The organism is Corynebacterium mucifaciens (assembly GCF_012396315.1).
In the GTDB taxonomy this organism is placed as follows: Bacteria; Actinomycetota; Actinomycetes; order Mycobacteriales; family Mycobacteriaceae; genus Corynebacterium; species Corynebacterium mucifaciens.
On sequence record NZ_JAAXPF010000003.1, the window covers coordinates 55,848 to 167,529 of the forward strand.

118 protein-coding genes, 4 tRNA genes and 2 pseudogenes (3 of these 124 cut by a window edge) are annotated in these 111,682 nt (G+C 65.7%); 31 read left to right on the forward strand and 93 right to left on the reverse strand.

The features are described 5' to 3' along the window. The 15 genes and pseudogenes from HF989_RS03590 to rpsH form a co-directional block, all read right to left on the reverse strand. Positions 1-173, reverse strand: the 5' end (the start) of a protein-coding gene (locus HF989_RS03590) for a DNA-directed RNA polymerase subunit alpha (RefSeq protein WP_168683998.1). The gene continues 841 nt to the left of window position 1, outside the view; only the first 173 of its 1,014 coding nucleotides appear in the window; the start codon lies at positions 171-173; its stop codon lies beyond the left edge, outside the window. Between the two features lie 114 nt (positions 174-287). Beyond that, entirely contained in the window at positions 288-893 is a 606-nt protein-coding gene (gene rpsD, locus HF989_RS03595; RefSeq protein ID WP_168684000.1) for a 30S ribosomal protein S4, read from the reverse strand. Between the two features lie 27 nt (positions 894-920). After that, positions 921-1,322 carry a 30S ribosomal protein S11 gene (gene rpsK / locus HF989_RS03600; protein ID WP_038609718.1) on the reverse strand — a complete coding sequence of 134 codons (402 nt, stop codon included), beginning with the start codon at positions 1,320-1,322 and terminating at the stop codon, positions 921-923. A gap of 3 nt (positions 1,323-1,325) precedes the next feature. Next, a complete protein-coding gene (rpsM, locus tag HF989_RS03605) occupies positions 1,326-1,694 on the reverse strand; it encodes a 30S ribosomal protein S13 (protein WP_038613680.1) in 369 nt (122 codons plus the stop codon). 175 nt (positions 1,695-1,869) lie between these two features. After that, positions 1,870-2,088 (reverse strand): translation initiation factor IF-1, encoded by a 219-nt coding sequence (gene infA / locus HF989_RS03610; RefSeq protein WP_019193979.1) that lies wholly within the window; start codon positions 2,086-2,088, stop codon positions 1,870-1,872. A gap of 163 nt (positions 2,089-2,251) precedes the next feature. Then, positions 2,252-3,019, reverse strand: coding sequence for a L,D-transpeptidase (locus HF989_RS03615; protein WP_168684002.1), 768 nt, complete (start codon positions 3,017-3,019; stop codon positions 2,252-2,254). Between the two features lie 51 nt (positions 3,020-3,070). Then, on the reverse strand, positions 3,071-3,862 hold the full coding sequence (gene map, locus HF989_RS03620; protein WP_168684004.1) for a type I methionyl aminopeptidase: 792 nt from the start codon (positions 3,860-3,862) through the stop codon (positions 3,071-3,073). Between the two features lie 81 nt (positions 3,863-3,943). Continuing rightward, positions 3,944-4,489 (reverse strand): adenylate kinase, encoded by a 546-nt coding sequence (locus tag HF989_RS03625; protein ID WP_168684006.1) that lies wholly within the window; start codon positions 4,487-4,489, stop codon positions 3,944-3,946. Then, positions 4,489-5,817, reverse strand: coding sequence for a preprotein translocase subunit SecY (gene secY / locus HF989_RS03630; RefSeq protein WP_168684008.1), 1,329 nt, complete (start codon positions 5,815-5,817; stop codon positions 4,489-4,491). The genes HF989_RS03625 and secY overlap by 1 nt, the downstream gene beginning before the upstream one ends. 621 nt (positions 5,818-6,438) lie before the next feature. Beyond that, positions 6,439-6,876, reverse strand: a pseudogene (gene rplO, locus HF989_RS03635) (50S ribosomal protein L15); the annotation flags it as partial. A 7-nt stretch (positions 6,877-6,883) separates the two neighbouring features. Continuing rightward, the gene (gene rpmD / locus HF989_RS03640) at positions 6,884-7,069 is read right to left on the reverse strand and encodes a 50S ribosomal protein L30 (RefSeq protein ID WP_019249595.1); all 186 of its coding nucleotides are present in this window, start codon (positions 7,067-7,069) and stop codon (positions 6,884-6,886) included. A gap of 5 nt (positions 7,070-7,074) precedes the next feature. Further along, positions 7,075-7,731 (reverse strand): 30S ribosomal protein S5, encoded by a 657-nt coding sequence (gene rpsE, locus HF989_RS03645; RefSeq protein WP_038609694.1) that lies wholly within the window; start codon positions 7,729-7,731, stop codon positions 7,075-7,077. Positions 7,732-7,771: 40 nt separating this feature from the next. Continuing rightward, complete coding sequence (rplR, locus tag HF989_RS03650) at positions 7,772-8,176, reverse strand: 50S ribosomal protein L18 (protein WP_168684012.1); 405 nt, start codon at positions 8,174-8,176, stop codon at positions 7,772-7,774. A gap of 2 nt (positions 8,177-8,178) precedes the next feature. Further along, positions 8,179-8,715: a 50S ribosomal protein L6 gene (gene rplF / locus HF989_RS03655; RefSeq protein WP_168684014.1), complete on the reverse strand. Its 537-nt coding sequence runs from the start codon at positions 8,713-8,715 to the stop codon at positions 8,179-8,181. 18 nt (positions 8,716-8,733) lie between these two features. After that, positions 8,734-9,132 carry a 30S ribosomal protein S8 gene (gene rpsH / locus HF989_RS03660; protein ID WP_038609685.1) on the reverse strand — a complete coding sequence of 133 codons (399 nt, stop codon included), beginning with the start codon at positions 9,130-9,132 and terminating at the stop codon, positions 8,734-8,736. Between the two features lie 344 nt (positions 9,133-9,476). Between rpsH and HF989_RS03665 the strand changes: the two genes are divergently transcribed. Next, a complete protein-coding gene (locus tag HF989_RS03665) occupies positions 9,477-10,712 on the forward strand; it encodes an amidohydrolase (protein ID WP_168684016.1) in 1,236 nt (411 codons plus the stop codon). On the opposite strand, the gene HF989_RS03670 is transcribed toward HF989_RS03665, so the two are convergent. Further along, a complete protein-coding gene (locus tag HF989_RS03670) occupies positions 10,709-11,422 on the reverse strand; it encodes a DUF2786 domain-containing protein (RefSeq protein ID WP_168684018.1) in 714 nt (237 codons plus the stop codon). The genes HF989_RS03665 and HF989_RS03670 overlap by 4 nt on opposite strands. 139 nt (positions 11,423-11,561) lie before the next feature. On the opposite strand from HF989_RS03670, the gene HF989_RS03675 reads away from it, so the two are divergent. Next, entirely contained in the window at positions 11,562-11,888 is a 327-nt protein-coding gene (locus tag HF989_RS03675) for a carboxymuconolactone decarboxylase family protein (protein ID WP_168684020.1), read from the forward strand. A gap of 3 nt (positions 11,889-11,891) precedes the next feature. On the opposite strand, the gene HF989_RS03680 is transcribed toward HF989_RS03675, so the two are convergent. Next, entirely contained in the window at positions 11,892-12,905 is a 1,014-nt protein-coding gene (locus tag HF989_RS03680) for an NADP-dependent oxidoreductase (protein WP_168684022.1), read from the reverse strand. A 55-nt stretch (positions 12,906-12,960) separates the two neighbouring features. Between HF989_RS03680 and HF989_RS03685 the strand changes: the two genes are divergently transcribed. Next, complete coding sequence (locus tag HF989_RS03685) at positions 12,961-13,716, forward strand: formate dehydrogenase accessory sulfurtransferase FdhD (RefSeq protein ID WP_168684024.1); 756 nt, start codon at positions 12,961-12,963, stop codon at positions 13,714-13,716. Here the strand turns inward: HF989_RS03685 and HF989_RS03690 are convergent. The 4 genes from HF989_RS03690 to rplN form a co-directional block, all read right to left on the reverse strand. Beyond that, entirely contained in the window at positions 13,713-15,227 is a 1,515-nt protein-coding gene (locus tag HF989_RS03690; RefSeq protein ID WP_168684026.1) for an OFA family MFS transporter, read from the reverse strand. The two genes, HF989_RS03685 and HF989_RS03690, sit on opposite strands and share 4 nt — an antisense overlap. A gap of 157 nt (positions 15,228-15,384) precedes the next feature. Beyond that, positions 15,385-15,969 (reverse strand): 50S ribosomal protein L5, encoded by a 585-nt coding sequence (rplE, locus tag HF989_RS03695; protein WP_038609667.1) that lies wholly within the window; start codon positions 15,967-15,969, stop codon positions 15,385-15,387. A 1-nt stretch (position 15,970) separates the two neighbouring features. Further along, positions 15,971-16,285, reverse strand: a complete 315-nt coding sequence (rplX, locus tag HF989_RS03700) for a 50S ribosomal protein L24 (protein ID WP_168684028.1) — start codon at positions 16,283-16,285, stop codon at positions 15,971-15,973. A 3-nt stretch (positions 16,286-16,288) separates the two neighbouring features. Beyond that, positions 16,289-16,657, reverse strand: coding sequence for a 50S ribosomal protein L14 (gene rplN / locus HF989_RS03705; protein ID WP_038609661.1), 369 nt, complete (start codon positions 16,655-16,657; stop codon positions 16,289-16,291). Positions 16,658-16,925: 268 nt separating this feature from the next. On the opposite strand from rplN, the gene HF989_RS03710 reads away from it, so the two are divergent. The 4 genes and pseudogenes from HF989_RS03710 to thiD form a co-directional block, all read left to right on the forward strand. Next, positions 16,926-17,717: a formate/nitrite transporter family protein gene (locus HF989_RS03710; protein ID WP_168684029.1), complete on the forward strand. Its 792-nt coding sequence runs from the start codon at positions 16,926-16,928 to the stop codon at positions 17,715-17,717. Between the two features lie 29 nt (positions 17,718-17,746). Then, positions 17,747-19,591, forward strand: coding sequence for a GTPase (locus HF989_RS03715; protein WP_168684031.1), 1,845 nt, complete (start codon positions 17,747-17,749; stop codon positions 19,589-19,591). Next, positions 19,584-21,179 (forward strand): GTPase, encoded by a 1,596-nt coding sequence (locus tag HF989_RS03720; RefSeq protein WP_168684033.1) that lies wholly within the window; start codon positions 19,584-19,586, stop codon positions 21,177-21,179. Before HF989_RS03715 ends, HF989_RS03720 begins: the two co-directional genes overlap by 8 nt. A 14-nt stretch (positions 21,180-21,193) precedes the next feature. Then, positions 21,194-22,003 (forward strand): annotated as a pseudogene (thiD, locus tag HF989_RS03725) (bifunctional hydroxymethylpyrimidine kinase/phosphomethylpyrimidine kinase); the annotation flags it as partial. A gap of 15 nt (positions 22,004-22,018) precedes the next feature. Here the strand turns inward: thiD and HF989_RS03730 are convergent. Beyond that, entirely contained in the window at positions 22,019-24,022 is a 2,004-nt protein-coding gene (locus HF989_RS03730) for a sucrose-specific PTS transporter subunit IIBC (RefSeq protein WP_168684037.1), read from the reverse strand. 12 nt (positions 24,023-24,034) lie between these two features. Continuing rightward, the gene (locus HF989_RS03735) at positions 24,035-25,303 is read right to left on the reverse strand and encodes a glycoside hydrolase family 32 protein (protein ID WP_168684039.1); all 1,269 of its coding nucleotides are present in this window, start codon (positions 25,301-25,303) and stop codon (positions 24,035-24,037) included. A gap of 18 nt (positions 25,304-25,321) precedes the next feature. Here HF989_RS03735 and HF989_RS03740 point away from each other — a divergent pair, with 18 nt between their 5' ends. Further along, positions 25,322-26,188 carry a carbohydrate kinase family protein gene (locus HF989_RS03740; RefSeq protein WP_168684041.1) on the forward strand — a complete coding sequence of 289 codons (867 nt, stop codon included), beginning with the start codon at positions 25,322-25,324 and terminating at the stop codon, positions 26,186-26,188. A gap of 214 nt (positions 26,189-26,402) precedes the next feature. On the opposite strand, the gene glmS is transcribed toward HF989_RS03740, so the two are convergent. The 13 genes from glmS to rpsJ form a co-directional block, all read right to left on the reverse strand. Beyond that, the gene (glmS, locus tag HF989_RS03745) at positions 26,403-28,268 is read right to left on the reverse strand and encodes a glutamine--fructose-6-phosphate transaminase (isomerizing) (RefSeq protein ID WP_168684043.1); all 1,866 of its coding nucleotides are present in this window, start codon (positions 28,266-28,268) and stop codon (positions 26,403-26,405) included. 109 nt (positions 28,269-28,377) lie between these two features. Next, positions 28,378-30,477: a PhoX family protein gene (locus HF989_RS03750; RefSeq protein WP_168684045.1), complete on the reverse strand. Its 2,100-nt coding sequence runs from the start codon at positions 30,475-30,477 to the stop codon at positions 28,378-28,380. A gap of 168 nt (positions 30,478-30,645) precedes the next feature. After that, the gene (rpsQ, locus tag HF989_RS03755) at positions 30,646-30,930 is read right to left on the reverse strand and encodes a 30S ribosomal protein S17 (protein ID WP_168684047.1); all 285 of its coding nucleotides are present in this window, start codon (positions 30,928-30,930) and stop codon (positions 30,646-30,648) included. A gap of 2 nt (positions 30,931-30,932) precedes the next feature. Further along, a complete protein-coding gene (rpmC, locus tag HF989_RS03760) occupies positions 30,933-31,172 on the reverse strand; it encodes a 50S ribosomal protein L29 (protein WP_038609640.1) in 240 nt (79 codons plus the stop codon). After that, complete coding sequence (gene rplP / locus HF989_RS03765) at positions 31,172-31,588, reverse strand: 50S ribosomal protein L16 (protein ID WP_168684049.1); 417 nt, start codon at positions 31,586-31,588, stop codon at positions 31,172-31,174. Before rplP ends, rpmC begins: the two co-directional genes overlap by 1 nt. Before the next feature lie 3 nt (positions 31,589-31,591). After that, positions 31,592-32,341 carry a 30S ribosomal protein S3 gene (gene rpsC / locus HF989_RS03770; protein ID WP_038609634.1) on the reverse strand — a complete coding sequence of 250 codons (750 nt, stop codon included), beginning with the start codon at positions 32,339-32,341 and terminating at the stop codon, positions 31,592-31,594. Further along, the gene (rplV, locus tag HF989_RS03775; RefSeq protein ID WP_038609631.1) at positions 32,341-32,700 is read right to left on the reverse strand and encodes a 50S ribosomal protein L22; all 360 of its coding nucleotides are present in this window, start codon (positions 32,698-32,700) and stop codon (positions 32,341-32,343) included. The genes rpsC and rplV overlap by 1 nt, the downstream gene beginning before the upstream one ends. A gap of 3 nt (positions 32,701-32,703) precedes the next feature. Then, the gene (gene rpsS, locus HF989_RS03780; protein WP_038609629.1) at positions 32,704-32,979 is read right to left on the reverse strand and encodes a 30S ribosomal protein S19; all 276 of its coding nucleotides are present in this window, start codon (positions 32,977-32,979) and stop codon (positions 32,704-32,706) included. A gap of 16 nt (positions 32,980-32,995) precedes the next feature. Next, positions 32,996-33,829, reverse strand: coding sequence for a 50S ribosomal protein L2 (rplB, locus tag HF989_RS03785; RefSeq protein ID WP_038609627.1), 834 nt, complete (start codon positions 33,827-33,829; stop codon positions 32,996-32,998). Positions 33,830-33,871: 42 nt separating this feature from the next. Further along, positions 33,872-34,177 (reverse strand): 50S ribosomal protein L23, encoded by a 306-nt coding sequence (gene rplW, locus HF989_RS03790; RefSeq protein ID WP_038609625.1) that lies wholly within the window; start codon positions 34,175-34,177, stop codon positions 33,872-33,874. Further along, positions 34,178-34,858 carry a 50S ribosomal protein L4 gene (gene rplD / locus HF989_RS03795; RefSeq protein WP_038609622.1) on the reverse strand — a complete coding sequence of 227 codons (681 nt, stop codon included), beginning with the start codon at positions 34,856-34,858 and terminating at the stop codon, positions 34,178-34,180. Then, on the reverse strand, positions 34,855-35,511 hold the full coding sequence (gene rplC / locus HF989_RS03800) for a 50S ribosomal protein L3 (RefSeq protein WP_168684051.1): 657 nt from the start codon (positions 35,509-35,511) through the stop codon (positions 34,855-34,857). The genes rplD and rplC overlap by 4 nt, the downstream gene beginning before the upstream one ends. 35 nt (positions 35,512-35,546) lie before the next feature. Then, positions 35,547-35,852 (reverse strand): 30S ribosomal protein S10, encoded by a 306-nt coding sequence (gene rpsJ / locus HF989_RS03805; protein WP_003848085.1) that lies wholly within the window; start codon positions 35,850-35,852, stop codon positions 35,547-35,549. Between the two features lie 612 nt (positions 35,853-36,464). Between rpsJ and HF989_RS03810 the strand changes: the two genes are divergently transcribed. The 6 genes from HF989_RS03810 to HF989_RS03835 are packed head-to-tail and all read left to right on the forward strand — an operon-like array spanning position 36,465 to position 39,709. Then, entirely contained in the window at positions 36,465-36,980 is a 516-nt protein-coding gene (locus HF989_RS03810; RefSeq protein ID WP_168684291.1) for an Asp23/Gls24 family envelope stress response protein, read from the forward strand. 3 nt (positions 36,981-36,983) lie between these two features. Continuing rightward, on the forward strand, positions 36,984-37,286 hold the full coding sequence (locus HF989_RS03815; protein ID WP_168684053.1) for a hypothetical protein: 303 nt from the start codon (positions 36,984-36,986) through the stop codon (positions 37,284-37,286). A 57-nt stretch (positions 37,287-37,343) separates the two neighbouring features. Further along, positions 37,344-37,544, forward strand: coding sequence for a hypothetical protein (locus HF989_RS03820; protein ID WP_038609613.1), 201 nt, complete (start codon positions 37,344-37,346; stop codon positions 37,542-37,544). Then, complete coding sequence (locus HF989_RS03825; RefSeq protein ID WP_168684055.1) at positions 37,544-38,524, forward strand: Asp23/Gls24 family envelope stress response protein; 981 nt, start codon at positions 37,544-37,546, stop codon at positions 38,522-38,524. Before HF989_RS03820 ends, HF989_RS03825 begins: the two co-directional genes overlap by 1 nt. Then, positions 38,508-39,152 carry a hypothetical protein gene (locus HF989_RS03830; RefSeq protein WP_168684057.1) on the forward strand — a complete coding sequence of 215 codons (645 nt, stop codon included), beginning with the start codon at positions 38,508-38,510 and terminating at the stop codon, positions 39,150-39,152. The genes HF989_RS03825 and HF989_RS03830 overlap by 17 nt, the downstream gene beginning before the upstream one ends. After that, positions 39,149-39,709, forward strand: a complete 561-nt coding sequence (locus HF989_RS03835; protein WP_168684059.1) for an Asp23/Gls24 family envelope stress response protein — start codon at positions 39,149-39,151, stop codon at positions 39,707-39,709. The genes HF989_RS03830 and HF989_RS03835 overlap by 4 nt, the downstream gene beginning before the upstream one ends. Here HF989_RS03835 and HF989_RS03840 read toward each other — a convergent pair. From HF989_RS03840 to rpsL, 5 genes are all read right to left on the reverse strand, one after another. Next, the gene (locus tag HF989_RS03840; protein ID WP_168684061.1) at positions 39,706-40,383 is read right to left on the reverse strand and encodes a hypothetical protein; all 678 of its coding nucleotides are present in this window, start codon (positions 40,381-40,383) and stop codon (positions 39,706-39,708) included. The genes HF989_RS03835 and HF989_RS03840 overlap by 4 nt on opposite strands. Before the next feature lie 88 nt (positions 40,384-40,471). Next, positions 40,472-41,662: an elongation factor Tu gene (tuf, locus tag HF989_RS03845; RefSeq protein WP_168684063.1), complete on the reverse strand. Its 1,191-nt coding sequence runs from the start codon at positions 41,660-41,662 to the stop codon at positions 40,472-40,474. Between the two features lie 318 nt (positions 41,663-41,980). Further along, on the reverse strand, positions 41,981-44,104 hold the full coding sequence (gene fusA / locus HF989_RS03850) for an elongation factor G (protein ID WP_168684065.1): 2,124 nt from the start codon (positions 44,102-44,104) through the stop codon (positions 41,981-41,983). A 199-nt stretch (positions 44,105-44,303) separates the two neighbouring features. After that, a complete protein-coding gene (rpsG, locus tag HF989_RS03855) occupies positions 44,304-44,771 on the reverse strand; it encodes a 30S ribosomal protein S7 (protein WP_038609598.1) in 468 nt (155 codons plus the stop codon). 7 nt (positions 44,772-44,778) lie between these two features. Next, the gene (gene rpsL / locus HF989_RS03860) at positions 44,779-45,147 is read right to left on the reverse strand and encodes a 30S ribosomal protein S12 (protein WP_038609595.1); all 369 of its coding nucleotides are present in this window, start codon (positions 45,145-45,147) and stop codon (positions 44,779-44,781) included. 211 nt (positions 45,148-45,358) lie between these two features. On the opposite strand from rpsL, the gene HF989_RS03865 reads away from it, so the two are divergent. Further along, complete coding sequence (locus HF989_RS03865) at positions 45,359-45,976, forward strand: DUF1707 SHOCT-like domain-containing protein (protein WP_168684067.1); 618 nt, start codon at positions 45,359-45,361, stop codon at positions 45,974-45,976. An 84-nt stretch (positions 45,977-46,060) separates the two neighbouring features. On the opposite strand, the gene HF989_RS03870 is transcribed toward HF989_RS03865, so the two are convergent. The 5 genes from HF989_RS03870 to rplJ form a co-directional block, all read right to left on the reverse strand. Continuing rightward, positions 46,061-50,068 carry a DNA-directed RNA polymerase subunit beta' gene (locus HF989_RS03870; protein ID WP_168684069.1) on the reverse strand — a complete coding sequence of 1,336 codons (4,008 nt, stop codon included), beginning with the start codon at positions 50,066-50,068 and terminating at the stop codon, positions 46,061-46,063. A gap of 84 nt (positions 50,069-50,152) precedes the next feature. After that, complete coding sequence (rpoB, locus tag HF989_RS03875) at positions 50,153-53,650, reverse strand: DNA-directed RNA polymerase subunit beta (protein WP_168684071.1); 3,498 nt, start codon at positions 53,648-53,650, stop codon at positions 50,153-50,155. Positions 53,651-53,965: 315 nt separating this feature from the next. Further along, positions 53,966-54,904 carry a cell envelope lipid trafficking protein PgfA gene (gene pgfA / locus HF989_RS03880; protein ID WP_168684073.1) on the reverse strand — a complete coding sequence of 313 codons (939 nt, stop codon included), beginning with the start codon at positions 54,902-54,904 and terminating at the stop codon, positions 53,966-53,968. Positions 54,905-54,995: 91 nt separating this feature from the next. Further along, complete coding sequence (gene rplL / locus HF989_RS03885) at positions 54,996-55,385, reverse strand: 50S ribosomal protein L7/L12 (protein ID WP_168684075.1); 390 nt, start codon at positions 55,383-55,385, stop codon at positions 54,996-54,998. 52 nt (positions 55,386-55,437) lie between these two features. Further along, a complete protein-coding gene (gene rplJ / locus HF989_RS03890) occupies positions 55,438-55,959 on the reverse strand; it encodes a 50S ribosomal protein L10 (RefSeq protein WP_038609577.1) in 522 nt (173 codons plus the stop codon). A 391-nt stretch (positions 55,960-56,350) separates the two neighbouring features. Between rplJ and HF989_RS03895 the strand changes: the two genes are divergently transcribed. Further along, complete coding sequence (locus HF989_RS03895) at positions 56,351-57,436, forward strand: HNH endonuclease signature motif containing protein (protein ID WP_168684077.1); 1,086 nt, start codon at positions 56,351-56,353, stop codon at positions 57,434-57,436. A 19-nt stretch (positions 57,437-57,455) separates the two neighbouring features. Here HF989_RS03895 and rplA read toward each other — a convergent pair whose 3' ends face one another. The 9 genes from rplA to HF989_RS03940 all read right to left on the reverse strand — a co-directional run bounded on the left by rplA (position 57,456) and on the right by HF989_RS03940 (position 61,994). Beyond that, on the reverse strand, positions 57,456-58,166 hold the full coding sequence (rplA, locus tag HF989_RS03900; RefSeq protein WP_168684079.1) for a 50S ribosomal protein L1: 711 nt from the start codon (positions 58,164-58,166) through the stop codon (positions 57,456-57,458). 77 nt (positions 58,167-58,243) lie between these two features. Beyond that, entirely contained in the window at positions 58,244-58,672 is a 429-nt protein-coding gene (rplK, locus tag HF989_RS03905; RefSeq protein ID WP_038609572.1) for a 50S ribosomal protein L11, read from the reverse strand. Between the two features lie 170 nt (positions 58,673-58,842). Further along, positions 58,843-59,850, reverse strand: coding sequence for a transcription termination/antitermination protein NusG (nusG, locus tag HF989_RS03910; RefSeq protein WP_210728978.1), 1,008 nt, complete (start codon positions 59,848-59,850; stop codon positions 58,843-58,845). Positions 59,851-59,962: 112 nt separating this feature from the next. Then, positions 59,963-60,283 (reverse strand): preprotein translocase subunit SecE, encoded by a 321-nt coding sequence (gene secE / locus HF989_RS03915; RefSeq protein WP_168684081.1) that lies wholly within the window; start codon positions 60,281-60,283, stop codon positions 59,963-59,965. Between the two features lie 21 nt (positions 60,284-60,304). Then, positions 60,305-60,380 (reverse strand) — tRNA-Trp (locus HF989_RS03920). Positions 60,381-60,443: 63 nt separating this feature from the next. Next, positions 60,444-60,515: transfer RNA gene (locus HF989_RS03925), tRNA-Met, on the reverse strand. A 49-nt stretch (positions 60,516-60,564) separates the two neighbouring features. Continuing rightward, positions 60,565-60,637 (reverse strand) — tRNA-Thr (locus HF989_RS03930). 185 nt (positions 60,638-60,822) lie between these two features. After that, positions 60,823-60,904 (reverse strand) — tRNA-Tyr (locus HF989_RS03935). 64 nt (positions 60,905-60,968) lie between these two features. Continuing rightward, on the reverse strand, positions 60,969-61,994 hold the full coding sequence (locus HF989_RS03940) for a polyprenyl synthetase family protein (RefSeq protein WP_168684083.1): 1,026 nt from the start codon (positions 61,992-61,994) through the stop codon (positions 60,969-60,971). Positions 61,995-62,089: 95 nt separating this feature from the next. On the opposite strand from HF989_RS03940, the gene HF989_RS03945 reads away from it, so the two are divergent. Next, complete coding sequence (locus HF989_RS03945; protein WP_168684085.1) at positions 62,090-63,310, forward strand: geranylgeranyl reductase family protein; 1,221 nt, start codon at positions 62,090-62,092, stop codon at positions 63,308-63,310. Here the strand turns inward: HF989_RS03945 and HF989_RS03950 are convergent. The 7 genes from HF989_RS03950 to HF989_RS03980 form a co-directional block, all read right to left on the reverse strand. Beyond that, complete coding sequence (locus HF989_RS03950; RefSeq protein ID WP_168684087.1) at positions 63,307-63,996, reverse strand: demethylmenaquinone methyltransferase; 690 nt, start codon at positions 63,994-63,996, stop codon at positions 63,307-63,309. The two genes, HF989_RS03945 and HF989_RS03950, sit on opposite strands and share 4 nt — an antisense overlap. An 11-nt stretch (positions 63,997-64,007) precedes the next feature. Beyond that, on the reverse strand, positions 64,008-65,207 hold the full coding sequence (locus HF989_RS03955) for a glycosyltransferase family 4 protein (RefSeq protein WP_168684089.1): 1,200 nt from the start codon (positions 65,205-65,207) through the stop codon (positions 64,008-64,010). Positions 65,208-65,273: 66 nt separating this feature from the next. Continuing rightward, complete coding sequence (locus HF989_RS03960; protein WP_168684091.1) at positions 65,274-65,684, reverse strand: DUF3592 domain-containing protein; 411 nt, start codon at positions 65,682-65,684, stop codon at positions 65,274-65,276. Further along, a complete protein-coding gene (menD, locus tag HF989_RS03965) occupies positions 65,681-67,312 on the reverse strand; it encodes a 2-succinyl-5-enolpyruvyl-6-hydroxy-3-cyclohexene-1-carboxylic-acid synthase (RefSeq protein ID WP_168684093.1) in 1,632 nt (543 codons plus the stop codon). The genes HF989_RS03960 and menD overlap by 4 nt, the downstream gene beginning before the upstream one ends. Next, positions 67,313-67,813: a hypothetical protein gene (locus tag HF989_RS03970; RefSeq protein WP_168684094.1), complete on the reverse strand. Its 501-nt coding sequence runs from the start codon at positions 67,811-67,813 to the stop codon at positions 67,313-67,315. Positions 67,814-67,846: 33 nt separating this feature from the next. Further along, complete coding sequence (locus tag HF989_RS03975) at positions 67,847-69,427, reverse strand: SLC13 family permease (RefSeq protein WP_168684096.1); 1,581 nt, start codon at positions 69,425-69,427, stop codon at positions 67,847-67,849. Between the two features lie 48 nt (positions 69,428-69,475). Further along, positions 69,476-70,438, reverse strand: a complete 963-nt coding sequence (locus HF989_RS03980) for an o-succinylbenzoate synthase (RefSeq protein ID WP_168684098.1) — start codon at positions 70,436-70,438, stop codon at positions 69,476-69,478. A gap of 16 nt (positions 70,439-70,454) precedes the next feature. Between HF989_RS03980 and HF989_RS03985 the strand changes: the two genes are divergently transcribed. Next, on the forward strand, positions 70,455-71,387 hold the full coding sequence (locus tag HF989_RS03985; RefSeq protein WP_168684100.1) for a 1,4-dihydroxy-2-naphthoyl-CoA synthase: 933 nt from the start codon (positions 70,455-70,457) through the stop codon (positions 71,385-71,387). A gap of 131 nt (positions 71,388-71,518) precedes the next feature. Here HF989_RS03985 and HF989_RS03990 read toward each other — a convergent pair whose 3' ends face one another. After that, positions 71,519-72,658 (reverse strand): AAA family ATPase, encoded by a 1,140-nt coding sequence (locus HF989_RS03990; protein WP_168684102.1) that lies wholly within the window; start codon positions 72,656-72,658, stop codon positions 71,519-71,521. A 69-nt stretch (positions 72,659-72,727) separates the two neighbouring features. Here HF989_RS03990 and menE point away from each other — a divergent pair, with 69 nt between their 5' ends. After that, on the forward strand, positions 72,728-73,867 hold the full coding sequence (gene menE, locus HF989_RS03995; RefSeq protein ID WP_168684104.1) for an o-succinylbenzoate--CoA ligase: 1,140 nt from the start codon (positions 72,728-72,730) through the stop codon (positions 73,865-73,867). On the opposite strand, the gene HF989_RS04000 is transcribed toward menE, so the two are convergent. Next, positions 73,864-74,256 (reverse strand): hypothetical protein, encoded by a 393-nt coding sequence (locus tag HF989_RS04000; RefSeq protein WP_168684106.1) that lies wholly within the window; start codon positions 74,254-74,256, stop codon positions 73,864-73,866. The two genes, menE and HF989_RS04000, sit on opposite strands and share 4 nt — an antisense overlap. A gap of 429 nt (positions 74,257-74,685) precedes the next feature. On the opposite strand from HF989_RS04000, the gene HF989_RS04005 reads away from it, so the two are divergent. Both HF989_RS04005 and HF989_RS04010 read left to right on the forward strand, forming a co-directional pair. Beyond that, positions 74,686-76,701 (forward strand): exonuclease domain-containing protein, encoded by a 2,016-nt coding sequence (locus HF989_RS04005; protein ID WP_168684108.1) that lies wholly within the window; start codon positions 74,686-74,688, stop codon positions 76,699-76,701. A 225-nt stretch (positions 76,702-76,926) separates the two neighbouring features. Next, a complete protein-coding gene (locus HF989_RS04010) occupies positions 76,927-77,082 on the forward strand; it encodes a hypothetical protein (RefSeq protein WP_168684111.1) in 156 nt (51 codons plus the stop codon). Positions 77,083-77,085: 3 nt separating this feature from the next. Here HF989_RS04010 and HF989_RS04015 read toward each other — a convergent pair whose 3' ends face one another. Continuing rightward, positions 77,086-77,490, reverse strand: a complete 405-nt coding sequence (locus HF989_RS04015) for an arsenate-mycothiol transferase ArsC (protein ID WP_168684113.1) — start codon at positions 77,488-77,490, stop codon at positions 77,086-77,088. A gap of 2 nt (positions 77,491-77,492) precedes the next feature. Next, entirely contained in the window at positions 77,493-78,575 is a 1,083-nt protein-coding gene (arsB, locus tag HF989_RS04020; RefSeq protein WP_168684115.1) for an ACR3 family arsenite efflux transporter, read from the reverse strand. An 82-nt stretch (positions 78,576-78,657) separates the two neighbouring features. On the opposite strand from arsB, the gene HF989_RS04025 reads away from it, so the two are divergent. Further along, a complete protein-coding gene (locus tag HF989_RS04025) occupies positions 78,658-79,005 on the forward strand; it encodes an ArsR/SmtB family transcription factor (RefSeq protein WP_168684117.1) in 348 nt (115 codons plus the stop codon). A 21-nt stretch (positions 79,006-79,026) separates the two neighbouring features. On the opposite strand, the gene HF989_RS04030 is transcribed toward HF989_RS04025, so the two are convergent. The 5 genes from HF989_RS04030 to HF989_RS04045 form a co-directional block, all read right to left on the reverse strand. Next, positions 79,027-79,206, reverse strand: coding sequence for a hypothetical protein (locus HF989_RS04030; RefSeq protein ID WP_168684119.1), 180 nt, complete (start codon positions 79,204-79,206; stop codon positions 79,027-79,029). Positions 79,207-79,323: 117 nt separating this feature from the next. Continuing rightward, a complete protein-coding gene (locus HF989_RS10830; RefSeq protein WP_281351340.1) occupies positions 79,324-79,446 on the reverse strand; it encodes a hypothetical protein in 123 nt (40 codons plus the stop codon). A 102-nt stretch (positions 79,447-79,548) separates the two neighbouring features. After that, positions 79,549-80,181, reverse strand: a complete 633-nt coding sequence (locus HF989_RS04035; protein ID WP_343033545.1) for a potassium channel family protein — start codon at positions 80,179-80,181, stop codon at positions 79,549-79,551. A 46-nt stretch (positions 80,182-80,227) separates the two neighbouring features. After that, complete coding sequence (locus tag HF989_RS04040) at positions 80,228-81,604, reverse strand: potassium transporter TrkG (RefSeq protein WP_168684123.1); 1,377 nt, start codon at positions 81,602-81,604, stop codon at positions 80,228-80,230. 10 nt (positions 81,605-81,614) lie between these two features. Next, a complete protein-coding gene (locus HF989_RS04045; RefSeq protein WP_168684124.1) occupies positions 81,615-82,454 on the reverse strand; it encodes a glycosyltransferase in 840 nt (279 codons plus the stop codon). Between the two features lie 39 nt (positions 82,455-82,493). Here HF989_RS04045 and HF989_RS04050 point away from each other — a divergent pair, with 39 nt between their 5' ends. The 5 genes from HF989_RS04050 (at position 82,494) to HF989_RS04070 (ending at position 87,250) form a co-directional block, all read left to right on the forward strand. Continuing rightward, entirely contained in the window at positions 82,494-83,450 is a 957-nt protein-coding gene (locus HF989_RS04050; RefSeq protein WP_168684126.1) for a 1,4-dihydroxy-2-naphthoate polyprenyltransferase, read from the forward strand. An 85-nt stretch (positions 83,451-83,535) separates the two neighbouring features. Then, a complete protein-coding gene (locus tag HF989_RS04055) occupies positions 83,536-84,438 on the forward strand; it encodes an AEC family transporter (protein WP_168684129.1) in 903 nt (300 codons plus the stop codon). 44 nt (positions 84,439-84,482) lie between these two features. After that, positions 84,483-85,475 (forward strand): substrate-binding domain-containing protein, encoded by a 993-nt coding sequence (locus HF989_RS04060; protein WP_168684130.1) that lies wholly within the window; start codon positions 84,483-84,485, stop codon positions 85,473-85,475. Then, entirely contained in the window at positions 85,472-86,488 is a 1,017-nt protein-coding gene (locus HF989_RS04065; RefSeq protein WP_168684132.1) for an ABC transporter permease, read from the forward strand. The genes HF989_RS04060 and HF989_RS04065 overlap by 4 nt, the downstream gene beginning before the upstream one ends. Then, on the forward strand, positions 86,489-87,250 hold the full coding sequence (locus HF989_RS04070; RefSeq protein WP_168684133.1) for an ATP-binding cassette domain-containing protein: 762 nt from the start codon (positions 86,489-86,491) through the stop codon (positions 87,248-87,250). On the opposite strand, the gene HF989_RS04075 is transcribed toward HF989_RS04070, so the two are convergent. Further along, positions 87,247-87,558 carry a DUF4229 domain-containing protein gene (locus tag HF989_RS04075; RefSeq protein ID WP_168684135.1) on the reverse strand — a complete coding sequence of 104 codons (312 nt, stop codon included), beginning with the start codon at positions 87,556-87,558 and terminating at the stop codon, positions 87,247-87,249. The two genes, HF989_RS04070 and HF989_RS04075, sit on opposite strands and share 4 nt — an antisense overlap. 40 nt (positions 87,559-87,598) lie before the next feature. Between HF989_RS04075 and HF989_RS04080 the strand changes: the two genes are divergently transcribed. Continuing rightward, complete coding sequence (locus HF989_RS04080) at positions 87,599-87,874, forward strand: hypothetical protein (protein ID WP_168684137.1); 276 nt, start codon at positions 87,599-87,601, stop codon at positions 87,872-87,874. A 184-nt stretch (positions 87,875-88,058) separates the two neighbouring features. Here the strand turns inward: HF989_RS04080 and HF989_RS04085 are convergent, their stop codons facing one another. From HF989_RS04085 to hemL, 8 genes are read right to left on the reverse strand one after another with little or no spacing between them, the layout of a single operon-like run. Beyond that, positions 88,059-88,316, reverse strand: a complete 258-nt coding sequence (locus tag HF989_RS04085) for a helix-turn-helix domain-containing protein (protein WP_168684139.1) — start codon at positions 88,314-88,316, stop codon at positions 88,059-88,061. Next, complete coding sequence (gene galE / locus HF989_RS04090) at positions 88,313-89,317, reverse strand: UDP-glucose 4-epimerase GalE (protein ID WP_168684141.1); 1,005 nt, start codon at positions 89,315-89,317, stop codon at positions 88,313-88,315. The genes HF989_RS04085 and galE overlap by 4 nt, the downstream gene beginning before the upstream one ends. Beyond that, positions 89,317-90,306 (reverse strand): c-type cytochrome biogenesis protein CcsB, encoded by a 990-nt coding sequence (gene ccsB, locus HF989_RS04095; RefSeq protein WP_168684143.1) that lies wholly within the window; start codon positions 90,304-90,306, stop codon positions 89,317-89,319. Before ccsB ends, galE begins: the two co-directional genes overlap by 1 nt. A 28-nt stretch (positions 90,307-90,334) precedes the next feature. Further along, positions 90,335-92,032 carry a cytochrome c biogenesis protein ResB gene (locus HF989_RS04100; protein WP_168684144.1) on the reverse strand — a complete coding sequence of 566 codons (1,698 nt, stop codon included), beginning with the start codon at positions 92,030-92,032 and terminating at the stop codon, positions 90,335-90,337. After that, positions 92,032-92,805: a cytochrome c biogenesis protein CcdA gene (locus tag HF989_RS04105; RefSeq protein ID WP_168684145.1), complete on the reverse strand. Its 774-nt coding sequence runs from the start codon at positions 92,803-92,805 to the stop codon at positions 92,032-92,034. The genes HF989_RS04100 and HF989_RS04105 overlap by 1 nt, the downstream gene beginning before the upstream one ends. After that, positions 92,806-93,378, reverse strand: coding sequence for a TlpA disulfide reductase family protein (locus HF989_RS04110; RefSeq protein ID WP_168684146.1), 573 nt, complete (start codon positions 93,376-93,378; stop codon positions 92,806-92,808). A 13-nt stretch (positions 93,379-93,391) separates the two neighbouring features. Continuing rightward, positions 93,392-93,994, reverse strand: coding sequence for a histidine phosphatase family protein (locus tag HF989_RS04115; protein ID WP_168684147.1), 603 nt, complete (start codon positions 93,992-93,994; stop codon positions 93,392-93,394). Next, positions 93,995-95,320 (reverse strand): glutamate-1-semialdehyde 2,1-aminomutase, encoded by a 1,326-nt coding sequence (gene hemL / locus HF989_RS04120; RefSeq protein WP_168684148.1) that lies wholly within the window; start codon positions 95,318-95,320, stop codon positions 93,995-93,997. 20 nt (positions 95,321-95,340) lie between these two features. On the opposite strand from hemL, the gene HF989_RS04125 reads away from it, so the two are divergent. Further along, positions 95,341-96,177 carry an NAD(P)-dependent oxidoreductase gene (locus HF989_RS04125; protein WP_168684149.1) on the forward strand — a complete coding sequence of 279 codons (837 nt, stop codon included), beginning with the start codon at positions 95,341-95,343 and terminating at the stop codon, positions 96,175-96,177. Positions 96,178-96,373: 196 nt separating this feature from the next. On the opposite strand, the gene HF989_RS04130 is transcribed toward HF989_RS04125, so the two are convergent. From HF989_RS04130 to HF989_RS04180, 11 genes are all read right to left on the reverse strand, one after another. Continuing rightward, entirely contained in the window at positions 96,374-97,120 is a 747-nt protein-coding gene (locus HF989_RS04130; protein ID WP_168684151.1) for a DedA family protein, read from the reverse strand. A 19-nt stretch (positions 97,121-97,139) separates the two neighbouring features. After that, positions 97,140-98,564: a protoporphyrinogen oxidase gene (locus HF989_RS04135; RefSeq protein WP_168684153.1), complete on the reverse strand. Its 1,425-nt coding sequence runs from the start codon at positions 98,562-98,564 to the stop codon at positions 97,140-97,142. Next, the gene (gene hemE / locus HF989_RS04140) at positions 98,561-99,613 is read right to left on the reverse strand and encodes a uroporphyrinogen decarboxylase (RefSeq protein WP_168684155.1); all 1,053 of its coding nucleotides are present in this window, start codon (positions 99,611-99,613) and stop codon (positions 98,561-98,563) included. Before hemE ends, HF989_RS04135 begins: the two co-directional genes overlap by 4 nt. Before the next feature lie 26 nt (positions 99,614-99,639). After that, positions 99,640-102,231 carry a heavy metal translocating P-type ATPase gene (locus HF989_RS04145; RefSeq protein WP_168684157.1) on the reverse strand — a complete coding sequence of 864 codons (2,592 nt, stop codon included), beginning with the start codon at positions 102,229-102,231 and terminating at the stop codon, positions 99,640-99,642. Continuing rightward, complete coding sequence (locus HF989_RS04150; protein ID WP_343033546.1) at positions 102,228-102,713, reverse strand: hypothetical protein; 486 nt, start codon at positions 102,711-102,713, stop codon at positions 102,228-102,230. Before HF989_RS04150 ends, HF989_RS04145 begins: the two co-directional genes overlap by 4 nt. Before the next feature lie 12 nt (positions 102,714-102,725). Beyond that, entirely contained in the window at positions 102,726-103,340 is a 615-nt protein-coding gene (locus tag HF989_RS04155) for a hypothetical protein (RefSeq protein WP_168684161.1), read from the reverse strand. Then, positions 103,333-104,334 carry a porphobilinogen synthase gene (hemB, locus tag HF989_RS04160; protein ID WP_168684163.1) on the reverse strand — a complete coding sequence of 334 codons (1,002 nt, stop codon included), beginning with the start codon at positions 104,332-104,334 and terminating at the stop codon, positions 103,333-103,335. The genes HF989_RS04155 and hemB overlap by 8 nt, the downstream gene beginning before the upstream one ends. 49 nt (positions 104,335-104,383) lie before the next feature. Then, positions 104,384-106,135: a uroporphyrinogen-III synthase gene (locus HF989_RS04165; protein ID WP_168684165.1), complete on the reverse strand. Its 1,752-nt coding sequence runs from the start codon at positions 106,133-106,135 to the stop codon at positions 104,384-104,386. Positions 106,136-106,441: 306 nt separating this feature from the next. Further along, positions 106,442-107,323: a hydroxymethylbilane synthase gene (hemC, locus tag HF989_RS04170; protein WP_168684167.1), complete on the reverse strand. Its 882-nt coding sequence runs from the start codon at positions 107,321-107,323 to the stop codon at positions 106,442-106,444. Then, the gene (locus HF989_RS04175; RefSeq protein WP_168684169.1) at positions 107,324-108,649 is read right to left on the reverse strand and encodes a glutamyl-tRNA reductase; all 1,326 of its coding nucleotides are present in this window, start codon (positions 108,647-108,649) and stop codon (positions 107,324-107,326) included. It abuts the gene before it with no gap. A 44-nt stretch (positions 108,650-108,693) separates the two neighbouring features. Further along, positions 108,694-108,930 carry a glutaredoxin family protein gene (locus tag HF989_RS04180; protein WP_168684171.1) on the reverse strand — a complete coding sequence of 79 codons (237 nt, stop codon included), beginning with the start codon at positions 108,928-108,930 and terminating at the stop codon, positions 108,694-108,696. 102 nt (positions 108,931-109,032) lie between these two features. Here HF989_RS04180 and HF989_RS04185 point away from each other — a divergent pair, with 102 nt between their 5' ends. Then, the gene (locus tag HF989_RS04185; RefSeq protein ID WP_168684173.1) at positions 109,033-110,076 is read left to right on the forward strand and encodes an HAD family hydrolase; all 1,044 of its coding nucleotides are present in this window, start codon (positions 109,033-109,035) and stop codon (positions 110,074-110,076) included. A gap of 27 nt (positions 110,077-110,103) precedes the next feature. Here the strand turns inward: HF989_RS04185 and HF989_RS04190 are convergent, their stop codons facing one another. Next, positions 110,104-110,319, reverse strand: coding sequence for an ASCH domain-containing protein (locus tag HF989_RS04190; protein ID WP_246233788.1), 216 nt, complete (start codon positions 110,317-110,319; stop codon positions 110,104-110,106). 171 nt (positions 110,320-110,490) lie between these two features. Here HF989_RS04190 and HF989_RS04195 point away from each other — a divergent pair, with 171 nt between their 5' ends. Beyond that, positions 110,491-111,682: the 5' portion of an IS481 family transposase gene (locus HF989_RS04195; RefSeq protein WP_168684175.1), read on the forward strand. 38 nt of this gene lie beyond the right edge of the window; 1,192 of the gene's 1,230 nt are visible here — the first part of the coding sequence; the start codon lies at positions 110,491-110,493; its stop codon lies beyond the right edge, outside the window. Then, positions 111,648-111,682, reverse strand: partial view of an ASCH domain-containing protein gene (locus tag HF989_RS10890; RefSeq protein ID WP_343033539.1) — the 3' end only. Its footprint extends 322 nt past the window's final position; the window shows 35 of its 357 coding nt (coding positions 323-357); its start codon lies off the right edge, out of view; it ends in the stop codon at positions 111,648-111,650. The genes HF989_RS04195 and HF989_RS10890 overlap by 73 nt on opposite strands.

A 111,682-nucleotide genomic window follows, 5' to 3' on the forward strand; every position in this document is an offset into this window, starting at 1 on the left:
CCGTCGATCTTGATGGAGGTCACGGCTGCGCCCGGGATGGACGACAGCAGCGTGCGGCGAAGCGAGTTGCCCAGGGTGTAGCCGAAACCAGGCTCGAGCGGCTCGATGACGAACTTCGAGCGGTTGGTGTCGATGTACTCCTCGGTCAATTCAGGACGCTGAGAGATGAGCATGAACTTCTCCTTTGTCGGCTCCCGCTATTTGAAGCCGGTAGGAATGGATGTGCGGAAGATTCCGTGCCCGGTCGACGTCGTCCACCGGTGCGCGGGGTGAAGCAAACGGAAAGTTTACTTCGAGTAGAGCTCGACGATGAGCTGCTCCTGCAGCGGCACGTCGATCTGAGCGCGCCCGGGCAGCTGGTGCACGAGAATGCGCAGGGTGTCCGGAACGACCTGCAGCCACGCCGGAACAACGGCGTCGAGCAGGCTGTCCTGAGCCTCTTCGAACCACAGCATGCTGCGGGACTTGTCACGGACGTCGATGATGTCGTACTGCGTCACGGCGAAGGACGGAACGTCGATCTTCTTGCCGTTCACCGTGAAGTGGCCGTGGGAAACCAGCTGACGCGCCTGACGGCGGGTCTTGGCCAGGCCGGCGCGGTAGATGACGTTGTCCAGACGGGACTCCAGCAGGATCAGCAGGTTGTCGCCGGTCTTACCCTGACGACGGTTCGCCTCTTCGTAGTAGCGGCGGAACTGCTTCTCCATCACGCCGTAGGTGAAGCGAGCCTTCTGCTTCTCCTGCAGCTGGAGCAGGTACTCGGACTCCTTGATGCGGGCGCGGCCAGCCTGCCCCGGGGGGTAGGGGCGACGCTCGAAGGACATGTCGCCGCCGACGAGGTCGACGCGGAGGCGACGGGACTTACGGGTAGCAGGGCCGGTGTAACGAGCCATGTTTCTTTACCTCTTTTCCTTTCAGCCTTAAACGCGACGACGCTTCGGCGGACGGCAGCCGTTGAACGGCTGCGGCGTCACGTCGGAGATCGAGGACACCTCCAGGCCGGCAGCCTGGAGCGAACGGATTGCGGTCTCGCGGCCGGAGCCCGGACCCTTGACGAACACGTCAACCTTCTTCATGCCGTGATCCATCGCCTTGCGGGCGGCGTTCTCTGCAGCCATCTGCGCGGCGAACGGGGTGGACTTACGGGAGCCCTTGAAACCGACGTGACCGGAGGACGCCCAGGAAATCACGTTGCCCTGCGGGTCCGTGATGGACACGATGGTGTTGTTGAAGGTGGACTTGATGTACGCGTGGCCTGCGGCCACGTTCTTCTTGACGGTGCGGCGTCCGCGACGCGCACCGGAACGAGTCTGAGGAGCCATAGGTTACTTCTTCTTTCCTGCGATGGTCTTCTTCGGGCCCTTACGGGTGCGCGCGTTGGTCTTGGTGCGCTGTCCGCGAACGGGCAGGCCACGACGGTGGCGCATGCCCTGGTAGGAGCCGATTTCAATCTTGCGGCGGATGTCAGCCTGCACCTCGCGGCGCAGATCGCCCTCGACGGTGTAGGAGGACTCGATAGCGTCGCGCAGAGCGGCGAGCTGATCGTCGGAGAGATCATCCGTGCGCAGGTCCGGAGAAATACCCGTCTTCTCGAGCAGTTCCTTGGATCGGGTTGCACCGATGCCGTAAATGTAGGTCAGTGCGATCTCCATGCGCTTGTTGCGCGGGAGATCCACACCAGCTAGACGTGCCATGAGGTACGTGCCTTTCGGGTTGTTACGGTGGTTTTCTCCCCACCCGTCCACGCCAAACAGCACTTTGTCCGGGCCGTGCCGGAGAGTGGGCTGAGATCACGCGCGGCTCCGGCCACCGTGGCCAGAGGTGCACGACCCGCGTTCACGCGGGTCTGGGTGAGAAGGCTGAAATGCTTTACTTGTAGCGGTAGGTGATACGCCCGCGGTCCAGGTCGTAGGGGGAAAGCTCCACCACAACCCGGTCCTCCGGGAGAATGCGGATGTAGTGCTGGCGCATCTTGCCACTGATGTGGGCGAGAACCTCGTGCCCGTTGTCCAGTTCGACCCGGAACATCGCGTTCTTCAAGGGCTCGACAATGCGGCCCTCAACCTCGATTGCGCCTTCTTTCGCCATACACTCCACTTCCTACGCCGCCTGGAAAGTGCAGGCAGCAGACGTTTTTACCGGTACAGTTGGCGCACGCGCGTGATTGCGCAAACACCGGTGGACAACATTAGCCGTTTACCTGCGAAAACGCAAAAGGCCCCGGCGTGCGCTGGGGCTGCGACGTGGCTGTCTAGTACACGTAGACCTTGTCGCCGATTTGCAAGTCGTTGAAGTAACGCTGCGCGTCGCCGCGGTGCATACGGATGCAGCCGTGGGAGAGGATGTTGGGGTCGCCCTGGTGGAACGCGATGCCGTTGTATGTGAAGTAGGTGGCGTACGGCATCGGGGCGTTGCCGAACTCCCAGGAGATTTCGTCTTTGACCTTGCGGTTGACGTAGAACGTACCGCGCGGGGTTTCGTACCCGGGTCTACCGGGGCCGATCAGGCCCGCCTGGTAGTACATGCGTCCGTTGTTTTGCAGCCAGGACCGGCGGCCGTCAACGTCGACGCAGGCCTTTGCGTCTGCCGGGCACGGGCCGTAATCGAAGTTTCCGCGTGGGTTCGGCGCCGGAGCGGGCGCGGGCTTCGGAGCCGGCTTGGGCTTCGGGGTCTTCTCGGCGATCAAGCCGGGGAAGAACGCCTCGACGGTGTTGTCGATGACCGCCCTCGCCTGCGCGGGCAGGTCCGGGTGGATCGCCGCCAGGCCATTCGCCTGCTGGCGCAGGCTGTTGCGGATGTCCCACGCGGTATTGCGTGCGGTCTTATCTAGGTCGGCGAGCATGGCGTTCGCCTGCTGAGCGATCGCGTCCACACTCGGCGCGGCAACCGAGCTCTGGATCGGCGCTGCATCAGCCGGAGCCGGGGCCGCCAGCGACGCTACGACGCCGAGGCCGGCAACGAGGGTGGTTGCGCGCCGTTTCGGGGGCGACTGCTTGGAGTGGCGGGGGCGGTACGACATGCCCGGAGTATAACCCGCCTGCCAGGGCACCCACTGCGACGCGCCAGGTATTTACACGCGGGGCGTGAGGATCCGCGGGCCGTCCGCGGTGGCGGCGACGGTGTGTTCCCAGTGCGCGGCCGGCGCGCCGTCGACGGAGACGACGGTCCACTCGTCGCCGAGCACCTCAGTGTCCACTTCCCCACCCAGGATCAGCATCGGCTCGATCGCCAGTACCGAGCCTTCCTGAATCACCGGCCCCCGGCCGGGTTTGCCCTCGTTGGCCAGGTACGGGTCTTCGTGCATGGTGTGGCCGATGCCGTGCCCGCCGTAGCCATCGACAATGCCCAGCGCGACGCCGAACCGGTCCTCCGCCGCATACGTCGCTTGCTCGAGCGCATGGGAAACATCGGTGAGCTTGTTACCCGGAACCATGGCCTTGAGCCCCTCCGCCAGCACCCACTCCGTGGCGCGGTTGAGGGCATTCACATCGGCCGCTAGCTCGCCGATGCCGAACGACCACGCGCTGTCCCCCACCCAGCCGTCCAAGGTCGCGCCGCAGTCGATGGAGACCAGGTCGCCCTCTTTCAGAACAACGCTCGCGCTCGGAATCCCGTGCACCACCACCTCGTTCACCGAGGCGCAGATGGACCCGGTGAAGCCGTTGTAGCCGAGAAACGTGGGCACTGCCCCGTGGTCGCGAATGACCGTCTCCGCAACCTCGTCCAGCTGCTTGGTGGATACCCCAGGCGCGGCCACGGCGCGAACCTCTTGCAAGGCGATGCCGACGATCCGGCCCGCGGCCTCCATCGAGTCGAGCTCGGCGGGGGTCTTCGCAGCTATTTTGCGTTTTCTAAAAGCCATGAGGTGCTCTCCTTTGGTTCGTCGATAAGCGCAATGCGAAAGGCCGGTGCGCAATGACACCGGCCCTTCTGCTTCATTGAGCTACTTGCCCAGCGCCTCCAGAGCACGCTGGTTGATGTCGTCCACGTCGCCGACGGCGTCAATGGAGATGATCTGGCCGCCGTAGTGCTCGATCAACGGCGCCGTCTCGTCGCGGTACACGCCGAGGCGGGTGCGGATGGTCTCCTCGTTGTCGTCGGCACGGCCGCGGGCGAGCATGCGCTCGATCACCACGTCCTCGTCTACCACGAAGTTGAGGACGCCGTCGAGCTTCTCGCCGCGCTTGGCTAGAAGCTCGGTGAGGATCTCAGCCTGCTCGACCGTGCGCGGGAAACCGTCCAGCAAGAAGCCGTCCTTGGCGTCTTCCTGGTTGAGGCGGTCCTCCACCATGCGGGCGGTCACGTCGGTGGGCACGAGCTTGCCGGCGTCGATGTAGCTCTTGGCCTCAACACCGAGCTGGGTGCCCTCGCCGATGTTGGCGCGGAACAAGTCGCCCGTGGAGACGTGGGGGACGCCGAGCTTTTCGGAGAGAATTGCGGCTTGGGTGCCTTTGCCGGCACCGGGAGGGCCGAGGAGAACGAGACGCATTATCGCAGAAGTCCTTCGTAGTTAGATTGCAGGAGCTGGGATTCAATTTGCTTGACCGTGGTGAGGGCCACGGACACCATAATCAGGATCGCGGTACCGCCGAACGCGCTCATGCCCATTTGGCCGGATCCGGTGATGCCGGCGTCCATAGCCAGGTTCGGCAGCACGGCTATCAGCGCGAGGTAGATGGCGCCGACGAACAGCAGACGGTTCATGACAAACGCCAGGTACTCCGCCGTGGGGCGGCCCGGGCGGATGCCGGGGATGAAGCCGCCGAACTTCTTCATGTTCTCCGCTTGGTCCACCGGGTCGTACTGGATGGATACGTAGAAGTAGGAGAAGAAGATGATCAGCACCACGTAGGTCAGGATGTACTGCCACGAACCCGGGTTCTGCAGCCACGCCATGACGTGGTTCATCCACCAGTTATCCGGCGGGGTCGGGTTGTTCACGGTGATGATCTGGGTGATCAGCACGGGAACGTACATCAGGGAGGATGCGAAGATCACCGGGATCACGCCCGCCTGGTTTACCTTCAGCGGCAGGTAGGTGGAGGACCCGCCGTACTGGCGGCGGCCGACCATGCGCTTTGCGTACTGCACCGGGATGCGGCGCTGGCCCTGCTCGATGAAGACGATGCCAATGACCAGCACCACCAGCGCAAGAATGACGAGGGCGAGGGTCACCCCGCCAGAATTCTGCAGGATGAAGGCGCCTTCCGACGGGATCTGGGTGGCGATGCCCGCGAAGATGAGCAGCGACATGCCATTGCCCACGCCCTTCTCGGTGATGATCTCGCCGAGCCACATAATGAGCACGGCACCCGAGGTCATCACGATGATCATCATGAGCAGCGTCCACACGTTGCGGTCCTCAACCAGGACCGGCATGCCCTGGCCCAGCAGTTGCTCACGATCCGCCAGCGCCACGATGCCGGCCGACTGCAGCAGCGCCAGCGCGACGGTGAGGTAACGCGTGTACTGCGTCATCTTCGTCTGCCCGGACTGGCCCTCCTTCTTCAGCTCTTCGAACTTCGGGATGACCACGGTGAGCAGCTGCACGATGATGGAGGCCGTGATGTAGGGCATGATGCCGATGGCGAAGATGGACAGCTGCAGGAGTGCACCACCCGAGAACAGACCGATGATGGAGAACATCGTTGCCTGATCGCCGCGCGAGATCTCCTCCAGGCGGGAAGAGATCAGCGCGTAATCCACGCCCGGAGTAGGGATCTGGCAGCCGACGCGGTACAGAAACATCAGCGCAAGGGTGATCAGAATCTTCTTCCGAAGATCAGGGTCCTTGAACGCCTGAGCAATAGCGGACACATAGCCTCCTGGCCCCCGCCGTGCCATTAGCGGGAGGTAGCGGACATTCGACTGCTCGCGCCTGCTTCTTTGGGCATGCGAAACCGGCGGGGCCGTCTTTTGACCCCACTACCCTAACAGCCCCCGCCGGAAGTTAATACCGCAGGTTGGGCTCCGGCCTCACTCACAGGATTTCCCAATGCAGCGTGTGCCTTGTCCAATGATTCCCGGGAGGGATCCGGCGCCGCGATAACGCCCGCCGGCTGGATGGCCCGCCTGCCCGGGGTTTGTCGGCCCGCTGTGACACTTCGCGGCGGAATCTGTCACACCGGCCGCAGACCCGCAGGTCGCCACCGGCCGCTGGCGGAATCTGTCAAAGCCTGCCCGCACGACACTCTGAAAACGCACCCCACCAACGACAAACCCCGCTCCGGACGTCAGACGTCCAAAGCGGGGGTTCGACGTAAAGCGCGTTGCTTATGCCTCCGGGTCAGCGTCCACCGTGGTGGAGCCGCCCTGCAGCGGGTCGGAGTCAAGGACACCCTTCGCGCCGGAGCCTGCCTCCGGTGCCGGGGCGGCCTCGCCGGCTGCGGATGCAACCGGGCCCTCGCCGTTCGCCGCGCGCTTGGAGAACGCGACGGTGGTAGCGGAGCCACCAGCTGCGTTGAGCTTCTCCTCAGCGGACTTGGAGAACTTGTTGGCGGTGACGTTGAGCGCGACGGTGACGTCGCCCTCCGCCAGCACCTTCACCGGCTGCTTCGGGCGCACAAGGCCCTTGGCAACGATGTCGGCGACGGCGATGTCTCCACCCTGCGGGAAGGCCTCTGCCAGATCCGCGAGGTTGACCACCTGGTACTCGACGCGGTTCGGGTTCTTGAAGCCCTTGAGCTTGGGAAGACGCATGTGCAGCGGCATCTGGCCACCCTCGAAAGCAGCGGAAACCTGCTTGCGAGCCTTGGTGCCCTTGGTACCGCGACCGGCGGTCTTGCCCTTGGAAGCCTCACCGCGGCCGACGCGGGTCTTGGCCTTGTTAGCGCCCTCTGCCGGGCGCAGATCATGGAGCTTGATGATGTCAGCCATGTGGTATCTACTCCCCTGCAACTTCTTCAACGGTGACGAGGTGGCGCACCTTGAGGATCTGGCCGCGGGTGGCAGCGTTGTCCTTCTTCACGACGGACTGGCCGATCTTGCGCAGACCGAGAGCCTCGAGGTTCTTCCGGGTAACCGGCTTCTCGCCGACCTTGCCGTGGTGCAACGTAATCTTCAGTGCCATGGTGCTTAGGCCTCCTGTCCTGCGCGTGCGCGCAGCATACGAGCCGGTGCAACGTCCTCGATGGCCTTGCCGCGCTTGGCAGCCACCTCTTCGGGGCGGACAAGCTGCTTGAGGCCGGCGACGGTTGCCTGAACCACGTTCAGAGCGTTGTCGGAACCGAGGGACTTCGCCAGGATGTCCTGGATACCGGCGCACTCGAGCACCGGGCGTACAGCGCCACCGGCGATGACACCGGTACCGGGGGCGGCCGGGCGGAGCATCACGATGCCCGCGGCCTCTTCTGCCTGGACCGGGTGCGGGATGGTGCCGCCGATCATCGGGACGCGGAAGAAGTTCTTGCGTGCTTCTTCTGCACCCTTTTGAATTGCGGCCGGAACTTCCTTGGCCTTGCCGTAGCCGACGCCGACCATGCCCTCACCGTCGCCGACAACGACGAGTGCGGTGAAGGACATGTTGCGGCCGCCCTTGACGGTCTTGGCAACACGGTTGATGGTGATGACGCGCTCGATGTACTTATCGCGCTCGTCGTTCTGGTTGTTGCGGCGGTCGTCGCGGCGGCCACCACGGCCTCCGCGCTCGCCACGGTTACCGCGATCGTTGCGGTCGTTGTTGTTCTGGTTGTCGGCGGAGCGCCCGCCGTCACGCCGTTCACGTTCGGCCATTACGCGATCCTTCCGTTGATGGTGATGTTTGCGGTGATCATTAGAACTTCAGACCACCTTCACGAGCTGCTTCCGCCAAAGCCGCGACGCGGCCGTGGTACTTGTAACCGCCGCGGTCGAAGACGATTGTTTCGATGCCGGCAGCCTTGGCGCGCTCAGCGACGAGCTGGCCGACCTTGGCAGCCTTGTCTTTCTTGTCGCCCTCCAGGTTGCGCACGTCCGGCTCGATGGACGACGCGGAGACCAGGGTGTGGCCCGCGAGGTCGTCGATGACCTGGACGTGGATGTGACGCGAGGAGCGGTGGACAACGAGACGCGGGGTCTCCGGGGTGCCGCGCAGCGTCTTGCGGATGCGGTTGTGGCGACGTGCGCGAGCCTCGCGGCGGCGGGACGAGATGTCCTTGCCAACCGGAGTGCGCTTGGTGTTCTCTGCAGTATTGCTCATGATTACTTACCCGTCTTTCCGACCTTGCGGCGGATCTGCTCGCCGGCGTAACGGATGCCCTTGCCCTTGTACGGGTCATCCTTACGCAGACGGCGGATGTTTGCCGCGATCTGGCCAACCTGCTGCTTATCGGAACCTTCGATGGCGAACTTGGTGTTGCCGTCGACGGAGAACGTGACGCCTTCCGGCGCCTCGATCAGGATCGGGTGCGAGTAGCCGAGGGAGAACTCGAGGTCCTTGCCCTTCTGCTGCACGCGGTAGCCGACACCGAAGATCTCCATGCTGATCTTGTAGCCCTCGGTGACGCCCACGACCAGGTTATTGATCAGGGAGCGGGTCAGGCCGTGCAGCGAGCGGTTAGTGCGGTGGTCGTCCGGACGGGCCACCACGATCTGGTTGTCTTCAACGGACGCGGTGATCGGTGCCGGCATATCCAGGTCCATGGTGCCCTTCGGGCCCTTGACCTCGACGTGCTGGCCGTCGATTGTCACCTCGACGTTGTTCGGGACTGCGATGGGTGCGTTACCTACACGCGACATAAGTCTTTCAACCTCCCCTTACCAGACGTAAGCGAGGACTTCCCCGCCTACACCCTTCTCTTGAGCCTGGCGGTCGGTGAGCAGGCCGTGGGACGTGGAGATGATTGCCACGCCCAGGCCGCCGAGCACCTGAGGCAGGTCGTTGGACTTCGCGTACACGCGCAGGCCCGGCTTGGACACGCGGCGCAGGCCCGCGATGGAAGACTCGCGGGTCGGGCCGTACTTGAGGTTGAGCGTCAGCGACTTGCCAACCTTCTCGTCCTCAACTTTGTAGTCTTCGATGTAGCCTTCCTGCTTCAAGATCTCGGCGATGTTCACCTTGATCTTGGAGGAAGGCATGGACACGGCGTCGTGCTGCGCATGTGCTGCATTGCGCACGCGCGACAGCATGTCCGCGATCGGATCAGTCATGGTCATTGTGGTGACCGTTGCCTTTCTCGTTGCGGTTCCCATCCACCGGGTGGCCAGCCGCGCTGTGGCGCTGCCGGTCGCGTTATCCGCGTGGTCTGTCGGGGGCTACTCAACGCTGCCCGCACTCAGTAGCGTGGGCCGCTCGCCGCCTCCCTTGCACGCGGTCCGCATCATGGCGGGGGGCCTGCAACAAAGTTGGATGTTCAAATGTACTTCGGATCGCGCACGCCGAATCATCGGCGCGCAAGTCCGAGGGGGTAACTTACCGCTTTCCTGGGGCAATGGGCAAATCGCTTATCGACGCCAACCTTCGGCCCCCACGCCGACGGCGACCTCTTAGACTGCCTTGCATGGAATCCGCTCTTGCTCAGCTTGTTGGAACGCTGAACGCCACGCGCCAGGCGCGCGAGGCACTCTACGTGTGGTTCCACCAGCATCCCGAGCTGTCGTTGCAGGAGCTTCAGACCGCATCGAAGATCCGTTCCTGCCTGGATGCGCTGCAGTTGTCCCACATGCAGGTCGGAGAGACCGGCACCGTGTGCGTGCTGGACAACGGCCCCGGGCCTGTGGTGGCTATCCGCGCGGACATCGACGGCCTGCCCGTCCAGGAGCGCTCCGGGAAGCCGTACGCCTCTACTGCCACGCAGATCGACGCGGTCAGCGGGCACGAAGAGCACGTGGCGCACGCCTGCGGACACGACTTCCACATTATGGGCGTCCTCGGCGCACTCGAGGCATTTGCCGCCAACCTGGACTGCTGGAACGGCACGCTTGTCGCCGTGTTCCAGCCAGCAGAGGAGGCTTATGCCGGCTCGCGCGTGATGCTGGCAAACGGCGTGCGGGAGGCGATGCCGAAACCGGACGTCTACTTGGGCCAGCACGTGCTGCCCATGCTGCCCGCGGGCTTCGTGGGCACCCACCCCGGGCCGTTTATGTCCCAGGCCTTCTCCGCACACATTGAAGTCTGGGGCAAGGGCACCCACGGCTCCATGCCTGAAAAGGGGGTGGACCCGATCCTGCTCGCCTCCAATATCGTCACCCGTCTGCACACCGTGGTCGCCCGCGAGATCGAGGCGAAAGACACCGCTGTGCTCACCGTCGGCGCGCTCCACGCCGGCGTGAAGGCCAACGTGATCCCGGAGACCGCCGAGCTGCGTGTAAACACCCGCGCGTACACCCGCGAGGTCAGCGATAAGCTTCGCAGTGCGATCATCCGCATCGTGCGCGGCGAGTGCATCGCCGCCGGCAGCCCCCGGGAGCCGGAGATCACCTTCTACGACGAGTACCCGCTCACGGACAACAACCCGGTAATCACCTCACGGGTGCGCGACGCCTTCGACGCCTACTTCGACGACGAGGCCATGGACTTGGGCCGGATCCCCGCCTCGGAGGATTTCTCCATCATCCCGGACGCCCTCGGCGTGCCGTACACGTACTGGGGCGTGGGCGGTTTCGCCGACTGGGAAAACGCCCCCGGGAACCACTCCCCCACGTTCGCGCCGGACCTGCAGCCCACGCTCGACCGGGCGGCCGAGGCGATGATCGTGGCTGCGGCCGCGTGGCTGGTGGACGAGGACGAGGGCTAAAACGGCAGGGCGGGCCGGGCTCGCACTCGGGTTTGCCCGATGTCGGAGCGCTGTCCTGCCGCGTGGCCCTGGCTGAACGCGTCCGCGTCGAACGACCGCTTCGACGCGTAGTTGCCCAGGAGAAAGCCTTGCTCCGCAGCGAAGTTGTCGCGGGCTTCGGTGGCTTTCTGAAAGTCGTCGACAAGCACGAGCCCGTATTCACCGTCGGATTCCTCCACGGTGCGCTCGGCCTGCGAAAGTCTCGCGCCGATGCTGGCCGCGAACCCGGACATGAAGGAGCGCCGCCGAACCACCGCCGACTCACCCCAGCTGCTGGCGCGCACCTTCTGGGCGTCCGCGAGCATCGCCGGTAGCAGCAGCGAGTAGAGCATGTCCACGCGCTCGAGGTGGCGCACGCACCCGAAGATGACGGCGTCCTTCATCCGCGTGGAGTTGTACACGCGCTGCGAAAACCCTGTGCAATGCAGCGCCGCCGCGATGGTAAGCAGGAGGTTCGCCTGCATCTCCGTGTACGAGCCCGTGAATTCGTAGGCGCGCTGGCCCACCTCGGACGGTTCCGGGCCGTCGATGTCCCGCTGCTCGTAGCCGTATTGCGCCATGAGCTCGAACGCGCGGGCGTAAAACACGTCCCCCTCGGGCGTGCCCTCCCTGTCGCGCGCCTGGTTCAGCAATTTTTGCACTCGTTGTTTGATCTTGTCCTCGGTACGCATCGGACGCACCCACCCCTTCCCTGGTTTCGGATGTGTGGGTGTAGTTATAGCCAGCGTGGCCGACACGACGGGCCGCCCCTGTGAAATTCGTGCCTGCCACCCTGTGGATAACCCGCGTTTGCGCAGGTACATTGGCCGCATGGTCGAACCCCGGAAACAAATGCGCGGCGACGGCATGGACCAGCAGCGCATTCTCGCCGCGGAGGACTGGACCAACCACGATGCGGAGTTCACCGACGACGAGCGTGCCGTCCTTGCGCTGACCGACGCGGTCACACACATCGACGGCTACGCCTCTGTGCCCGACGATCTCTGGAACGCCGCAGTGGAGCACTTCGGCGAGGATGGCACGCACAACCTGCTGGTCTCGATCTGCGCGATCAACACCTTCAACCGCGTGAGCATCGCCACCCGCACCGATCCGGAGCAGGTGAAGGGACCTACCGAGTTCGACCTGGATTGGTAAGCGCTAGCTCCAGTCAATAACGATCTTGCCCTTCGCCCGGCGCGACTCGAGGTGCTCGAACGCGGCCCGGTACTCATCCAACGGGTAGACGGTATCCACCGTGAGACGGAGTTTGCCGTCGTCGACGAGGCGCACAAGGTCGGCCAGCCCGGCACCGTCCGGGCGCATGAGGAAAAACTCGTAGTGCACGCCGGCCTGCTTCGCCGCGCGGCGGATGCTGACGCTGCCGAGCCGCGAAGCGATCTTAGCCAGCAGCCGCCTCTTTGGCGCCGCGGTCGATTCGAGGCTGCCCGGCGTCGGCGCACCGGACACGCTGACCACGGAACCGCCGGCCTCCACCGATTGGAAAAGCTCAGCTACCTGGTCTCCCCCGACCAGGTCGAATACCTTGTCAAAGCGTTCTCCGCCCTCGGCGACGGAGCGCTGTGTGTAGTTGATCACCGCGTCGGCGCCCGCCTCGCGCACGAGCGATTCACCCTTTTCAGAGGCGGTGACCGTGACGTGCGCACCCGCGAGCTTGGCCAGCTGCACCGCAATCAATCCCACCCCGCCGGAAGCGCCGGTGATGAGCAGCCGGTCACCCTTCCCCACCGCCAGGTGGTCCGCGCCCAAGGCTTGCTGCGCGGTCAATCCGGCAAGCGGGAGCCCGGCAGCGTTCACTAGCGATAGCTCCCGCGGGGCCTTGGCTACCCAGTCCGCGCGCACCGCAACAAAGTCCGCGAACGCGCCAAGACCGCTGACCCCAACGCGAGCCACCACCTCATCGCCCACGGCAAAGGACGTGACGGCGGAACCGACCTTCTCTACGGTGCCGCTTAATTCATTGCCGGCGACTTTGGGGAAGGTGTACGGGTCGAGCGCTTTAAAGATGCCGTTGCGCTGCATCACGTCAACGGGGTTGAGACCCACTGCGCTGGTGCGGATCAACAGCTCGTCCGGCGCGGGCTCCGGGCGGCCCGCCTGCGTGCGCTCCACAACCTCAGGGCCACCGTACTGCCTGTACACAATTGCTTTCATGGCGCACAGCATACGCCCGCCACAACCGTCGTCCCCAGCAACTAGCATCGGTGAAATGAGCAGGAGTAAACGCAGCTTCGCTGTAACAAAGATTGGCGCCGACGGCACCCGGGACACCCGCGCGGGCCAGGTCGCGGTTGAAGAGCCGTTGGAGGTTCGGGCCGGAGGCAAATCCGTCGCCACGCTCATGCGCACCCCCGGCAACGACATCGAGCTTGCGCACGGGCTGTTGTTGGCGCAGGGCTTTATCAACCGGGTCGACGACGTCGTCACCGCCCGCTACTGCGAGGGGGCCATCGGCGGGGAGAACACCTACAACCTCTTAGACATCAACCTCGCGCGCCCCGCCGCCCCGCACTTCATCGATCCGATCCCCGGCGATGCATGCGGCATTTCCGCCGAGCAGCGGGTACGCGAGCTCGCCGCGCACCTCGATGTCCGCGCGGAGTTCATGCAGCTCGATCCGGACGCCCTTTTTGCCCTCCCGTCCGCACTGGCCACACATCGCGTGCGCGACCTCCCCACCGCCGTCACGGGCGACGCGAGCCGCCAAGACCTTGACCCCCTGAACGCGGTGCACAAGGTCGTCGGGCACATGCTTCTCGACGGCGTCCCGTCCAGCGATCTCACCCTCGCGCTCGACGCCCGGGTTGGCTTTGAGACGGTGCGTGCAGCCGCGGCGGCCGGCTTTGGCGCCGTCGCCACGACTGCGGGTGTGACGTCGATGGCAGTGGAACTCGCCCGGCAAACCAACACCGTCTTGGTCGGCGAGGTCTCCGCCGAGCGTTTCAGCGTCTACGCCGGGGCTTAGCCCACGAACATGCCGGAGGCTTTCACCGCGGTCTCCCACAGGCCGTAGACCAGCAGCGCCGCGATGACTACCGCAAGCACTATTGCCACAGCGGTGTGCGCACCGCTAGCTTTCGCGCTGGCACCTGCATCTGCCCCGGCCGCGGCTGCGCGGTCCGCCTCGACCTTCGCCTGTACCGTGTGCGGGTCTTCGAACCATTTGCGGTCAACCGGCTTGACCAGGAAGTTGGCCACGAGACCCACGGCGAGCAGCACGCACATGATGTAGAGCGACAGCTGGTAGAGCTCCGGGCCCTCGTTGCCGCGGCTGGCCTGGCGCTCGACCACCATGTTGATGATCAGCGGCCCAGCAACACCGGCTGCAGACCAGGCGGTGAGCAACCGGCCGTGGATCGCACCGACCTGGTACACACCGAACAGGTCGCGCAGGTACGCGGGAATGGTGGAGAACCCGCCGCCGTAAAAAGTGAGCAGGACCAGGGCGCAGGCCACAAACAGCCCCAAGCTGGTGTGGCCGGCGGAAGCCAGAACGAAGTAGAAGATCAGCCCGACGCCCAGGTACACCATGTAAATGTTCTTACGCCCGATCACGTCAGACGCCGACGACCAGATGAAACGGCCTCCCATGTTGGCCAGCGAGAGCAGTCCGACAAAGCCCGCGGCCGCCGCGGCCGTCAGCGCCGGGAAGTAGTCCTGCACCATCGGCGCAGCGTTTTCCAGGATGCCGATGCCGGCGGTGATGTTGCAGAACAGAATCACCCACAGGCACCAGAATTGCGGCGTGCGGATGGCGTTGGATGCGCTCACGTTCGCACCAACGATGGCGACCTCGGACGGCTTCGTGTTCCGCTTCGGTGCGCCCGACGGCGTCCAGTCCGGGTGCGGCAGCCGGATGCAGTACGCGCCCATGGCGATGACCACAAGGTACACCAGCGCGAGGGTGATGAACGTCGGCTGCAGCCCCGCGGCCCGGTCCGCGATCTCGGTGCCGCCGCCGAACGCCTCCATGAGGCGATTCGACGCGGGCGAGGCAATGAGCGCGCCGCCACCAAAGCCCATGATGGCAAGGCCGGTGGCAAGGCCCGGCCGATCCGGGAACCACTTCATCAGCGTAGACACCGGCGAGATGTAGCCGATGCCCAGGCCGATCCCGCCGATGAAGCCGTAGCCGAAGTAGACCAGCCACAGGTTCCCGGTGGTAATCCCCAGCGTGGCCACGAGGAAACCTAGCACCCACAGCACTCCGGCGACAGACATGGACGCGCGCGGCCCGACTTTTTCCACCCACGAGCCGAAGAGCGCCGAGGATGTGCCCAACATGCCGATGGCCAGAGAGAAGATCCACCCCACCGCCACTTCACCGACGCCGAAGTGCTCCATCATGGGCTTTTTGAACACGGAGAAGCCGTACACCTGGCCGATGGAGAGGTGGATGGCCAGCGCCGCCGGGACGATCAGCCAGCGGTTGAATTCCTTGGGCGCGATGATTGCGCTGCGGGAGAAGAAGGACATGGGACGATACCTAGCGTCAGGGTGCATAAATTACGAGCGGAATCATAACCCGCACGTATGACTCAGCGAAAAGCTTCCATTCACGCCACCCCGAAGACGCGAAAACGCCCCCGGTTCGGTGGGAACCGGAGGCGTCGTCAAGCAATCGGGCGAGCGCTTACGCGCGCTTCATCTTGCCGTCCTTGTCGGCGAACGGGAAGCCGAGGTGCGTCAGCAGGGCGCGACCCTCGTCGTCGTTCGTCGCGGTGGTCACGAGCGTGATGTCCATGCCGCGGACGCGATCGATCTTGTCGATGTCGATCTCGTAGAACATGGTCTGCTCGGACAGGCCGAAGGTGTAGTTGCCGTTGCCGTCGAACTGCTTGTCGTTGAGGCCGCGGAAGTCGCGGATACGCGGCAGCGCCACGGTCAGCAGGCGGTCCAGGAACTCCCACATGCGGTCGCCGCGGAGGGTGACCTTCGCGCCGATCGGCATGCCTTCGCGGAGCTTGAAGTTAGCGATGGACTTTTTCGCGCGACGCAGCTGCGGCTTCTGGCCGGTGATCGCGGTGAGGTCCTCGAGCGCGCCGTTGATGACCTTGGAGTCGCGGGCAGCGTCGCCCACACCCATGTTCACAACAATCTTGGTCAGACCCGGAATCTGCATGACGTTCTCGTAGGAGAACTCGTCGTTGAGCTTGGTGCGGATCTCGTCCTGGTAACGCGTCTTCAGGCGGGGGGTGTACTGAGTTGCTTCAGTCATCTTAGATGTCCTTCCCGTTCGACTTGGCCACGCGGACCTTCTTGCCGTCCTCGTCGAAGCGGTAGCCGACGCGGGTCGGCTTGCCATCGGAATCCAGGATCATCACGTTGGACACGTGGATCGGGGCTTCCTGGGTGACAATGCCGCCGGACTCGGCGCCGCGCTCGTTGTAGGAGTTAGCGACGTGCTTCTTCACACGGTTCACACCCTCGACCAGGACCTTTTCACGCTTCGGGTGCGCCTCGATGACGCGGCCCTGAGCGCCCTTGTCCTTGCCGGCGATAACCTGAACCATGTCGCCCTTCTTGATCTTCATACGTTAGATCACCTCCGGTGCGAGAGACACGATCTTCATGAAGCGCTTGTCGCGCAGCTCACGGGCAACCGGGCCGAAGATACGGGTGCCGCGCGGCTCGGTGTCGTTCTTGATGATGACGGCGGCGTTCTCGTCGAAGGAAATGTAGGAGCCGTCCGGACGACGGGTCTCCTTCTTCGCGCGGACGATGACGGCCTTGACGACCTCACCCTCCTTGACGTTGCCGCCCGGGGCGGCTTCCTTCACGGTGGCGACGATCGTGTCGCCGATGCCGGCGAAGCGTCGAACAGAGCCGCCGAGAACGTTGATGCACAGAATCTCGCGTGCACCAGTGTTGTCGGCGACCTTCAGACGCGATTCTTGCTGAATCACAGTTGGTCTCCTGACCTGGATCAATGTGCGCCAGATTTCCGTCCTGAACGCACGTGGTCAATGCTTGCGGTGCCTATCGCTTATCGACGAACCTCGCGGGCTCGTTCCTCGCGCACGAGGACGGGCAGAACGCGGTCGAAGGGTCTCGGATGCTCAGCTCGGAAACGCGCGTCGCACCCGACCAGCGCTAGGCAACTGGAGTATTCAACCACGAGCTGGGCCGATCCCCAAATCGCCACAGGGCCTTAAAGGGAATATTATTGGCCTCGTGAGCTTCCACGATTCGGCCCTCCGGTCCATCCAGAACAAACTCGACCTGTTCGACTTCGAGCCTCCCCGATTCGCGGTCCGCGCCATGCTCGCCGGCGTTTACTTGGGCATCATGACCGCGTTCGCCTCGGCCACAGCAACGCTGCTCGAGCCCGTCGCGGCCGGATGGGGCAAGTACGCCTTCGGCATGATCTTCGCCTGCACCCTCTACATCATTGTGGTGTTGCAGGCTGAGCTTGCCACAGGCGACATGCTGTTCATGACGTACGGCAGCCTACACGGGAAAAATACCGTGGTGAAGGGCATTTTCGTCGTGCTCATCGTGACGTTCTTCAACTTTTTCGGCGCCGTATTTATCTCGTGGCTCATCTCAAACACAACGATCGGCGCGAGCATCGCGCCTGGCGACTTCTTGCAGAACCTCATGGAGGCCAAACTGGAGAAGTCCAACGGCGTGCTCTTTGTCGAGGCGATCTTGGCAAACATGGTGGTCTGCATCGCGTTCATGCTGACGGTGCAGGCCGGCAAGGACTACACGGCGAAGCTGCTGAGCGTGATCCTCATTGTGCCTGCGTTCGCGACGATGAGCTACGAGCACTCCATCGCCAACTTCATTCTGACCGCCCTCTCAGGCTTCACGCTTGGCCCGGAGCTCATCGAGGGCTTCACGTTCCTCAACGTCCTGCGCAACTGGAGCATCGTGTGGCTGGGCAACTTCGTCGGCGGCGGGCTGATCATGGGCGGCCTCTACGGGTGGCTCAACATGACCAACACCAACTACAAGGACTAACCGCCCCGGCAGAAGGTAACTCTGCCAAGATGAGACGGGTGAATACCCAGACTTCCGACGTCCTCGAGGCCGTGCGTGGCGTGCGCGACGCCGTCGCTTCCACAGCACTGCCTCCCGGCGCCGCTTCCGAGGCCCACGCGATTGTCAATCAGCTGGACGACTACATCCTGCCGCGCTTGGCCAACCTGGACGCTCCCCTGCTGGCTGTCCTCGGCGGCTCCACTGGCTCCGGGAAATCCACGCTTGTCAACGCGTTGCTCCGCGAGCGGGTGTCCAACCCGGGCGTGATCCGCCCAACCACCCGCCAGCCGGTGCTGGTAGCTCACCCGGACGACGCGGACTGGTTCAACTCCCCGCAGGTCCTGCCGGGCCTCGCCCGCTCCCACGGCGCGGGCGACGAGCACTCCACCACCCTGCGCATCGTCAGCACGCCCCGCATCCCGGAGGGCCTGGCGCTTCTCGACGCCCCGGACTTCGACTCCATCGACGACCAGAACCGCGCCTTGGCATCCCAGCTGCTTGCAGCGTCGGACCTGTGGATCTTTGTCACCACCCCCGCCCGTTACGCCGACCAGCGGGTGTGGGACTTCCTCAACGACGCCGCCGGGCGCGGCATCGAGGTCGTCGTGGTGCTCAATCGTCTCGACGACACGGCCGCGGAGACCGTGCCCGACGACCTGCGCCGGATGATGGACGAGGCCGGTTTGTCGAAGGCGACAGTCTTTACCGTGCCCTTCGTCGCTGACCTCGGCGGCGAGAAGGACGGGGATTTCCTCACCGAGGAGTTAGTGGCGCCCCTGCGCAACTACTTGACCTCCCTGGCGGAAGACACCGCCGCCCGGCGCGAATTGGCCGGCAAGACCGTCGCCGGAGCGGTGGGATCTGCCCTGCAGCGGGTTGATGCCCTGGTGGCGCTGCGCGAGCGGCAGGAAGATTTTGCCAGCCAGCTCGACGACGCCGTCCACGAGCTCTACGCCGCAGCGAACCGCCACGTCATCGAATCCACGTCCGACGGCAAGCTGTTGCGCTCCGAGGTGATGGACCGCTGGCAAGACGTCATCGGCACCTCCGACGTGTTCCGCGGTTTCGAGCGCTGGTTCAGCCAGGCGGTTGACAAGGTGGGCAGTTTCTTCACCGGCCAGCCGGCGCCGCTGCGCGAGGTGGAGACGGAGATCGAGACGGGCCTGCACGCCGTGATTGTGGATGCAGCGGAAAGCGCCGCCGGCCGCGCCTGGTCGCACATCGGCGCCGTGGCCCCGGAGCTGCGCGCAGATGCCGACCCTTCGCTCGCGCGCGCCAGTGCGGACATCTCCGCGCAGGCCTCCCAGCTCGTGCGCGACTGGCAAGAGGGTATGGTGCAGCGCATCCAGGACACCGCGGGCGACAAGCGCCAGCGCGCGCGCGTCATGTCCTTCGGCCTCAACGTGGTCACTGTCGCGCTGATGCTCGCGGTCTTCGCCTCCACCGCGGGCATCACCGGCGGCGAGGTCGCCATCGCGGGCGGTTCGGCGGTGGTGGGCCAGAAGCTGTTGGAAACCATTTTCGGCGAGGACACCGTGCGTCGCATGGTGGCGGATGCCCGCGAGGACCTCAACCGGCGCCTCGGCGATCTCTTCGAGGCCGAGCGCGACCGCTACCGCGCGCTGACCGGACCGTTGCTCGAGGGTGCGACTGCCGACGAGCTTCGCACGGCATCCGAATCGGCAAAGCGGGCCACCGACGCCCGGCTCCTCGGCATCGCGCACACACCCGCGGAAACCACCCAGCTCCCAGCGCCACGGGAGGACGTCGCGGAAAGCTTCGAGCACGGCACCCTGCGCGGCCTCTTCGACCAGCTGCGTGGCACCTTTGGCAAGGGTGGTGCTGGTGTTTAGAAAGGCATCGGGTCTCGGCGAGCGCTTGGCGGCCTTGGACGAGGCCGCGCAGATTGGCGCCCCCTACCTCTCCCCCACCCACCGCGAGGATTTGCAGCGGGTGGCCCAGGCGGGCGCGCAGCGGCGGGCATTGTCGGGCGAGCACACCGTCGTCGGGTTCTTCGGCGCGACCGGCTCCGGCAAGACCTCGCTGTTCAATGCCGTCGTGGGCGAAGACCTGGGCAAAGCGGCTGCGCGCCGCCCGACGACGTCGTCCCCCCTGGCAGCGGTCTGGGAACCAGAGGGGTCCGAAGAGCTGCTGGACTGGCTCGGCGTGGAGGATCGCCGGGTGCGCCAGGGAGAGTTCGCCCGCGGCGCAGGCCCCCTGATCCTGCTGGACCTGCCGGACTTCGACTCGGTGGAAGCCTCCAACCGCGCCATTGCGGAGCGCCTGGCCGGCCAGGTGGACGTGCTGGTGTGGGTGTCTGACCCTGAGAAATACGCGGATTCCGTCATCCACGACGAGTTCATCCGCCCGCACGCGAACCACTCGGCGGTCACGCTTGCGGTGCTGAATAAATCCGACTTGCTCGCCGCGCGCGACATCGACACGGTCGCGAGTTCTTTCGCCGGGCTCTTGCGTGACGACGGATTGTCTAACGTCGGGGTCGTCCCCACGTCCACGCTGACCGGAGCAGGCGTCGAGGATCTGCGGGGCGCCATCGCGCGGGTGGCAAAGGCCCACACTGCCCAGACCGAACGTATCGAGGCGGACATCCGCTCGGTGGCCCAGGAGTATGCCGGGGCGCGGGGTGCCGGAGGCGTCGCTAAGCACGCAAAACGCGACTTGGACGCGGTGCTGGCGCAGGCGGCCGGCGCGGACCGCATCGCGGCAACCACCGCCGCGGCGTACCGCAAGCGGCTGCGCGAGCGCACCGGCTGGCTGCTCACGTCCTGGATCACCCGCTTCAAACCCGACCCGCTGCGCCGGCTGGGCCTGCGCGAGGCACCCGACGAGCTGGGTGTGCACCGCTCCTCCATGCCGGAGCTGGACGCCGCGTCCAAGGCCGTGGCCAACCGCGGTGTGCGCGACTACGCCGCTGCCGTGTCTGACGGGTTGCCGCAGGAGTGGGCCGCCGCGGTTGCCGACCGCGCCGAGGACGTCTCCGCCAGCCTGCCCGCCGAATTGGACCGCGCGGTGGCGCGTACGACGCTGCCTGCGGAGCCGTCCAAAGGCTGGGGCCTATTGACGGTGCTCCAGTGGCTGGCGCTGCTCGCCGCGCTCGTGGGCGTGCTGTGGTACCTCGCTGTAGCGTTCCTGCCCGGGGTTCTTACACCGCTGCTCGGCGGCGACTTAGCGCCCGACGTGGAGGGTTGGCCGATTCCGACGCTGCTGATCATGGCGGGTGTCCTCACCGGCCTACTCATCGGTCTCGTCTCCGCGGCGTTCGGCGGTGTGCTCGGCTCCGGTGTGAAGCGGCGCACGCGCTCCGCGGTGCAGAAGCAGGTTGCAGCGGTGTCCCAAACCGCGGTTGCGGAGCCGCTTCTGGCCATCCGTGAGGACTACTCGCGCTTCGCCGAGCGCATCGCCGTGGCGGTGGGCAAGTAGGTACCGTCGGGGGCATGGCACGCATCCCGAGAGTTTTGTCCATCGCTGGCACGGACCCCACAGGTGGCGCCGGCATCCAGGCCGACCTGAAATCCATCGCCGCCGCCGGCGGGTACGGCATGTGCGTGGTCACAGCGCTCGTGGCCCAGAACACCCAGGGCGTGCGCGAGATCCACACGCCCCCGCAGGCATTTCTGCGGTCGCAGCTGGATGCCGTCTTTGACGGCGTCGAGGTGGACGCCGTAAAAATCGGCATGCTCGGCGACGCGGAGACCACCGCAACGGTCGCCGACTATCTTGCCGCCCACTCCGTACCGGTGGTCGTGGTGGATCCGGTCATGGTGGCGACCTCCGGTGACCGTCTGCTCACCGCGGACGCAGAGGAAGCCCTGCGCCAGCTCGTGCGCGACCACGCCACCGTGGTCACCCCGAACATCCCCGAGCTGGCGGTACTCACCGGCCAGCCCGAACCGGATACGTTCGAGGCCGCCGTGGCTTTGGGGCGCTACTACGCCCGCGAGGCCGACGTCAACGTGCTGGTCAAAGGCGGGCACTTGGACGGGGACCGCGCCTCCAACGCCCTGGTCGCCCCCGGCGGCGCTACCCACGTGGCGGAAGTGCCGCGCGTGGCAACCACAAACACCCACGGCACCGGCTGCTCGCTGTCCTCGGCGCTGGCGACTCGCATGGCGCTTGGCGACGCCAACTCCGCCGTCACCTGGGCCTCCGATTGGCTGCACGAAGCCATTGCCCACGCCGACGAGCTGCACGTGGGCCAAGGCCACGGTCCGGTGCACCACTTCCACCGCCTCTACCGGCTCGCGGGCGGGGTGTAAGTCCTACCTGGGACCAGCAGCGGTAGACCCCGCAGCCTCCGCGCGCTCCTTCGGCTCCACCGCGAGCAGGGCGTCGCCGGCGGCCACGTCACCGGGCAGCAACAGGCTCGGCAGTACCTCGCCAACCTTTTTCGTGTTGGACACCACCACCGGGGTGGTCACCTCGTAGCCGGCCGCCTCGATCCCCGCGATGTCGAACGTTGCCAGCAGGTCGCCCGCGCGGACCTGGTCGCCCTTCTTCGCCTGCGGCGTGAAGTGCTCGCCTTTGAGGTTCACGGTGTCGAAGCCGATGTGCATGAGCACGTCCACCGGTGCGCCGTCGGAGCCGGTGCCGCGCACCGCGTACGCGTGGGCGGATGGGAAGGTGACAACCACCGTGCCGCCGAGAGGCGAGCGCAACTCCCCCACTGTCGGCGTGATCGCGACACCCTCGCCCAGCTTGCCCTGGGCGAACATTGGGTCGGACACATCCGCCAGCGGCATGGCCTTGCCCGTGAGCGGGGCGGCCACCGGCAGCGCGTCCGCGGAGGCCTCCCGCAGCGTCTGCGCGGCTGCAGCATCGGCGCGAGTGTCTTCCGTCGAATCCGGGTCAATGGAACCTTGCCGGGAGATGAGGTAGCGCCCGTAGCCGTAGGCTGCGAGGAACGCGATGACGAAGGTGACGGCCGCCAGAGCCAAGAAGGTCGGCATATCGCCGGGGCGCATGGACACCACGCCGATGAAGCCGGCGGCGCCCAGGGCGGTGGCCTTGACGTCGAAAAGCGCCACCAGCATTGCGCCAACCGCAGCCGCGCCCATGCCGATGTAGAACGGCCAGCGCAGGCGCAGGTTCACGCCGAAGATCGCCGGCTCCGTGATGCCGAACACTGCGGAGACGCCCGAGGAGCCAGCCAGGCCCTTGAGCTTGGCGTTTCGCGCCAGGAAGTACACCGCGAGCGCAGCCGCGCCCTGGGCGATATTGGCCATCGAGGCCGTGGGGAAGATGAATGATCCGCCTTGGTTGAACAGCTCCAGCTCGATCGGGGGGAAGGATTGGTGCAGCCCCGTAATCACGATCGGCGAGTACACCAAGCCGAACAGCAGGCCGCCGATCGGACCACCCAGGTCGTACAGGCTTGCCAGCCCGTGGATGAGCAGGTCGCCCAGCCAGCGCACGAACGGACCGACGGCGATGAAGGTGATGAACCCGGTGATCAGCAGCGTGGCCAGCGGCGTGATCAGGAAGTCGGCGGTGCCCTTGAGGCGGCGGTGGAACCACTTCTCCACCGTGGCCAGGATCCACGCCACCACCAGCACCGGCAGCACCGCGCCCTGGTAGCCGCCCTGGGCGACCGGGAAACCGAAGAGGTCCCAGTAGGGCATGGCGCCGTCCGCCATGGAAGTGGCCACGTCGTAGCCGTTGACCAGCGCGGGGTGCACCATCGCCATCCCCATGCCGGCGCCCAAGTATTCGTTGCCGCCGAAACGCTTGGTGGCCGAGAAGCCGACCAAGACAGGCAAGAACGCAAACGGCGCCGAGGCCAGCACGTTGATGATCTCGGTCAACCCCTGGATCTGCGGAAACATGCCCACCAGCGAGTCGTCGCCGAATAGCCCCTCGGCGGTGAGCACGTTGTTCAGCGCCATGAGCAGGCCGCCGCCAACCAGAATCGGAATCAGCGGCACAAAGATGTCGGAGAACACCTTGATGAAGCGGGTGAACCAATTGCCCTGGTTCGCCGCCACGCTCTTGAGCTCCTCAGTGGAGACGGCAATGTTTTTCGCCGTCATCCCGTCCAGTTCCGCAAACACGCGGTCCACATCGCCGGGGCCGACGATGATCTGGTACATCCCTCCCGTCTCAAAGGTGCCTTTGAGGTCCGGGTCGTTCTCCAGCGCGGCAGTATCCACCGCCGCCGAATCCTTCAACACCATGCGTAGGCGCGTGGCGCAGTGGGCTGCACCCACAATGTTGTCCTCGCCGCCCACAGCCGCGAGCACGCGGCCGGCTACCTCGTTGTGTTGCACGGTCGTCTCCTTCTATTTGGGTTCCAGCGCCGACCAGGCCGCCCCGTTGGGCGCGAACACGGCGAATGAAAATGCGACTTCACCGTCGCCTGCGGTGCATTCGACGGCGGCGCCGTCCGCGGTGAGCACGAACTCACCTTCGGAGCATTCAGCCCACCGGATGCGTCCCGACGCCTCGAGCGAGACGGTGCCGCGGCCCTGCCCGTCCGGCTGCCAGGCCACGGTCGCGCACACGGCGTTCTCCCCCGCCACGAGGTCAGCGAACCACGGCTGTGCGCCCAGCGCCACCCGCTCGACCAGCATGTCGTGGGTGTCTGGGATCTGCAGGGTGGTGGACAGCGTGCCGTCGAGAAGCGAAAGCTCCCTGACCAGGGTGAGTTGATGCACCCACCCCTCCTCCGCTGCGGTCGGGGTGTCGTCGCGCGCGGGCAGGCCCATCCAGCCCAGCATGAGCGCGCCACCCGCCCCGTCGCTGATGAGCTGCGGGGCGTAGAACTCCGTGCCGTAATCGAGCGGGGTGAAGTCGCGCTCGACCTCGAAGCGCAAGCCGTCAAGCGTGCCCACCACGTAGCCGCACTCGTCCGAATCCGGGTGCTGCGGGCAGAACACGAACACGTCGCGCTCCTCGCCCGTGGCCAAGTCCCGCAGGCGCAGCAGGTTCGGGCACTCCCACATGTACGCCGAGGCGACGTTGTAGTTCAGGCCCACAAACTCGATCTCGCCGGCGAACTCCCAGGTGGCCAGGTCGCGCGAGGTGTACAGGACCGCCGCGCCCGTGCCGTTATCGCGCTGGGCGCCGAGCACCATGCGCCACGTGCCGTCCGGCGCTTGCGTGACATGCGGGTCGCGGAAGTGCGCGGTGTAGCCGTCGGCGGGCCCGTCGATCGCCGGGTTGTCCGCCCGGCGGCGGTAGGTACCGCCCATCGGGCCTGCGATATCCTCCGCGTCCACAATGTTCTGGCTGGTCAGCCGCTCGCCATCGCGCTTGACGTTCCCGGTGTAAAACAGCCGCACCCGCCCATCGTGCACCACAGCGGAACCTGAGTAGCAGCCGTTTTCGTCGTACGCGACCCCCGGGTAGAGCGCGTCCGGATAGTGCCGCCACACCCCGGAGCCCAGCGTCGTGGCCGCGTGCCCCCAGCCAGTGCGCTTCGGCTGCGCGGGGAAGCTCGGGTCGTGCTGATAGAACACGTGCAATTCGTCGCCGAGCAGCATCATCCCGTTTGGGTCGTTCAACCGTCCCTGGGGCGGCGTGAGGTGGTGTTTCGGCCTATATGACATGTGTTTAGTCTAGAGCGCATGATCACCGTGTACGGCGAAGCCCTCGTTGACCTCGTGCCGTCTGCCTCCGGGCCGCTCGCCCCGCTCACCCCCGCGCTCGGTGGCGGGCCGTTCAACGTGGCGCGGGCGCTTGGCCGGCTGGGCTCGCCCGTCGCGTTCCAATCCCGGCTCTCCGCCGACGCCTTCGGCACCGCGCTGCGGCAATCACTCTTGGACGCGGGAGTGGACCTCTCCCGTTGCCCCACCGGTGACGAGCCAACCACGCTCGCTGTCGCATCATTGTTTGACGACGGCTCCGCCACCTACACCTTCTACGTCAACGGCACCGCAGACAGGCTCGCCGAACCCGAGCCTGTGTCAGACGGGTACGCCGTCTTCGGCACCTTGTCCCTGGCCCTAGAGCCGGGCTCGCTGCGGTACGCCGAGGCAGCCCGCGCCAGCGCCGACAACGGCGCGATCGTGTGCCTCGACCCGAACCTGCGCCCCGCCTTTATGTCCGAAAAGCACCGGCTGTTTCTGCGCGGGTTCTTGGAAACGACCACCGTGCTCAAGCTTTCCGCCGAGGAAACCGACTTCCTCGGCGACACGTCCCACGTCCCCGTCGTGGTGACCACCCTCGGCGGGTCCGGCATCCGCGTGCGCGCGCCCTTCGGCGTAGCTGAGGTTTCGGCCCCCTCCGTGCAGGTAGCGGACACCATCGGCGCCGGCGACACCGTCATGGCCGCACTGGTGCACCAGTTCGACGCCCGCGGCCTCGACCGCGACGGGCTGCTCGCCCTGGGCGAGGACGAGTGGCGCGAAATCCTCGACTTCGCTACCCGCGCCGCCGCCGTCACCGTTTCCCGCACCGGCGCGGACACGCCGTACCTTCACGAGCTCGGGTAGCTTCCGGCCCAGACCTGGACCCCGCCCCTGTTCTGCGCGCCGCCGTGTTCTCTGTGCCGCGCACGGAGTTGCGGGATCGTATAGCGGCGCGCCCCACTGCTATACCATCAGGCCGTTACTGGAAATTATGTTCAATTTCACCTGGGCAAACGCAAAGTTGAACGCGTAATCGTATAGTGCCGCTCGAGACGCTGCTATACCATCACGCGGGCCCCTACTCCACCGTGACGGACTTGGCCAGGTTGCGCGGCTGGTCCACGTTCAGCCCGCGGGCTTCCGCAACCGCGCAGGCGAAGATCTGCAGCGGGATGGTGGACAACAGCGGTTGCATCAGCCCCGCGGACTCCGGGATGCGAATGATGTGGTCCGCGTATGCCTCCACATCCGTGTCGCCTTCTTCTGCGATCACGATGGTCACAGCGCCACGAGCGCGGACTTCCTGGATGTTGGAAACGACCTTCGCGTGCAGGTTGTTCCGCGAGCGCTTGGACGGCACGATGATGAACACCGGCTGGCCTTCCTCCACCAGCGCGATCGGGCCGTGCTTGAGCTCGCCGGCGGCGAAGCCCTCGGAGTGCAGGTACGCCACTTCCTTGAGCTTCAGCGCGCCCTCGAGCGCGACCGGGAAGCCCACGTGGCGGCCAAGGAACAGCACGGACTTCGCGTCCGCCATCTGCTGGCCGAGCTGCTTGACCTGTCCCTTGTTGTCCAGCACGCGCTGGATCTTGTCCGGCATCTGCTGCAGCTCGTCGACGATCTGGCGGATCTCGTCGGCGTACTTGTTGCCGCGCACCTGCGCCAAGTACAGGGCGAGCAAGTAGGCGGCCACGATCTGAGAGATGAACGCTTTGGTCGACGCCACCGCGATCTCGGGACCGGCGTACGTGTACAGCGACGCGTCGGCCTCGCGCGGGATGGACGATCCGACGGTGTTGCAGATGGCGATCACCTTTGCGCCCTGCTCCCGGGCGTGGCGCACGGCCATGAGCGTGTCCATGGTCTCGCCGGACTGGGATACCGCCACGACGAGAGTGTGCTCGTTGACAATCGGGTCGCGGTAGCGGAACTCGTGCGCGAGCTCGACCTCGGTCGGGATCCGGCACCAGTGCTCGATGGCGTAGCGGGCGACCTGGCCTGCGTAGGACGCGGTTCCGCAGGCGACGATGATGATTTTGTTGATGGAGCGGAGCAGCGATTCGTCGATACGCAGCTCGTCCAGCGTGAGCTTGCCGTCCTCGTCGAAGCGGCCGTACAGAGTGTCGCGCACCGCGGCCGGCTGGTCGTGGATCTCCTTTTCCATGAAGGAGTTGTAGCCGCCCTTCTCAGCGGCGGTGACGTCCCACTCCACCGTGAACGGCTTGCCCTGCGCCGGGTTGCCCTCGAAATCGCAGACCTCGTAGCCGTCGGCGGTGAGGGTGACAATCTGGCCGTTGTCCATCTCCACTGCGTCGCGGGTAAATTCGATGAATCCGGCGACGTCGGAGCCGAGGAAGTTCTCGCCTTCGCCCACGCCGATGACCAGCGGGGAGTTCCAGCGCGCGGCGACAATGCGGTCTGGGTGGTCCGCATGGATCGCGAGCAGCGTGAAGGCGCCCTCTAGGCGCTGCGCCGTCAGCTGCATCGCGCGGGTGAGGACGCCCTCAGCTTCCTTGTCGTAGATGTCGAGCAGCAGCGTGCCCGCGACCTCAGTGTCGGTCTCGGAGGCAAACGTGTAGCCCTTATCGACGAGCTCCGCTTTCAAACCCGCAAAGTTCTCGATAATCCCGTTGTGGACCACCGCGAGCCGGCCGTCGCCGACGACGTGCGGGTGGGCGTTGACGTCTGTCGGCCCGCCGTGCGTGGCCCAACGGGTGTGGCCGATGCCCAGGTTGGACGACGGAATGGGGTTGTCCGCGATGAGCGCCTCTAAGTCGGCGACCTTGCCTGCCTTCTTCCGGCACTCGATCACACCGTTGTTGGCTACGGCCACGCCAGCCGAGTCGTAGCCGCGGTACTCGAGGCGGCGCAGACCCTCGATGATCACATTCTCAGCGTCGCGCTCGGCGGCTCCGGCGCTCACGTATCCAACGATTCCACACATGGGGGAAATCCTACCTTCGCCCCTCTTACTGCGAAAAGTGAAGAAGACAACGCCCCGCCTGCAACCCGGTCGCGGGATGAAAGCGGGGCGTGCAATGGCCGGCTGGGGGTTACACCGTCTCCATGCCGATCTTCTGCCCGTCGGTTCGGAAGACCTGCGCCACAGCCGGTCGCGGCAGGGAGTTGCCGCCGTCCGGCCAGTGCGAACCCGGGTTCTCAAAGGTAGCGTCGTCGGCCTCACCCGGGTGCTGGACGTTGACCATGACAAGGTCGTCCGTCACGATCGGACCACAGGTCTCCGCCGCAACCGGCACGGTGAGGAAGCACAGCACCTGTCCGCGATTCTCCCCTTCCAGGCCGACAGCGTAGAGGCCGTCGTTGGAGCCAAGCGCGTTGCCGTCCGTGGAAATCCACAGGTTGCCGTGGGAGTCGAATGCGAGATTATCCGGGCAAGAAATCGGGGAAACCTGGTCCGCCGGGAAGCCACTGAAGTACGACGACGCCGCCTTCGGGTCGCCGCAGACGAGCAGAAGGTTCCAGGTGAAGTCGGTGCCCGCGTAGTCGTCCTCGATCTCCATGACCAGGCCGTTCTTATTCTCGCGGATCGGTGCGTACTCGGTGACGTCCTCCTGGCTCTTTTCGGCGTTCTCGCCGGTGGCGCCACGGTACTTGTTGTTGGTCAGTGCCACGTAGAGCTTCCCGTTGACCGGGTTGACCTCGAAGTCCTCCGGACGGTCCATCTTGGTGGCGCCGGCCTCGTCCGCCGCCAGGCGGGTGTAGATGGCGACCTCCTCGCCTGTGAAGCCGTCAACGTGGGACTCGGCGGTGCCGTCAGCGTGCGCGGTCAGCAGCGGGATCCAGGTGCCCGTGCCGTCGAAATCGCCGTCTTGCGGCAGATCGCCGTCGCCGGTGATCTCACCCGCCGGGGAGTTACCCTCCAGGTTGGCAACGTACAGGGTGCCCTCGTCCAGGATGGTCATGTTGTGCTCGATGTCGCCCTCCTTGACCTTCTTGGAGGAGACGAACTTATAGATGTACTCAAAACGGGAATCGTCGCCGGAGTAGCACACCACGGTGCCGTCCTCGGTGACGTGCACGTTGCCCGCCTCGTGCTTGAAGCGGCCCAGGGCCGTGTGCTTGACCGGGATGGAGTCCGGGTCGTACGGGTTGATCTCAACCAGGTAGCCGAAGCGGTTGAATTCATTGGGCTCTTTCGCCAGGTCGAAGCGGTCGTGCAAGCGCTCCCACTTGCGCTCGGAAGCCTCCTCCGAAACGCCGAACCGCTTGACGTCTGCAGCCGGGCGCTCGCCGGTCACCGCGGCGGCGTTTGCCCAGTACTGGTCGATGTTCTCCTCGCCGGAGAGGAACGTGCCCCACGGGGTCACGCCGCCCGAGCAGTTGTTGAAGCTGCCGAGCACCTTTGTGCCGGTCGGGTCAGCGGAAGTCTTCAGCAGGTCGTGGCCTGCCGCAGGGCCCACAATCTTGAACTCGGTCTCGCCGGTGATACGGCGGTTCAGCGGCCCGAACTCGCGCTTGAGCTCGCCGGTGTTCTCGTCGCGGGACACCTCGAGGATCGTGTGGCCGTGGCTCATGATGCCAATGTTGATCTCCTCGTCCGTCGGGTTCTCCGGGTCGTAGTTCGGCAGCATCTGCGGCTCGGTGGAGTACTCGTGGGAGCACACGTACACCATGCGGTTCTGGTCCGTCGGGTGCTCCATGAGGCCCGCGAAGTCGTTGTTGAAGCCGAACTGGCGCGCGGCGGCCGCTGCGGTCTGGTTATTCGGATCGAATTCCGGCGCGTCCTCGTAGACCGGATCGCCCCAGGCGATCAGCACGGAGGTTGCGTAGCCCGCGGGGACGACAACTTCGTCCTTCTCGTTCGGTTGCACGCCCTCGAAGCGCATGCCCTTTGCTGGGGTGATCTTTGCCGTAGCGGCTTCGGTGACGGAGTTGGTGGAGGTCGCCGTCGCTGTCTCGGTCTGTGCGGCGTTGTCATCCACACCGCACGCGGCCAAGAAAGCGCTGCCGCCGAGGGTGACGGTGCCGACACCGAAAGCCTTCAGCACGCCACGGCGGGACATGATGTCGCCAAAGTACGGGTTGTTGGACTCGTTGGTGCACTCGCCCGCGCAGGCGTTGCCGCACTTGTAGGTGCAGGTCAGGCTGGATCGCTTGGACTGGAACAGAAGGTTGACACCCTTCAGAGGCATGGAAACTCCCCAGGAAACGTATACAGAAATTGCTCCAGCCAATGTAGGGCCCGCCAGTGAATAAACGGCCACATCCAGGTGAACAGTTGTCAAATTCCACTGCCCAGAACACGAAAGTACCCGCCCAACGCAGGTTGGACGGGTACGTCGTCGAGAAGCTAAGCGCTTTTAGCGTGCCTTCTCAATGATGTCGACGAGACGGAAGTGCTTGTCCTTGGACAGCGGACGGGTCTCCTCGATCAGGACGAGGTCGCCGATGCCGGCGGTGTTGTCCTCGTCGTGTGCCTTCACGCGGGTGGTGGTACGCACGATCTTGCCGTAGAGGGCGTGGGACTTGCGGTCCTCAACCTCGACGACGATCGTCTTGTCCATCTTGTCGGACACGACGTAGCCACGACGACGCTTCTGCACTGCCTTGACCTTGGTGTTCTCAGTCACGTTTGCCTCACTCATGGTTATGCCTCAGCTCCCGTGGACTCCGGGACGACGGACAGGCCAAGCTCGCGCTCGCGCAGCACCGTGTAGATGCGAGCGATGTCGCGCTTCACGGTGGAGATGCGGCGGTTGTTGGTGAGCTGGCCGGTCGCGAGCTGGAAGCGCAGGTTAAACAGCTCTTCCTTCGCGTCGGACAGGCGGGTGCGCAGCTCGTCGTCGCCGAGCTCGCGGAACTCAGATGCAGGGGTACCGGTTGCCATTAGAACTGGTCCTCCTTCTTGATCACGCGGACCTTGCACGGCAGCTTCGCGCCAGCGCGGCGCAGTGCCTCGAGTGCAACGTCTTCGCTCGGGTAGGACATTTCGAACAGGATGCGGCCGGGCTTGACGTTGGCCACCCACTTCTCCACCGGGCCCTTACCGGAACCCATACGCACGCCGAGCGGCTTCTGGGTCAACGGACGGTCCGGGAAGATGTTGATCCACACCTTGCCGCCGCGCTTGACGTGGCGGTTGATGGCGATACGGGCGGACTCGATCTGGCGGTTGGTGATGTAGGCCGGCTCGAGCGCCTGCAGGCCGTAGTCGCCGAAGGTGACGGTGTTGCCACCCTTGGACACGCCCGTGCGGTGCGGACGGTGCTGGCGGCGGTACTTCACGCGCTTAGGGATGAGCATGTGTTAGCCCTCCTTCTTCTGCTCTGCACGCTGACGGCGCTGGCCGCCGCGGCGCGGACGACGGTCACGGTCGCCACGGCCACCGCGCTCGTTCTTCGGAGCGTTCAGCTCGGACTCGCGGACACCGCCCACGACGTCGCCCTTGTAGATCCACACCTTGACGCCGATGACGCCAAAGGTGGTGTGTGCTTCTGCCGTGCCGTAGTCGATCTCCGCGCGCAGGGTGTGCAGCGGGACGCGACCCTCGTGGTAGCGCTCGACACGGGACATTTCCGCGCCGCCGAGGCGGCCGGACGTCATAACCTTGATGCCCTTGACCTGGGGGTTGCGCATCGCGGACTGGATGGCCTTACGCATGGCGCGACGGAATGCGACACGGTTGACCAGCTGCTCGGCGATGGACTGCGCAACCAGGGTTGCGTCGGCATCGATGTTCTTGACCTCGATGATATTCAGCGCGACCATCTTGCCGGTGAGCTTCTCCAGCTCACGGCGGATGCGGTCGGCCTCGGCGCCGCGGCGGCCGATGACGATGCCCGGGCGCGCGGTGTGGATGTCCACACGGACGCGGTCGCGGGTGCGCTCGATGACGATGTCGGAGACGCCGGCGCGCTCAAGGTTCTTCTCAAGCCACTCGCGGATCCGGATGTCCTCGGCGACGTAATCGGCGTAGTTCTTGTCGGCGTACCAGTGGGACTTCCAGTCGGAAGTGATACCCAGGCGCAGGCCGTGCGGGTGAATCTTCTGGCCCATTACTTGGCCCCTTCCTTGGACTCGACAACAACGGTGATGTGGGAGGTGCGCTTCCGGATCTGGAATGCGCGGCCCTGGGCGCGCGGCTGGTAGCGGCGCATGGTCGGGCCCTCGTTGGCGTAGCACTCGGAGATGACGAGCGTGCGGGGGTCCAGGCCGAAGTTGTTCTCAGCGTTCGCTGCTGCGGAGGCGATGACCTTCGCAACGTCCTTGGCTGCGCCCTGCGGTGCGTACTTCAGGGTCGCGAGGGCCTCGGCAACGTCCTTGCCGCGGACGAGAGCCAGCACGCGGCGGGCCTTCATCGGCGAGACGCGGACAAACTTGGCCGTCGCGGATGCAGTGGTGATGGTGTCAGCCATTGCTTATCGACGTCCCTTCTGTTCTTTGACGTGACCCTTGAAGGTCTTGGTCGGTGCAAACTCGCCGAGCTTGTGGCCGACCATGGACTCGTCGATGAACACCGGCACGTGCTTACGGCCGTCGTGGACGGCGAAGGTGTGGCCGATGAAATCGGGGAGAATGGTCGAACGGCGCGACCAGGTCTTGATGACCTGCTTGGTGCCAGCCTCGTTCTGAGCGTCCACCTTGTTGAGGAGGTGCTCGTCGACGAACGGGCCTTTCTTCAGGCTGCGTGGCATGTCTGTTTACCTCCTCTTAGCGCTTCTTCGAGCGGCGGCGCCGCACGATCATGTTGTTGGAATAACGGTTCGGGTTGCGGGTGCGGCCTTCCTTCTGGCCCCACGGCGACACCGGGTGGCGGCCACCCGAGGTCTTGCCTTCACCACCACCGTGCGGGTGATCGACCGGGTTCATAACCACACCACGCACGGTCGGGCGCCAGCCCTTCCAGCGCATGCGGCCGGCCTTGCCCCAGCGGATGTTGATCTGGTCGGCGTTGCCGACCTCGCCGACGGTTGCGCGGCAACGGATGTCCACACGACGGATTTCGGAAGACGGCATACGCAGCACGGCGTAGTTTCCCTCCTTACCCAGCAGCTGGATGGACGTGCCGGCAGAGCGGGCCAGCTTTGCGCCAGCGCCCGGCTTGAGCTCCACAGCGTGGATGGTCGTACCGGTCGGGATGTTGCGCAGCGGCAGGTTGTTGCCCACCTTGATGTCGGCGTTCGCGCCAGCCTCGACGATGGTGCCCTGCTTCAGGCCCTTCGGCGCAATGATGTAGCGCTTTTCGCCGTCGAAGTAGTGCAGGAGCGCGATGTTCGCGGTGCGGTTCGGGTCGTACTCGATGTGAGCGACCTTAGCCAGCACGCCGTCCTTGTCGGAGCGGCGGAAGTCGATGACGCGGTAACGGCGCTTGTGGCCGCCGCCGCGGTGACGGGTAGTGATGTGGCCGTGAGAGTTACGGCCGCCCTTCTTCGGGAGCGGGCGCAGCAGCGTCTTCTCCGGGGTCGAACGAGTGATCTCGTCGAACGCGGAAACGGAGCTGGCACGGCGACCCGGAGTTGTCGGCTTGTACTTACGAATAGCCATAGTTGTTCCTTTTCTATCGTCCTCTTCGCTGTGCGATAGCCGCTAGGCCGTCGCACCTCCGAAGATGTCGATGGAGTCGCTGCCCTCGCGGAGAGTGACGTAGGCGCGCTTGGTGTTCTTGCGCTGGCCGTAGCCGGTGCGGGAGCGCTTGCGCTTGCCCTCGCGGTTAGCGGTGTTCACCGAAGCGACGTCGACGCCGAAGATCTCTTCCACGGCAATCTTGATCTGGGTCTTGTTGGCCGACGGATCCACAAAGAACGTGTAGGTGTTCTGCTCCATCAGGCCGTAGCTCTTCTCGGAGAGCACGGGCGCGATGATGATGTCGCGCGGGTTCGCGATCTTAGCCATTTACTTCTCCTCCTCAGCCGTCGCTGCTGCGCCGGCAGCTGCAGCCACGACATTGCCGCGGTTGATGAAGGTGTGCAGCGCCTCAACCGAGAACACGACATCGTCTGCGTTCAGCACGTCGTATGCGTTCAGCTGGGTCGGCTCAATGACGTGGACGCCCGGCAGGTTCCTTGCGGAAAGGCGGGAGTTCTGGTCATCACGGCCGATCACCAGCAGAACCGACTTGCGGTCCGTGAGGCGCTCGATGAATGCGCGCGCGGACTTGGTCGACGGGGTCTGGCCCGGAACGAGGTCCTCCACGACGTGGATGCGCTCGTTCTGTGCACGGTTGGTCAGGGCGCCGGCGAGGGCAGCCTTGATCATCTTCTTCGGGGTGCGCTGCGCGTAGGAGCGCGGCTGCGGGCCGTGCACAGTGCCACCGCCGGTGTAGTGCGGTGCACGGATGGAGCCCTGGCGGGCACGGCCGGTGCCCTTCTGGCGGAACGGCTTCTTGCCACCACCAGACACCATGCCGCGGGTCTTCGTTGCGTGGGTGCCCTGGCGTGCTGCAGCAAGCTGTGCGTTCACAACCTGGTGCATCAGCGCCACGGACGCCTCGCGGTCGAAGTACTCGGCCGGGAGCTCGACGGAGCCCTTGGTGGCCCCGTCAGCGGTGTGGACGTCAAGCGTCAGGTTCGTCATGCGTGAGCACCGCCCTTCACTGCGGTCTTGACGGTAACAACGGAACCCTTAGCGCCCGGGATGGCGCCCTTGATCAGGATGAGGTTGTTGTCGCCGTCGATGCGTTGGATCTTCAGGTTCTGGGTGGTAACGCGGTTACCGCCCATGCGACCTGCCATGCGGGTGCCCTTGAACACGCGGCCCGGGGTCGCGCAGGCGCCGATGGAGCCGACGCGGCGGTGCGCCGCCTGGTTACCGTGTGCGGCACCCTGGCCGGCGAAACCGTGGCGCTTCATGGCGCCGGCGTAGCCGTGGCCCTTCGTGGTGCCGGCGACATCCACGTAGGTGTCGCCCTCGAAGATGGTTGCGTTGAACTCCTGGCCCAGCTCGTAGCCAGAGGTGTCCTCCATGCGGATCTCTGCCACGTAACGGCGCGGGTTCACGCCGGCCTTCTTGAAGTGGCCGGCCTGCGGCTTGTTCGCCTTACGGGGATCGGTGTCGCCGTAAGCGATCTGGATGGCGGAGTAGCCATCGGTCTCAGGGGTGCGGATCTGGGTGACAACGCACGGCCCAGCCTCGACGACGGTAACCGGAATCACGCGGTTGTCCTCGTCGAAGATCTGGGTCATGCCGAGCTTCTTGCCCAGAATGCCCTTGATCGGGTTGTCAGACATGTGTTAGTTCTCCACTACTTACGTTGGGGATTGCTCTACTGGATGTTCACGTCGACGCTGGCCGGCAGGTCGATGCGCATGAGCGCGTCCACCGTCTTAGGCGTCGGGTCGAGAATGTCGATGAGGCGCTTGTGCGTGCGCATCTCGAAGTGCTCGCGAGAATCCTTGTACTTGTGGGGAGAACGAATAACGGCGTACACGTTCTTTTCGGTGGGCAACGGCACCGGGCCGACGACGCGGGCACCCGTGCGGGTGACCGTCTCGACGATCTTCTTCGCGGATGCGTCGATCGCCTCGTGGTCGTAGGCCTTGAGCCTGATGCGGATCTTCTGTCCCGCCACGCTTACCTCTTCCTCGCATCCCCACGTTCAACTCTCGCTTCGCTCGAAGTTGAACGAAGTGAAACGAGAGCGAAGCGGTGGGGTTTGTAGCTTCTAGTTTCTCTATAACGTTGTCCGGGCTGGGCCCTTGGCTCAACGCCAGTGTCGTTTCTGACTGCCATGACACGTCCGGAAGATGACCGAGCAAATTGCATGCTGCTGTTCAGTGCTTCCGCCGGGGCGTGCTCGTCGATAAGCGATCGCCCGGGTGTCAGACTCGGAAGGGCGCGTGACCCTTGCGTACTGCCGCTGTGAATTTGCCATGGCCCTTCTCCGGTTCTTCCAGTGGAAGGTGTCATGTTTGCCTGGCCACCGGCCGGATGCGCTCCGGCCCATGTCAAGGCAACCCGAGTATTAAAGCACATGGTAGCGCCGAGCACAAGCCTGCTTCTCGACGAACCTTCGGCACCCACCGCCCCCGCACGCTTGACCGTTACAACTTGATATCACCTTCATTTCTCTCCCCGCTACACCGCAGGGATGTGTGTAACCTCAGCCGTGAGACCGTGCGTGTTCCGTTTCACAGACGGGCGCGGACGGGCCGGTATGCAACTCGCCTCTGAAAGGACCATCATGGCCGACAACAACGCCGCCACCCCGAACACCCCGTCCGCTACTTCCACCGCCGTCGAGCCGGAGACGGTGCGGCCGCGCAACGAGAACCTCGAGACCGACCACGGCTCCACCGTCATCGACGACAACGTTGTGGGCAAGATTGCCGGCATCGCCGCGCGAGAGGTCTCCGGCGTGAACAACCTGGGCGGTGGCGCGGCCCGCATGTGGGGTGCTGTGCGCGAGTCTCTGACGTCCTCCACCAACGTGCAGCAGGGTGTGAACGTGGCGGTGGAGGACGGCCACGCTTCCGTCGCCGTCGCCATCATTGCTGAGTACGGTGTGGCGATCCACGAGCTTGCGAACGCAATCCGCGAGAACGTCACCGTCGCCATCACCCGCATGACCGGCCTCATCGTGGACCGCGTGGACGTCACCGTGCACGACGTGCACCTGCCGGAGCAGGAAGGCGCCACCGAGCAGTACGACGAGACCAACGCCAGCTACCAGGCTGTCAACCAGCCGATCACCCAGTAAGCCATGGCGTACACCCCCGTGAGCCGCGAGGTAGCGGAGGGCGTCCGCGATGCCGCCATCAACGTTGACGGGGTCGCCGCCTTGCACGGTGGCCGTGTCGGCGAGATTGCGACATACCTGCCAAACACCCGAATCGAGGGCGTCAAAGCCATCTCACGCGAGGGCCGGAACGGATTTGAGGTCCACTTCATCTTCGATGTCGCCTCGGCCCGGCGGGTGCAGGAGGTGGCCCAGGATGTGCGCTCCGCGGTGCTCGATGCGTCCGGGGCCGAATTCGTGGACGTCGTCGCTGGCGACGCGCAGTAGCGACCCTTGCGGTCCTGCTTCTCGCCCCAACCTCACAGACCGAAACGTGGTTTTAATATGAATCTTCTCTCCAACAAGGCACTGACGGGCATCATCATCGGCGCCGTCCTCGCCTTCTTTGTCACTTTCGGCGGATGGCCAGGCTTGCTCTGGCTTCTGCTGTTCACCATCATCGGCGGGGTTGTCGGGGCCCAGCTCGATGGCCGCCTTGATCTCTCCGCCGCGTTGGGTAACGGCACCGGCAGAGGCCGAAGCTAATGGATACGTCCTTCTACCACGTCAGTGAGCGCACGATCGAGCGTGTCGCTGAGGTGGCTGCTGCGGCGGTGCCGGGTTGCCGGACCATCGACGCCAAGCTGGCCGGGCTCGCCGGACGCAGCTTCCCGCGTATTCACGCCCGCCTTGACCAGACGGCTGGAACCGTCACGGTCGACACCGAAATTGCTGCATCGTACCCCGCGCCTATTGCCGCAATCACAGACGCGGTTCGCACCACCATCATCGCGCACATTCGGACGCTGGTGGGCCTCGACGTCTCCCGTGTGAACGTCACAGTCGCCAACGTCGAGCCGCTCCCCGCGAATGAGCGTGTGACGTGGGACGAGGTTGCGAAGCACGAGGCGTTTGCCATCGCGACGCCCATCGAGGTTTCCCCGACCCAGGTAGAGCACCCGGTGACGCAACCGGCGCAGCCACTGGCCGAGATTGAGGTGCACTCGCTGGTGGACGACATTCGCGGGGTCGTCGTTCCCGCACCAGTGGAAATCACGCACCCGCAGCGGCCGGATCCCGTCCGCCCCAGTGGCGTAAAGACCCCGGAGCCGGTGCACCCGTACCAGCCTGCAGTGCCGGCGCCCCAGCGGCTTGCAGCCGTTGTCGCCTACCCGACCGAAGCGCGTGTGCCGTTCCCGCCGGAGCCGATCCGCCCGTGGTCGCCCGGGGTGAACGATACGGTGCCGCGCCACCCCACGCTCCCGCCTCTCCAGCCACTGAAGCCGGTGACGGTGGAGCGCCTTGGGCGGCCGCGTGCTGTGTCGCTGCCTTGGCGCGCCCCGCTCAGAGAGATCACCGTACGCCGCGAGCCGCTGAAGCCCATCGTGGTGGAGCCGGTGGCCCGTGCACCGATTGCTTCGGCCCCCGCGCCGCAGTCGGTGATAGTGCGCACGGCGCCGGCACCGAAGCCGCTTAAGCAGATCACAATCCAACCGGTGGTGAAGTACTATGACCGCACCCGCTAACACCGAGCCAGCGACTGCTGACCACGGCGCCAACGTCGGGCCGCACCCCGGCGCCGAGCCGCGGGGCAACCCGGCTGCCCGGTGGCTCGCAGTGCTGACCAGCTTGCTGCTCCTTGGGCTCTCCGGCGTCGCCGCGCGGGACCTCTGGTACCACTTCTACGGCGACGAGCGCATCGCCGACTCGTGGCTCGGGCAAACGTGGGACTTGCTCGGCTCGTTCACCGCCGATGCCGCGGCGGTGACCGCGGGCATCGCGCTCACACTCCTCGGGCTCCTGCTGGTGTTCTTCGCCTTCAAGCCGCGGCCGCACGGGTTCATCCGCGTCAACTCGCCGGTATCCATGTGGACGCGGCCAGTCGACATCGCGCGCAAGGCCACCTACACCACACGCAACGACTTGGGAGGCGAGCAGGTCCGCACTAAGGCCACTCGCAAGAAGGTGAGGGTCGAGGTCGTCGACGACGGCTCCGGTTCCGCTCTGCAGGAGCGTGTCACGCATTCGCTCAACACCGAGTTCCGGGCGCTGGACGCGCCGCCCACCGTTTCGGTGAAGCTGCTGCCGAAGCCCGCAAACGATCAACCGTCGCAGCGCGCTACGGTGCCGACAACGCAGGAGGTGTCCCGATGACCAAAACGCTGAGTTTCTTCGACCGCCTCATCGTGTTCCTGCTCGGACTATCGCTTATCGCGGCAGGTCTGATCCCAATTGCCGAGTACTGGGACATCCCATACCTCAGCGACGCCGCCGAGTACATCGACCGGGCCCGCCTGACCGATCTATCGGACCAGAGCGCTTACGTCACCGCGCTGATTGTCGGCGCCATCGTCTCGGCGATCCTCGGCCTGTGGGTGCTCTTGGCAAATATCCGGTCCCGCGCGTTTTCGAACCGCGGAATCGTGCCGGCGGACCCCGAGCACGGTGAAACCGTCGTCAACGTCCAGCGTGTCGCGGAAGCCGCCTGCACGGCGCTGGAGCACTCCGGCGAAGTCCGCCGCGCCACATCCAAGGTAGCGATGGTGCGCAAGCGACCAACGGCGACGTTCACCGTTGTTGCGAACCCGGACTACCCGCTCGAGGAGGCTGTGCGGGTCCTCGAGGCCGCCGACGAAGACTTCCGCTTGGCCAACCACACCATGGATATCGACACAGTCTGGAAGCTCCAGCTCGACCGCGTAACCGCCTAGCCCTCGAGCAACAGCACCCGCTCCACCAGCCCCAGTGAAACCGGCTCGCCGCCGCCCGCTGGGGCTATTTGCATGTCCGCCCCCGGTTCGCACAGCAGAATCTCCCGCCAGGCGACGCGCTCGCTAGACACCTCCCGCCCGTCAACGCGCCAGATGCGGATTGTCTGCCCCACCACCGCCCGGGCGCCGTCGTCAAACTGCACGAGCCACCGGCGGCCAACCACCTTCGTCTGCTCCCTGCGTATCGACGCCTCCGGTTCCCCCAATCTCGTGACCAGAGACACGACACCAAGGCGATGCTCTACGCCATCCGCGTCGGCGACCACCAATGGCAGGCCCGGGCCCGTCTTCCGCATCTCTGACAAGCGCCACACGGCGGGCATGCGTTCGGGGTCAGCGCCACTGCGGACGACGACGAAGCCGTTGGCGATCGTCACCAAGTGAGGCGGCGCTGCCGTGGTGATGGTGTGGGGGCCGGAGGTGGCGTCGATAAGCGAGGGGTGCTCTCGCTCGACCGCAGCGAGCAGCGCGACGGCTTCATCGTCGGTCGTCCCCCACCCGAGACCGCGGTTCTGCAGCACGCCCATCAACTGGGCGAGCGAGAGATCCGGCTGGCCTTCCCATGTGCGCTCCAAGGCGCGGACGATGCTGGGGATGCGGGTCGGGTCGTGCACGCCAACGAGCCTAGCCCATGCGAAAAGCCGCCCTCCCCTACGGGGAAGACGGCTTTTACGTCAGCTGGGTGCTACAGCAAGTCCGGGATTAGTCCAGGATCTTGGTAACGCGGCCAGCGCCGACGGTGCGGGAGCCCTCGCGGATAGCGAAGCGAAGGCCCTCGTCCATGGCGACCGGCTGGATCAGCTCGACGCTCATTTCGACGTTGTCGCCCGGCATGACCATCTCGGTGCCCTCCGGCAGCTTCACAACACCGGTCACGTCGGTGGTGCGGAAGTAGAACTGCGGGCGGTAGTTGTCGAAGAACGGGGTGTGGCGGCCGCCCTCGTCCTTGGACAGGACGTAGACGGAACCCTCGAACTTGGAGTGCGGGGTGTAAGCACCCGGTGCGATGATGACCTGGCCGCGCTCGACATCCTCGCGCTTCAGACCACGGAGCAGCAGAGCGGCGTTGTCGCCAGCCTCAGCGGTGTCGAGAAGCTTGTTGAACATCTCGATGGAGGTAACGGTGGTCTTCTGGGACTTCTCGCGGATACCGATGATCTCGACCTCGTCGTTGAGGTTGAGCACGCCGCGCTCCACACGACCGGTCACCACGGTGCCGCGGCCGGAAATGGTGAAGATGTCCTCGATCGGCATCAGGAACGGCTTGTCGGTCTCGCGCTCCGGATCCGGGATGGAATCGTCGCAAGCCTGCATGAGGTCCAGCACGGACTGAACCCACTTCTCGTCGCCCTCAAGAGCCTTCAGAGCGGAGATGTGAACAATCGGAGCATCCTCGTCGTAGTCCTGCTCAGCCAGCAGCTCGCGGACCTCCATCTCGACGAGCTCGATGATCTCCTCATCGTCGACCATGTCGCACTTGTTCAGCGCAACGAGGATGTACGGAACGCCAACCTGGCGAGCCAGCAGCACGTGCTCGCGGGTCTGCGGCATCGGGCCGTCGGTAGCAGCAACCACCAGGATCGCGCCGTCCATCTGAGCGGCACCGGTGATCATGTTCTTGATGTAGTCGGCGTGGCCCGGGGCGTCCACGTGAGCGTAGTGGCGCTTCGGGGTGTTGTACTCCACGTGGGAGATGTTGATGGTAATGCCGCGCTCGCGCTCCTCCGGAGCCTTATCGATGGAGTCGAACGCGAAAGCCTTGTTCTCCTCCGGGTACGCGTCAGCCAGCACCTTGGTGATAGCAGCGGTGGTGGTGGTCTTGCCGTGGTCGACGTGACCGATGGTACCGATGTTCACGTGCGGCTTAGTGCGCTCGAACTTTTCCTTAGACAAGGTGTGTCCTCCTGGACGTCAGGTGGCTACGGTCTTCGCAACCACGTCGATTTACATACGCCCCGGCCTGTGCCCCGCACAGGGCACGGAAACGGGAGCCATTTCACAATGTGCCAGTTACAAGATCCTAGGTATTCAGCGGCCATTTTTCAAACCGGCCACGCCGTTTCCCCCGGATCGACCTAGAGGGTAACGGCCGGCTCAGACACCGCGTCCAACTCGCGGTTCCTCAGCGCGGCCGCTGCCCTCCGGTTCCCACCACAAGCACGGGCCGTGCCGCTGGCACGCGGCACGTTCCCCTAGGCGGGAGGGCGGCGGCTACTTGTTGCCGTTGCGCTCGTCGATGATCTCCTGCGCGACGCTCTGCGGAACCTCAGCGTAGGAGTCGAACACCATGGTGAAGTTCGCGCGACCAGCGGTCGAGGAACGCAGGTCGCCGATGTAGCCGAACATCTCGGACAGCGGCACCTTCGCACGGACGACCTTTGCGCCGGAGCGGTCCTCCATGGCGTACACCTGGCCACGGCGGGAGCTGATGTCGCCGTTGACGGTACCCATGTACTCCTCCGGAGTCACGACCTCGACGGCCATGACCGGCTCGAGCAGCACCGGCTTCGCCTTGGCCACAGCTTCCTTGAGCACCTGGGAGCCGGCGACCTTGAACGCCATCTCCGAGGAGTCGACGTCGTGGTACGCGCCGTCCTCGAGGGTGGCCTTGATGTTCACCAGCGGGTAGCCGGCGAGGAAGCCGTACTGCATCGCGTCCTGGATACCTGCGTCCACGGACGGGATGTACTCCTTCGGCACGCGGCCACCGGTGACGGCGTTCTCGAAGGCGTAGGACGCGGACTCGCCCTCTTCGAGCTCCTCCGGATCCGGGTTGTACGGCTCGATGGTGACGATGACCTTCGCGAACTGGCCGGAACCACCGGTCTGCTTCTTGTGGGTGTAGTCCAGGGACTCGACCTTCTTGCGGATGGTCTCGCGGTAGGCCACCTGCGGGGAGCCGATGTTCGCCTCGACCTTGAACTCACGCTTCATGCGGTCCACCAGGACATCGAGGTGCAGCTCGCCCATGCCGCCGATGACGGTCTGGCCGGTCTCCTCGTCGAGCTGGACGGTGAAGGTCGGGTCCTCTTCCGCCAGCTTCTGGATAGCGGTACCCAGCTTCTCCTGGTCAGCCTTGGTCTTCGGCTCGATGGCCACCTGGATCACCGGATCCGGGAAGTCCATGGACTCCAGGATGATCGGGTGGTCCGGGTTGCACAGCGTGTCACCCGTGGTGGTTTCCTTCAGGCCAATGAACGCGTAGATGTTGCCGGCGTCGGCGTGCTCGACCGGGTTCTCCTTGTTTGCGTGCATCTGGAAGAGCTTGCCCACGCGCTCCTTCTTGGACTTCGTGGAGTTGAGCATCTGCTCGCCCGGGATGGCCTGGCCGGAGTACACGCGCACGTAGGTGAGTTTGCCGAAGAACGGGTGCACGGCGATCTTGAACGCCAGCGCGGAGAACGGCTCGTCCACAGACGGCTTACGCGTCAGCTCGTCTTCGCCGTCGACGGAGGTGCCGTGGACCTCGCCGATGTCCAGCGGGCTCGGCAGGTAGTCAACGACAGCGTCCAGCAGCGGCTCGACGCCCTTGTTGCGGTATGCGGTACCGCAGAACACCGGGTAGATCTCGGAGTTGACCGTCATCTTGCGGATGGCCGCCTTGATCTCTTCCTTCGTCAGCTCCTCGCCGCCGAAGTACTTCTCCATGAGTTCTTCGTCAGACTCGGCGACGGCCTCGAGCAGCTTCTCGCGGTACTCCTCAGCCTTCTCCTGCAGATCCGCCGGGATCTCCTGGATCTGCGGCGGGGTGCCGGTCTCGACCTTGCCCGGCCACATGAGCGCCTTCATGTCGATGAGGTCGACGACGCCGTCGAAGTCGTCCTCAGCGCCGATCGGCAGCTGCATAACCAACGGCTTTGCGCCGAGGCGGTCGACGATGGTGCCGACGGTGTAGTAGAAGTCAGCGCCCAGCTTGTCCATCTTGTTGACGAAGCAGATGCGCGGGACGTCGTACTTGGCGGCCTGGCGCCACACCTGCTCGGACTGCGGCTCAACGCCCTCCTTGCCGTCGAACACGGCAACAGCGCCATCGAGCACGCGCAGGGAGCGCTCCACCTCAACGGTGAAGTCCACGTGACCCGGGGTGTCGATGATGTTGATCTGGTTGTTGTTCCAGAAGCAGGTCACGGCAGCAGAGGTAATGGTGATGCCGCGCTCCTTCTCCTGCTCCATCCAGTCGGTGGTCGCACCGCCGTCGTGGGTCTCACCGACCCTGCGGTTGATACCCGTGTAGAAGAGGATGCGCTCGGTCGTGGTGGTCTTACCAGCATCGATGTGGGCCATGATGCCGATGTTGCGGACCTTTGCAAGGTCCTTAAGCACTTCTTGTGCCACGTTGATTACCCCAACTTATGTGTCGTCGACGCCACGAGGCGCCGTTGTCGGTCAGTTGTCCTTTGTCAATTTTGCCACTACATCGCCGATGCGGCAGCGTGAGGTTCGACTCAGCAAAAACCCGGAAACGCACGTGCTTGTCTCGAAAGGAAGCGGGTATGCAGTTTCCGGGTCCACTTGCGTCGCCGTGCTCCAGCGATTACCAGCGGTAGTGAGCGAAGGCGCGGTTGGCCTCGGCCATCTTGTGGGTGTCCTCGCGGCGCTTCACGGACGCGCCGAGACCGTTGGACGCATCCAGGATCTCGTTGGCAAGGCGCTCCATCATGGAGTTCTCACGACGCTGACGGGTGAACGTGACCATCCAACGCAGCGCGAGGGTGGTGGAGCGAGCCGGCTTCACGTCGACCGGGACCTGGTAGGTCGCGCCACCAACGCGGCGGGAACGAACCTCGAGGTCCGGGCGGATGTTGCCGATCGCCTTCTCCAGGGTGCCCACCGGGTCGGTGCCGGTCTTCTCGCGGCACTGCTCGAGCGCGCCGTAAACAATGCGCTCTGCCGTGGACTTCTTGCCGTCCTGCAGGATCTTGTTCACCAGCATGGTGACCAGTTCGGAGTTGTAAACCGGATCCTTGACGACGGGACGCTTCGGTGCTTGCTGCTTACGCATTGGTTACTTATCCCTTCTTCGCGCCGTAACGGGAACGTGCCTGCTTGCGGTCCTTCACACCCTGGGTATCCAGCGCGCCGCGGATGATCTTGTAGCGCACACCCGGCAGGTCCTTCACGCGGCCGCCGCGCACGAGCACCATGGAGTGCTCCTGCAGGTTGTGGCCCTCGCCCGGAATGTAGGCAGAGACCTCGATGCCGGAGGTCAGGCGAACACGCGCGACCTTACGAAGCGCAGAGTTCGGCTTCTTCGGGGTGGTGGTGTACACGCGGGTGCACACGCCACGGCGCTGCGGGGAACCCTTCAGCGCAGCAGTCGCCACCTTCGTGCTCTTGTCGTGACGGCCCTTGCGGACCAGCTGCTGAATAGTAGGCATTCACGCCCTTTCTGGTTGCGCGTCCCGCCCACACGTGGCTATACATGCAAAAATGGGGGCTCTTCTTCGGGGCCCTGCCGTTTGCATGAACTGCCTTGTGAACGAGTCGCATGGAGTTCGTCGTACTTCGCTGCCGTAAACTACGGGCGAAACCTTGCCAAACTTACAACATCACGCGTGCCACACGCAAATCTCGTTTAGTTTAAAGGCTATGAGCGAGTCCAACCTGCCCCGCAAACGCGTGACCAACGCCGAGCGCGACCGCGCCGCCTCCCTGCTTCACGACGCCTTCGCCGACGGCCAGATCACCATCACCGAATTCGACGAGCGCTCCCGCGCGCTCTACGCCGCGACCTTTTCCGACGAGTTGCCCGCGCTTATCGACGACCTCTCCCCCGTCGAACACCCCACCGCACCGACCTCCGCTGAAGACCCGGTCACTGGCGAACGCGGAGGCTCAGCGTTCTCGCTAGCCGTGATGGGCGGCAGCGAACGCACGGGTCAGTGGCTGATCGCTCCCACGCACACCACATTAACGGTCATGGGCGGCACGGTCCTCGATTTGCGCGAGGCTCGACTCGCCTCGGAAACCACGGTCATCAACGCGCTCGCCGTCATGGGTGGTGTGGACATCATCGTGCCGGAGAACGTGCGCGTCGTAAATTCCGGAATCGGCATCATGGGCGGGTTCGGCACCGAGGATCACCCGTCCTGCGCCGTATCCCAGGCGGACGTGCCTGCCGACGCCCCAGTCGTGCACGTGCGCGGGCTTGCGCTCATGGGAGGAGTGGGCGTCATCCGAGCAGCGCACGGCGCACCTGTGGAATAGAAAAGGCCCGGCCGTCCCGCAAAGGGAGGCCGGGCCTTTTTAAGAGCAGACCTAGCTAAAGCCAGAGCGCGGGCTTCTAGGCGCTTAGAACTGGTCGAATCCGTACTCGTCCAGCGGCACAGAAGCGCCGGTGAACTCGCCGTAGCCCTCGTCGCCGTAGATCGAATCACCGAACGTCGGGATCGAGTAGGCGGCGGAACGCGCTGCCTCGGTCGGCTTGACCTGGATATTGCGGTAGCGGGAAATACCCGTACCGGCCGGGATCAGCTTACCGATGATCACGTTCTCCTTCAGGCCGATGAGCTTGTCGGAGCGCTTGTTGATCGCGGCGTCCGTGAGCACGCGAGTCGTCTCCTGGAAGGAGGCGGCGGATAGCCAGGACTCGGTCGCGAGCGAGGCCTTGGTGATACCCATGATCTCGGAGCGCATCTCCGCCGGCTCGCCGCCGTCCGCCACTGCCGCGGCGTTCACCTGGCGTGCCTCGGAGAGGTCAACCAAAGTGCCCGGCAGGAACTCGGTGGAACCGGAATCAATGACGGTGCCGCGGCGCAGCATCTGGCGGATGATGATCTCGATGTGCTTGTCGTGGATGGACACACCCTGGGTGCGGTACACGGCCTGCACCTCGTCGATGAGGTGCTTCTCCACACCACGGCGGCCGAGCACCTCGAGCACGTCGTGCGGGTCAGCCGCGCCGCGAAGCAGGCGCTCGCCAACCTCGACGTGGTCGCCCTCGCGCAAGCCGCGCTCGATCATGGCGTCCGGGTTGGACTCCATCGGGCGACGCACCTGGGCCAGGCCCTGACGCTTGGACAGCTTCTCGTAGACCACCACGTCGGAGCCGTCGTCCGGGTGGATGGTCAGGGTCCAGAAGTTGCCCTCGTCCTCCAGCGTGATGGTGCCGGCCACGGAGGCGATCGGGGCGCGGTTCTTCGGCACGCGGGCCTCGAACAGCTCCTGCACACGCGGCAGACCACCGGTGATGTCGCCGCCGACACCACCCTGGTGGAACGTACGCATGGTCAGCTGGGTACCCGGCTCGCCAATGGACTGCGCAGCCACGATGCCCACGGCCTCGCCGATGTCGACGAGCTGGCCGGACGCCATGGACTTGCCGTAGCACTTCGCGCACACACCGGTCGGGGTCTGGCAGGTCAGCACGGAGCGGACCTTGACTTCCTCCACGCCGGCGGCCACGAGTGCGTCGATACGCTCCTCGCTCAGCTCGGTGCCTGCCTCGACGATGACGTTGCCGTCGGCGTCGGAGACGTCGGCTGCAACGACACGGCCGGACACGGAGGTCTCAACCAGGTCGTGGCGAGTGAACTGGCCCTCGGCACCGGCGAGTGGGACCGCCACCGGCGCCTTGACACCCTGGCGGGTACCGCAGTCCTCTTCGCGGACGATGACGTCCTGCGCCACGTCCACTAGACGACGGGTGAGGTAGCCCGAGTCCGCGGTACGAAGCGCGGTATCGGCCAGGCCCTTACGGGAGCCGTGGGAGTTGTTGAAGTACTCCATCACGGACAGGCCCTCGCGGAAGGAGGTCTTGATCGGGCGGGTGATGTACTCACCGCGCGAGTTCACGACCATGCCCTTCATGCCGGCCAGGGTCCAGATCTGGCGCATGTTGCCGGCTGCACCGGACTTCACGATCATCGGGATCGGGTTGTCGTCCGGGTACAGGTCCTCCACGGCCTGACCAACCTTATTGGTCGCGTCCTGCCACAGCTCGACCAGGCGGTCGTAGCGGTTCTCCTCGGTCAGCGCACCCTTCTCCCAGAACTTGCGCTCGATGGCCTCGGCTTCCTTCTCGTACTGCTCGAGGACCTCGGTCTTGTTCGGGAGGATGAGCACGTCGGACATGGAGATGGTCACGCCGGAGCGGGTAGCCCAGTAGAAACCGGCGTCCTTCATCTTGTCCAGCACCTGGGCGACCGTGATCATCGGGTACTTCTCCACCATCGACTGGATGATGTCGCCGAGCAGCACCTTGCCGGCGCCGCCGCCCTTGCGCACCATCGCGCCTTCCTGGTACGGGAAGTTGAACGGCAGCAGCTCGTTGAACATGATGCGACCGAGGGTGGTCTCGGTCATCCATGCCTGGCCCTTGGTCCAGCCGTCGGGGAACTGCGCCGCCTCGATCTCCGGGGTCGGACGCAGGTGGTCGATACGCACCTTGATCGGAGCCTGCAGGCCCAGCACGCCCAGGTCGTAGGCCATGATGGCCTCGCGGTAGGACGAGTAGACGCCGCGCTCGGGGCCGTTCTCGTCGGCAGGCGCGTAGGCGCCCTCGCCGCCGATTTCCTGCGGGCCCTTGAGCATGGTCAGGAAGTACAGGCCGGTCACCATGTCCAGGCGCGGCATAGCCAGCGGCTTGCCGGACGCAGGGGACAGGATGTTGTTGGAGGACAGCATCAGCACGCGGGCCTCAGCCTGCGCCTCGGCGGACAGCGGCAGGTGGACTGCCATCTGGTCGCCGTCGAAGTCGGCGTTGAACGCCTCGCAGGCCAGCGGGTGCAGCTGGATGGCCTTACCCTCGACCAGCTTTGGCTCGAAGGCCTGGATGCCCAGGCGGTGCAGCGTCGGTGCGCGGTTGAGCAGCACCGGGTGCTCCGAAATCGCCTCTTCCAGCACGTCCCACACCTCGGGGCGCTGGCGCTCCACCATGCGCTTGGCGGACTTGATGTTCTGCGCGTAGTCGTTGTCCACCAGGCGCTTCATCACGAACGGCTTGAACAGCTCGAGCGCCATGCGCTTGGGCAGACCGCACTCGTGCAGCTTCAGCTGCGGGCCGACGATAATCACGGAACGGCCGGAGTAGTCCACGCGCTTACCCAGCAGGTTCTGGCGGAAGCGGCCTTGCTTGCCCTTCAGCAGGTCGGACAGGGACTTCAGCGGACGGGTGCCCGGGCCGGTGACCGGACGGCCGCGGCGGCCGTTGTCGAACAGGGCGTCGACGGACTCCTGCAGCATGCGCTTCTCGTTGTTCACGATGATCTCGGGAGCACCCAAGTCGATCATGCGCTTCAAACGGTTGTTGCGGTTGATCACGCGGCGGTACAGGTCGTTCAGGTCGGAGGTGGCGAAGCGGCCGCCGTCGAGCTGCACCATCGGGCGCAGCTCCGGCGGGATCACCGGAATCGCGTCCAGGATCATGCCGGCCGGGTCGTTGCCGGAACGCTGGAACGCGGCCACGACGCGCAGGCGCTTCAGCGCGCGGACCTTCTTCTGACCCTTGCCCTCGCCGATGATGCCCCGCAGCTCCTCGGCCTCGGCATCGAGGTCGAAGTTGCGGATCAGGGTCTGGATCGCTTCGGCGCCCATACCGCCGGTGAAGTAATCCTCGTAGCGGTCAACGAGCTCCTCGTAGAGGTTCTCGTCGATGATCATCTGCTTCGGAGCGAGCTTCTGGAAGGTGGTCCAGATCTCGTCCAGGCGCTCAACCTCGCGCTCGCCAGCTTCTCGCAGGTGCTGCATCTCCTTGTCGGCAGCGTTTTGCACCTTCTTGCGGGCAGCGGCGGTTGCACCGGAGGCCTCGAGCTCGGCGAGGTCTTCCTCCAGCTTCTGGGCGCGGTCGGCGATCTCGGAGTTGGTGTCGTCCTCGACCTCCTTCTTCTCCATCAACATCTCCGCCTCGAGGGTGGACATGTCGTTGTGGCGCGCCTCGTCGTCGACGGACGTGATGATGTTCGCCGCGAAGTAGATGATGCGCTCGAGGTCCTTCGGCGCCAGATCCAGCAGGTAGCCCAAGCGGGAGGGAACGCCCTTGAAGTACCAGATGTGGGTCACCGGAGCAGCGAGCTCGATGTGGCCCATGCGCTCGCGGCGCACCTTGGACTTGGTCACCTCGACGCCACAGCGCTCGCAGATGATGCCCTTGTAGCGCACGCGCTTGTACTTGCCGCAGGCGCACTCCCAGTCACGGGTCGGGCCGAAGATGCGCTCGCAGAACAGGCCGTCTTTCTCCGGCTTGAGCGTGCGGTAGTTAATGGTCTCGGGCTTCTTCACCTCGCCGTGTGACCAACGGCGGATGTCGTCGGCGGTGGCCAGGCCGATGCGAAGCTCGTCGAAGAGGTTTACGTCAAACACGTAAAAATTCCTTTTCTTCTAGGTATGTGCTGTTCGTTCGTCGTGCCGTCGTGAAGCAGATGCTTGACGACGGCTACCTGGCGCTTAGGCGGTGTCCGCCGCTGCACCCTCGTCACGGGAAAGGTTGATGCCAAGCGAGGAGCCTGCCTGGTCGAACTCGTCGTCGTCGCCGTCGAGCTCCATCGGCGTGCCGTCGGTGGAGAGCACCTCCACGTTCAGGCACAGGGACTGCAGCTCCTTGAGCAACACCTTGAAGGACTCCGGGATGCCCGGATCCGGGATGTTGTCGCCCTTGACAATCGCCTCGTAGACCTTCACGCGGCCCACCACGTCATCGGACTTGATGGTCAGGAGCTCCTGCAGGGTGTAGGCGGCGCCGTATGCCTGCATCGCCCACACCTCCATCTCGCCGAAGCGCTGGCCACCGAACTGGGCCTTACCACCCAGCGGCTGCTGGGTAATCATGGAGTACGGACCGGTGGAGCGGGCGTGGATCTTCTCGTCCACCAAGTGGTGCAGCTTGAGCATGTACATGTAGCCGACGGAGATCGGGTACTTGTACGGCTCGCCGGAGCGGCCGTCGAACAGCGTGGTCTTGCCGTTCTCGTCCACCATGACGTCGCCGTCGCGGTTCGGCTTGGAGTTCGCCAGCAGGCCGGCAATCTCGTCGTTGGTCGCACCGTCGAACACCGGGGTTGCGGTGAGCGAGTCGGCGGGCACGTCGTAGAGGTGCTCCGGCAGCGTCTCCAGCAGCTTGGCGTTCTTCGGGTCGTCCGGGTTCACCGTCCAGCCGGCCTTGGCCAGCCAGCCGAGGTGGATCTCCAGCACCTGGCCGATGTTCATACGACGCGGCACACCGTGGGTGTTCAGGATGATGTCCACCGGGGTGCCATCAGCCATGAACGGCATGTCTTCCTGCGGCAGGATCTTGCCTACAACACCCTTGTTGCCGTGGCGGCCGGCCATCTTGTCGCCGTCCTGGATCTTGCGCTTCTGGGCGACGTAGACGCGGATCATCTCGTTGACGCCCGGCGACAGATCGTCGTCGTCCTCGCGGGAGAAGCGGCGCACGGCAATGACCTTGCCCTGCTCGCCGTGCGGCACCTTCAGGGAGGTGTCGCGGACCTCACGGGCCTTCTCGCCGAAGATGGCGCGCAGCAGGCGCTCCTCCGGGGTCAGCTCGGTCTCGCCCTTCGGGGTGACCTTGCCCACCAGGATGTCGCCGTCGCGCACGTCCGCGCCGATGCGGATGATGCCGCGCTCGTCGAGGTCCTTCAGCACGTCCTCGGAGACGTTCGGGATCTCGCGGGTGATCTCCTCGGCGCCCAGCTTGGTGTCGCGGGCGTCGATCTCGTGCTCCTCGATGTGCACGGAGGTGAGGATGTCCTCCTCCACCACGCGCTGGTTGAGGATGATGGCGTCCTCGTAGTTGTGGCCTTCCCACGGCATGAACGCAACCAGGAGGTTGCGGCCGAGGGCCATCTCGCCGTCCTTGGTGCCCGGACCGTCGGCGATGACCTGGCCAGCCTCGACGCGCTCGCCAGCAGAGACGATCGGGGTCTGGTTGTAGCAGGTGCCCTGGTTGGTGCGCTCGAAGGTGCGCAGCATGTAGGTGTCGCGCCCGCCTTCGTCGTCCATGACGGTGATGAAGTCGCCGGTGACGTTCTCGATCACGCCGGCCTTCTTGGAAATCACGGTGTCGCCCGCGTCGTACGCGGCGCGCTGCTCCATGCCGGTGGCCACGTAGGCGGCCTCGGAGCGCAGCAGCGGCACAGCCTGCTTCTGCATGTTCGCACCCATGAGGGCACGGTTCGCGTCGTCGTGCTCCAGGAACGGAATCATCGCGGTAGCGACGGAGACCATCTGGCGCGGGGAGATATCCAGGTAGTCCACGCCCTGCGGGCCGACGACGCCGATGTCGCCGTCCTTGAGGCGGACCTCGATGCGTTCACCGGTGAGGTTGCCGTCCTTGTCCATCGGGGTGGCCGCCTGCGCGATGGCGTAGCGGTCCTCCTCGTCGGCGGTGAGGTAGTCGATCTGGTCGGTCAGCTTGCCGTCGTCGACCTTCTGGTACGGCGTCTCAATGAAACCGAACGGGTTGACGCGGGCGTAGGACGCCAGCGCGCCGATCAGGCCGATGTTCGGGCCTTCCGGGGTCTCAATCGGGCACATGCGGCCGTAGTGGGACGGGTGCACGTCGCGCACCTCGATGCCGGCGCGCTCACGCGACAGGCCGCCCGGGCCCAGCGCAGACAGGCGACGCTTGTGGGTCAGGCCGGACAGGGAGTTGTTCTGGTCCATGAACTGCGACAGCTGGGAGGTGCCGAAGAACTCGCGGATCGCGGCAGAGACCGGACGCACGTTGATCAGGGACGTCGGGGTGATGGACTCCGCGTCCTGGGTGGTCATGCGCTCGCGCACGACACGCTCCATGCGGGACAGGCCCACGCGGACCTGGTTCTGGATCAGCTCGCCGACGGTGCGCAGGCGACGGTTACCGAAGTGGTCGATGTCGTCGGTGTTGATCGGGATGATCTCGCCCTCAGGCGACGTCATCTCCGTCTCGCCGGCGTGCAGACGCACGAGGTACTCGAGCGTGGTGGCGATGTCCTCTTCGGTCAGCGTCATCAGACCGTCGTGGTCTCCGCCGAGGCCGAGCTTGCGGTTGACCTTGTAGCGGCCCACGCGGGCGAGGTCGTAGCGCTTGGCCTTGAAGAAGGAGTTCTCCAGCAGGGACTGCGCGAGGTCGCGCGTCGGCTGCTCGCCGGGGCGTTGCTTGCGGTAGATCTCCAGCAGCGCCTCGTCGGTGTTGGACACGCCGTCGTTTTCCAGGGTGGACATCATGATCTCGGAGAAGCCGAAGCGCTCCGTGATCTGCTCGGTGGTCCAGCCGAGCGCCTTCAGCAGCACGGTGACCGGCTGGCGGCGCTTCCGGTCGATGCGCACGCCGACGGTGTCGCGCTTGTCCACGTCGAACTCCAGCCACGCGCCGCGCGACGGGATGACCTTCACGGAGTGCAGCGGGCGCTCCGTGGACTTGTCGATGGTCTCGTCGAAGTAGACGCCCGGGGAGCGCACCAGCTGGGAGACGACGACACGCTCGGTGCCGTTGACAATGAAGGTGCCCTTGTCCGTCATCAGCGGGAAGTCGCCGATGAACACGGTCTGGGACTTGATCTCCTGCGTGTCGTTGTTAATGAACTCCGCGGTCACGTACAGCGGCGCAGAGTAGTTGATGTCCTTGTCTTTGCACTCGTCGATCGTGTACTTCACGTCTTCAAAGCGCGGCTCGGACAACGTCAGGCTCATGTTGCCGGAGTAATCCTCGATGGGAGAGATCTCGTCGAGGATGTCCTCCAGGCCGGACGTGATGCGTGCGTCGCTACCGCGGTTGGCCTGCTCGCGCTCGCGCCACTCCGGCGTGCCGACGAGCCACGCGAAGGATTCGAGCTGCACATCCAAAAGCCCCGGGACGGTGATCGGCTCATTGATCTTCGCGAACGAGTAACGTTCGGGAGCCCCGGGGATATCAGCCATGTTCATGGTCTGGTCTGAGACTGCCAAGTTGGGTCCTTCCAGCACCTCTGGCGGAGGCCTGCCTTCCCGCGTCTGGCTTCGCGGTCCGGCGGCGTTTCCGCAGGATAAGTTAGCATTCGGTCTGCTTCGAAAGTCCCGCCCCCAGAGACGACAAAATCACCTTGTCAAATCGGGTTTTTTGTTCCCGCTGCACAAGGCTTGCCTGGCGTACTGGAGACGGCTTCCAGCGCAAAGAACAACCATAGAGGAATCTCCCCCGTTTGTAAAGGCCCCCGCCACTACTCCCGCCTGGCGCCCGATGCCGTCACGGCGCCTCGCGCGGTTGCTGGGGGAAGCCTACCACCCGTCTCGCGCGCAGGGTCAATTACGGTGCGCAGCACGCCCGGGCCACAGCGCGCCCAGCACGCCAGCGAGCGCGAGCGCCGCTCCAACCCAGGTCAACACGTTCCACAAGCCCCGGTTCGCCGCCGCGGTCTGCGCGTCGGCCACCTTCCGCGCCAACCTCTCGACGTCCTCACGGTCCATCGCCGCGTCGTACGTCACCACGTTTCGGATACCGCGGCCCTCCGCGTCGGCGTAGTAGTCGTCCACCTTCTCGTCAATGCCCACGACCACCCCGGTCTCCTGGTCCACCAGGATCTCGCGGTCCGCAGCGTGGTGCAGGAAGGTGCGCATCGGCTCACCGTCCTCGCCCTCAAGGGTCAGGGTGTTGCGCGGGTCCGCGTACCGCATGGCGAGGTTCACCGGCGCAACGCGTTGGGAGTAGCGGTACACCGTCCGTCCGGCGATGTCCTCCTCGCCCGCAAACTCCGCCGGTGCGGTGCCGCGCAGCGTCGGATCGAACACCTCAACGGTGCCCTGTGGCGCGGGGGCGGGGAAGGTCAGCCACGCGCCGTCGATAGGCACCTGCGTTGCGGGCATGCCCATCACCAGTTGCGCCTCTGCCGGCGTGATTGCGGCGCCTGAGACGCGGTCGACCGCGTACGACCACGTCGACGCCGTGAGCAGGTCGTTGAAATCGGAGCCGGACTCCCCCGCCCGCAGTGTGTCGCCGACCCGGACGCTCGCCGTGTCGCCGTCGGACGGCTCCTGGATCTCCATGTGCAGCTGGCGCGTCACCGGTGAGGGCCGGCCGTCGCGCGTGCCCTCCGGGTCCGTCAACGTCCACGTGCCTTCCCCCAGCGCCAGCGGCAGGCGGGTGCCGGAAAGCAACACGCTCGGCGCCAGCAGCCCCGCCACTACTAACGCAGCACCGAGGCCGGCGAGCACAGCAGCGAAAATGCGGGACTTGGGCAACATGGTGCGCTACTTTACCGCACCCCAGATACGCGAAACCCCCTCCGGTCGCGGTTGCGACCGAAGGGGGTTGTCGTCGATAAGCAAGGAGTGCTTACTTGAGGGTGACGGAAGCGCCAGCCTCTTCCAGCTTGGCCTTTGCAGCCTCGGCGTCGTCCTTGTTGGCGCCCTCGAGGATGGCCTTCGGTGCACCCTCGACCATTTCCTTGGCGTCCTTCAGGCCCAGGCCCGGAACCAGCTCGCGCACGACCTTGATCACGCCGATCTTCTTGTCGCCAGCGGACTCGAGCACGACGTCGAACTCGTCCTTCTCCTCAGCGGCATCCTCGCCGCCAGCGGCCGGAGCGCCTGCAGCTGCAACAGCAACCGGAGCGGCTGCGGTCACGTCGAAGACCTCCTCGAACTCCTTCAGGAACTCGGAGAGCTCGATGAGGGTCATTTCCTTGAACTGCTCAATGAGCTCGTCCTTGGTGAGCTTAGCCATTGTGGCTTCCTTTCTGTTGGTGGGCGTTTATAGCCCGGGTGTAAACGTGTGTTTATGCGGCTTCCTGCTTGTCCTGCAGTGCAGCGACAAGGCGGGCCGTCTTGGACGCCGGAGCCTGGAACAGGCCGGCAGCCTTTGCCAAGGAACCCTGGAACGCACCAGCGATCTTTGCAAGGGTGGTCTCGCGGTTGTCCATCTCGGCCAGCGCGTCGATCTGGGAAGCGTCCAGGACGTTGCCGTCCATGTAGCCGCCCTTGATCACGAACGCGTCGTGGTCCTTGTTGAACTTCTTCATCACCTTCGCAGCGTCGACAGCCGCATCGCCCTTGATGAACGCGACAGCGGTCGGGCCGGTGAGAAGATCATCGAGACCCTCGATGCCCTGCTCGTTAGCAGCGATCTTGATGAGGGTGTTCTTGGCGACGTGGTACTCGACATCGAAGCCCATATCGCCGCGCAGCTGCTGCAGCTGGCCGACGGTCAGGCCACGGTACTCGGTGAGCACGATGGAGTCCGCCTCAGCGAACTTGTTCTTCAGCTCCGCGAGCTCAGCCGTATTCTTCGGGTTTGCCATGACACACGCCTCCTTCCGATAACTTCATGTCCTTCAATCCGCCCGGAGCACTTTGCTTCTCGACGTCAGCTTCGCCTGTCGCCGTAGCAGCAAAAATGCCCCGTGCAGAAGCACGAGGCATACATGATGGTGTGCCACGTTTCTCCTGCGTGGGCCGATCCCTGGAGGGGGATACCTTCGACTCCCTTGCGGAAGTGACCGACGGTCTACGGTGAAACTTGAGCTCGGCCTTTGTAGGCCGTTCAAACTTCGGTTGAGGATACTAGCTGGTGGGCTTGCGTTAAGCCAAATCGCTTTGTTCTGTGGATAACGCGGTGGCGGCGGGGCGGGTTGTCCACAGGTTTGGGTTGAGGGGGTTGTGCGCTGTCGCGTGTGCTTTAGCGTGGCTGGCATGAACCCGTTCGAGGCGTACATCGAGGCGCTGACCGCCACGTCCATAGAGACGCTGCGGCACTTCAACCTCGACATCGCCCTCGCCGCCGGCATGGCACCACAGCGCGCCGGCGCATGGGCGGGCATGCAGGACATCTACTTCGGGGCGACAAGGTACACCCGCAAACAAGCCCTCGCGGCGCAGAAAGCCCGCGGGTTCTCGCTCGACGAGCTCGCCCTGATCGAACGCCGCATCAACGGCGTGAGCGATGCCGGTGAGCGGTGGCGGCTGCGCCTGGCACTGCTCGACGTCACCGGCGGCTACCGCGCCATCGAACACGCCGCCCGGGAGCTGGTGCCCGCCGACACGACACCAACAAAGAAGCAGGTTGCCTTCTCCGCCCCGAAAAACGGACGGGCGCGCATCACCATCGACACCACTGACCGCAACGCCGCCGACCTAGAACACCGCCTCATGCAAGGGGTAGACCCCGCCAAACCCTCAGCCGAGCAGATGGAGGCCGCGTTTTGGCGCATCGTGCGCGGTGACACCGGCGGCGTCGCCGCCGCCGCGCCCCGGCCGATCGTGATCGTGCCCATCCACGACCACGCGCGCATCCTGGCCGGTAACGGCGACGACGTGGTGCTCACCCTTACCGATGGCACCACCATGACCGGTGCCGAGTACCTCGCCGCCGAATTCGGTGAGGCGTTACAGGTCGCCGCCTTCCACCCAGAAGCCGGGGCGGTGAACCTGTACCGGGCGGACCGCTTCGCCAACCAGAAGCAACGCGACCTGGCCTCCATGGTGTCCCCGGTGTGCGCGTTCCCGGGGTGCAGGCACGGCGCCTACGGCTGCGAGATGCACCACGTGCGCCCCTGGAAACACGGCGGGGCGACCAACCTGGACAACCTCGCACCGCTGTGCAGGTACCACAACCGCGTCAACGACGACGACCCGCGCACAACCAAACGCGGCCGCATCGAAATGATCAGGGGCGCACCCTGGTGGGTATCCCCGCACGGGAACCGCGTGAAGAGCACTGACCGCGGCGCCCTCGACCAACTCTTCGGCAACGCAAAACGCCCCAGCCAGAACGGCTGAGGCGTGAGGCGGGGATGAACTATGCCTTGGTGGCGTAGTTCTTCTCCACGGAGGTGTCCACCGGCACACCCGGGCCCTGGGTGGCGGAGACGGTGATCTTCTTCAGGTAGATGCCCTTGGCGGACGCCGGCTTCAGGCGGATGACCTCATCCAGGAGCGCGCCGTAGTTCTCGGCGAGCTGCTCCGGGGTGAAGGATGCCTTGCCGATGATGGCGTGCAGGTTGGACGCCTTGTCCACGCGGAAGGCGATCTTGCCGCCCTTGGAGTCCTGGACAGCCTTGGCGACGTCCGGGGTGACGGTGCCGGTCTTCGGGTTCGGCATCAGACCACGCGGGCCGAGCACGCGGGCGACGCGGCCGACCTTGGCCATCTGGTCCGGCGTAGCGATAGCCACGTCGAAGTTGAGCTGGCCGGCGTTGATCTGCTCGATCAGCTCGTCGGTGCCGACGATGTCAGCGCCTGCCTCCTGCGCCCGGGTGGCGTTCTCGCCCTCGGCGAAGACGGCGACGCGGACGGTCTTACCGGTGCCGTGCGGCAGGTTGACGGTGCCGCGGACCAGCTGGTCGGCCTTGCGCGGGTCGACGGACAGACGCATTGCAACGTCGATGGTGGCGTCGTACTTGTCGGAGGAGGTCTCCTTCGCAAGAGTGACGGCGTCGAGCGGGTGGTAGACGCTGTCGCGGTCCACCTTGGCCAGCTGCTCGATGTAGCGCTTGGATTTCTTAGCCATGTTGGGTTCCTTTCCGGAGTTGTGGTGAGCGGGCCTGGCTTGCGGCCCTGCCACGTGAAGCGTCGATGCGCTTCGGTTTACTTCTCAACCTCGATGCCCATGGAGCGGGCGGTGCCGGCGATGATCGCGGCGCCTGCCTCGATGTCGCGGGCGTTGAGGTCGTTCTTCTTGGTCTCGGCGATCTCCTTGCACTGATCCCAGGTGACCTTGCCAACCTTGTCAGTGTGCGGGACGCCGGAGCCCTTCTGCAGGCCAGCGGCCTTGAGCAGCAGCGACGCCGCCGGCGGAGACTTCAGCACGAAGTCGAAGGAGCGGTCCTCGTAGACCGTGATCTCCACCGGGACGATGTTGCCGCGCATGGACTCGGTGGCGGCGTTGTACGCCTTGGTGAACTCGACGATGTTCACGCCGTGCGCACCCAGTGCCGGGCCCACCGGCGGAGCCGGGTTTGCCATGCCAGCCTCGATCTGCAGCTTGATCAGGCCAGTGACCTTCTTCTTAGCCATCGAATTACCTCCTAGTTACAGCGCCTGCGGCCACGATGAGCTGCCGCGGGGCTTCCGGATGCCGGGGTTGAATCCAGCCACCGGGGATGTGAAGAAACGAAAACGTCGCGCGTGCGGGCACGCGCGACGAGACAGAATACGCCGGAACGACGTCGAGAAGCAAAACGCTGCTACATGATCCGCTCGATCTGGTCTGCGGTGAGCTCGACCGGGGTTTCGCGGCCAAAAATCGACACCAGCGCCTCGATCTTGCCCGTCTCCGGGTCGATCGCATTGATGGTCGCGGACACGGACGCCAGCGCGCCGGAAAGGATGGTCACGGCCTCGCCGACCTCGTAGTCGTGCGCGACCTTCTTCGGCGCTTCGTCCTCCGGCATGGCCACCACGGTCTCGCCCTCGGCGTTAACCTCCGGCTTCGCGCCGGTTGCGGCGGACTTAGGCAGCAGGAACTTTGCGACGTCACGGTGCTTGACCGGCGTGGCATTACCTTCGTTGCCCACGAACGAGGTCACGCCCGGGGTCTCGCGGACCACGGACCACGCGGCGTCGTTCATGTCCATGCGCACGAGCACGTAGCCCGGCAGAAGCTTGCGCTTGACCAGCTTCTTCTTGCCGTCCTTGTTCTCGATGGCCTGCTCGATGGGCACGACCACCTCGTAGATGGAGTCCTCGACCTCGAGGGTCTGGGCGCGCATCTCGAGGTTGGTCTTCACCTTGTTCTCGTAGCCCGAGTAGGACTGGATGATGTACCACTCGCCCGGCTGCTTCTTCAGCTCGCGGGTGTACTCGCGCAAGCGGCGCTTGTACTCGCTGTCGTCGGCTTCGGACTCCGCGTCAGCCTCTGCGGATTCCGCCGCGGCGAGGTCGGTTTCCTGGATCGGCTCCTCGACGACGTCCTCGTCGTCAGCCTTGTCAGCGTCGCCCTCGAGCTCCTCGGCCGCCGCTTCCGCACTGTCGGTTTCGACGGCGGCCTGAGCGATGTCCTCGACTTCAGCGTCGGTAAGGCTCGTACTGTCGCCCTCCTCGTCGGAGGAGTCACCTTCCTCAGTGCCGGCCGGGTCGTCGTCTCCGCCGTTGTACGCGGGATCGGTGGAAGGCTGCACCGGCGAGCCTTCTTCGATCATTTCCTGCTCGTTCATCTCCAGAGCACCGTTGACGTCTTTGTTCGCCTCAGCCATGGTTCATCTCCTTAGTGGTTCAAATGTGTGCGCCCCAGGGTACCGGGGCAAAAATTATCCCGCCTTCCTCGGCGACCGAGGTGGCGGGAAACGTTGTGGTTTCAGATTGTACCTAGCGGATGAAGATCCAGCGAATCACCCACGAGGACAGCGCATCCACGCCCCACACGAAGACGGTGAGCACGAGCAGGAACGCGAACACGATGAGGGTGTAGTTCAGCATCTGCCTACCAGTCGGCCAGATGACCTTCTTCATCTCGGAGACGACTTCGCCCGGGAAGGTGGCGACGCTGGAGCCGCCCTTATCCTCCGCGTTCACGTCTGCGACGGGCGCGCGCTTTGCGTCTTGCCCCTCGGTGGAAACAGGAGAAGCCCCGCGCAGCTGACGCTTACCGGTCGGCTGTGCGGGGTTTTGACCGCTGGGGTTAGTCACTCAAACTCCTCCAGGTTGTTTTGGCAGGGGCGACAGGACTCGAACCTGCAACCTACGGTTTTGGAGACCGTTGCGCTACCAATTGCGCCACGCCCCTAGGGCACTTGGACAGTGCGCCTAACCCTACCACGGAGGCCTTCCGGCTCCCGCGTGAGGTGAGTAGCGATGGAGAGAATTGAACTCTCGACACAGCGATTATGAGTCGCTTGCTCTACCACTGAGCTACACCGCCATGTGCTCGCCTGCGCTCTCCCATGTGGGACAGCCCTAGCAAACAACAGAGCCCCCTGACAGAATCGAACTGTCGACCTTTTCCTTACCATGGAAACGCTCTGCCGACTGAGCTAAGGGGGCACAGCCTCTGTGTTGTGGATCCGCGCCTTCGCGCTGACCCGCTCCGTTGAAGCCTTGGAAAGATTAACCCGATGTTGTTTTTAAACACAAATCGCCTGGCTAATACGGTTTTTCACGGGTTTCAAGACAGCACTCCCCCCGCACGACAAAACCCCGCCGGTGAAACCGACGGGGTTTTACGTTTGTGCCAGGTAGAAGATTCGAACTTCTGAAGGCAATGCCGGCGGATTTACAGTCCGCTCCCTTTGGCCGCTCGGGCAACCTGGCAAGCACGTTCAAAGTGCGGGATTTACTCTACAACACCGCACCGCAGTTCAAGCAAATCCGCTGGTTACCCCACGCGTTCGACGGTCAGGCGCGTCATGGCGCGAAGCGCCTCGCGCGCCGCCCCGGCCGGCAGCGCGTCAAGCTCGCGTTCCACGTCCTCGACGTAGCCGCGCACCGTCTCCAAGGCGCGCTCTCGCCCGCGGGTCTGCCCCAGGAGCTCCAGCGCCCGCTGCACGTCCGCGTCGTCCGTCAGGGGGCCCGTGAGGAGCCCTCGCAGCTCCTCGCCGGCGGGGGAATCGTCCTCGAGCGCGTAGAGCACCGGCAGGGTGAACACGCCCTCGCGTAGGTCGGTGCCCGGGGTCTTTCCCGACTGCTCCGGGTCGGAGAAAATGTCGATGATGTCGTCGACAATCTGGAAGACCATGCCGACGCCGTCGCCGATGCGGGCACAGCGCTGCACGGTCTCCTCGTCAGCGCCCGCATGCCGCGCGCCCAGGTACGCGGCAGAGGAGATGAGCACGCCCGTCTTTCCCTCGATGACCTTCAGGTAGTGCTCCACCGCGTCCCCGCCGCCGGCGCCCTGCGCCCCGACGGTCTCGCGCATCTGGCCGGTGACCAGCTGGGCGAACGTGTCGGCGAAGTGGGCGACGGTGTCCAGGTCCATCAGCGCCATCTGCCGCGAGGCGTGCGCGAAGAGGATGTCGCCGGCGAGGATAGCCACGGTGTTGTCCCAGCGCGCGTTGGCCGACTCGACGCCGCGGCGGCGCTCCGCCTCGTCCATCACGTCGTCGTGGTACAGGGTGGCCAGGTGCACCATCTCCGTCACCGCCGCGCCGCGGATGACGTTCTCGGCGTCGGGGTGGGGGCCGAATTCGCTGCACAGCAGCGCCACCATCGGGCGGAACCGCTTGCCCCCAGCCTTGGCCAGGTGGGTGACTTTGTCGGTGAGGAAGCTCTCCCCGCGGTTGAGCTCCGCCATCAAGAGCTCCTCCACCGCCTCGAGCCCCGCGTTCAGCCGGGCGTTGAGCGCGCCGTCGCCCAGGTCCATGTTGAATCCGCGGCGCGGTGACGGGAGGGTGCCGTACGTCATAGATAACGTCCTTGCAGGTTGGATGGGCCCATGTATAACGCACTAACCGTAGCCCAATTACCCCGCCCCGTACACCAGCGGGTGGCGCTGGCAGAATGTGGCACGTGAATGAGTTTGTCGACCTCGTCGTTGTCGGCGCGGGCCCAGCCGGCTCCGCCGCCGCCATCGCCGCCCAGCGAGCCGGTTTGCGCACACTGCTTCTCGACGCCCAGGGCCCCCGCCGCGACAAGACCTGCGGGGACGGGTTGACGCCTCGCGCCGTCGACACGCTGCACCGCTTCGGGCTCGACGTGCCCGCCTACCGCAACCGCGGCCTGAAGCTGCACGGCTTCGGCGGCGACGTGGTGGCGCCGTGGCCCCGCGGCGAGGGTTCCGCGTCCCCGCGCGCCACCTTCGACGCGATGCTTGTCGACGCCGCTTCGCGCGCCGGCGCCGACGCGCGCCAGAACACCGCCGCAACGGGCGTGCAGTTCGACGGGTCCGCGATTAGCGCCGTCGAGACGACGGGCGGGGTGGTCCGCACCCGCTGGGTGGTGGTGGCGGACGGGGTGCGCTCGCCCTTCGGCAAGCTCCTGGGCCGCCAGTGGCACCGCGGGCAGGTCTACGGCATCGCGGCGCGTTCGTACTGCGCCTCACCATTTGCTAACGAGCCGTGGATGCACTCGCACGTGGAGCTGCGCGACGCGGACGGCGAGATCCAACCCGGCTACGGATGGATTTTCCCGCTCGGCGACGGGCACGTGAACCTCGGCTGCGGCGCGCTGTCCACGGACGCCCGGCCGGCGAAGGTGAACACAAAGAAGCTGCTGTCCCTCTACGCTTCCCAGCAGCGCGAGCAGTGGCAGCTCGGCCCGGAGCAGGACGTGGCGTCCGCGCTGCTGCCCATGGGCGGCGCGGTGTCGAACGTGGCGGGGCCCAACTGGGCGCTTGTCGGTGACGCGGCGGCGTGCGTGAACCCGCTCAACGGCGAGGGCATCGACTACGGGCTCGAAACGGCCGTGCTGGCCGTGGAGCTGATTGCACAGGGCGGCGATCTCACCCTGGCCTGGCCGGCACTGTTGCGCGAGTACTACGGCGACGCGTTCACGCTCGCGCGCACGCTGGCTCGCCTGCTCACCTACCCGCAGTTTTTGCCGCTCGCGGGCCCGGTTGCGCTGCGGGGGCTGGGCGGGAAGTACCTGATGCCGGCTGCGGCGCGCCTGATGGGCAACCTGGTCACCGATGAGGACCGCGACCTCGTGGCCCGCGCCTGGCGGGTGGCTGGAAAGGGCGCGCGGGCGGCCGCGCACGGCCAGCCCCTGTGGGACGCGCGCTAACGCGGCTTGACCGCGCTGTGCAGCGCGACGATGCCGCCGGTGAGGTTCTGCCAGCCGGCGTCGGACCAGCCGTTGGCGTTGATGGCGGCGGCGAGCTCCTCCTGGCCCGGCCAGGCGCGGATGGATTCCGCGAGGTATTCGTACGCCTCCGGGTTGGAGGAAAACACCTTCGCCAGCGCGGGTACTGCGAGCGGCAGGTACTCCTTGTACAGGGTGCGGAACCCCGGCACGACGGGGGTGGAGAACTCGTTGACCGCCAGGCGCCCGCCCGGCTTGGTTACGCGCGCCATCTCGCGCAGGCCCGCCTCGAAGTCGTGGACGTTGCGCAGCCCGTACGAGATCGTCACCGCGTCGAAGGTGTCGTCTGCAAACGGTAGGTGCATGGCGTCGCCCACAACTTTGGGCACGTCGCGGTCGCGGCCGGCGGCCAGCATGCCCTGGGAGAAATCGCAGGCCACGACCCAGGCGCCTGACTTGGCCAGCTCCACGGTGGACACGGCTGTGCCGGCCGCGAGGTCCAGCACCAGCTCCCCCGGCTTGAGTCCGAGCCGCTCGCGGGTGCGCCGGCGCCAGTACTTGTCGCGGCCGAACGAGAGCACGGTGTTCGTGGTGTCGTAGTTCTTGCCCACGTCGTCGAACATCCCGGCGACGTCGAAGGGCTTCTTGTCCAGATCCGCCTTGGCCATACGGAGGCAGTTTACGCGCGACGCTTCCGTGCGCGCGCCGGAGCCCACCGCGGCAGGGCCATGTCCCGGCCGAAGATGCGCACCACGTTGCGCTCGTACGCCCCCAAGACCTCGTCGTAGTAGCCCAGCAGCTGGTCGCCGAGGGCGGCCCAGGTCTTGTCCGCCACGGACTCGCGCGCGGTGGCCTGCAAGCCGGCGTGGCGCGCGTCGTCCAGCACCCACCGCGCCGCGTCGGGCAGCTCGTCTTCGAAGGTGTCCACCTCCAACAGCAGGCCGTTGTCGCCGTGGGCGATCAGGTCGATGGGACCGCCCGCGCGCGGACCGATGGTGGGCACACCCGACGCTTGCGCCTCCTGGATGGCCTGGCAAAACGTCTCAAACTCGCCGGTGTGCACGAACAGGTCCAAAGACGCATACGCGCGGGCCAGCTCCTCGCCGCCCAGTGCTCCGGTGAACACGGCGGACGGCAGCACCTCGGCAAGCTCGTCCCGCTCCGGCCCGTCGCCGACGACCACGAGTTGGACCGAAGGGTCGTCGATAAGCGGGGCGAGGCGATGCACCGACTTCTCCGCGGCGAGGCGGCCGACGAAGCCCACGATCTTCTTGGTGCCGGTGGGGTCCCACGCCCGGCGCAGCACGTCTGAGCGCTTGGCGGGGTTGAACAGCTCCGTGTCCACGCCGCGGCCCCAGTGGCGCACGTTGTTGACGCCGTGGGATTCAAGCTCGCGGATGTAGGTCGAGGACGGCGCCAGCGTCATCTCGCTCATGTTGTGGATCGTGCGCGTCCAATCCCACGCCAAGTTGGCCACCATGGGCAGGTGGTACTTGGTGGCAAAGCCCGCCACGTCCGTCTGGTACAGCGCCACCGCCGGCACACCGAGCTGGCGCGCGGCGAACGCGCCAGCCCCGCCGAGCACGAACGGGCTGGCCAGGTGGATGATGTCCGGCTTGAACTCGTTCAACGCCGCTGCGACCGTGGTGGTGGGCACGCCAACGGGCAGGGAATCCACCAGGGGGACCATGACGGTGGGCACACGCACGATCTCGAAACCGAGGTAGTCCGGGATCTCGTCCTGGAAGTCGCGCGCGCCCGGCGCGACCACCATCGCCTCGTGCCCTTTGCGCTTGAGGTGCTCCAGGACGCGCAGCACTGAATTGGTCACGCCGTTGACGTTTGGCAGGAAGGACTCCGCCACGATTCCCACTCGCATAGCCACGCACTCTCCCATTGCTAACCAAACTCGCCGTCAATTTTGGTTGAACCGGACATGAACTTTCTACCCCTCGGGCACCCACCGCTCGACCGCGAACCAACCCGCGGCCGCCACAAGCGTTGATACCACCCACACCGACAGGGCCGGCTTGAGCGCCAGCGCCCAGCCGCGGCCCTCCACCTTGACCAGGTCCGGGTCGGACTTGGCGTAGGTCACCCACACCTGCTGCCCCTCCCCCAGGCCCGTGGGGTACAGCAGCCCACGCGGCGGGGAGACGAGCTGGCCGTCCTCAGTCTGATACTCCACAAACGTGCGCATGCGCCCCGCTTCTGTCACGGTGGCGGTGCCGCGCCCGGGATCGGCGTGAATGCGGGCGTCGTTGAGCGCGGGCCCCCCGACCATGGCCACGCACCCCAGCGTGGCAAACACATAAAGCGCCAGGACCACCTGGTGCGCGCGGCGGCGCCACCTCATCGGTTCAGGCGGGCCGCCAGCGCGCGCCTAGTGGTGCGGGTGGTGGCGGCTTCCACGACGGTGATCGGGTTCGGCTGCGCCTCCAGCTCCAGCAGCACCTGGTGCAGCTCGGCGAGGGTGTCCGCGCGCCGGTAGTCGGCGCCGTAGGCCTGCGCAAGCTTCTCCACGTCCGTTCCGTGCGGCGTGCCGAACGCCCGCTCGAACGCGCCCCGGAGGTGATCCGCGCCCGGCTCGAGGCCCTCGAAGATGCCGCCGCCGTCGTCGTTGGCCACCACGATGGTGAGGTTGCCCGGTCGCGGCTCGCCCGCGCCGATGAGCAGGCCGTTGACGTCGTGGAGGAATGTGAGGTCCCCCATGAGCGCCAGTGTGCGCGGGGCGCGGATCTCGTCGGGGCGCAGCTGCTGGGTGGCAAGGGCGACGCCGACCGCTTGGGAGACGGTGCCGTCGATGCCGGCGGCGCCGCGGGCGGCGTAGGTGGACACGCCGTCGAACGGCATGCCCACAAAGGAGGCGTCGCGCACCGGGTTGGACGAGCCCAGCACCAGCGTGTCGCCCACCGCAAGGGTGTCGCACACTGCGGCGGCGACGTGCAGGCCGGTGAAGCCGAACTCCTCCTCGGCCAACGCGGCGCGCACGGTCTCCGCGCCGACCTCGCCGGCGGCCTCGCAGATTTTCAGCCACGTGTCCGTGGGTTGGCCGGTGGCGTTGACGCGCGAGCCGCGCCTGTCCGGCTGCCCGGTGAACGTGCCCGTGCGGGAGATGCCGATGACCTCGATGTCCGGGTCCGCCAGCAGCGCCATCACGTCACGGTGCAGCGTCGGGTGCCCCACCACGATGACCTGCTCCGGTTTGGTGGTGGCGGCGAAGTCGCCCCCGTCGTGGGAGATGGCCACCTCGGACTGCGCGAAGAAGCGCGCGGCCAACGGGTGCACCTGGTGGAAGGGTGTCGGTGCGGTGGGCTCAGCGATCGTGGGCACGTGCTCCAGGCCCGGCACCTCCCAGGCCTCGTCGCCGGCGATGACCAGCGTGTCGCGGGTCAGATCGAGGTCGACCGCGCCGTGGTCGTTGGCTCCTCCGATGCCCCCGGCAGCCGAGCTTGCGAGGCTGCCGGGGCCGACCCGCCGCGGGGCGCCCACGGGCTCCGGCAGCGCGGCCGGCACGAGCGGGGTGTCCAGCGCCACGTTGATGTGCACCTGGGGGTCGGTGAAGCGCACCGCGTGGACGTCGTCAAGCGTTGCGACCTGCTGCGTTTCGGCGTAGCGGCCGAAGATCCCCTGCTGCCAAATGGTCTGGCTCGCACCCGTGCCCACGAGGCGCTCCGGGCGGTCCGCGCTGATCACGGCGATCGGCGTGTGCGACATGTGCGCCTCGATGACGGCCGGGTAGGCGTTGGCCACTGCGGTGCCGGAGGTCATCACCACACCGACGTGCCGGCGCTGCACGCGGGCGAGGCCGAGGGCGGTAAAGGCGGCGGAGCGCTCGTCGATACGCATATGCACGCGCACGTCCTGCCTGGCAAGCAGCGCGTACGCCAGCGGCGAGTTACGCGAGCCCGGGCTCATGACCACATCGGTGCAATGCTTGGCCACGAGCTCCGCCACCGCCGCCGCTATCTCCATCGCTGCCATCTACTGCTCCTGTTGGATTGCGTCCGCGCCTTCGCGGAGCTGATCGAAGATGTCGCGGGCGTTTTCCCGGATCTCGCGCTCGATGTCGCTCGGGTCCGGGGCCGGCTCGTCCGGCGCGAGGGTTGCCGTGGGGTTGTCGCGGTCGCCAAAAATCGACGGCAGCTTCGTAGTGGTCGACGTCGTGGTCGCCGTGGTGGTCTGGGTGACCGTGCTGGTCTCCGTCACCGGCGGTTTGTCAGCTTCGGCTGCGGCGCCGCGCCACAGGAAAAACAGCACGAGAGCCGAGAGAAAGCTCAGCGCGGCGACGACACCGAGGGCGATCGCGCCTGCAGACGAGCCCTTCGGCTCCGGCTCGTAGTACGGCTCCTGGTAGGGCTGCTCGTACGCCGGCTGGGCGTATTGCTGCTGGTTTTGGGACTGGTCCGGGAAGTACTGCTTGGGGCGCTCGGGCCGCGGCGGTTCGGAGCCCTGCGCGCCGTACTGTCTCGTCTCGTTATCCATGCGCAACAGACTAGCGCGCGGCCGCGGCGGCTCCTACAGCACGAGGCCGAAGACCGGCACGGCGATGAAGTAGGTGGCCAGGGTGATCAGCACCAGCGCGATGATGTTGAGCCAGATGCCGCCCTTGATCATCTCGCTCATGGTGACGTAGCCCGAGGAGTATGCAATCGCGTTCGGCGGGGTCGCCACCGGCAGCATGAAGGCGCAGGTGGCGGCGAGCGCGACGGGGATGGCGAGCAGCATGACGTTCATCTCCGTGGCGTCGGTCAGCCCGATGCCCACGGCGACGCCGCCCATGATGGGCAGGAAGGTCGCCGCGGTGGCGGTGTTGGACGTCAGCTCCGTGAGCAGCAGCACCAGCGCGGCCACGGCGAAGATGAGCAGGATCATGGGCAGGGAGGACAGGCCCTTCGCCTTCTCGCCGATCCACAGCGACAGGCCGGTGGAGGTGAACATGGCGGACAGGGACAGGCCGCCGCCGAAGAGCAGCAGGACGTCCCACGGCATCTCGTTGGCCGTCTCCCAGTCCAGCAGCCGCTTGCCGTTGGCTGCGCCCGGCACGATGAACATGAGCAGGCCGGCGATGATGCCCACGATGGCGTCGTCGTACGGGAAGTCCCAGCCGAAGTTGCTGCGGCCCAGCGGGATGAAGATCCAGGCAAGCGCCGCGACAAGGAAGATGAGGCCGACGGCGATCTGCGGGAAGGTCCAGCCGCCGAGCTTCTTCAGCTCGTCGTTGATCAGCTCTTTGCCGCCCGGGATACGGTCGATCTCCGGCGCGAACACCATGACGAGCACCCACCACGCCACGAACGTGAACACGACGGCCACCGGCATGCCCACCAGCATCCACTCGCCGAAGCCGATGGTGATCCCGTGCGCCTCTTCCATGTAGCCCTTGAGCAGCGCGTTCGGCGGGGTGCCAATCAGGGTGCCCAGCGAGCCAATGGAGGCGGAGTACGCGATGCCCAGCATGAGCGCGGTGGCGAAGCGCTTCTGGTTGGCCATGCCCCCGACGGTGTCCGCGGTGAGCATGAGCACCGAGGTGCCGATGGGCAGCATCACCACGGCGGTGGCGGTGTTGGAGACCCACATGGACATAAAGCCGGTGGCCAGCATGAAGCCCAGGATGATGCGCTTGGGCGAGGTACCCACCAGCTTGACCACCACGAGGGCGAGGCGGCGGTGCAGGTTCCACCGCTGCAGGCCCAGGGCCATGAGGAAACCGCCCATGAACAGGAAGATGGTCGCTGAGGCGTAGGGCGAGGACACGTCCTTAAACGGGGCCACGCCGGCGAGCGGGAACACCGCGATCGGGAGCAGGGCGGTGGCGGCCAGGGGGATCGCCTCCGTCATCCACCACGCGGCCATCAAAACGGTGGTGGCGGCCACGATACGCATGGCGTTCTCGGAGTACTCCGCGCCCTCCTTCGCGCCGGCGGACTGCGCCACGGTGTCCGCGGCGTCAGCGGGGAACAAGAAGTACACGAGCACAGCCAGCACGACACCAGCGATGAGGCCGATGCGCTGCCGGCGCCATTCGCTTGGTTCTGGTGCTTTGGCGAGGTCGCCGTCTGAGAGCGCGGCGGATTCGCGGGTTACGGGAGTGGACATGGGCGAAAGGGTAGCCGACACCCCCGATACCCACATCCACCGAGGCGTCTATACCCGGGTTTGGGGGTCTCGCTCCAGGACTTCTACGCAGGCGCGGACACGGTCGAACCACCAGTCGCGGCGCGCACCCGACGCTCGCAACCCGTGCAGCCTGTCCCGGTCCGGTGTGGTGCGGGTGAGCTCGAGCTGGCCGTTCACAAGCTCGCGCGGTGCCGCGACATCTTCGATGAACAGCCGCTGCGTAGCCAGGCCGGCCGCGCGCGATCCGGTCAGCTTGGCGGCCACAAGCCCCGCGTCCATGCCGACGGCGGTATCCAGGGCGCTGGCCACCGTGACGTCAAGCGCGAGGTCGCGCGCAATCTGCACGAGCCTATCGACGCCACCTAACGGCGCAACCTTGCACACCGCCACATCCGCCGCCTTGAGCTCCGCCACGCGGTATGGGTCGGACGCGCGGCGGATGGACTCGTCCGCCGCGATCGGGGTCGTGGTGCGCCTTCGCACCTCCGCGAGCTCTTCCACCGTGGCGCACGGCTGCTCGATGTACTCCAGCTCGCCCATCGCTTCGGCGGCCTCGACGGCTTGGTCGACGCTCCAGCCGCGGTTGGCGTCCACGCGCAGCGTCGCGTCGGGGCGCAGCCGGCGGACGGCGGTGACGCGCCGGAGGTCGTCGTCAAGCGACTGCGAGGGTTCCGCGACTTTGATCTTGAACGTGGTCACACCGGGGAAACGCGCGAGCACCGGCTCGACGTCCTCAACGGCGGGGATGGTGCCGTTGACCTCCACGGTGCCGTGGGCTTCCGGCAGGCCGGTGAACGCGGCCACAATGCCGGCGCGCAGCCACGCGGCGGACTCCCGCGCGCCGTACTCGACGAAGGGTGAGAACTCGCCCCAGCCGGCGGGGCCGTCGATGAGCAGGGCCTCGCGGGTAGTGATGCCGCGGAATTTCACGGCCATGGGCAGGGCGACAACGTGGGCGCGCTCGAGGATCTCGTCGGCAGAAGGCAGCATGGGGCAAAGTGTAGGCATGAGTTATTCCACCGCCCAGCCGTTCGACCCCAGCCAGTGGCGCGAGGTCGCGGGCTTCGATTTCACCGACATCACCTACCACCGCCACGTGGGCGACACGCGCGCCGACGGCATGGTGCGCATCGCGTTCGACCGCCCCGAGGTGCGCAACGCGTTTCGCCCGCACACCGTGGACGAGCTCTACCAGGCGCTCGACCATGCCCGGCGCGACCCGTCGGTAGGCGTGGTGCTGCTGACCGGCAACGGGCCTTCGCCGAAAGACGGCGGCTGGGCGTTCTGCTCGGGCGGCGACCAGCGCATCCGCGGCCGCTCCGGCTATCAGTACGCCGGCGGCGAGACCGCAGAGACTGTCGACGAGGCCCGTGCGAAGGCCGAGGGCGGGCGCCTGCACATCCTCGAGGTGCAGCGGCTGATCCGCACCATGCCCAAGGTGGTTATCGCGGTGGTGAACGGCTGGGCGGCCGGTGGCGGGCACTCGCTGCACGTGGTGTGCGACATGACCATCGCCTCGCGTGAGGAGGCCCGCTTCAAGCAGACCGACGCGGATGTGGGCTCCTTCGACGCCGGCTACGGCTCCGCCTACCTGGCCAAGATGGTGGGCCAAAAGTTCGCGCGCGAGATCTTCTTCCTCGGCCGCACGTACTCGGCGGAGGAGATGCAGCGCATGGGCGCGGTCAACATCGTCGCTTCGCATGCTGCCTTGGAAGAGGAAGCCATCCAGGTCGCCCGCGAGATCAACGGCAAGTCCCCCACCGCGCAGCGCATGCTGAAGTTCGCGTTCAACCTTGTCGACGACGGCCTCATGGGCCAGCAGGTCTTCGCTGGCGAGGCCACCCGCCTGGCGTACATGACCGACGAGGCCGTCGAGGGCCGCGACTCGTTTCTGGAAAAGCGCCCGCCACGCTGGGACGACTTCCCGTTCTACTACTAGGCACCCGGCGCGGGGTCCGGTGTGCTGGTCCGGCCCGGCGCGCTGGCGGATCTGCTAGTTGTCATTTTCGCGCAACTAGCAGATCCGGTGTGGGGCCCCGCGACAGCCGGCAATTACATGTGTCTCGCATTTCAGGTCTCGTCGCGCACAAAATCCGCGAATCCCGGTGCGGTGAACTCGAGGTAGCCGTGCTGTGGTGCGTCAATAAGCCCTTTGTCCATGAGTGAGCGCCGCGCCATGGACAACTCGTTGGAGCCGCGCCCCATTGCCGCTGCAATGTCCGCACGCTTGACCGGCCCGTCACCGACTTGCGCCATCGCCTGGAGCAGCAGCGCCTCCACGGGCGTCGCCTTCTGCCAGCGGGCCCGGAAAAACGCGCTGCGCATGGCGTCAAAGCCGTCTTTCGCCTCGTCAACCTGGCGCTGCTCGAGGAGCACCCCGGCGCCCGGGTAGCCCGCAGCCTTCCAGACCTCGTCGCCGATGGATTGGATGAAAAACGGGTAGCCGCGGGCTATATCCAACGCTTCGTCCAGCGCAGAGTCATCCCAGCGCACGCCGCGTGCCTCGGCAAGCGACGTCAGCGCCGTGGCCGACTGCTCCGGCGTGAGGTTATACAGCGGTTGGTAGCGGAAGCGCTCCGCGAAGCTCACCGCGTCGGTGATGACGTCTTGCGAGTGGCTCAGTCCGGCGGCATAGGTCGCCATCGCTAGGTCCTGCTGCTCGGACTGCATGTGTTGCCACGCGTAGGCGTATGCGCGGATGCCGTCCGGGTCCGCGCTTTGGATCTCGTCGACGAACACGATCAGGCCGCGCTCTCGTGCCATCGCGGCCCGCCCCGCCGCACTGAGCAGTTGTTGCAGGTGATTCGCCGGGGTGGACCGGCGCGGCGCACGCCCGGATCCGACTGCTTCCACCGTGAGTCCGCCGATATCGATCCTGACAGAAGCGATGACCTTCCGAAGTGTGTCCGCGATATCGTCGTGCCACGAGTGGGAAAGGTGTTCCAGCGCCTCGACGAGCGATTGCAGGAGCGGCCCGTCGCCTGCGGTGACCCAGAGCGTTGCGAACCCTTGCCGGTCCGCCTCCGCCTGGGCTGCGCGCAGCAGGCTCGTTTTGCCCACTCCCCTGGGCCCGACGAACACTTCGAGCTGGCCGCTGAGTTGCGGCTCGACCATCATGAACGCGAGGTCACGCTTGATGTCGGTCAGAACCGCGTCGCGACCGAATACTTCGGTGGTGACGCGTCCGGGGGTATAAGGGCTGGGCTGCACACCCCCTTTATACATCTTTATGAATCGCCCAATCATAAAGAACCATAAGGGTTGCTAGCCTTGTGCGACGTGAGCAACCTCCTCGAACTTCTCCCCGTCGACCCCGCGAACCCGCTGGCCGTAATGCCCGCGCTCGAGGAGGCGCTGACCGGCCAGCGCACGTTATTGCCCGTGCCGGCGAACGATCCGGCGCGCACGAACCTGCTGCGTAACACTCTCAAACCCGGCGCGCCCATCGACGACGACATCGCCCTAGTCGTGTCCACCTCCGGCTCCACCGGCACACCCAAGGGCGCGATGCTCACCCCGGCGAACCTGATCTCCAGCGCGGACGCCACCCACCAGGCGCTCGGCGGCGAGGGCCAGTGGCTGCTGGCTATGCCCGCCGCCTACATCGCGGGGATCCAGGTGCTGGTGCGCAGCATGGTCGCTGGCGTCGAGCCCGCGTTCGTTGACCTCTCCCACGGCTTCAACGTGGCCGAATTCGCCGCCCGCGCCCACGAGTTGGCGCAGACCGGCGAGCGCACCTACACCGCGCTGACCCCGATGCAGCTGGCCAAGGCCACCTCCACGCTGCAAGGCATCGACGCGCTGCGCGCCTTCGATGCGGTGCTTGTCGGCGGCGCGGCCACCAACCCGCGCCTGCTCGAATCGGCGGCGAAGCTGCGCATCAACGTGGTCACCACCTACGGCTCCTCCGAAACCTCTGGCGGCTGCGTGTACAACGGCCGCCCCATCGCCGGCGCCCGCGTGAAAATCGTCGACGGCCGCATCCACCTCGGCGGCCCCATGGTCGCTCGCGGCTACCACCGGCTGGACTCCCCCGACCTCACCGACGGCTGGTTCCGCACCTCCGACGCCGGCTCGCTTGAGGGCGGCGCGCTCACCGTCCTGGGCCGCACCGACAACGTCATCTCCTCCGGCGGCTTCAAACTCCATCCCGAGGTGCTGGAAGCGGAGCTTTTGCTTATCGACGGCGTCACCGCAACCTGCGTCATCGGCAAGGAAGACGACCGCCTGGGCCAGCGCATCTGCGCCGCCTACACCGGCTCGGCCTCAGTGCCCGACGTTCTGGACGCCCTCGCCGACGCGGAGGACGCCGGCCGCATCGCGCACTGGCAGATCCCGAAAGAACTCAAGGTGGTGGCGGCGCTGCCGCAGCTCGGCCCGGGCAAGGTGGACCGCGCGGCGGTCAAGGAGCTGTTTTAGAGCGGCTGTACCCTACCCGCCGCTAACTCCGACGCCCGCTGGTACGACACCCCGAGCACCTGTCCCATCTCGCGGAGCGTGAACCCCTCGTCCTTCAACTTGCGTGCCAGCGCAGACCTCGCCGCCGCCGCATCATCTAATGCGACTTTCGCCTTGGCGCCGAGATCGTCGGCACGCTTACGCAACGTCTCCACCTCGGCCGGAAGGATGGGCACGACCTCGATCCCAAACTCGTCCGGTTTGAAGCCGGATTGGAATGCGATTGCCTCTGTAACTTCATCCTCCGCCCGGTCGAGCCTCCGAGTCTGTGAAACCACTCCCAGTTCGCCACACTCCAGGACCCACGCGCCGCTCGCCCCACGCTCTGCAGTCACCGTGAACATCTTCATCGCAACCACCCTTTTCCTAATTCGTTTTGGAACTGGTCAAAGAATTCCCGCGCCGCAAGATCGTCTATTTCGTTATGTCTACCCAGCGTCTTAGTAGTATCCCCAACCCGGTACGCGTCGTGGCGAGTGAGGCGTATTTCTTCAAACTCCAATCCGCGCCTGCGCGCTGCCGCCCGCAGCTTCTTAATTACTGCATAGCGCTTCATAGTTCAACCCCCTCCAGCGGTCAAATGTCAACCCGAAATTGACAAGGCTTCTCCCCTTTCCCGTTAGACGCAGCACACCTGCCCTCGGTTCCAGAGAGCTGTTGCCTCTGGAGGCCCCCGAACACCCGTCCGACAAAAACACCCCGCACGTCGACCAATGGCCTAATCTGCTGATCCGACAACTAAGGGCAACGTACGTTGCCGCAGAGAGCAAGGAGCCACGATGGACCCGCAGCCCGGGCACCCGAACCACACCAACCACCACGCTGGTTTCGCGGTGGTGGACCTAGAAACAACAGGTGTGATGCTGCACGACCGCATCGTAGAAATCGGCGTGGTGTTGCTCCGGCCGGATCTCACCGTAGAGCGAACGTGGGAGACATTGATCCAGCCTGAGCGCGACATTCCGAATAGTTACATCCACAAGATCACCGCTACCGACGTCGTCGATGCTCCCGCGTTCCGCGACGTCGCGGCGTACCTCGGTTCTCTGCTGCACGGGCGCGCACTGGTGGCGCACAATGCGCCGTTCGAGCGCCGCTTTCTCACTCACGAGTTTGAGCGGGCCAAGGCGGAGAACGGTCTCACGCAATTGTGGGTGGACACGATGACACTGTCTAACCAGCACCTCGGCGTGAAGAAGCTTGAGCAGGCACTCGCCGTTGCGCAGATCCACAATCCCCTCGCCCACTCCGCGCTGGCGGATGCGCAGGCCACCGCAGAGTTGTTGCGGTACTTCCGCGCGTGCCACGACGTGGCACTCACGGGTTTTCCCACCGCTGTCTTCCTTGCGCCCGCAGCGGAACCACGCATACTTCCGAGGGGCACCTCTTCCGGGTGGTCCGGTCAGCTTTCCCGCACTCTTCCCGCCACCGGCACGAAGGATGAGGAGGCGTATCGTGCCGAGTTAACCTGCGCGCTGGTCGATCGCCATATCTCACGAACTGAGATGCGCCAGCTGGAGCAAGCTGCGATCGCTTCGGGCCTAGACGCGGACGACGTCGATGCAATCAACGAGGAGTTCACGCGTCAGCTTGTCGTCGAGGCCTGGTCCGACGGCGTCATCACTGCAGAAGAACGCACCGAGCTTCTTGCTGTTGCGGACGCGCTGAGCGTGGATCCCGCGCTCATGCATTCGCTTCTCGACGAGCCGCAGGCCGGCACCGCCCCCGGCCAGTTCACGCTCCACCCAGGCGACCGAATTGCCCTCACCGGCGCGATGGATATTGCTCGCGACGTTTGGGTACAACGCGCCACCGCCGCGGGCTTGGAGGTTGGCGACGTCACCCGCAAGTGTGTGTTGCTAGTGGCTGCCAACCCGGACTCCATGAGCGGCAAGGCGCAAAAGGCACGCAAATACGGCATCCCCGTCGTCGGTGAGACGAAGTTCGCGCAGTTACTCGGCACGATCGATAATGAGCCTGTTTCGGAGCAGCCCGCAGCGTCGGAGCTACTGGCAGATTCTGCCAGGATTGAACTACCCGAACAGTTCTCCTGGCTTTCGCCCGAGCACGTTTCCACGACGGGCGCACCCTCGTCGCAAATCGCAGCGGCCTGGATCGCGCTGCATCCGACGCGCCCCCTTCACGAAATGGCCGAGAACCTCAAGCCCCACCACGTCCCCGAAGCCACTGGAAGAGGCATCGACCGCTACCTAGCGGTGTGGAGCTTAGAGCACCCCGAGATGCTGCGAGTCAGCGCCAACGACCTACTCCAGCTTGCTGGGGTCGGACCGAAGCGCCGCAGCCAACTGGTGGAGATGGTCGTTGACCTCGCCGTCGACGGGGTTCCTGAGGGTCCTGCTCAACAAACGGGTGCAGCCAAAGCAGCCGCGGCCGAGACACAACCGGTTTTGGGTCAACGCCAGGCTTCGACAGCCAGCCTCCCCGAAGTCGAACCTCCGGCACCGGCACCTTCTGACCCAACCCCGGAAGAACTCCTCGCCGCCGCAAGCGCCCCGCGGTACACCCCAGTGCCGGTGCCGTCGTCTCTAAGCGTCCCAGCCCTGACGGACCCGGCTCCCGCGCCCGTGAAACGCCCAAAGGCTACCAAGGTGTTCAAGTGGTCCGCGGTTCTCGGCATGCTGTGTTTTTTCCTGTTCGGCCTGTGCATCGAAACCTTCGACCCGGACGCTGAGTCCCTCCCCGCCGGGGTCTTCGCGCTCGGCGCCTTCTTCGGAGGCCTGACCGCTGCGATTTCTGGAGTGCTGGCACTGTTTAACCTCCTCCGGGGAAAGTAGCCGGACCAGGGCACTCACCGGTGGCCAGACGCGATTCGTAGAAGTTGACAATCCTGCCAAATGGCAGCCGCAAAACCCGAGGTCAGATTTTTGGTCCGTCAAGTTTTACGAACTGCACGCTGAACAGCCGTCAGCCGCTGCCCTATCGGGCGGGCAACCGAAGGCTCGTCGATAAGCAATAGCTCGGAAAGCACAACCGTGTAATTCGTGCCACAATGCGGAGGCGTGAGGCTTGAGAAGCTACGCTCCCGCAAACCGTCCACGAATCCGAAGTACGCGACCTCCCCCTCCACCACCCACTACCGCGGCACATCGCCGGCGCGCATGCAGGCGACGCTGTTCCGAAATAAGCAGCGCAGGCCGGTGGCATCAACGCTGTAGGGCTCAGTCGAGCAGCTCGGCGACGAGCGACTGCACCCGCTGGTCAATGTCGTCGCGCACTAGACGCATGCGTTCCATCCCCTCGATGCCGCGTTTCGAGGGCTCGTCCGTGAGCCAACGTTCGAACTTCCGGCCTTCCGGTATGTCCAGCTGCGCGTCTGCGCCCAGCACCACCACACGGTCAGCGGTTGAGAGCAACTGCCTATCGACGCCCTTCGGCCTCCCACCCGACATATCCGCACCAACCTCCGCGATGGCCTGCACAGATTCTTGGTTCAACGCCGTGCCGGGGTTGGTGCCTGCGGAGTGGATCTCGAGGCGATCGCCGGCGTGTTTTTCCGCGAGTGCCGCGGCCATCTGCGACTTGCCGCCGTTGCTGACGCAGATAAATATGACGCTGGGTTTCATGGTTAGCTCCTTAAGGTAGGCAGAGTGGGGTCGGCCGGGAAGATGCGCGGGCCGAGTGCGCGCATGACGTAGACCAAGCCAACAAGCACAGGAATCTCAATGAGCGGGCCGATCGTGCCCGCCAGCGCCTGGGCCGATGTAGCGCCGAAGGTGCCGATGGCCACCGCGATGGCGAGCTCGAAGTTGTTGCCGGCGGCGGTGAATGCCACGGATGCGGACTGCGCGTAATTCATACCGGACAACTTCGCCACCGCGAGGGCCACGGCGAACATGCCCACGAAGTAGCACAGCAGCGGAAGCGCCACCGTGGCCACGGTCCAGGGCTTCGACAGGATCTGGTCGCCCTGCAGCGAAAACAACAGCACGATCGTGTACAGCAGGCCAATTAGGGCCAGCGGCGAAATCTTGGGCAGGAACGTGTTCTCGTACCAATCACGGCCCTTGGTGCGCTCGCCGATGATGCGGGAGAGTAACCCGGCAAGCAGGGGGATACCAAGGAACACCAGCACGGAAGACACGATGGCCCAGAAGGAGAACTCCACCGAGGTGGTCTCTAAGCCCAGCCATCCGGGCAGGATCTGCAGGTAGAACCAACCCAGCACGCCGAACATGAGCACCTGGAACACGGAGTTGATGGCCACCAGCACCGCGGTGGCCTCCCGGTCCGCGCAGGCCAAATCCGACCACACCAGCACCATGGCGATGCAGCGCGCCAGCCCGACGATGATTAAGCCGGTGCGCAGCTCGGGCTCGCTGGGCAGGAAGATCCAGGCGAGCGCGAACATGAACGCGGGGCCGACAATCCAGTTGAGCACGATGGACACGGCCATGAGCCGTTTGTCGGTGGCGATCTCGCGGGTCTTGTCGTAGCGCACCTTGGCCAGGGGCGGGTACATCATCACCAGCAGGCCGAGCGCGATCGGCAGCGAGATCCCGCCGACCTCCAGGCGCTCGAGCGCAGGCGCGAGGCCGGGCACTGCGCGGCCGAGGGCAAGGCCCGCCGCCATGGCGAGCATGATCCACACCGGTAGGAAGCGGTCAAGAAATGACATGCGCTCTACTGGCTGAGCTGTTGTGTCTTCCATCTGGAATCCTTATCTATTGACAGCAATCAACGCGAACACTAAACATCACATTTATCACTGTCAATATGACAAGGTAAGAAGCATGAAAGATCACGTCGCCACCACAGTAAACACTGGCCCCGAATGCTGCTCGCTGGGCTCCGGCTTGCTCTCCACAGACGACGCGACGCGCTACGCGGCCCTGTTCAAAGTTCTGTCGGACCCGGGCCGGCTGCAACTACTCTCCTGGCTCGCCGAAGAGGGCTGCGAGCCGATGAGCGTGAGCGAACTGACGCAACGCTCTGGGCTAAGCCAACCGACGGTGTCCCATCACCTCAAAAAACTGACCGAGGCCGGCCTCCTGGAAAAGAGCCGCCTGGGCAGGTCAGTCCTCCACCGGCTGCGCCCGGAGCTCTTCGCGGAACTTCGCGCCGTGCTGCAGATGGACTGAGACTCACGGGCGCAGACCTCCCTACTCCGCGGCGCGCAGCTTGGCCACGTCTTCGGCCGAATATGTCGCGGCGATTTGCGCGTCGTTGCCGCCGGAGAGGTTCACGCGCGACAGCCGCACCCGCTGCGAGCCCGGCACCAGCGCGCAGTGGCTCAGCCACGCCTTGCCAGCGCTCAGAGGTGCGGCCCTCCGGCATGTCAAGCGGTGCGTCCGCACTCAGCACCACCACACGGTCCGCAAGGAGCCTTTGCTTGTCGACGCCCTTCGGCACCCCCCCGACATATCCGCACTCACCTCAGCGATAGCTTGGACCGACTCCTAATTTAGTTTCATACCGGGGTTGGGGCCGGCGGACTGGATGTCCAGCTCGTCGCCGCTGCTGAACCACCCCAGCTCGCCGAATGTGAGCACCTGGAGCACCGAGTTGATAGCCACCGGCACGGCGACAGCCTCCCCCTATCCGCACACGCCAGGTCCGACCGCACCGCCGACAGGCGCTTTACTGGCTGAGAGGTTCGGTCGTGGAAATACTGTCGCCATCCCCTACTGCTGGGAAAAACGCTCTAAGTCGTCCGGCGCACCCGCCATCACAATCAAGTTCGACGGGGAAAGCTCCTGGCCCGGGACAAACGGCTGCCACTCGCCGTTGCTGTTGCGCACGGAGACCACCTGCACGCGGTACTCGTCCCACAACTTCTCCGCGTCGCAGGGCCTCGAAAGCAGGACGCGCGGCGGGACCATTTTGATCACGCCGTAGTTCTCCGCGAGCTCGGCGAAATCCTGGAAACGCCCGCCGAGCAGGTGAGCGACGCGGCGGCCGGTGTCGTGCTCCGGGCGCACCACATGGTGCACACCGAGGCGCTGCAAGATGCGGGCGTGGGAGTCGGAGTCGGCCTTGGCCCAAATGTCGGGCACACCCAGGTCCACCAGGTTGGAGGCGGTCAGGATTGATGCCTCCAGTGCGGAACCGATGCCGAGCACCGTGCGTTTGACCTCCTCGATGCCGAGCTGGCGCAGTGCTTCGGGGTCGGTGGTGTCGGCGACGGTGGCGTCGGTAAGCAATGGCGCATGTTCACGCACAAGCCGCTCATCGGCGTCGATGCCAAGCACCTCCACGCCGTAGCGGGTGAGTTCTTGGGCGATCGCGCCGCCGAAACGGCCGAGGCCGATCACCACCACGGGTGGGATGTTGAACCGTTGGGAGCGTGAGCGGCGGGGAAAGTTAGCCAATGAAGGGCCTTTCAGTGGGGTAGTCGAACCTGCGGGAGACGGTGCGCAGCGCCAGCGCCGCGACGAGGGTGAACGGGCCGATGCGCCCCGCGTACATCAACAGGCACAGCACCAGCTGGGACGGAGTGCTCAAACCGGCGGTGATGCCGGTGGACAGCCCGGTGGTGGCGAACGCTGACATCACCTCAAAACTGACCTGGTCGGCCGTGAATTGAGGGTCGAAGAGGCGCAGCGCCGCGACACCGCCGGTGACTGACACCACTCCAGCAGCGGCGACCGTCATGGCCTGGCGCACCACGGTCTTCGGAACGGTGCGGTGGCCGACGTTGGTGTCGTCGCGCCCGCGGAACTCTGCAGCCATAGCCGCTAGCAGCACAATCGCGGTGGTGACCTTGATACCGCCCGCGGTGCCAGCCGAGCCGCCGCCGATAAACATGTAGATGTCCGTGACCATCAGCGTGATCGGGTGGGCGTCGGCATAGTCGATGGAGTTGAAGCCGGCGGTGCGCGGGGTCACGCCGGAGAAGAACGCGTTGAGCCACTTCGCGCCCAGCGGCATGCCAGCGAGAAACCCGCGCCACTCCAGCGCCGCGATGAGCAGCGTGGCGGTGAGCACGAGAACCGCGGTGCCTTTCAGCGTCATGCGGGTGGTGATGGACAGCCGCCGCGAGCTCACCGGCGTCCCGCGCAGCCAGCCACGCAGGCGTTCCCTACCGCGGCGCACCAGCTCGGAGAGCACCGGGTAACCCAGGCCCCCGATCATCAGCGCACCGGCGAGCGGGAGGAGAATCCAGCCGTCGGTGTTGTAGGAGATCAGACTGTCAGGCCGCAGGCCAAAGCCGGCGTTGTTGAACGCCGACACCGCGTGGAATGTTCCCTCCCACGCCGCGCGCGGCACGGACATGCCGTAGACGGTGGTGAAGCGGGCGAAGAGGAGCACAGCCACCGCCGCCTCAAAAAACACCGTGAGCAGCAGCGTGGCAACGAGCGTTCGCCTCACCCCGCCTTCGAAAATCGGCCGCCCTTCAGCCGCGGTGGAGTAGCGTGTGCGCAGCTTCACCCGCCCCGTGAGCAGCATGCCGGTCAAGGACGCGATGCTCATGATACCTAGGCCGCCAACCTGAATCAGGACGAGCACGATGAACTGGCCAAACAGGGTGTAGTGGCTGCCAGTATCGACAACGACGAGACCGGTGAGCGTCGTGGCCGACGTGGCCGTGAAGAAAGCGGCCATCAGTGGCGTCGCGGTGCCGTCAGCGCTGGCAAACGGGAGGGAAAGCAACGCGGTTCCGGCCAGGATCAGCGCGAGAAAGCCCAACGCTGTCAGTTGTGCCGGACCCAACCACCTCGAAGAGGCCGTAGTGTTCACCGGCGCAACGCTACTCCGCGGCGCGGAGCTTTGCCACGTCTTCGGCGGAGTACGTCGCCGCGATCTGCACGTCGTTGCCGCCGGAGAGGTTCACGCGCGACAGGCGCACGCGCTGCGAGCCAGGAACAAGCGGGAAGTTCGCCGAGCGCGCCGACACCTGCTGCACTGGGAACCCGGCGCGCAGCGCGCAGTGGTTCAGCCAGACGTCGTCGGCGCGCGGGGTGAGGTCCAAAAACTCGGTGCCGCGACCTGCCACATAGCGCACCATCTCGCGCGGGTAGCGCACCCCGTCCACGCCGGTGGCGAAGTTCAGGTGGGACGGCTGGGACGACCGCACAGGCCGCCACTTCTTATACGGTGCGATGCCGTTCGCGTCCAGCACGATTCTGTGGGCGCGGTAGGCGGTGATGGTGGTGTCCGAAGGGGCGTCGATAAGCTTCTGCGCGAAGGTGCGCGGGTAGAGCACGTCGTCGTCGACCGTGATGACGTTGCGGTCCGGGAATTTCTGGAACGTGCCGTAATACTTGGTGTGTGGGCCAAGACCGCCCGGGGATTCGTGGACCTGGAGGCCGCGCTCCGCCAGACCCTGCAGCGCGTCGGGCCAGCGGGCGTGGAAATCTACCGGGTCCAGCCACAGGTGCACCGGCAGGCGCGCGGTGCCCACGAGCAACGAGGCGATCGCCGCAGCGGCCGACTTTAAGCGGGTGCCGTGCGTGGTCAGGGAAATGACGGTGTCGCCCTCCTCCGGGAACCTGTTGCCGGAGGTGCGCGCGGCGTTGAGCAGGACCGGCAACCGCACAAATGCGCCGGTAGCCGTAATCCCCTGGCGCACGGCGTAGTCAATCCACATGGCGATTAACCCTAGCCCACACCTCGGGGAGGGGGCATGATGGAGGCCATGAATCAGACCGCCACTCAGACTGCCACGCTCCGCGACTGGTGGGAGGCCGCCCGCCCCCACACCTGGCCCAACGCTTTCGCCCCCGTCATCGCCGGCACCGGCGTGGCGGCGCTGTACTTCCAGGCCCACCCCGGCCGCGCGGTCCTTGCACTGCTGGTGGCGTGGGCGCTGATCATCGGTGTGAACTACGCCAACGACTACTCCGACGGCATCCGCGGCACTGACGACGACCGCACCGGCCCGACACGCCTGACCGGCTCCGGGCTGGCCAAGCCGGAGCACGTGAAGCTGGCCGCGTTCATCGCGTTTGGCGCCGCCGCGGTCTTTGGCGTGGTGCTGTCCGCCATGGCGGGAGCGATGTGGCTCGTGATCGTGGGCGCGCTGTGCATCGCGGCGGCCTGGTTCTACACCGGCGGCGACAGCCCGTACGGCTACTCCGGTTTGGGCGAGGTGTCCGTGTTCATCTTCTTCGGCCTCGTGGCAGTGATGGGTACCGAGTACACCCAGTCCGGTCACGTGTCGTGGGAGGGCTTCCTGTGCGCGCTGGCCATCGGTGCGATCTCGGCGTCGGTGAACCTGGCCAACAACATCCGTGACATCCCCACCGACGCCGCCGCGGGCAAGCGCACGCTTGCCGTACGGCTTGGCGACGACCGCTCACGCACCCTTTTCTGCGTCTTGACCCTCTTCCCCTTCTTTATTTCCCTGGTGCTGGCAATGACCACCGTCGCCTCGCTGGCGGCACTGGTGGCGCTGCCGCTCGCGGTGGCGTCGGTGCTGAAGGTGCGCGGCGGGGCCTCCGGGAAGGAGCTCATTCCGGTGCTGGGAATGAACGGCAAGACCATGCTCGCGTGGGCGATTGTGACGGCGGTGGCGTTCGCTTGGTTCGGCTGGGAGTTCTGGGGCGGCGTCGGTGAGGCTGTGCCGTACACGGCGGGGGTGTAATCAGTTGCGCTTTTAGGAATGTGGCAAATAGTTGCCACATTCCGAAAAGCGCAACACCGCAGGGCCCACGGATACACTCAGCTGCATGCTCGACGTCCTCACCGGTTTTGCCATCATCTTCGCCGTCATTGCGGCGGGGTGGTGGCTCGCCCAGAAGGGCGTCATCGGTCCGGGCGAGGAGCGTCTGCAGCTCAACCGCATCGCGTTTTACGTCGCCACGCCGGCGCTGATCTTCTCCTCGGTGGCGGTGTCGGATACGGACGCGTTTTTCTCCCCCGTCATCTTGGTCATCGCCGTGGCCACAGTGGCGACCATGCTGATCTACTGGGCGATCAGCGCGGCGTTTTTCCGCCAGGACGCGGCCGAGACGATGGCGGGGGCGGCGTCTGCCAGCTACTACAACTCCGTCAATATCGGGCTGCCGATTGCCACGTACGTGCTGGGGGATCCCACGTACGTGATCCCCGCCCTCGTGCTGCAGATGGCGGTGCTTTCTCCCATCGTCATCGCGGGGCTGGACAGGAGCGCGAGCGGCGTGTGGAAGTCCGTGGTTGCGGGTCTCACCGCCCCGGTGGTGGTGGCGGCGTTTGCGGGCTTCGCTGTCTCCGCGGCCTCGTGGACCGTGCCGGAGCCGGTGCTGACCCCGCTGAAGATCCTGGGCGGGGCGTCCATCCCGCTGATCTTGATGAGCTTTGGCGCGTCCCTGACCGGTGAGCGCGTGTTGCAGAGCCACCGCGGTCCCACCATTACCGCCACCGCGCTGAAGCTGGTGGGGATGCCGGCGGTGGCGTGGGTCCTCGCAAGCCTCATGCACCTCGACGGCACCGAGACGTACGCCGCGCTCATTCTGTGCGCGCTGCCCACGGCCCAAAACGTGTACAACTACGCGGCGACGTACCGCTCCGGTGAGGTGATCTGCCGCGACACCGTCTTCCTCACCACGTTCTTGGCGCTGCCGGCAATGCTTATTATCGCCGGAATGTTTTAGCGCACCACTTGACGGCATATCGTGCCGTGGTTCACACTTTGACAATGAAGAAGTCCAGGAAGGCAGTCGTTTCGGCGTTATGTCTTGTTGCAGCAGTGTTGGGCGGATGCTCGTCGACAGGCGGGGCGCCCCGGAGTGAGGACGGAGGCGCCACCGCCGGTGGCGTGGACACCCCGCGCTACGTGGTGGCGATGGTCACGCACGGCGCGCCGGGCGACACGTACTGGGACCTCGTGCGCAAGGGCGCGGAGGACGCGGCGAACAAGGACAACATCGAGCTGCGTTACTCCTCGGACCCGCAGGCGCCCAACCAGGCCAACCTTGTGCGCTCGGCCATCGACGCCAACGTGGACGGCATCGCCGTCACCCTCCCCAACGCCGAGGCGATCGGCCCCGTCGCGCGCGACGCCGTGGAGCACGGCATCCCGGTCGTGGGGCTCAACGCCGGAATGACCTCCTACCAGGACTACGGCTTGAGCGGCTTCTTCGGCCAGGACGAAACCGTTGCAGGCCGGGCGGCTGGTGAGCGGCTGAAGGACGAGGGGAAGCAGAAGGCCCTATGCGTGATCCACGAGCAGGGCAACTCCTCGCAGGAGGCCCGCTGCAACGGTGTCCGCGAGGGCCTGGGCGGCGGCGCGGTCGAGCTGCTGTACGTCAACGGCCAGGACCTCACCGCCGTGCAGTCCACCATCGCGTCGAAGCTCTCGCAGGACCCGAGCTTTGATACGGTCTTCGCGCTGCAGGCCCCGGTGGCTATGCGCGCGGTGGAATCCGTCGCCCAGTCAGGCGCGTCGGCTGACGTAGCCACCTTCGATACCAACGCGGAGCTCGTCGGCGCCATCAAGGACGGCCGTGTGGCGTGGGCCGTGGACCAGCAGCCGTACCTGCAGGGCTACCTCGCCGTTGACTCGCTGTGGATTGCAAAGCGTAACGGCGGCACCCTCGGCGGCGGGCGGCCCGTCTACACTGGCCCGAGCTTTGTGGATCAGACCAACGTGGACACCATCGAGGAAGCGGCGAAGGCGGGCATGCGATGAGGGACGACCGCCTCCGCACCCGCACCGGGGCAGCCCGGCTGATCCGGCGCCCCGAGTTTGCCAGCCTGCTCGGCTTCATCGCGATCCTGATCTTCTTCCTCGCCGCCGCGCCGGCGTTTCGCTCGTTCGAGGCCCTAGCCACCACGCTGTACGCCAGCTCCACCCTTGGCATCGTGGCGCTGGCCGTGGGCATGCTCATGATCGGCGGGGAGTTCGACCTCTCGTCCGGCGTGGCCGTGACCACCGCGGCGCTCGCGGCGACGATGCTGAACTACAACCTGCACCTGAACTCCTGGGTGGGCGCGTTCATGGCGCTGGGGATCTCCCTGGCCATTGGGGCGCTCAACGGCTATTTGGTCACGCGCACGGGCATCGATTCGTTCTTGATCACCCTGGCCGCGTTCCTGATGCTGCAAGGGCTCAACCTCGCCGTGACCAAACTTGTCACCGGGCAGGTGGCCACCCCCACCATTGCGGACATGGAAGGCTTCCCGTCGGCACACGCCGTGTTCGCGGGCTCCTTCCACATCGGCGACGTCCGCATTTCCGTCACGGTGCTGTGGTGGATCCTGTTCGTGGCGGTGGCCTCGTTCGTACTGTTCCGCACGAAGTTTGGCGGCTGGATCACGGCTGTCGGCGGCAACGACGAGGCCGCTCGTGCCGTGGGTGTGCCGGTCCGGCGCGTGAAGATCCTGCTGTTCATGGGCGTGGGCTTCGCCGCCTGGTTCGTGGGCATGCACACCCTGTTCGCGTTCGACTCCATCCAGGCCGGCCAGGGCGTGGGCAACGAGTTCCTCTACATCATCGCCGCCGTCATCGGCGGCTGCGCCATGACCGGCGGGCGCGGCACCGCCGTGGGCACCGCCATCGGCGCGCTGATCTTCGGCATGACCAACCAGGGCATCGTATACGCGGGCTGGAACCCGGACTGGTTCAAGTTCTTCCTCGGCGCGACACTGCTGGTGGCGGTGCTGACCAACACCTCCTTCGCCAACTACACCAAGGGGCGCTAAGTGGCTGTCATCGAACTGGAAAACATCACCAAGTCCTACGGCAGCTTCGAGGCGCTGCGCGGCGTGAACCTCACCGTCCGCGAGGGTGAAGTCACCTGCGTGCTCGGCGATAACGGCGCCGGCAAATCCACCCTGATCAAGATCCTGTCCGGTCTGCACGCGCCCACTTCGGGCACCATGCTTATCGACGGCGTTCCGTCCACCCTCTCCTCCCCCCGCGACGCCATCAGCGCCGGCATCGCCACCGTGCATCAGACCCTCGCAATCGTGGACGAGCTCAGCGTCTGGCGCAATTTCTTCCTCGGCCAAGAGCGCACCGGCGCGCTCGGGGTGCTGCGCCAGGCGGAGATGAAGCAGATCTGCACCGACCAACTGCTCGAGATGGGTATTGATATCCCCGACGTGGACGTCGAGGCCGGCAACCTCTCCGGCGGCCAGCGCCAGGTCATTGCCATTGCGCGCGCGGTCTACTTCGGTGCCCGGGTGCTCATCCTCGACGAGCCCACCGCCGCCCTCGGCGTGAAGCAGTCGGGCGCGGTGCTCCGCATGGTGGCCGCCGCCCGCGACCGCGGCATCGCCGTCGTGCTGGTCACCCACAACCCCCACCACGCGTACCTGGTGGGCGACCACTTCACTATTTTGAAACTCGGCCGTCAGGAGCTGGACGCGCCGCGCGCCGAGGTCACGCTGGAAGAGCTCACCCACCAGATGGCCGGGGGCGGCGAGCTCGAGGCGCTCAGCCACGAACTGGGAAGGGACTAGCGCTCAGCCAGCTCCGACTGGATCCAGTCCTTGCGCGCTGCCCGTTGGCGCCCCAGCTCCGCAACCGCCGCGTTCGCCTCGAGACGGCGCCGCTTAAACACGAGCATGGACAGCGGAAACGCCACAAGCAACGCCAGCAACGCGGACATGATCAGCGGCACGGGAGCGCCAATGAGCACCGCGAGGAGCTGGATCACCACTGTCAGCCCGATGAACAGCAGCAGGCGGTCCAGGCCGTAGATGGCCACGGCCTTGCGCGCCCGGGATTTCGCCTCCGAGTCCACCTGCGGGGAAAGTTGCTCAGTCACGGTTGTTTACCCTATCCCGCAGCCAAGTATGTTTAAAACTATGGGAAGGCTGCTACTCCTCGTCCTTATCGTTTTGGCCATCGTGCTGCTCTGGCGCGCGTTCGGCCCCGGTTCCGCCGAGCGCTACGGGTCCATCAAAGGCGGCAGACAGCGCCAAGTGGAGCAAAAGCCCGTGATCAAGGGCCCCGACGACGATGAAGAATTCCTCTGGAACATCGAGAAGAACCGGTTCAAGGAACGCCGCGCACGTGAGGAGGCCGAGCGCAAGCGCCGCGAAGACGAGGAGCGCCGGCGCCGCCGCGGGGAGCTCGACTAGGAGCTCCGGGGCAGCGCCGGATTTGTTCACCGGCTCGTGAACAAATCCGGGAATCTCGTCTACACAACTAGCTAGATGGCGGTGTTTCCCCAGGCCGCCGAGATCCGCCCAGGAATTCATTCACCGCCGCAGGCGCGTGGGGTGAACGACTTTCCCCAACGGCGGCGGGATAACCCTCCGGCCCCTACTTTTCGGTGAACTCCATCTTCAGCCCCAGCGCGTCGGCGACGGCGGCCACCTTCTCCCACCGCACGCCGGCGCCGCCGTGCTCGATGGTGTGCAGGGTGGAGCGCGACACCCCGGCGGCCTCAGCCACGTCCTGCTGGAGGCGGCCGGAGGATCGGCGTCGAGAGGCGATCTGCTCCCCTAGCGCGATGAGGACCGGGTCGTCGCTCGCGGGCTTACCCTGCTTGTTGCGGGGCTTGTGCTGCGCGTCCGTCACCGGGTGGCCTCTTCGGCAAGCACTGCGGGCAGTTTCTCTGACCAGGCCAGGGAGTCGCGGACGCCGTCGACAAGCGAGCGCTCGGCGGACCAGCCCAGCACCTCCCGCGCTTTGTCGGTGCGCGACGCGCAGCCGACTACGTCGCCGGGGCGGGCGGGTCCGGTGCGCACCTCGAGGGGGCTGGCGGTGGCCTCGCCGAACGCGTGGGCCAGCTCGAAGACAGTGGTGCCCTGGCCGGTGCCGAGGTTGATCACCTCGTAGCCGGACGCTTCAACAACGTCATCGAAGCGCTGCAGCACCGACACATGCGCGCGGGCGAGGTCCCAGACGTGGATGTAATCGCGCAGGCCAGACCCGTCGCGGGTGGGCCAATCCACGCCAGTCACGGTAAAGGGCGTGCCGGCGTCGTGGGCCTCGATCATCTTGCCCAGCGCGTGCGTGGGGTGCGGGTGCTGCAGACCCGTGCGCATCTGCGGGTCCGCGCCGATCGGGTTGAAGTAGCGCAGCGCCACCACGCCCATGCGGCCGGTGGCGGCTTCGTCGGCGAGCACCCGCTCCAGCAGCCACTTCGACGCCGCGTAGGGGCTCTGGGGGCCCACCGGGCTGGTCTCGTCCACCATGGTCGAGGAGCCGGGATCGTACATCGACGCCGTGGATGACAGCACGAAACGGCGCACCCCGAAGCGCTCCAGCACCTGCAGCAGCGTGATGGCTTTGCCCACGTTGTTGTCGTAATAGGCCAGCGGCTGCTCGACGGATTCCGGCACGACGATCTTGGCGGCGCAGTGGATCACCGCATCAATGTCCGGGTGGTCTGCAAACACGCGCTCCAGCAGCGTCACGTCCGCGATGTCGCCCTCGTAGCAGTCGAAGCGCTGGCCGAAGACGCGTAGGCCGGTGGAAAAGTCGTCCAGAATCACTGGGGTGATCCCGGCGTCCTGGCAGCACGATGCAATGGTGGACCCGATGTACCCGGCGCCGCCGGTGATAAGCACCTTCATTAGTTCAGCCCCGCGTACGAGTGCAGGCCGGCGATGACGGTGTTGACGTACGTCATGTTAAAGATCGTCATGGCCATGGCGAAGACGTTAATCCAGGCGGCCGCGGTGGACTTCCACCCGGCGGTTGCGCGCGCGTGGAGGTACGCCGCGTAGAGGATCCAGGTGATCATGGAGACGGTCTCCTTGGCGTCCCAGCCCCAGAAACGGCCCCAGGCCACCTCGGCCCAAATCGCGCCGAACACGATGCCGATGCCGAACAGCGGCAGGGTGACCACCGCGGTCTTGTACGCGATCTGATCCAGGGTCTTCGCGTCTGGGAGCGGCCGTGCGATTGCGCCGAACACACCGTGCTCCTGGCCGCGCGGCTGCCACATGCGCAGCAGGTACAGCAGGGCGAAGACGCCGGAGACCAGGCCGATGGACGCGCCGATGGACACCGACGACACGTGCACCGGCAGCCAGTAGGACTGCAGCGCCGGCACCACAGGCGCGGCCTGCATGTGGAAGACGGTGGAGTTCAAAAACATCGCGACGACCATGGGGAACAGCAGCCAAGGCCACACGGTGTACCAGCCCTTGCGCTGGACGACGGTAGCGGCCACGACCATGATCACGGCCGTCATGAACAGGATGTATTCGTATAGGTTGCCCAGCGGGAAGCGGTTTGCGCCCAGGCCGCGGGTGACAAATGCCACGAGGTGCAGTGCCACGCCGACCCAGACGAGCGCCTGCGTCATGCCGGCCCATTTGCGCGCGTTTGCGACCTTCGCGTCGAACTCGGTGCTGTCGGGCGTCTGCTTCTCGACGACCTCCGGCCCCCCAGCGCCCACGAGTACCTTCTGCTCTGCCAGGGCCTCCCGGCGCGCCTCGATGACGCTGTTGACGCGGCCGTAGTAGACGAACGCCATGATCAGCGCCACGATGTAGACGATGAATGCGGTGCGGAAGGTGAGGTCAGACATCTCCGCCATGGTGGTGTCGACAAGCATGGGGCTTAACCTACTCCACTACCTGGCGTCATCCAAGGTCATAGGGGTCAAACTCCCCCGCGTTGTCGCGGTTGTCCGCGTTGTTCGTGCCCAGGATGGCGTCCGCGATGTCGTGGAACTCGCGGCCCCACCCGGCGCGGTCCGTGCGCGCAAGCCCGGCGATCTCAACTTCGGTCATCATTTCGCTCGTGCCCTCCTTTGCATCCCCTACGTCCGAGGTACGAGGACGTAGGCGCACCCAGATGCGGCGGCGCTTGATGGCGAGCGAGCCCGCCAGCGCACCCAGCATGATCGCGGTGGAGATCAGCGCGAGCACCTGCGTCGGGTCGCGGGAGATCTGGTAGTTGGCGTATTCGGCGGCGCCGTCGAAGCGCACTTTCACCTCGCCGTCGCCGGTGTCCACGGTGGTTTCCTCGCCGGGGCTGAGCTGGACACGCTGCACCTTTTCCAGCCGCCCGTCGGCGACTAAGGACTGGTCGAGCACGAACACGTTTTGGGGGCGGCCGGTGTCCAGGCCGGCGTCGCCGACGTAGAGGTCCACGGACATGGCTGGGTCGTCCATCGACGGGAACGCGGACTGCAGCTGGTCACCGTTCGGCCCGCTCCAGCGCGCGGTCGGCGCGAAGTTGCCCTCCACGGCAATCTGGTGTTTACGCCGCTCCTCCAGGTCCGGGTACATGCCGGCGGGCGGGTCGAAGCGCATCACGCCGGAGGACAAGAAGGTGAATACATCGGTGGGCCGAAACTGCACCATCTGCGTGCGGGTCTCGCCGTTCGGCCACGTCAGCGTCACCTGCGGGGCGAAGCCGTGGCCCTGGAGGTAGACGCGGTCGCCGCCTAGGCGCAGCGGGTGGTTGACGGCCAGGGTGGTCGACTTCCACTGGTCCTGCGGCGCGGTCAGGTCGTCGGTGTAGGTGATGTCCGAGGAGAAATTGTTGGCCTGGCCGTTGTTGAGGTAGGTGGCCCGGAAGTTCTGGGATTCGAAGCAGAACTCGGTCAACCCGGTGCCGTCGAAAAGCGGGCCTGCGCGGAAGACGTCGAAGTTGGCCGGGCTGGTGTTGCAGAACACCCGCGACTGTTCCACCGGCACCGCGGACTCGGCTTCCGAGTTGGTCACCACGATGACCTGGCCTTCATAGAACACCATCCGCCCGGCTACGAAGGTGAGGATCATGGCCACGATGCCGATGTGGAAGATCAGGTTCATCAGCTCGCGCGTGTAGCCGCGCTCCGCTGAGAGCGAAAACACGCCCGCGCGGTCCTGTTCCGGCTGGTAGGTGGCGATGTGCCAGCGTTTCAGTTGCTTGCGCAGCTGCTTTTCGACGTCCTCCGGTGTCCCCTCAACCGTGCCTTCCGCGTGGTACGGCATGCGGCCCAGGTACTTGGGTGCGCGGGTGGGGGTGGCGTTGTAGGCACGCCAGTGGTCGATGGAGCGCGGGATGATGCAGCCGATGAGCGAGATCATCAGCAGCGTGACGATGGCCAGGAACCAGGTGGACTCGAAGACGTCGAAAAGCTGGAGCCTGTCGTAGATGGGCCCGGTGGCGGGGTTGGCCTTCAGGTAGTCGTCCACGAGTGACGACGACACCGTGCGCTGCGGCAGGAGCGCGCCCGGGATGGAGGCCAGCGCGAGCAAAAACAGCAGCATGAGCGCAGTGCGCATGCTGGTGAGCCAGTGCCAGGCCTTTCTCAGGGCCCTTTTCAGCCACGTTAGTGCTGTGCGCATCAGATGATCGTCCCTCCGAATCCGACGACGAGCTGGCGCGTCCAGCCGATGAAGCTGTTCCACGCACCGGTGAGCAGCATCAGCCCGACAATGACCATTGCCACGCCACCGGCGATTTGGATGGCGCGGGAGTGGCGGCGCAGCACGTCGATGCCGCGTACCGCCGCCGAGGAGCCCAGAGCCACCAGCAAGAACGGCAATCCCAGGCCGAGGCAGTAGGCGATGACCAGCAGCACCCCGCGCGCGGCCGTCAAGCCCTGGGTGCCGACCGAGACCGAGATGATCGAGGCGAGCGTGGGACCCAGGCAGGGCGTCCACCCCAGGGCGAACACGCCGCCGAGCAGCGGCGCGCCAACGATGGTGGTCCACTTCTTCGGCTGGAAGCGGGTGTCTCGCTGCAGGGCCGGCACCGCACCCATGAACACCACGCCCATGAGGATGGTGACCACCCCGCCGATGCGCATCAGGGTGTCGGCGTTGAGCGCAATCGCGCTGACCGCCCCGAAGACGGTGACGGTGGCCAGCAGGAACACGACGGTGAACCCGGCGATGAACAAGGCGGCGGCACCGGCGACGGCCCAGTGCTTGCGGGAAACGCGCACGCCGCGCTCGTCCATCGTCATCTCCCCGCCGACCACGCCGGTGAGATAGGAGATGTAACCGGGCACGAGCGGAATCACGCACGGCGACGCGAACGAGACAAGCCCGGCGAGCGCGGCCACGAGCAGGCCGATGAGCAGCGGACCGTCTGTGGCAAGGTCTGCGAACCCCACCTACGCCTCCTCCGCCAACCGGTCGGTCACCTCAATGACGTCCTCCGCGGTCACCGCACGCAGGAACACCGCGGCCGGTCGGTGCTGCTTGTCCAGCACGATCGTGGTGGGGATCACGGAGCTAGGCACGCCGCCGAGCTGCGCAGCGGTCTTAAACGGCGGGTCGTAGATGGACGGGTAGGTCACCCCGTTATCCGTGAGAAAGTCCCGGGCGATCTGCGGGTTGGGGTCGCGCACGTTGATGCCCAGCACGGTGCCGTCGCCACGCTCCTGCAGGTGCTCCTGAATCTGCTCCAGGTCGTCCACTTCGGCGCGGCACGGCGCGCACCACTGGCCCCAGGCGTTGAGGACGACGATCTGGCCGTCATAGTCGCTCAGGCTGATGGTCTGGCCTTCGTCCATGAGGGACTCGCCTTCCAGACCAGCCAGCGGCTTGCGCTCTGCTTCGTCGTAGAAGATTTCCGTCTGTCCGCCCGGCGAGTGGAAAGCAAAGTTGCCGCCACTGTCCGAGCCGGAGCAGGCGGCCAGCGTGAGCGCGACCGCGCAAAGCGGTGCGGCGATGAGCTTGCGCATGAAAACCGGCCTTCTATATGTGCTGTGCTGGGGTGGTGTAGGCCCAGTCAACAACATCGCCGCCGTCGAACACAAGTGACGTCACGCTAGCGAGGTCGCAGTTACGGCTGGCGTGTGCGAGCGGTTTTCCCTGCACGTGACGCTGCACCATGACAATCGGCAGCTGGTGGCTTACCAGCACGGCCTCGTGCCCCTCGGCTGTGTCGCGGGCGTCTTCCACAGCGCCCCACATGCGCTGGAAAATCTCCTGGTAGGGCTCGCCCCAGCTCGGCTCCAGTGGGTTGGTCATGTGGCGCCAGCGCACCGGGTTGATCAGCTGGGAGCGCCAGCCCTTGGTGCGCAGCCCCTCGAAGGTGTTACCGGCCTCCAGGATGTCCTCGCGCGTCTGCACCTCGCAGCCCGTGACCTCCGCAATCGGGCGCGCTGTCTCCTGCGCGCGCTCGAGTGGGCTGGCGGCGAGGTAGGTGACGTCGCGGCCGCGGAAGAACTTCGAGGCGGCCACGGCCATGGAGCTGCCGCGCGACGACAGGTGGTAGCCCGGCATGCGCCCGTAGAGGATCTTCTTCGGGTTGTACACCTCCCCGTGGCGCACCAGGTGCACCGTCGTGCGCGCCACCTACGCCTCCGCGGGCTGTGCGGCAGCGGCGGCCTTCGCGGCCGGGCGCAGCGCGTCCTCGATGCGGCCGAAGTCCTCATCCGTCAGCGCGGTTGAGACGAACCAGGTTTCAAAGGCGCTCGGCGGTGCGTACACGCCGTTGTCCAGCAGGGCGTGGAAGAACGGTGCGTACCGGAACGTGTCGGCGGCCTGCATGTCCGCAAAGTTGTGGCCTTCGCCCTCGCCAAACCGGACGGAGAGCATCGTCGCCGCGCGTTGGATGTGGTGGGTCACGCCCTCGGCCGTCAGGGCGTCGTGAAGCAAACGCTCCAGTGTGTCGGCGTTGCGGTTGAGCACGGGGTAAATGTCCTCCGTGGCCAGCTCAAGCGAGGCGAGGCCCGACGCCATCGCCACCGGGTTACCGGAGAGGGTGCCTGCCTGGTAGACGGGGCCGTTGGGGGCCAGGTGCTCCATGATGTCGCGGCGGCCGCCGAACGCGGCGGCGGGCAAGCCGCCGGAGACGACTTTGCCGAAGGTGGTCAGGTCGCCGGCGACGTGGTCCACGCCGTACCAGCCGGCGTAGGAGGTGCGGAAGCCCGTCATCACCTCGTCAATGATCAGCAGGGCGCCGCCCAGGTGCGCAAGCTCCTTAAGCTTGGCGTTGAAGTCGTTCCGGGGCGCCACGGTGCCCATGTTGCCCGCGGCCGCCTCGGTGATTACTGCCGCGATTTCGCCCTCGTTCTCCCGGAAGGCGCGTTCCACCGCAGCGATATCGTTGTACGGCACCACGATCGTGTCCTTCGCCTGCGCGCCCGTGACACCCGGGGAGTCCGGCAGCGCAAACGTGGCGAGGCCGGAGCCTGCGGACGCGAGCAGCGCATCCACGTGGCCGTGGTAGCAACCCTCGAACTTGATGATCTTCGGCCGGCCCGTGAACCCGCGCGCGAGGCGGACGGCGGACATGGTGGCCTCGGTACCGGAGTTGACCATGCGCACCTCCTCCACTGAGGTGCGCTCCACGATGTGCTCGGCGATCCGGATCTCCGCCTCCGTGGGGGCGCCAAAGCTCACGCCATTGTGCAGGGCCTTCTCCACCGCCTCCACGATCTTCGGGTGCGCGTTGCCGTGCACCATCGGGCCCCAGGAGCACACGAGGTCGACGTAGGCGTTGCCGTCCGCGTCGATGAGTTGGGAGCCGTGCGCGCTCTGGATGAAACGGGTCTGTCCGCCCACCGAGCCGAAGCCGCGCACCGGTGAGTTCACGCCGCCGGGGGTAGTTTTCTGCGCCCGCTCAAACAGCTCGCGGGAACGCTCGGTATTTGCTGAAGTCGGCTGTTGCGCAGTCATGGTTGTCTATCCTAGGCCATATGAAAATCGCGTTTTTAGGCCTTGGCCGCATGGGCACTGAGCTCGCCCTCAAGCTCGTCGATGACCACGAACTGACCGTGTGGAACCGCACCACGTCCAAGACCGAACCGCTGGTTGAGCGCGGGGCGTCGGCCGCAGCGACACCCGAGGAGGCGGTCGACGGCGCCGAACTGGCGATCACCTGCCTGTTCGGCCCGGACATCGTCCGTGAGGTGGTGATCGAGCCGGGTCTGATCCCCGACGGCGTGACCTGGGCCGACGCCACCACCATCTCGCCCGCAGACGTCGCCGAGTTCGCCGACGCCGTGCCCGGCTACGTGCACACCCCGGTGGTCGGCTCCCTGCCGCCCGCGCGCGCAGGCAAGCTCGGCGTCTACGTCGGAGGCGCCGATGCTTCTCGACGCCGTTCCGTCGCCAACGTCGTCGCCCCATGGGCCGCCGCCAACCCGGAGCGCCTGAAAGAGGTGGACACCGCCGCCGGGGCCGCCGTGGGCAAGCTGCTTGCCAACCTCGCCTTGGCTGTGACCATCGAGGGGTTCAAGGAAGCGCTGCTGCTGGGCGAGTCCCAGGGAGTGACGCCGGAGCAGGTGGTGGACATGCTTGGCTCCACCGGCCTGGAGTTCATCGTGAACATGAAGTCGCCGTTCCTCCTCGGTGAGCGCTCCACTTCGCCCGGAGATTTCACCGCCGACGCCATTGCCAAGGATGCCCGCTTGATGCTCGCGTCCGCCGACAAGGACCTGCCCGCCGTCTCCGCCGCGCTGGCGTCGCTGGAGCAGCAGCAGGAAGACGGCCGCGGCGACGAGGACTTCTCCACCGTCGTGGTCAACCGGTAGGCCTCAGGAGGAAAGGCGCCCCGGCAGAAATGTGTTCACCGACTCGTGAGCACATCCGGCAAACGGTTTTCCCGACCTGGGGAAAGTGAACAATGCGGCCGGCCACATGGGGATGTGTTCACCCTTGGCCCCGTGGCAAGTGAACACATCCGCTGGCTATTCCACACGGCAGGCACCGGAGGACGTCGAGAGGCAGCTAGTGGCCTGCTTCGACCTCGTTGCCCACGACCTTGGCCGACGGCTCCTTCTTGGATTGGTTGCGGAAGATGCCGGCGAACACCACAACCAGCAGCGCGATGGCGACCCAGTTGGCCACCTTGGCGTACCCGTCCAGCACCTCGACCACGGGCCCACCGATCCACCAGCCCAGGCCCAGGTAGAGGAAGGACCAGATCGTCTTCGACACGAAGTCGAGGACCATGAACTTCCACAGCGGCATGCCCGTCATGCCCATCAGCACGAACACCACGAACGCGATCGGCAGCGGGATGGGCACGTACGCCAGGAATATGCCCAGCCACCCGAGCTTGACGGCCCACTGTTCCACGCGGGCAATGTTTCTCCCGGCGCGGGGAGAGTTCGCGGCCTGCACGTCGAGGATCCCGCGGCCCCACAGCTTGCCGGCCCACCAGTAGATCCAGTCGAACTTGATGCTGACAACCGAGCCGATGAGCAGGAACAGCAGCCAGTGCGGCGCCTCCCCCACTGCCGCAAGCGCGCCTGTCGACGCCGCACCAACCCGCGAACCGGTCACAGCCAGCAAAATCGGCGGGTCCAAGCCCAGAAGCCACGCCCGCAGCGGGATCATGGCGAGGCCGAAAATACCGACGAAGCCGAACCACCCCAGGCACCAGTAGTCCGCCTTGGTGGGCTTGCCGTTCCAGGGCAGGCCGTCGTCTTCCCACCACTGCTGCTCAGTTGGCGCGTCTGCGCGTTCCGCCATATCCTCTCAACCTCTACGGTTACTGCGCGGGACTATCGACGGCTGCCGCTGTCGCCCGCGCATCAGCAATCACTGCCGGAACGCCGACGCCGCCGGCCCAGGCACCGGTGACGGAAACGCCGGCGGCCTTTGGCTCGTCGTGAAGCAGACGGCGCACCTCGGCAACAGTGGCGAGGTGGGCTTCGTCGAAGCGGGGCAGGCCGCCGAGCCAGCGCTGGACGTAGATTTCCTCCAGGCCGGCGGCGCGACCGTCGAAGCCGGTGATGGTCTGCAAATCGTCGAGCGCCCAATCCACCAGGTCATCGTCGGTGGCCGCGAACGCCACGGTGTCCCCGAAGCGGCCGAAGCTGGCGCGCACCAGCGCCCCGCCGCGCTCGGCGAGGTGGGGCCACTTGCGGGAGGAGAACGTGAACGCCTTCGCATGGACGTCCTCGGCACCATTCGCGACCAAGACACCAGAGTTCTGCGGCAGGCCTTCGTCAGTGGCGAACCGCATCCCCACCACGGCGGAGTTGGCCAGCTTCACGGTCTTGAGCGCCTGCGCAGCCTCCGGGGCGACGTTCTTGAGCAACAGCGCCGCAGTGGGCGCCGGCACAGCGGTGATGACGCGGTCGTAGACCGTATCCTCGCCGCCCGTGAGGCGGTAGCCGTCGCCGTCGCGCTCAATGCCGGAGATAAACGCGTCAATGTAGATGTCGGCACCCGAGCGCTCCGCAAGCGCTTCGTAGAGCTCCTGGTAGCCGTCGCGGAAGGTCTTGAACACCGCGCCTTGGCCGGTGGGCATCTCCCGGCGGGAGCGTTCCAGGTTGGCCACCGCGGTAGACAGGTGCACCGTGCCATCGCCCTCGCCCGCCAGACGGTCGAACTCCTCCGCCAGCTGCGGGACGGTGGCGCGCACACCGAGGTCGTCCGCGGTGCACGAGTACACCCCGCCCAGCAGGGAGGAGACGATAGTATCCACTACCTCGTCGCCGTAGCGTTCGCGCACGAGCTGACCGACGTTGGCGTCGCCGCCGATGTCCCACGCGAAGCCCTCACGGCTGGCCTCGGCGTCGACGCGCTCGGCGGTCTCGGCGCTGACCAGGTGCCGCACCGGCTCGGAGGTCGATGGGATACCCATCACGCCTCCGGTAGGGAGGGCACGCGCCTCGCCGTCCACCCACACCAGTGACCGCAGCCCGGACGGCTCCACCAGGGAGTCGGCCAGCCCCAGTTCCGTGAAGAATTCCACTGCATCCTGGCGGCGCGCCAAGAAGGCCTCCGCGCCCATGTCGGTGGGGCCGCCTTCAAAGGCGACGGTGTGGAGCTTGCCGCCGACACGGTCGGTGGCTTCGTAGACGTCGATCTTGAGGTCGTCGTTGCTCCCGGTGCCGGCGGAGCCGGCGCCAAGCTCGTATGCGGCGGTCAAACCCGCTAGGCCTGCGCCGATGATGGCGATGTTCATGCGTTCTCCTCGTGGATGATGCGCACAGCCTCGGTCACCGCGTCCGCGTCGGTGGTGGGCAGCACGCCGTGGCCCAGGTTGAAGATGTGGCCGGTGGCGTCGCCCGCCTCGATGGCGCGCGCCGCCTCCGCCTTGATGCGCGCAACCTCGCCGTGCACCACGTCCGCCCCGGCGAACAGCATCGCCGGGTCCAGGTTGCCCTGCAGCACCCGCGGGGAGGAAAAGCGCGTCGCCGCAACGTCCAGCGGCACGCGCCAGTCCACACCCATGACCTCGCTTCCAGCCTCGGACATTGCGCCGAGCAGCTCACCGGTTGTCACGCCGAAATGAATGCGCGGGATCTCGCCAGCGACGGATTCCAGGATTTCCGTGGAGTAGGGCAACACGAACTCGCGGTAATCGCGCTCGGTGAGAAAGCCCGCCCACGAGTCGAACAGCTGCATCGCGTCGATGCCAGCCTCCACCTGCGTGCGCAGAAACGCCACGATCGTGGGCACCAGGCGCCGCATGAGCGCGTGCCACGTCTCTGGCTCGGCGTGCATCATCGCCTTCGTCTTCTCGTGGTTCTTGCTTGGCCCGCCCTCGATGAGGTAGCTGGCCAGCGTAAACGGGGCGCCGACAAACCCGATCAACGCCTGGGTGTCGCTGAGCTCGTCCAGGATGATGCGGATGCCGTCCGCCACCTCAGACACCTCGTGGTCAAGCAGCGGCAGCTTATCGACGTCGCTTCGCGTCCTCACCGCCTCCGCCATCACCGGGCCACGACCGAGAACAATCTCCACCTCTACGCCCGCGGCCTTCAAAGGCACGACGATGTCGGAAAAGAGGATCGCCGCGTCCACGTCGTGGCGGCGCACCGGCTGCAGCGTGATCTCCGCGAGCAGCTCCGGCATAAAGCACGAATCCAGCATGGCGATGCCCTCGCGAACCTCGCGGTACTCGGGCAGGGACCGCCCAGCCTGGCGCATGAACCACACCGGGGTACGCGAGGGCGCACGGCCATGAGCCGCCTCGAGCAGCGGGGCGTGGGGCAGATTGCGTCTGGTCATGGTGCCCAAGCCTACCGACGCAGACCCTAAACCCGGAACCGGCTGGCGCGCCGGGAGCCGTATTCCACAAGCAAGGAACTGCCCAGCATGAGCAGAGTCGCACCCACCGGCGGGAGCACGCCCGCGGCGGCCAGCACGATGGCCATGGCGTTATACGTGCCCGCGAACCACAGGTTGCGGTTGGCGATGCGGTTGACCCGTCGAGCGTGCTCCACCAGCTGGGGCACGGCCATGACGTCATTACGCAGGAGCACCACGTTGCACACGCTGTTCCAGTTCGGTGTCTTGGTGCTGTAGAGATCCTCCCCCGCGTAGAGGATGCCCGAGTCCGCCACCCGCAGTACCGGCAGCACGCTGGCGTCGCTCACCATGGCCACGATCGCGCCCTGGGAGTGCAGCGAGCGCACCGCGCCGGGCTTTTCCTGGGAGCGGATGCCCGCCAGGACCTGCGAGATTCCGAGGAAGTCGGCGAAGCGCCGGGCCACCGGGTACGTGTCGCGCGAGAGCATCACCGTCTCCACACCCATGGATTCCAGCGTGTCCACTGCCTCGATGGCGTCTTCCTTGGCTGGGTCGTACAGCGTGATCACGCCGCGGTCCTTGCCGTCCCAGCGCACCACGACCGGGGTGCCTCCGGTTGTCGCCGCCGTGAGCAAGTTTCCCCGCAGCTGCGAGAGGTTCGTGGGGCGCCACAGGGACGCGTCGAACGTCTGCGTGCGCGCATCCTCGCCCGAGCCCCAGGTGGCAGTGACCCTCCCGCCGAACTCACCGTCTGGGGTGATGATGTCGTCGCTGACCTCGAGCCAGTCCGGCAAACGAGGGTCTTCCGAGCGGGCATCGCGCACCTCACGCGCCGCTTTGACAATCGCACGGGAGGCAGGGTGGTCCGAGTCCGCGGAGAGCACGCCGGCGATGCGGACCACCAGATCGCTGCTTTCCCCGCTGTCGGCGGTGACTGTCTCCACGCGCATTTGCGGCAGCACTAAGGTGCCGACGCGGTTAAACACGACCGTGTCCACCTTGGACAGCACCCGCAGCGCGTTGCCGTCCCGGACGAGCACACCGTTTCGCACCGCGGCCTCGATGCCCTGCCGGATGGCAAGCGCTGGCGAGATAGCCAGACTAAACGGCGCGACCACAATCAAAATGGCAAGTGCTGTCGACGCGGCGGTGTTGATGTTGCCGGTGAACAGCAGCCAGAGGCCGAAATCCAGCACGGCAATGGCGTACGCCGCGGGGATGAGCATGCCCGCGGAGCGGGTGGAGACCATCGTGGCGGCGTTTTGCTGGCGCGACGCCTCCTCCAGCCACCGCTGCACCGCCGTGAGCAGCGTGGTGTGGCCCACGCGGGTGGCGCGGACTTTAATCTCTCCCTCGCGCACCACCGAGCCAGCCACAACCCGCTTGCCCACCTTCAACTGCGGGCTGTCGTGGGTGTTGATCAGCTCCCAGCCGATGACGCCTGAGCCGCCCACCACTTCCCCGTCCACGGGAATGACCTGGCCGGCACGCACGATGACGTCGTCGCCGCGCGTGATCTCCGTTGCGGGCCGCTGCTCGAAGGCGCCGCTTTTTGCTCGGTGGCACACCTCGTACAACGACTCTGTCCCTGGGCGGCGCGCCTCTAGCTGATCCAGCAGGTTCGAGCGCACGCGCATGGAGAAGTACCGGCCCAGCAACAACAGCGTTGTGACGGTGCAGGCCACCTCGAGATAGAGCTCCGGCCCGTCCCCGATCTCCAGCGGGACCCAGTTCCCGCTGGATTCGTAGCCGATGCGGCCCGCGTCGGTGAACAGCAGCACGGCCAAGGACCACAGATACGACGCAAGGATGGCGATAGAGCTCGCGCCATCCAACGCCGATAGACCGCGGCGCACACCACCCGCCATCGCGCGGTGGAACGGGGAGGCGCACCACAGCACCACCGGGGTGGTTAGCGCGAACGCCACCCACTGCCACCCGGGAAAGCCGAGCCCCGGCAGATACGTCAGCAGCAGCACCGGGATAGTCAGCGCAAACGCGGTCCACAGCCTCGCCGGGGTGACCAAGTCACGCGCCGTGAACAGCACGTCGCCGCTGCGTCGCTCCGAGCGGGTTGTATTTTTCACAAACCCCTGCGCGCGGGCGAGCAAGTGAGCCGCCTCCTCGTTGCGGCGGTGCTTGGTGCGGCGCGGCATCGGGTGTTCCGTCCAGTACCTGCCGTGAGCGCGGCGCTGGAGGGTGGAGTCGGTGACAACCGCGCCGACCCCGAAGCCCTCGATAGTCTTCACCAGCTGCGGCAGCGGCATGCTCGCCGGTGCGGTCACCCACGCCATCCTGGTGGGATACACCAGTCGAGCGGACACTCCGTCGAGGGATTCGAGGGCGTCCTCAATCTCCTGCAACTGCGGGCCGTCCTCCACGCCGTGGAGTTCGAAGGCGTACGAGGCGTTTGGGCGCACGAGCTCGCCGTCGAGGTCGCGTCTGGCGGTGGCCGGATCAATACCTGCCTGGCGTGCCGCGTCGCGGGCTGCCTCGATGCATTCCTCTAACTCGGCCTGCCCGGCCTCCGCCAGCTGTGCGCCCTCACGCCCGGTGCCGGGAATGCCTCGGGCATTGTCGCTTTCGAATTGCGTCATTCCACGCCTTCCCACACGTCGCCGCTGCGCTTGTCCACATACGCGTTAGCGGCTGGACGGAACATGAAGAACAAGGCGAAGACCAGAAGTCCCACCACCACAAACGCGGCCCAGCCCGCCACGCCCACGAGAAAGCCGGACAGCTGCAGAAACACGGCTAGGCCGATGAAGACGCTTGCCCAGCGGCGCGCCGCCTTAGAGCCCTTTTCCAGGTACGCACACGCCGAGGCGATGCAGGCAGCCAGGATGATGTTGCCCCAGGCATAGACCCGCAGGTTGCGGGTGAACGCGTCCCGCACATCGGGCTCAATGCCTTGCGGCGTACCTGCTTTGAGCGACAGGAACGCGATGACGAGCAGCAGCACCGCCGCCGCGAGTGCGAGGACGTACCCGGTCTTCAGCGGCCGCGGCCACTGCGCACCGACCTTGCCCGTGTAGCGCCGGTTTCTGTCGTCCGGGTCCGACACCATGGTCGGGAACATCCCTGCCACCGCTTAGTTTCCCTTCTTCTCCTGTGCGCCCCCGGCGCCTTGCTTACCGGGACCGTCCTTGGTCCACGCAACCGCGGATTTGTCCATTGAGTAGACGATGCCCAAGATGCCCGCGACGCCAAGGATGATCTGGATGACCCCGTCCGCGCCGAAGAACGCCTCGGGTACGGCGGTGGAGGCGGGCACCACCATGAAGAGAGCAAGCATGCGCAAGGCGAAGTAACCGGAGAAAACCTGCAGCAGCCTGCGTGCGTTCGGCGCCCACTTCGCCTGCTGCTTCACCGCGCGCAGCGCAAAGACGAACAGCACAATGATGCCGAGCTCGAGCACCGCCATGAGGAAGATGGAGCCGTACACGCTGGCGTTCACGAGCGCGTCGGAGACTTCCCCGCCGCTGTTTTTCGCGCGCTCCCGCGCCACCTCACGCAGGGCGGACGGGTCGAGCACGCTGGCAATCACAGTCATGATCTGGTGGAGCAATTCACCGCCGATCATGACGGCCCAGCAGGTGAGCATATAGCGCACGGCTTCCGGCATCCCGGACCCGCCTCGCTTCTCGACGGCCTCCGGGCTCACCCGCTTCGGCGAGCCCGGGTTCATCGGCGGCAAGCTAACCATTGAGCCTCTTCGCTGCCTCGATGGCGTAGTAGGTGAAAATCTGATCCGCGCCCGCGCGTTTGATGGACACGAGCGATTCCATCATTGTCTCCTCGTAGTCAATCCAGCCGTTCTGGCCAGCCGCGTTGAGCATGGCGTACTCGCCCGAAACTTGGTACGCGGCCACCGGCACCGGCGAGACCTCCGCGATCTTCGCCAGCACATCCAAGTACGGCAGGGCGGGCTTGACCATCACGAAGTCCGCGCCCTCGGCGATGTCCAGCTCGGCCTCGAGCAATGATTCGCGGACGTTCGCCGGATCCTGCTGGTAGGTGCGGCGATCGCCCTTGAGGGAAGATCCCACCGCGTCGCGGAACGGCCCGAAGAACTTGGATGCGTACTTAGCGGAGTAGGCCATGATGGCCACCTCGGTAAACCCTTCGCGGTCAAGCGCCTTGCGGATCTGCTCGATCTGGCCGTCCATCATTCCGGACGGGCTGACAATGTGGGCGCCGGCACGGGCCTGGGCAACCGCCATGTCGCAGTAGATCTCCACTGTGGGATCGTTGTCCACGATCTCGTTGCCGTGGGCATCCGTGGTCAGCACGCCGCAGTGGCCGTGGTCGGTGAATTCGTCCAGGCACGTGTCCGCCATGATGATCAACTCGTTGCCGAACTCCTTGCGCAGCAACGCAATGCCTCGGTTGAGTACCCCGTCCTCGGCGACCGCAACGGAACCGGTCGCATCCTTGTCCTCTTCACGAGGAACACCGAAAAGGTCGATGCACTTCACGCCGGCATCGAGCGCTTCGCGGCAAATCTCCACCAGCGACTCGGGAGTGTGTTGGTACACACCCGGCATGGACGGGATTTCGCGCGGAGCGTCGATGCCGTCGGCGATGAACAGCGGCAGGATAAGGTCCGCCGGGTGCAGCCGCGTTTCCGCGACAAACTCCCGGATGGCCGGGTTTTGCCGCAAGCGGCGGGGGCGTCGGTTCAGCTCAAGATTCGTCATGCGCCACATCTTAGAACGCAGCCCCGACACGCCCCAGCCGGTGCAGCGCTCAGTTGGCGGCCGACTGCGCATCCCCATCCGCGTTGTCTGCCTTCGCACCCGTGGCCGCAGGGGCAGTTTTGCGGCGCTTCTTGCGTGGCGGCGGCAGCTGCCCAGCCGCTCGCAGACCCGCCACGTGGTCCGCCAACGCGTCCACCAGGTTGGGGATGTCGGCGACTTCCGGAACGACGTCGACACGCAGCCCCTGCTCACGCGCCTCCGCCTCCGTAACCGGGCCGATGCAGGCGATGATCGTGCGCGGGTGCGGCTTGCCCGCGATGCCCACGAGGTTCTTCACCGTCGACGGAGAGGTGAAGCACACCGCGTCGAAGCCGCCGGTCTTGATCATGTCGCGCGTCTCCGGCGGCGGCGGGGCGGCGCGCACGGTGCGGTAGGCCACCACGTCGTCGACTTCCCAGCCCTTCTCCTTCAGGCCGTCCACCAGCACGTCGGAGCCCAGGTCCGCCCGCGGCAGGAGCACGCGCGAGACGGGGTCGATGTCCTCGACGTACTCGGGGAATGCCTCCGCCAGCCCGGCGGCGTTTTGCTTGGTGCGGTGCGGCACCAGCTCGGCCTGCATGCCGCGGTCGCGCAGGGCGTCGGCAGTCTTCTGCCCCACCGCGCCCAAGTGCACGCCTGCGAACGAGCGCGCGTCCAAGCCCAGCTCTTCAAACTTGCCCCACACCGCGTTCACCGCGTTTACGGAGGTGAACAAGATCCACTGGTAGCGGCCCTCCACGATGCCCTTAATCGCGCGGTCCATCTGCGCCGGGTTGCGCGGCGGCTCCAGCGAGATCGTGGGCACCGACTGCGGGATCGCGCCGTGCTGGGACAAGCGGGCGTTCATCGGACCAGCCTGCTCCTTCGCGCGCGGCACAAGGACACGCCAGCCGTACAGCGGGCGGTTCTCCCACCACGAGTACTTGGAACGGTCGTCGGCGGCGGTGCCCAGCGTGACCACAAGCGGGCCTTCCAGGTCCGCGTCGAGCTTGCCCATGGTCTCCAGCGTGGCGTCGAACGTGCGCTGCAGACGCGTGGTTCCGCGCGTGGTCACGGTCACCGGTGTGGCGCCCTGGAATCCGCGCTGCGTGAGCTGCTCCAGCATCTCCGCCAAGTGCTCCTGGTTGGCCTGGAACACCAGCGGCTGCGGGGCGCTGGCCAGCTGGTCCCAGTTCACCGGGCCGTTGTTCAGGTCCGTCTCGGTGTACGTGGAGCCGAGCGCGATGCCGGCAAAGGAGGGCACCGTCGAGGGCAGCGACATCCCCGGCACCACCTGGAACTCCATCCCGGCAGCAGCGACCGCGGAGATCTCCTCCATCACGGAATCGCGTGTCAGCGGGTTGCCGCACACGACGCGGACCACGTCGCCGTCGCCAGCCTCACCGCGCTCCAGCGCATCCGCCGCGTCCTTCAACGCCCGCTTCAGCTTCTCGACGATCGCTTCGTCCTCCAACCCCACGACCTCAATCTCCGCTGCCGTCGGGTCTTCGGGGCGCGGCGGTTTACGCCTCGCGCCAGCTTCTTTCGCCTCGGCGCACATCTGCTCGTAGCGCGCGTTGGCCTCATCTACCTTGGCTTGCGGCACTGGCAGCGCCGCCGCGACGACACTTCGGACCCCCGTTGACACCCCCGGATCCACGAGGGCGATAGAGTTGGATTCCATTACCTCGCGAGCGCGGACAGTAAGCAACTCTGGGTTGCCCGGTCCAGCGCCAACGAAGATCACCTTCCCCGGCTGGGGGGCGTGCGTGGGCTCTGTCATGGAGAAATCTCTTCTAGGCACAAATAAACCGCCCCCGCGCGGCTGGGTGCGGGCGTTTTCCGCCCCGCCGACCCGATTGCACGGAGGGTATTGAACGTATGGTATCTCCACCATAAAAGGCTGACGCCTGAGAACAAAACCACCGCCGAAGACCAGTGCCCTCGGCGGGTTCTCCGCGGCGAACTAGCAGATCACGCCGTTAGCAACAACGATGCCCAATATCACCAGGCAAAACGCAGCGCCAGGCACCTGATCCGCTAGTTGCGCGCCCGCGGCAGCTAGCAGACCCGAATAGGAATAGTGCCACTAATCCATCAAAGCGGCGGCACCGCGATCCAGCAGCGCTTCCGCAACTCGGCGTCCCAGCTCGGCGGGGTCGGTTCCCTCTGCTTTCTCAACCAGCTGGCGGGACCCGTCCAGGGCAAACACCCCAGCACGCAGAGCTACCTTGTCGCCGTTGCGCACGGCGGTCGCGGCGACCGGCGCGGTGCAGCCAGCCTCCAGCGTGGCCAGCACGGAGCGCTCGGCGGTGGACTCGGCGGTGGCGGAGGCGTCGGCAAGTTTGTCGATGGCGACGCGCGCTGCCGCATCATCGGTGCGGCACTCGACCGCCAGCGCGCCCTGGGCAGGAGCAGGCATAAAAACCTGCGGGTCGAAGACTTCGGTGGGCCTGTCGCCGTAGCCACCGCGCACGAGCCCCGCATACGCGAGGATGATCGCGTCAAGCTCGCCGTTTTCCACGTACGACATACGGCGCTCGATGTTGCCGCGCAGGGGGCGGATATCCAGGTCGGGGCGGATCGCCTTCAACTGGGAAATGCGCCGCGGGGCCGAAGTGCCCACACGCGCGCCTTGCGGCAGTTCAGCCAGGGTGAGGCCGTCGCGGGCGATGAGCGCCTCGCGGCTGTCCGCGCGTGCCGGAACCACCATGTGGGCGCGTGGCTCGTCGGCCGTGGGCAAGTCCTTGAAGGAGTGCACGGCGATATCCACCTCGCCGGTGAAGAGGGCATCGCGCAGCGCGGAGGTGAATACCCCCACGCCGATGCGTTCCACGGGGGCTTGGGAGAGGTCGCCCGATGTGGTCACGATTTGCAGCTCGGCGGGGTGGCCGACCTCCCCGAGGGCGTCGCGCACGTGGCCGGCCTGGGTGGTGGCCAGGTGGGAACCGCGGGTACCAATGCTGAACATCTATTTTTCCTTCCCGTGCAGCTCGTCCGGAAGCGGGAGGTGCTGCGCATCCACGGCCACCGAGGGGCTATCCAGCCCAAATAGCTCGGTGACCGCTTCTTCCACGCTCACAGTCTCCGCCGTCGCGGCAAGCTCCTTGATCTTCACCGTCGGCGCGTGGAGCAGCTTGTCCACCACGCGCTTGACCATGCGGCCGACCTGCTCAAAGTCGTCGTCGGACATGTCCGGCATGCGGGTGCGCAGGCGCTGCATCTCTTGGCCCGATATCTCGGCCGCGTTGCGGCGCAGGCGTGTCACGGCCGGGGCCACCTCGCGCACGCGCTGCTGTGAACCAAACGTCGCAACCTCTTCGGCCACGATGTCTTCGGCGCGGCGCAGCGCGCGTGAATCCTCGGTGTCGCTGCCGCGCATCGTCTCATGCAGCGACTCGATGTTGACCAGACGCACGCCCTCGATCTCCGTGACGGCGTCGTCGATGTCGCGCGGCAGCGATAAGTCCGCCAACATGAGCGGGCCCGGGATGTCGCTCGGGGTGATCGTGAACTCGTCGGACGCGGTGGCGGAGACGACCAAGTCCACGCGGCTGAGCACCGACGCCCGGTCCGAAAAGTCCACCACCTCCGCGGGCACACCTGCCTCGCGGGAATGCTCGGCCAAACGCTCGGCCCGGTCGCGGGTGCGGTTGGCCAGCACAAGCGAATCAATGCCGTTTTTGCCCAGGTGCGTCGCGGCAAGCGAGCTCATCGCGCCAGCGCCGAGGACGAGTGCGGTTTTGCCCCGGAGGTCGTCGACACGCATCAGCTCCATCGCTTGCTCAAGTGCGACGGTGACCATGGAGGCACCTGAATCGTCGATGCCGGTCTCGGAGTGCACGCGCTTGCCGGTGTGCAGGGCCGCCTGGGCGAGCGAGTGGAGGTTCGGCCCGACAGTCCCGCGCTCCGCCGCGTCGACGTACGCCGTGCGCACCTGGCCGATGATCTGCTGCTCGCCCACCACCATCGAATCCAGGCCAGAGGCGACCGTGAAAATGTGCTCCGCGGCCGCGTCCGAGTAACGCACGTAGAGGTAGCGGCGCAAATCAGCCACATCGACGCCGGAGACCTCACCCAGCACGCGCATCACGTCTTCCACCCCGGAGTGGAAGGCGTTGGTCACGGTGTAGACCTCCAGGCGGTTGCACGTGGAGATGATCATCGCCTCCGACAAGGAGGGTTGTTTGATCAGTGCCGTCGCCGCTCCGTGCTGGACGTTAGCGTCCATGCTGAGCCGTTCCAGCAGGGCCACAGGCGCAGACCTGTGCGACATCCCCACAAGCAGAACACTCACGCAAAACCCTCCAGTCCGTTGAAAACCACCACAAGGATAGTCCTTTAGTTGGACAGCTCTGCCTCGAGGTCGTCGTTGTCCACTTCCCAGCACGCGAATTCATCGCCGTCGATCACTACAACGGGCACCCGGTCGCCGTATTCCGCGGCCAAATCCTCGTCGTCGTCAACGTCCACAAGCACCAGGCGAGCGTCGTGCCTCTCGACGACAGGCGCGATCTGGCCCGCCACCCGCTCGCACGAGCCGCACGTGGCCCGGACCATCAGCTCCACCGTCTTCATCCCCGCTCCTTCGCCAACTGCCTTCGCCTGGCGCCTTCTGCACGCGCCGGCGTTGTACGATTGCACACGCTAACACCCCCACCCGAAAGGGCCTTTTGCCTCATGTCTGATCAGCGCGAACTGCTCGCGCAGTGGTCCCAGTCGCAGGGCAACCTGCGGCGTTTCCTCGAGGACCGCGTGCTGCCTCCGCTTGACGACGCCGCGCAGCGCGCCGCCGGCCGCGCCGCCGCAGCCGCCGCGGTAGAAGAGACCTTCGGCATTGACATCGACGATTTCGCGCTCGGGGTGGATTCCGTCGGCGGGGCGTTCGAAACCGCCGGGCGCCACAAGATCACCCCGCCTGACCCAGAGGTCCCCCAAGACACCGAAGCGGCCGCCTTCTTCGACGTGGACAACACCCTGATCCAGGGGTCCTCGCTGATCCTGCTGGCCCAGGGGTTGTTCCGAAAGCGCTTCATCTCGCTTTCCGAGCTCGCCCCTGCCCTATGGAAGCAGATCCGCTACCGCGTCTCCGGCTCCGAAAACGCCGGTGATATCGCCGAGGGCCGCGAGCAGGCGCTGGCGGTGGTGAAGGGCAAGAGCGTGGCGGAGCTCAAGGAGGCCTGCCGGGAGATCGTGGACAGTCGCATGCTGCAGAAGTCGTACGCCGACACCATCGAGCTGGCCTCCATGCACCTGGCCGCCGGCCAGCAGGTGTGGCTGGTGTCCGCCACCCCGGTGCAGATCGGCCAAGCGCTCGCGGAAACGCTGGGATTCACCGGCGCGTTGGGCACGGTGGCCGAGGAAGATGACGGCAAGTTCACCGGCCGCCTCGTCGGCGACATCCTGCACGGCCCGGGCAAGAAGCACGCCGTGGCCGCCTTGGCCGCGCTCCAGCAGCTGGACCTGTCCCAGTGCACGGCGTATTCCGACAGCATCAACGACCTCCCCATGCTGGAGATGGTGGGCTCCCCGGTGGCGATCAACCCAGACCGGGCCCTGCGCAAGCACGCCAAAGCGCAAGATTGGGACATCCGCGACTACCGCCCCGTGCGGCGTGCCGTTCGCTTGTCTACCCTGCCGGCGTTAGGTGTCGCGGGTGCCTTCTCTCTGTGGCGTTTGTTGAGCAAGCGACAGGTGCGGACTCACCATGGACGATTCTGTTGAGCTTCCCGCCCCTACGGGTTATACGGCTTAGCGATGGGTGCTGGGCCACGGCTCCAATGGCCGGGTCGGGTAGTGCCCATCAACGGTAAAGCGTTGGCACACCACTTGAGTGTCATCGTTGATATCGAGCTCTCCGATGTACTCCACGAATTCCGGTGACCGCCAATACCGTTCATGCCCAATTCGCCATTCGCTGGCATCGGCGTAGCCCTCGCCCTCGGCGATGGCATGCTCGTCACCCACGTCCGCCAGTGTCTGGTTCGGCGACATCGTTCCGCATGTCTCATGAGATCGTTCCGGTGTGTCCTGCGAGGATGTCTCATGAGATCGTTCCGGTGGGCAAGCACCGCGCCGGAAGTGCCTCAAGCAAGTGAAAACAGATGTGTCGAGACATCGTTCCGCCATGCTTAATCGATGAAGAAAGCAGAAAAACCAGCGCCGAAAATCATCATCGAAACCATGGAAGTCACGGGCATGACTCAAGCCGAAGCCGCAGAGCATTTCGGCGTGACCACCCGCTGGATCCGAACACTGCAACAACGCCACCGAAAAGGCGGATACGAGGCACTCGAACCACGCTCCAAACGACCCCACACCAACCCGAGAACACTCGATCAAAGCGTCGCCGACCGCATCCTCGAACTGCGCGAAGAACTCACCAACCGAGGCACCGATGCCGGCGCCAACACCATCCGCTGGCACCTTCAACAAGAAGGCATCGATCCGCCTCCAGCAGCATCAACCATCCACCGAGTACTCGCCAACAACGGTCACGTCACCCCTCAACCACAAAAGCGTCCACGCAGCTCATGGATACGATTCCAGGCCGGCCAGCCCAACGAAACCTGGCAGATGGACTACAGCGACTGGACCATCGCCGCACACAAACGCGTCGTGATCCTCACCATCCTCGATGACCACTCCCGCTTCATCATCTCCTGCCGCGCATACCCCTGCGCCACCGTTGGAAACGTCATCGCAAGCTTCACCACCGCAGCTGAGACCCACGGCTACCCACAGTCCACGCTCACAGACAACGGACGAGCCTTCAGAACCAGCGCAGACCCGACAAACCCCTCACGCAATGGCTTCGAGCAACTCCTCGTCGACCTGGGCATCACCCAGAAAAACGGCAAACCATACCACCCACAAACCCAAGGCAAAGTCGAACGCTCTCACCAAACACTCAAGATCGCACTCGCCCACAAACCGCCCGCCACCAGCATCAACGAGCTCAACACCCAACTCGACGACATCATCGAGTACTACAACCACAAACGACCACACCGAGCACTCGATCGCATCACCCCAGCAGAGGCCTACAACGCACTGCCCAAAGCCAAACCAAACTCTGCCCAAAACAGCAACGACTTCCGGCTGCGCACCGACAAAGTCGGCGCAAACGGCAAAACAACACTGCGGTGGCGCGGCAAGCTACGCCGCCTCTACATCGGCCGCAGATGGGGCGGAGAACCGATCACCATGATCTGCGTCGACAACCACGTCGACATCAAACTCATCAGCAGTGGGGCACAAATCGCCACCTACACACTTACCGACGAAAAGATCTACTACAACCAAAAAGATAACGAAATCACCCCACCTC

Coding starts and splice junctions, on each gene's coding strand:
- rpsD (WP_168684000.1), bottom strand. CDS start 893: ATGGCTCGTTACACCGGCCCTGCTACCCGTAAGTCCCGTCGCCTCCGC.
- rpsK (WP_038609718.1), bottom strand. CDS start 1,322: ATGGCTCCTCAGACTCGTTCCGGTGCGCGTCGCGGACGCCGCACCGTC.
- rpsM (WP_038613680.1), bottom strand. CDS start 1,694: ATGGCACGTCTAGCTGGTGTGGATCTCCCGCGCAACAAGCGCATGGAG.
- infA (WP_019193979.1), bottom strand. CDS start 2,088: ATGGCGAAAGAAGGCGCAATCGAGGTTGAGGGCCGCATTGTCGAGCCC.
- HF989_RS03615 (WP_168684002.1), bottom strand. CDS start 3,019: ATGTCGTACCGCCCCCGCCACTCCAAGCAGTCGCCCCCGAAACGGCGC.
- map (WP_168684004.1), bottom strand. CDS start 3,862: ATGGCTTTTAGAAAACGCAAAATAGCTGCGAAGACCCCCGCCGAGCTC.
- HF989_RS03625 (WP_168684006.1), bottom strand. CDS start 4,489: ATGCGTCTCGTTCTCCTCGGCCCTCCCGGTGCCGGCAAAGGCACCCAA.
- rpmD (WP_019249595.1), bottom strand. CDS start 7,069: ATGGCACTGAAGATTACGTTGCACCACGGCAAGGTCGGCGAGAAGCCG.
- rpsE (WP_038609694.1), bottom strand. CDS start 7,731: ATGGCCGAACGTGAACGGCGTGACGGCGGGCGCTCCGCCGACAACCAG.
- rplR (WP_168684012.1), bottom strand. CDS start 8,176: ATGAGCAATACTGCAGAGAACACCAAGCGCACTCCGGTTGGCAAGGAC.
- rplF (WP_168684014.1), bottom strand. CDS start 8,715: ATGTCGCGTGTAGGTAACGCACCCATCGCAGTCCCGAACAACGTCGAG.
- rpsH (WP_038609685.1), bottom strand. CDS start 9,132: ATGACCATGACTGATCCGATCGCGGACATGCTGTCGCGCGTGCGCAAT.
- HF989_RS03665 (WP_168684016.1), top strand. CDS start 9,477: ATGGAATCCGCTCTTGCTCAGCTTGTTGGAACGCTGAACGCCACGCGC.
- HF989_RS03670 (WP_168684018.1), bottom strand. CDS start 11,422: ATGCGTACCGAGGACAAGATCAAACAACGAGTGCAAAAATTGCTGAAC.
- HF989_RS03675 (WP_168684020.1), top strand. CDS start 11,562: ATGGTCGAACCCCGGAAACAAATGCGCGGCGACGGCATGGACCAGCAG.
- HF989_RS03680 (WP_168684022.1), bottom strand. CDS start 12,905: ATGAAAGCAATTGTGTACAGGCAGTACGGTGGCCCTGAGGTTGTGGAG.
- HF989_RS03685 (WP_168684024.1), top strand. CDS start 12,961: ATGAGCAGGAGTAAACGCAGCTTCGCTGTAACAAAGATTGGCGCCGAC.
- HF989_RS03690 (WP_168684026.1), bottom strand. CDS start 15,227: ATGTCCTTCTTCTCCCGCAGCGCAATCATCGCGCCCAAGGAATTCAAC.
- rplE (WP_038609667.1), bottom strand. CDS start 15,969: ATGACTGAAGCAACTCAGTACACCCCCCGCCTGAAGACGCGTTACCAG.
- rplX (WP_168684028.1), bottom strand. CDS start 16,285: ATGAAGATCAAGAAGGGCGACATGGTTCAGGTTATCGCCGGCAAGGAC.
- HF989_RS03715 (WP_168684031.1), top strand. CDS start 17,747: ATGAGACGGGTGAATACCCAGACTTCCGACGTCCTCGAGGCCGTGCGT.
- HF989_RS03735 (WP_168684039.1), bottom strand. CDS start 25,303: ATGTCATATAGGCCGAAACACCACCTCACGCCGCCCCAGGGACGGTTG.
- HF989_RS03740 (WP_168684041.1), top strand. CDS start 25,322: ATGATCACCGTGTACGGCGAAGCCCTCGTTGACCTCGTGCCGTCTGCC.
- glmS (WP_168684043.1), bottom strand. CDS start 28,268: ATGTGTGGAATCGTTGGATACGTGAGCGCCGGAGCCGCCGAGCGCGAC.
- HF989_RS03750 (WP_168684045.1), bottom strand. CDS start 30,477: ATGCCTCTGAAGGGTGTCAACCTTCTGTTCCAGTCCAAGCGATCCAGC.
- rpsQ (WP_168684047.1), bottom strand. CDS start 30,930: ATGAGTGAGGCAAACGTGACTGAGAACACCAAGGTCAAGGCAGTGCAG.
- rpmC (WP_038609640.1), bottom strand. CDS start 31,172: ATGGCAACCGGTACCCCTGCATCTGAGTTCCGCGAGCTCGGCGACGAC.
- rplP (WP_168684049.1), bottom strand. CDS start 31,588: ATGCTCATCCCTAAGCGCGTGAAGTACCGCCGCCAGCACCGTCCGCAC.
- rpsC (WP_038609634.1), bottom strand. CDS start 32,341: ATGGGCCAGAAGATTCACCCGCACGGCCTGCGCCTGGGTATCACTTCC.
- rplV (WP_038609631.1), bottom strand. CDS start 32,700: ATGGCTGACACCATCACCACTGCATCCGCGACGGCCAAGTTTGTCCGC.
- rpsS (WP_038609629.1), bottom strand. CDS start 32,979: ATGCCACGCAGCCTGAAGAAAGGCCCGTTCGTCGACGAGCACCTCCTC.
- rplB (WP_038609627.1), bottom strand. CDS start 33,829: ATGGCTATTCGTAAGTACAAGCCGACAACTCCGGGTCGCCGTGCCAGC.
- rplW (WP_038609625.1), bottom strand. CDS start 34,177: ATGGCTAAGATCGCGAACCCGCGCGACATCATCATCGCGCCCGTGCTC.
- rplD (WP_038609622.1), bottom strand. CDS start 34,858: ATGACGAACCTGACGCTTGACGTCCACACCGCTGACGGGGCCACCAAG.
- rplC (WP_168684051.1), bottom strand. CDS start 35,511: ATGTCTGACAACCCGATCAAGGGCATTCTGGGCAAGAAGCTCGGCATG.
- HF989_RS03810 (WP_168684291.1), top strand. CDS start 36,465: ATGGCCGACAACAACGCCGCCACCCCGAACACCCCGTCCGCTACTTCC.
- HF989_RS03815 (WP_168684053.1), top strand. CDS start 36,984: ATGGCGTACACCCCCGTGAGCCGCGAGGTAGCGGAGGGCGTCCGCGAT.
- HF989_RS03820 (WP_038609613.1), top strand. CDS start 37,344: ATGAATCTTCTCTCCAACAAGGCACTGACGGGCATCATCATCGGCGCC.
- HF989_RS03825 (WP_168684055.1), top strand. CDS start 37,544: ATGGATACGTCCTTCTACCACGTCAGTGAGCGCACGATCGAGCGTGTC.
- HF989_RS03830 (WP_168684057.1), top strand. CDS start 38,508: ATGACCGCACCCGCTAACACCGAGCCAGCGACTGCTGACCACGGCGCC.
- HF989_RS03835 (WP_168684059.1), top strand. CDS start 39,149: ATGACCAAAACGCTGAGTTTCTTCGACCGCCTCATCGTGTTCCTGCTC.
- rpsG (WP_038609598.1), bottom strand. CDS start 44,771: ATGCGTAAGCAGCAAGCACCGAAGCGTCCCGTCGTCAAGGATCCGGTT.
- rpsL (WP_038609595.1), bottom strand. CDS start 45,147: ATGCCTACTATTCAGCAGCTGGTCCGCAAGGGCCGTCACGACAAGAGC.
- HF989_RS03865 (WP_168684067.1), top strand. CDS start 45,359: ATGAGCGAGTCCAACCTGCCCCGCAAACGCGTGACCAACGCCGAGCGC.
- pgfA (WP_168684073.1), bottom strand. CDS start 54,904: ATGTTGCCCAAGTCCCGCATTTTCGCTGCTGTGCTCGCCGGCCTCGGT.
- rplL (WP_168684075.1), bottom strand. CDS start 55,385: ATGGCTAAGCTCACCAAGGACGAGCTCATTGAGCAGTTCAAGGAAATG.
- rplJ (WP_038609577.1), bottom strand. CDS start 55,959: ATGGCAAACCCGAAGAATACGGCTGAGCTCGCGGAGCTGAAGAACAAG.
- HF989_RS03895 (WP_168684077.1), top strand. CDS start 56,351: ATGAACCCGTTCGAGGCGTACATCGAGGCGCTGACCGCCACGTCCATA.
- rplA (WP_168684079.1), bottom strand. CDS start 58,166: ATGGCTAAGAAATCCAAGCGCTACATCGAGCAGCTGGCCAAGGTGGAC.
- rplK (WP_038609572.1), bottom strand. CDS start 58,672: ATGGCTAAGAAGAAGGTCACTGGCCTGATCAAGCTGCAGATCGAGGCT.
- nusG (WP_210728978.1), bottom strand. CDS start 59,850: ATGGCTGAGGCGAACAAAGACGTCAACGGTGCTCTGGAGATGAACGAG.
- HF989_RS03940 (WP_168684083.1), bottom strand. CDS start 61,994: ATGACGTACGGCACCCTCCCGTCACCGCGCCGCGGATTCAACATGGAC.
- HF989_RS03945 (WP_168684085.1), top strand. CDS start 62,090: ATGTGGCACGTGAATGAGTTTGTCGACCTCGTCGTTGTCGGCGCGGGC.
- HF989_RS03950 (WP_168684087.1), bottom strand. CDS start 63,996: ATGGCCAAGGCGGATCTGGACAAGAAGCCCTTCGACGTCGCCGGGATG.
- HF989_RS03955 (WP_168684089.1), bottom strand. CDS start 65,207: ATGCGAGTGGGAATCGTGGCGGAGTCCTTCCTGCCAAACGTCAACGGC.
- HF989_RS03960 (WP_168684091.1), bottom strand. CDS start 65,684: ATGAGGTGGCGCCGCCGCGCGCACCAGGTGGTCCTGGCGCTTTATGTG.
- menD (WP_168684093.1), bottom strand. CDS start 67,312: ATGGCAGCGATGGAGATAGCGGCGGCGGTGGCGGAGCTCGTGGCCAAG.
- HF989_RS03970 (WP_168684094.1), bottom strand. CDS start 67,813: ATGGATAACGAGACGAGACAGTACGGCGCGCAGGGCTCCGAACCGCCG.
- HF989_RS03975 (WP_168684096.1), bottom strand. CDS start 69,427: ATGTCCACTCCCGTAACCCGCGAATCCGCCGCGCTCTCAGACGGCGAC.
- HF989_RS03980 (WP_168684098.1), bottom strand. CDS start 70,438: ATGCTGCCTTCTGCCGACGAGATCCTCGAGCGCGCCCACGTTGTCGCC.
- HF989_RS03985 (WP_168684100.1), top strand. CDS start 70,455: ATGAGTTATTCCACCGCCCAGCCGTTCGACCCCAGCCAGTGGCGCGAG.
- HF989_RS04000 (WP_168684106.1), bottom strand. CDS start 74,256: ATGAAGATGTTCACGGTGACTGCAGAGCGTGGGGCGAGCGGCGCGTGG.
- HF989_RS04005 (WP_168684108.1), top strand. CDS start 74,686: ATGGACCCGCAGCCCGGGCACCCGAACCACACCAACCACCACGCTGGT.
- HF989_RS04015 (WP_168684113.1), bottom strand. CDS start 77,490: ATGAAACCCAGCGTCATATTTATCTGCGTCAGCAACGGCGGCAAGTCG.
- arsB (WP_168684115.1), bottom strand. CDS start 78,575: ATGGAAGACACAACAGCTCAGCCAGTAGAGCGCATGTCATTTCTTGAC.
- HF989_RS04025 (WP_168684117.1), top strand. CDS start 78,658: ATGAAAGATCACGTCGCCACCACAGTAAACACTGGCCCCGAATGCTGC.
- HF989_RS04045 (WP_168684124.1), bottom strand. CDS start 82,454: ATGTGGATTGACTACGCCGTGCGCCAGGGGATTACGGCTACCGGCGCA.
- HF989_RS04050 (WP_168684126.1), top strand. CDS start 82,494: ATGGAGGCCATGAATCAGACCGCCACTCAGACTGCCACGCTCCGCGAC.
- HF989_RS04055 (WP_168684129.1), top strand. CDS start 83,536: ATGCTCGACGTCCTCACCGGTTTTGCCATCATCTTCGCCGTCATTGCG.
- HF989_RS04060 (WP_168684130.1), top strand. CDS start 84,483: ATGAAGAAGTCCAGGAAGGCAGTCGTTTCGGCGTTATGTCTTGTTGCA.
- HF989_RS04065 (WP_168684132.1), top strand. CDS start 85,472: ATGAGGGACGACCGCCTCCGCACCCGCACCGGGGCAGCCCGGCTGATC.
- HF989_RS04080 (WP_168684137.1), top strand. CDS start 87,599: ATGGGAAGGCTGCTACTCCTCGTCCTTATCGTTTTGGCCATCGTGCTG.
- galE (WP_168684141.1), bottom strand. CDS start 89,317: ATGAAGGTGCTTATCACCGGCGGCGCCGGGTACATCGGGTCCACCATT.
- ccsB (WP_168684143.1), bottom strand. CDS start 90,306: ATGCTTGTCGACACCACCATGGCGGAGATGTCTGACCTCACCTTCCGC.
- HF989_RS04100 (WP_168684144.1), bottom strand. CDS start 92,032: ATGCGCACAGCACTAACGTGGCTGAAAAGGGCCCTGAGAAAGGCCTGG.
- HF989_RS04110 (WP_168684146.1), bottom strand. CDS start 93,378: ATGCGCAAGCTCATCGCCGCACCGCTTTGCGCGGTCGCGCTCACGCTG.
- hemL (WP_168684148.1), bottom strand. CDS start 95,320: ATGACTGCGCAACAGCCGACTTCAGCAAATACCGAGCGTTCCCGCGAG.
- HF989_RS04125 (WP_168684149.1), top strand. CDS start 95,341: ATGAAAATCGCGTTTTTAGGCCTTGGCCGCATGGGCACTGAGCTCGCC.
- HF989_RS04130 (WP_168684151.1), bottom strand. CDS start 97,120: ATGGCGGAACGCGCAGACGCGCCAACTGAGCAGCAGTGGTGGGAAGAC.
- HF989_RS04135 (WP_168684153.1), bottom strand. CDS start 98,564: ATGAACATCGCCATCATCGGCGCAGGCCTAGCGGGTTTGACCGCCGCA.
- hemE (WP_168684155.1), bottom strand. CDS start 99,613: ATGACCAGACGCAATCTGCCCCACGCCCCGCTGCTCGAGGCGGCTCAT.
- HF989_RS04145 (WP_168684157.1), bottom strand. CDS start 102,231: ATGACGCAATTCGAAAGCGACAATGCCCGAGGCATTCCCGGCACCGGG.
- HF989_RS04150 (WP_343033546.1), bottom strand. CDS start 102,713: ATGTTCCCGACCATGGTGTCGGACCCGGACGACAGAAACCGGCGCTAC.
- HF989_RS04155 (WP_168684161.1), bottom strand. CDS start 103,340: ATGGTTAGCTTGCCGCCGATGAACCCGGGCTCGCCGAAGCGGGTGAGC.
- hemB (WP_168684163.1), bottom strand. CDS start 104,334: ATGACGAATCTTGAGCTGAACCGACGCCCCCGCCGCTTGCGGCAAAAC.
- HF989_RS04165 (WP_168684165.1), bottom strand. CDS start 106,135: ATGACAGAGCCCACGCACGCCCCCCAGCCGGGGAAGGTGATCTTCGTT.
- hemC (WP_168684167.1), bottom strand. CDS start 107,323: ATGTTCAGCATTGGTACCCGCGGTTCCCACCTGGCCACCACCCAGGCC.
- HF989_RS04180 (WP_168684171.1), bottom strand. CDS start 108,930: ATGAAGACGGTGGAGCTGATGGTCCGGGCCACGTGCGGCTCGTGCGAG.
- HF989_RS04185 (WP_168684173.1), top strand. CDS start 109,033: ATGTCTGATCAGCGCGAACTGCTCGCGCAGTGGTCCCAGTCGCAGGGC.